Origin of the sequence: Pseudomonas sp. YuFO20, from assembly GCF_035064975.1 — a bacterium.
GTDB classification, from domain to species: domain Bacteria; phylum Pseudomonadota; class Gammaproteobacteria; order Pseudomonadales; family Pseudomonadaceae; genus Aquipseudomonas; species Aquipseudomonas putida_AE.
The window spans coordinates 1-106,593 of record NZ_JAXDEO010000023.1 but is presented as its reverse complement, the minus strand read 5'-3'; the positions used below and the strand labels follow the sequence as shown (position 1 = coordinate 106,593).

General features: G+C 60.1%; 97 protein-coding genes, 4 tRNA genes and 1 pseudogene. 52 read left to right on the top strand and 50 right to left on the bottom strand.

Going from position 1 to position 106,593, the window contains the following annotated elements; translation table 11 throughout:
- From SOP85_RS15125 to yjiA, 3 genes are all read left to right on the top strand, one after another.
- The coding region (locus tag SOP85_RS15125) for a carbon starvation CstA family protein (RefSeq protein ID WP_323627378.1) at positions 1-1,589 on the top strand (1,589 nt) is incomplete at its 5' end.
- A 15-nt stretch (positions 1,590-1,604) separates the two neighbouring features.
- On the top strand, positions 1,605-1,802 hold the full coding sequence (locus SOP85_RS15120) for a YbdD/YjiX family protein (protein WP_007895266.1): 198 nt from the start codon (positions 1,605-1,607) through the stop codon (positions 1,800-1,802).
- A 123-nt stretch (positions 1,803-1,925) separates the two neighbouring features.
- Positions 1,926-2,897 carry a GTPase gene (gene yjiA / locus SOP85_RS15115; RefSeq protein WP_323627377.1) on the top strand — a complete coding sequence of 324 codons (972 nt, stop codon included), beginning with the start codon at positions 1,926-1,928 and terminating at the stop codon, positions 2,895-2,897.
- On the opposite strand, the gene SOP85_RS15110 is transcribed toward yjiA, so the two are convergent.
- The 7 genes from SOP85_RS15110 to SOP85_RS15080 all read right to left on the bottom strand — a co-directional run bounded on the left by SOP85_RS15110 (position 2,894) and on the right by SOP85_RS15080 (position 12,658).
- A complete protein-coding gene (locus SOP85_RS15110) occupies positions 2,894-3,583 on the bottom strand; it encodes a GntR family transcriptional regulator (RefSeq protein ID WP_323627376.1) in 690 nt (229 codons plus the stop codon). The two genes, yjiA and SOP85_RS15110, sit on opposite strands and share 4 nt — an antisense overlap.
- 25 nt (positions 3,584-3,608) lie before the next feature.
- Entirely contained in the window at positions 3,609-4,313 is a 705-nt protein-coding gene (locus tag SOP85_RS15105) for a FadR/GntR family transcriptional regulator (protein WP_274074523.1), read from the bottom strand.
- Between the two features lie 65 nt (positions 4,314-4,378).
- Complete coding sequence (locus SOP85_RS15100; RefSeq protein ID WP_323627375.1) at positions 4,379-5,692, bottom strand: C4-dicarboxylate transporter DctA; 1,314 nt, start codon at positions 5,690-5,692, stop codon at positions 4,379-4,381.
- Between the two features lie 257 nt (positions 5,693-5,949).
- Entirely contained in the window at positions 5,950-6,498 is a 549-nt protein-coding gene (locus SOP85_RS15095) for a hypothetical protein (RefSeq protein ID WP_323627374.1), read from the bottom strand.
- Between the two features lie 42 nt (positions 6,499-6,540).
- Positions 6,541-7,107, bottom strand: a complete 567-nt coding sequence (locus tag SOP85_RS15090; RefSeq protein WP_323627372.1) for a hypothetical protein — start codon at positions 7,105-7,107, stop codon at positions 6,541-6,543.
- Positions 7,108-7,375: 268 nt separating this feature from the next.
- On the bottom strand, positions 7,376-8,629 hold the full coding sequence (gene glyA, locus SOP85_RS15085; RefSeq protein ID WP_077185842.1) for a serine hydroxymethyltransferase: 1,254 nt from the start codon (positions 8,627-8,629) through the stop codon (positions 7,376-7,378).
- A 240-nt stretch (positions 8,630-8,869) separates the two neighbouring features.
- Positions 8,870-12,658, bottom strand: a complete 3,789-nt coding sequence (locus SOP85_RS15080) for a sensor domain-containing protein (RefSeq protein ID WP_274074606.1) — start codon at positions 12,656-12,658, stop codon at positions 8,870-8,872.
- A gap of 346 nt (positions 12,659-13,004) precedes the next feature.
- On the opposite strand from SOP85_RS15080, the gene ettA reads away from it, so the two are divergent.
- Together ettA and gdhA are read left to right on the top strand one after the other, a co-directional pair.
- Positions 13,005-14,669: an energy-dependent translational throttle protein EttA gene (gene ettA / locus SOP85_RS15075; RefSeq protein ID WP_008058240.1), complete on the top strand. Its 1,665-nt coding sequence runs from the start codon at positions 13,005-13,007 to the stop codon at positions 14,667-14,669.
- 347 nt (positions 14,670-15,016) lie between these two features.
- Positions 15,017-16,354: an NADP-specific glutamate dehydrogenase gene (gene gdhA, locus SOP85_RS15070; RefSeq protein ID WP_274074527.1), complete on the top strand. Its 1,338-nt coding sequence runs from the start codon at positions 15,017-15,019 to the stop codon at positions 16,352-16,354.
- On the opposite strand, the gene SOP85_RS15065 is transcribed toward gdhA, so the two are convergent.
- The 3 genes from SOP85_RS15065 to SOP85_RS15055 form a co-directional block, all read right to left on the bottom strand.
- Complete coding sequence (locus SOP85_RS15065; RefSeq protein WP_323627371.1) at positions 16,351-16,845, bottom strand: GreA/GreB family elongation factor; 495 nt, start codon at positions 16,843-16,845, stop codon at positions 16,351-16,353. The genes gdhA and SOP85_RS15065 overlap by 4 nt on opposite strands.
- Positions 16,846-16,896: 51 nt before the next feature.
- Positions 16,897-18,750 (bottom strand): Lnb N-terminal periplasmic domain-containing protein, encoded by a 1,854-nt coding sequence (locus SOP85_RS15060; protein WP_323608757.1) that lies wholly within the window; start codon positions 18,748-18,750, stop codon positions 16,897-16,899.
- Positions 18,751-18,984: 234 nt separating this feature from the next.
- Entirely contained in the window at positions 18,985-19,473 is a 489-nt protein-coding gene (locus tag SOP85_RS15055; RefSeq protein ID WP_020798660.1) for a DUF3015 domain-containing protein, read from the bottom strand.
- A 280-nt stretch (positions 19,474-19,753) separates the two neighbouring features.
- Here SOP85_RS15055 and SOP85_RS15050 point away from each other — a divergent pair, with 280 nt between their 5' ends.
- Positions 19,754-22,192 carry a Lon protease family protein gene (locus SOP85_RS15050; protein WP_274074530.1) on the top strand — a complete coding sequence of 813 codons (2,439 nt, stop codon included), beginning with the start codon at positions 19,754-19,756 and terminating at the stop codon, positions 22,190-22,192.
- A 312-nt stretch (positions 22,193-22,504) separates the two neighbouring features.
- Complete coding sequence (locus SOP85_RS15045; protein WP_046815727.1) at positions 22,505-22,846, top strand: PA4575 family protein; 342 nt, start codon at positions 22,505-22,507, stop codon at positions 22,844-22,846.
- A gap of 5 nt (positions 22,847-22,851) precedes the next feature.
- Here SOP85_RS15045 and SOP85_RS15040 read toward each other — a convergent pair whose 3' ends face one another.
- Complete coding sequence (locus SOP85_RS15040) at positions 22,852-24,681, bottom strand: hypothetical protein (RefSeq protein ID WP_323627370.1); 1,830 nt, start codon at positions 24,679-24,681, stop codon at positions 22,852-22,854.
- A 169-nt stretch (positions 24,682-24,850) separates the two neighbouring features.
- Here SOP85_RS15040 and SOP85_RS15035 point away from each other — a divergent pair, with 169 nt between their 5' ends.
- The 3 genes from SOP85_RS15035 (at position 24,851) to SOP85_RS15025 (ending at position 26,502) form a co-directional block, all read left to right on the top strand.
- On the top strand, positions 24,851-25,339 hold the full coding sequence (locus tag SOP85_RS15035) for a TIGR00645 family protein (protein WP_007970904.1): 489 nt from the start codon (positions 24,851-24,853) through the stop codon (positions 25,337-25,339).
- Between the two features lie 136 nt (positions 25,340-25,475).
- The gene (locus tag SOP85_RS15030) at positions 25,476-25,766 is read left to right on the top strand and encodes a DUF6482 family protein (protein WP_274074532.1); all 291 of its coding nucleotides are present in this window, start codon (positions 25,476-25,478) and stop codon (positions 25,764-25,766) included.
- A 118-nt stretch (positions 25,767-25,884) separates the two neighbouring features.
- Entirely contained in the window at positions 25,885-26,502 is a 618-nt protein-coding gene (locus SOP85_RS15025; RefSeq protein WP_137804297.1) for an FKBP-type peptidyl-prolyl cis-trans isomerase, read from the top strand.
- 131 nt (positions 26,503-26,633) lie between these two features.
- Here SOP85_RS15025 and SOP85_RS15020 read toward each other — a convergent pair whose 3' ends face one another.
- The 3 genes from SOP85_RS15020 to SOP85_RS15010 all read right to left on the bottom strand — a co-directional run bounded on the left by SOP85_RS15020 (position 26,634) and on the right by SOP85_RS15010 (position 28,571).
- Entirely contained in the window at positions 26,634-26,891 is a 258-nt protein-coding gene (locus SOP85_RS15020) for a PA4570 family protein (protein WP_180204545.1), read from the bottom strand.
- 207 nt (positions 26,892-27,098) lie between these two features.
- A complete protein-coding gene (locus SOP85_RS15015; RefSeq protein WP_020798653.1) occupies positions 27,099-27,440 on the bottom strand; it encodes a zinc ribbon domain-containing protein YjdM in 342 nt (113 codons plus the stop codon).
- A 162-nt stretch (positions 27,441-27,602) separates the two neighbouring features.
- Positions 27,603-28,571 (bottom strand): polyprenyl synthetase family protein, encoded by a 969-nt coding sequence (locus SOP85_RS15010; protein ID WP_008058287.1) that lies wholly within the window; start codon positions 28,569-28,571, stop codon positions 27,603-27,605.
- A 239-nt stretch (positions 28,572-28,810) separates the two neighbouring features.
- Between SOP85_RS15010 and rplU the strand changes: the two genes are divergently transcribed.
- The 5 genes from rplU to SOP85_RS14985 all read left to right on the top strand — a co-directional run bounded on the left by rplU (position 28,811) and on the right by SOP85_RS14985 (position 32,559).
- Positions 28,811-29,125 (top strand): 50S ribosomal protein L21, encoded by a 315-nt coding sequence (gene rplU / locus SOP85_RS15005; RefSeq protein WP_003176051.1) that lies wholly within the window; start codon positions 28,811-28,813, stop codon positions 29,123-29,125.
- 35 nt (positions 29,126-29,160) lie between these two features.
- Positions 29,161-29,418 carry a 50S ribosomal protein L27 gene (gene rpmA / locus SOP85_RS15000; protein WP_003281574.1) on the top strand — a complete coding sequence of 86 codons (258 nt, stop codon included), beginning with the start codon at positions 29,161-29,163 and terminating at the stop codon, positions 29,416-29,418.
- Positions 29,419-29,613: 195 nt separating this feature from the next.
- Entirely contained in the window at positions 29,614-30,837 is a 1,224-nt protein-coding gene (cgtA, locus tag SOP85_RS14995) for an Obg family GTPase CgtA (protein ID WP_274074533.1), read from the top strand.
- A 127-nt stretch (positions 30,838-30,964) separates the two neighbouring features.
- Positions 30,965-32,083 carry a glutamate 5-kinase gene (gene proB, locus SOP85_RS14990; RefSeq protein ID WP_033047437.1) on the top strand — a complete coding sequence of 373 codons (1,119 nt, stop codon included), beginning with the start codon at positions 30,965-30,967 and terminating at the stop codon, positions 32,081-32,083.
- 11 nt (positions 32,084-32,094) lie between these two features.
- A complete protein-coding gene (locus tag SOP85_RS14985) occupies positions 32,095-32,559 on the top strand; it encodes a CreA family protein (protein ID WP_274074534.1) in 465 nt (154 codons plus the stop codon).
- A gap of 183 nt (positions 32,560-32,742) precedes the next feature.
- Here SOP85_RS14985 and rpsT read toward each other — a convergent pair whose 3' ends face one another.
- Positions 32,743-33,021, bottom strand: coding sequence for a 30S ribosomal protein S20 (gene rpsT, locus SOP85_RS14980; protein ID WP_020798646.1), 279 nt, complete (start codon positions 33,019-33,021; stop codon positions 32,743-32,745).
- A gap of 252 nt (positions 33,022-33,273) precedes the next feature.
- Between rpsT and murJ the strand changes: the two genes are divergently transcribed.
- The 6 genes from murJ to ispH all read left to right on the top strand — a co-directional run bounded on the left by murJ (position 33,274) and on the right by ispH (position 40,786).
- Entirely contained in the window at positions 33,274-34,812 is a 1,539-nt protein-coding gene (murJ, locus tag SOP85_RS14975; protein WP_274074535.1) for a murein biosynthesis integral membrane protein MurJ, read from the top strand.
- 129 nt (positions 34,813-34,941) lie between these two features.
- Positions 34,942-35,892 carry a bifunctional riboflavin kinase/FAD synthetase gene (ribF, locus tag SOP85_RS14970; RefSeq protein ID WP_046815716.1) on the top strand — a complete coding sequence of 317 codons (951 nt, stop codon included), beginning with the start codon at positions 34,942-34,944 and terminating at the stop codon, positions 35,890-35,892.
- Positions 35,893-38,724 (top strand): isoleucine--tRNA ligase, encoded by a 2,832-nt coding sequence (gene ileS, locus SOP85_RS14965; protein WP_323627369.1) that lies wholly within the window; start codon positions 35,893-35,895, stop codon positions 38,722-38,724.
- Positions 38,717-39,244, top strand: a complete 528-nt coding sequence (gene lspA / locus SOP85_RS14960; protein WP_274074537.1) for a signal peptidase II — start codon at positions 38,717-38,719, stop codon at positions 39,242-39,244. Before ileS ends, lspA begins: the two co-directional genes overlap by 8 nt.
- Before the next feature lie 7 nt (positions 39,245-39,251).
- Complete coding sequence (fkpB, locus tag SOP85_RS14955) at positions 39,252-39,689, top strand: FKBP-type peptidyl-prolyl cis-trans isomerase (protein ID WP_274074607.1); 438 nt, start codon at positions 39,252-39,254, stop codon at positions 39,687-39,689.
- Positions 39,690-39,838: 149 nt separating this feature from the next.
- Positions 39,839-40,786, top strand: coding sequence for a 4-hydroxy-3-methylbut-2-enyl diphosphate reductase (gene ispH, locus SOP85_RS14950; RefSeq protein WP_046815712.1), 948 nt, complete (start codon positions 39,839-39,841; stop codon positions 40,784-40,786).
- Positions 40,787-40,790: 4 nt separating this feature from the next.
- On the opposite strand, the gene SOP85_RS14945 is transcribed toward ispH, so the two are convergent.
- Positions 40,791-41,303, bottom strand: a complete 513-nt coding sequence (locus SOP85_RS14945; protein ID WP_323627367.1) for a GspH/FimT family pseudopilin — start codon at positions 41,301-41,303, stop codon at positions 40,791-40,793.
- 85 nt (positions 41,304-41,388) lie between these two features.
- On the opposite strand from SOP85_RS14945, the gene SOP85_RS14940 reads away from it, so the two are divergent.
- From SOP85_RS14940 to thiO, 7 genes and pseudogenes are all read left to right on the top strand, one after another.
- Positions 41,389-41,862 carry a GspH/FimT family pseudopilin gene (locus tag SOP85_RS14940; RefSeq protein ID WP_274074540.1) on the top strand — a complete coding sequence of 158 codons (474 nt, stop codon included), beginning with the start codon at positions 41,389-41,391 and terminating at the stop codon, positions 41,860-41,862.
- A complete protein-coding gene (pilV, locus tag SOP85_RS14935; RefSeq protein ID WP_274074541.1) occupies positions 41,859-42,308 on the top strand; it encodes a type IV pilus modification protein PilV in 450 nt (149 codons plus the stop codon). Before SOP85_RS14940 ends, pilV begins: the two co-directional genes overlap by 4 nt.
- A complete protein-coding gene (locus SOP85_RS14930; protein WP_323627364.1) occupies positions 42,305-43,018 on the top strand; it encodes a PilW family protein in 714 nt (237 codons plus the stop codon). The genes pilV and SOP85_RS14930 overlap by 4 nt, the downstream gene beginning before the upstream one ends.
- 11 nt (positions 43,019-43,029) lie before the next feature.
- Positions 43,030-43,500 (top strand): pilus assembly PilX family protein, encoded by a 471-nt coding sequence (locus tag SOP85_RS14925; RefSeq protein WP_323608768.1) that lies wholly within the window; start codon positions 43,030-43,032, stop codon positions 43,498-43,500.
- A 97-nt stretch (positions 43,501-43,597) separates the two neighbouring features.
- Positions 43,598-45,427, top strand: a pseudogene (locus tag SOP85_RS14920) (pilus assembly protein); the annotation flags it as partial.
- Between the two features lie 14 nt (positions 45,428-45,441).
- Positions 45,442-45,843: a type IV pilin protein gene (locus SOP85_RS14915; RefSeq protein ID WP_274074545.1), complete on the top strand. Its 402-nt coding sequence runs from the start codon at positions 45,442-45,444 to the stop codon at positions 45,841-45,843.
- Positions 45,844-45,897: 54 nt separating this feature from the next.
- On the top strand, positions 45,898-46,998 hold the full coding sequence (gene thiO / locus SOP85_RS14910) for a glycine oxidase ThiO (protein ID WP_323627358.1): 1,101 nt from the start codon (positions 45,898-45,900) through the stop codon (positions 46,996-46,998).
- A 121-nt stretch (positions 46,999-47,119) separates the two neighbouring features.
- On the opposite strand, the gene SOP85_RS14905 is transcribed toward thiO, so the two are convergent.
- From SOP85_RS14905 to SOP85_RS14890, 4 genes are all read right to left on the bottom strand, one after another.
- Positions 47,120-48,457, bottom strand: coding sequence for a sigma-54-dependent transcriptional regulator (locus SOP85_RS14905; RefSeq protein ID WP_323627356.1), 1,338 nt, complete (start codon positions 48,455-48,457; stop codon positions 47,120-47,122).
- Positions 48,454-50,040: a sensor histidine kinase gene (locus SOP85_RS14900; RefSeq protein ID WP_323627354.1), complete on the bottom strand. Its 1,587-nt coding sequence runs from the start codon at positions 50,038-50,040 to the stop codon at positions 48,454-48,456. Before SOP85_RS14900 ends, SOP85_RS14905 begins: the two co-directional genes overlap by 4 nt.
- Complete coding sequence (locus SOP85_RS14895) at positions 50,030-50,263, bottom strand: PP0621 family protein (protein ID WP_274074549.1); 234 nt, start codon at positions 50,261-50,263, stop codon at positions 50,030-50,032. Before SOP85_RS14895 ends, SOP85_RS14900 begins: the two co-directional genes overlap by 11 nt.
- 136 nt (positions 50,264-50,399) lie before the next feature.
- Positions 50,400-51,422, bottom strand: coding sequence for an outer membrane protein assembly factor BamD (locus SOP85_RS14890; protein WP_274074550.1), 1,023 nt, complete (start codon positions 51,420-51,422; stop codon positions 50,400-50,402).
- 151 nt (positions 51,423-51,573) lie between these two features.
- Between SOP85_RS14890 and rluD the strand changes: the two genes are divergently transcribed.
- The 7 genes from rluD (at position 51,574) to SOP85_RS14855 (ending at position 56,669) form a co-directional block, all read left to right on the top strand.
- A complete protein-coding gene (gene rluD, locus SOP85_RS14885; RefSeq protein ID WP_274074551.1) occupies positions 51,574-52,536 on the top strand; it encodes a 23S rRNA pseudouridine(1911/1915/1917) synthase RluD in 963 nt (320 codons plus the stop codon).
- On the top strand, positions 52,533-53,258 hold the full coding sequence (gene pgeF / locus SOP85_RS14880) for a peptidoglycan editing factor PgeF (protein WP_323627352.1): 726 nt from the start codon (positions 52,533-52,535) through the stop codon (positions 53,256-53,258). The genes rluD and pgeF overlap by 4 nt, the downstream gene beginning before the upstream one ends.
- 130 nt (positions 53,259-53,388) lie before the next feature.
- Positions 53,389-55,953 carry an ATP-dependent chaperone ClpB gene (gene clpB / locus SOP85_RS14875; RefSeq protein ID WP_323627349.1) on the top strand — a complete coding sequence of 855 codons (2,565 nt, stop codon included), beginning with the start codon at positions 53,389-53,391 and terminating at the stop codon, positions 55,951-55,953.
- A gap of 299 nt (positions 55,954-56,252) precedes the next feature.
- Positions 56,253-56,328, top strand: a tRNA-Asn gene (locus SOP85_RS14870).
- Between the two features lie 9 nt (positions 56,329-56,337).
- Positions 56,338-56,414 (top strand) — tRNA-Pro (locus SOP85_RS14865).
- A 5-nt stretch (positions 56,415-56,419) separates the two neighbouring features.
- A tRNA-Lys gene (locus SOP85_RS14860) sits at positions 56,420-56,495 on the top strand.
- Positions 56,496-56,592: 97 nt separating this feature from the next.
- Positions 56,593-56,669, top strand: a tRNA-Pro gene (locus tag SOP85_RS14855).
- Positions 56,670-56,843: 174 nt separating this feature from the next.
- Here the strand turns inward: SOP85_RS14855 and SOP85_RS14850 are convergent.
- The 4 genes from SOP85_RS14850 to SOP85_RS14835 are packed head-to-tail and all read right to left on the bottom strand — an operon-like array spanning position 56,844 to position 59,578.
- Positions 56,844-58,142 (bottom strand): NAD(P)/FAD-dependent oxidoreductase, encoded by a 1,299-nt coding sequence (locus SOP85_RS14850; protein WP_323608719.1) that lies wholly within the window; start codon positions 58,140-58,142, stop codon positions 56,844-56,846.
- Positions 58,143-58,202: 60 nt separating this feature from the next.
- Positions 58,203-58,376: a DUF3094 family protein gene (locus SOP85_RS14845; protein ID WP_007996394.1), complete on the bottom strand. Its 174-nt coding sequence runs from the start codon at positions 58,374-58,376 to the stop codon at positions 58,203-58,205.
- 51 nt (positions 58,377-58,427) lie between these two features.
- Positions 58,428-58,955, bottom strand: a complete 528-nt coding sequence (locus SOP85_RS14840) for an MOSC domain-containing protein (protein ID WP_323608718.1) — start codon at positions 58,953-58,955, stop codon at positions 58,428-58,430.
- A complete protein-coding gene (locus SOP85_RS14835; RefSeq protein WP_007970534.1) occupies positions 58,952-59,578 on the bottom strand; it encodes a DUF1780 domain-containing protein in 627 nt (208 codons plus the stop codon). Before SOP85_RS14835 ends, SOP85_RS14840 begins: the two co-directional genes overlap by 4 nt.
- 220 nt (positions 59,579-59,798) lie before the next feature.
- Between SOP85_RS14835 and SOP85_RS14830 the strand changes: the two genes are divergently transcribed.
- Genes SOP85_RS14830 through SOP85_RS14820 form a run of 3 tightly spaced genes read left to right on the top strand, consistent with a single transcriptional unit; the run spans position 59,799 to position 63,651 of the window.
- Positions 59,799-61,142 carry an aromatic acid/H+ symport family MFS transporter gene (locus SOP85_RS14830; RefSeq protein ID WP_274074556.1) on the top strand — a complete coding sequence of 448 codons (1,344 nt, stop codon included), beginning with the start codon at positions 59,799-59,801 and terminating at the stop codon, positions 61,140-61,142.
- A gap of 3 nt (positions 61,143-61,145) precedes the next feature.
- Positions 61,146-62,366, top strand: a complete 1,221-nt coding sequence (locus SOP85_RS14825; protein ID WP_323627347.1) for a benzoate/H(+) symporter BenE family transporter — start codon at positions 61,146-61,148, stop codon at positions 62,364-62,366.
- Between the two features lie 16 nt (positions 62,367-62,382).
- On the top strand, positions 62,383-63,651 hold the full coding sequence (locus SOP85_RS14820; RefSeq protein ID WP_323627344.1) for an OprD family porin: 1,269 nt from the start codon (positions 62,383-62,385) through the stop codon (positions 63,649-63,651).
- A gap of 13 nt (positions 63,652-63,664) precedes the next feature.
- On the opposite strand, the gene SOP85_RS14815 is transcribed toward SOP85_RS14820, so the two are convergent.
- On the bottom strand, positions 63,665-63,907 hold the full coding sequence (locus tag SOP85_RS14815; RefSeq protein WP_274074559.1) for a DUF2790 domain-containing protein: 243 nt from the start codon (positions 63,905-63,907) through the stop codon (positions 63,665-63,667).
- A 248-nt stretch (positions 63,908-64,155) separates the two neighbouring features.
- Between SOP85_RS14815 and SOP85_RS14810 the strand changes: the two genes are divergently transcribed.
- On the top strand, positions 64,156-65,088 hold the full coding sequence (locus SOP85_RS14810; RefSeq protein ID WP_274074560.1) for a LysR family transcriptional regulator: 933 nt from the start codon (positions 64,156-64,158) through the stop codon (positions 65,086-65,088).
- 75 nt (positions 65,089-65,163) lie between these two features.
- Complete coding sequence (locus SOP85_RS14805; RefSeq protein WP_274074561.1) at positions 65,164-65,853, top strand: energy-coupling factor ABC transporter permease; 690 nt, start codon at positions 65,164-65,166, stop codon at positions 65,851-65,853.
- Between the two features lie 57 nt (positions 65,854-65,910).
- Here the strand turns inward: SOP85_RS14805 and SOP85_RS14800 are convergent, their stop codons facing one another.
- A complete protein-coding gene (locus SOP85_RS14800) occupies positions 65,911-66,246 on the bottom strand; it encodes a hypothetical protein (RefSeq protein ID WP_323627342.1) in 336 nt (111 codons plus the stop codon).
- Positions 66,247-66,473: 227 nt separating this feature from the next.
- Between SOP85_RS14800 and SOP85_RS14795 the strand changes: the two genes are divergently transcribed.
- Genes SOP85_RS14795 through SOP85_RS14775 form a run of 5 tightly spaced genes read left to right on the top strand, consistent with a single transcriptional unit; the run spans position 66,474 to position 71,502 of the window.
- Positions 66,474-67,946, top strand: a complete 1,473-nt coding sequence (locus SOP85_RS14795) for a c-type cytochrome (RefSeq protein ID WP_323627341.1) — start codon at positions 66,474-66,476, stop codon at positions 67,944-67,946.
- Positions 67,947-67,989: 43 nt separating this feature from the next.
- Entirely contained in the window at positions 67,990-69,765 is a 1,776-nt protein-coding gene (gene ctaD, locus SOP85_RS14790) for a cytochrome c oxidase subunit I (RefSeq protein ID WP_323627379.1), read from the top strand.
- The gene (locus tag SOP85_RS14785) at positions 69,762-70,451 is read left to right on the top strand and encodes a cytochrome c oxidase subunit 3 (RefSeq protein ID WP_323627340.1); all 690 of its coding nucleotides are present in this window, start codon (positions 69,762-69,764) and stop codon (positions 70,449-70,451) included. Before ctaD ends, SOP85_RS14785 begins: the two co-directional genes overlap by 4 nt.
- 6 nt (positions 70,452-70,457) lie before the next feature.
- Positions 70,458-71,171 (top strand): heme-copper oxidase subunit III family protein, encoded by a 714-nt coding sequence (locus tag SOP85_RS14780; RefSeq protein WP_323627339.1) that lies wholly within the window; start codon positions 70,458-70,460, stop codon positions 71,169-71,171.
- A gap of 13 nt (positions 71,172-71,184) precedes the next feature.
- Complete coding sequence (locus tag SOP85_RS14775) at positions 71,185-71,502, top strand: cytochrome C oxidase subunit IV family protein (protein WP_323627337.1); 318 nt, start codon at positions 71,185-71,187, stop codon at positions 71,500-71,502.
- 32 nt (positions 71,503-71,534) lie between these two features.
- Here the strand turns inward: SOP85_RS14775 and SOP85_RS14770 are convergent, their stop codons facing one another.
- The 5 genes from SOP85_RS14770 to SOP85_RS14750 form a co-directional block, all read right to left on the bottom strand.
- Complete coding sequence (locus tag SOP85_RS14770; RefSeq protein ID WP_274074567.1) at positions 71,535-72,095, bottom strand: magnesium transporter; 561 nt, start codon at positions 72,093-72,095, stop codon at positions 71,535-71,537.
- Between the two features lie 208 nt (positions 72,096-72,303).
- On the bottom strand, positions 72,304-72,504 hold the full coding sequence (gene yacG, locus SOP85_RS14765) for a DNA gyrase inhibitor YacG (RefSeq protein WP_060543361.1): 201 nt from the start codon (positions 72,502-72,504) through the stop codon (positions 72,304-72,306).
- On the bottom strand, positions 72,501-73,124 hold the full coding sequence (gene coaE, locus SOP85_RS14760) for a dephospho-CoA kinase (protein ID WP_274074568.1): 624 nt from the start codon (positions 73,122-73,124) through the stop codon (positions 72,501-72,503). The genes yacG and coaE overlap by 4 nt, the downstream gene beginning before the upstream one ends.
- Positions 73,121-73,993, bottom strand: coding sequence for a prepilin peptidase (locus SOP85_RS14755; RefSeq protein ID WP_323627336.1), 873 nt, complete (start codon positions 73,991-73,993; stop codon positions 73,121-73,123). The genes coaE and SOP85_RS14755 overlap by 4 nt, the downstream gene beginning before the upstream one ends.
- A gap of 1 nt (position 73,994) precedes the next feature.
- Positions 73,995-75,212: a type II secretion system F family protein gene (locus SOP85_RS14750; protein WP_323627335.1), complete on the bottom strand. Its 1,218-nt coding sequence runs from the start codon at positions 75,210-75,212 to the stop codon at positions 73,995-73,997.
- A 283-nt stretch (positions 75,213-75,495) separates the two neighbouring features.
- On the opposite strand from SOP85_RS14750, the gene SOP85_RS14745 reads away from it, so the two are divergent.
- Together SOP85_RS14745 and SOP85_RS14740 are read left to right on the top strand one after the other, a co-directional pair.
- On the top strand, positions 75,496-75,915 hold the full coding sequence (locus SOP85_RS14745; protein ID WP_274074572.1) for a pilin: 420 nt from the start codon (positions 75,496-75,498) through the stop codon (positions 75,913-75,915).
- A gap of 308 nt (positions 75,916-76,223) precedes the next feature.
- Positions 76,224-76,577, top strand: coding sequence for a BON domain-containing protein (locus SOP85_RS14740; protein ID WP_274074573.1), 354 nt, complete (start codon positions 76,224-76,226; stop codon positions 76,575-76,577).
- 318 nt (positions 76,578-76,895) lie between these two features.
- Here the strand turns inward: SOP85_RS14740 and SOP85_RS14735 are convergent, their stop codons facing one another.
- The 14 genes from SOP85_RS14735 to dksA form a co-directional block, all read right to left on the bottom strand.
- Positions 76,896-79,847 carry a DUF748 domain-containing protein gene (locus SOP85_RS14735; RefSeq protein WP_323627334.1) on the bottom strand — a complete coding sequence of 984 codons (2,952 nt, stop codon included), beginning with the start codon at positions 79,845-79,847 and terminating at the stop codon, positions 76,896-76,898.
- Positions 79,848-79,940: 93 nt separating this feature from the next.
- Complete coding sequence (locus SOP85_RS14730; protein ID WP_323608707.1) at positions 79,941-80,957, bottom strand: class I SAM-dependent rRNA methyltransferase; 1,017 nt, start codon at positions 80,955-80,957, stop codon at positions 79,941-79,943.
- 95 nt (positions 80,958-81,052) lie between these two features.
- Positions 81,053-81,919, bottom strand: a complete 867-nt coding sequence (locus tag SOP85_RS14725; protein ID WP_323627333.1) for an oxygenase MpaB family protein — start codon at positions 81,917-81,919, stop codon at positions 81,053-81,055.
- A 111-nt stretch (positions 81,920-82,030) separates the two neighbouring features.
- A complete protein-coding gene (acs, locus tag SOP85_RS14720) occupies positions 82,031-83,968 on the bottom strand; it encodes an acetate--CoA ligase (protein WP_274074577.1) in 1,938 nt (645 codons plus the stop codon).
- Between the two features lie 159 nt (positions 83,969-84,127).
- A complete protein-coding gene (gene pgi / locus SOP85_RS14715; protein ID WP_323608705.1) occupies positions 84,128-85,792 on the bottom strand; it encodes a glucose-6-phosphate isomerase in 1,665 nt (554 codons plus the stop codon).
- Between the two features lie 209 nt (positions 85,793-86,001).
- Positions 86,002-86,862, bottom strand: coding sequence for a pantoate--beta-alanine ligase (gene panC / locus SOP85_RS14710; RefSeq protein WP_274074579.1), 861 nt, complete (start codon positions 86,860-86,862; stop codon positions 86,002-86,004).
- Positions 86,859-87,659: a 3-methyl-2-oxobutanoate hydroxymethyltransferase gene (gene panB, locus SOP85_RS14705; protein WP_274074580.1), complete on the bottom strand. Its 801-nt coding sequence runs from the start codon at positions 87,657-87,659 to the stop codon at positions 86,859-86,861. The genes panC and panB overlap by 4 nt, the downstream gene beginning before the upstream one ends.
- 328 nt (positions 87,660-87,987) lie before the next feature.
- Positions 87,988-88,473 carry a 2-amino-4-hydroxy-6-hydroxymethyldihydropteridine diphosphokinase gene (folK, locus tag SOP85_RS14700; RefSeq protein WP_274074581.1) on the bottom strand — a complete coding sequence of 162 codons (486 nt, stop codon included), beginning with the start codon at positions 88,471-88,473 and terminating at the stop codon, positions 87,988-87,990.
- A gap of 3 nt (positions 88,474-88,476) precedes the next feature.
- Positions 88,477-89,877, bottom strand: a complete 1,401-nt coding sequence (locus SOP85_RS14695; protein WP_274074582.1) for a polynucleotide adenylyltransferase PcnB — start codon at positions 89,875-89,877, stop codon at positions 88,477-88,479.
- Positions 89,878-90,584: 707 nt separating this feature from the next.
- The gene (locus SOP85_RS14690; protein ID WP_274074583.1) at positions 90,585-92,024 is read right to left on the bottom strand and encodes a sigma-54-dependent transcriptional regulator; all 1,440 of its coding nucleotides are present in this window, start codon (positions 92,022-92,024) and stop codon (positions 90,585-90,587) included.
- Positions 92,025-92,046: 22 nt separating this feature from the next.
- Entirely contained in the window at positions 92,047-95,001 is a 2,955-nt protein-coding gene (locus SOP85_RS14685; protein WP_274074584.1) for a sensor histidine kinase, read from the bottom strand.
- Positions 94,985-95,161, bottom strand: coding sequence for a hypothetical protein (locus tag SOP85_RS14680; protein ID WP_003176118.1), 177 nt, complete (start codon positions 95,159-95,161; stop codon positions 94,985-94,987). Before SOP85_RS14680 ends, SOP85_RS14685 begins: the two co-directional genes overlap by 17 nt.
- 77 nt (positions 95,162-95,238) lie before the next feature.
- The gene (gene gluQRS / locus SOP85_RS14675; protein WP_323627332.1) at positions 95,239-96,135 is read right to left on the bottom strand and encodes a tRNA glutamyl-Q(34) synthetase GluQRS; all 897 of its coding nucleotides are present in this window, start codon (positions 96,133-96,135) and stop codon (positions 95,239-95,241) included.
- Between the two features lie 218 nt (positions 96,136-96,353).
- Entirely contained in the window at positions 96,354-96,797 is a 444-nt protein-coding gene (dksA, locus tag SOP85_RS14670) for an RNA polymerase-binding protein DksA (RefSeq protein ID WP_046815673.1), read from the bottom strand.
- A gap of 334 nt (positions 96,798-97,131) precedes the next feature.
- On the opposite strand from dksA, the gene SOP85_RS14665 reads away from it, so the two are divergent.
- Together SOP85_RS14665 and sfsA are read left to right on the top strand one after the other, a co-directional pair.
- Positions 97,132-98,304: a pyridoxal phosphate-dependent aminotransferase gene (locus SOP85_RS14665; protein ID WP_323627331.1), complete on the top strand. Its 1,173-nt coding sequence runs from the start codon at positions 97,132-97,134 to the stop codon at positions 98,302-98,304.
- Positions 98,304-99,017, top strand: coding sequence for a DNA/RNA nuclease SfsA (gene sfsA, locus SOP85_RS14660; protein ID WP_323627330.1), 714 nt, complete (start codon positions 98,304-98,306; stop codon positions 99,015-99,017). Before SOP85_RS14665 ends, sfsA begins: the two co-directional genes overlap by 1 nt.
- On the opposite strand, the gene SOP85_RS14655 is transcribed toward sfsA, so the two are convergent.
- From SOP85_RS14655 to SOP85_RS14635, 5 genes are all read right to left on the bottom strand, one after another.
- Entirely contained in the window at positions 99,014-99,331 is a 318-nt protein-coding gene (locus SOP85_RS14655) for a Rieske (2Fe-2S) protein (RefSeq protein ID WP_274074588.1), read from the bottom strand. The two genes, sfsA and SOP85_RS14655, sit on opposite strands and share 4 nt — an antisense overlap.
- Before the next feature lie 294 nt (positions 99,332-99,625).
- On the bottom strand, positions 99,626-100,435 hold the full coding sequence (locus SOP85_RS14650) for a Crp/Fnr family transcriptional regulator (RefSeq protein WP_274074589.1): 810 nt from the start codon (positions 100,433-100,435) through the stop codon (positions 99,626-99,628).
- Between the two features lie 16 nt (positions 100,436-100,451).
- Positions 100,452-100,724, bottom strand: coding sequence for a TfoX/Sxy family protein (locus SOP85_RS14645; RefSeq protein WP_007971093.1), 273 nt, complete (start codon positions 100,722-100,724; stop codon positions 100,452-100,454).
- A 243-nt stretch (positions 100,725-100,967) separates the two neighbouring features.
- The gene (locus tag SOP85_RS14640; protein WP_274074590.1) at positions 100,968-101,312 is read right to left on the bottom strand and encodes a pentapeptide repeat-containing protein; all 345 of its coding nucleotides are present in this window, start codon (positions 101,310-101,312) and stop codon (positions 100,968-100,970) included.
- A 91-nt stretch (positions 101,313-101,403) separates the two neighbouring features.
- Complete coding sequence (locus SOP85_RS14635; RefSeq protein ID WP_274074591.1) at positions 101,404-102,960, bottom strand: bifunctional aminoglycoside phosphotransferase/ATP-binding protein; 1,557 nt, start codon at positions 102,958-102,960, stop codon at positions 101,404-101,406.
- A 115-nt stretch (positions 102,961-103,075) separates the two neighbouring features.
- On the opposite strand from SOP85_RS14635, the gene mrcB reads away from it, so the two are divergent.
- Genes mrcB through SOP85_RS14620 form a run of 3 tightly spaced genes read left to right on the top strand, consistent with a single transcriptional unit; the run spans position 103,076 to position 106,501 of the window.
- Positions 103,076-105,397 carry a penicillin-binding protein 1B gene (gene mrcB / locus SOP85_RS14630; protein ID WP_274074592.1) on the top strand — a complete coding sequence of 774 codons (2,322 nt, stop codon included), beginning with the start codon at positions 103,076-103,078 and terminating at the stop codon, positions 105,395-105,397.
- A gap of 16 nt (positions 105,398-105,413) precedes the next feature.
- Positions 105,414-106,166, top strand: a complete 753-nt coding sequence (locus SOP85_RS14625; RefSeq protein WP_274074593.1) for a tetratricopeptide repeat protein — start codon at positions 105,414-105,416, stop codon at positions 106,164-106,166.
- On the top strand, positions 106,166-106,501 hold the full coding sequence (locus SOP85_RS14620) for a YqcC family protein (RefSeq protein WP_154910693.1): 336 nt from the start codon (positions 106,166-106,168) through the stop codon (positions 106,499-106,501). Before SOP85_RS14625 ends, SOP85_RS14620 begins: the two co-directional genes overlap by 1 nt.
- The last annotated feature ends 92 nt before the right edge of the window (positions 106,502-106,593 follow it).

The window sequence follows — 106,593 nt, the reverse complement described above, 5'->3', positions numbered from 1 at the left end:
GCATCCCCGGCACCATCGCGCTGTTCGGCTGCTTCCTGATCATGATCATCATCCTCGCGGTGCTGGCGCTGATCGTGGTGAAAGCCCTGGCCGAGAGCCCGTGGGGGATCTTCACGGTGATGGCGACCATCCCGATCGCGATGTTCATGGGCATCTACATGCGCTACATCCGCCCGGGCCGCATCGGTGAGATTTCCGTGATCGGCGTATTGCTGCTGCTGGGGTCGATCTGGCTGGGTGGGCAGATTGCTGCGGATCCGGTCTGGGCCAAGGCCTTCACCTTCAATGGCGTTCAGATTACGTGGATGCTGGTCGGTTACGGTTTCGTGGCAGCTTCGTTACCGGTCTGGCTGATCCTGGCACCGCGTGACTACCTGTCGACGTTCCTGAAAATCGGCACCATCGTGGCCCTGGCGATCGGCATCCTGATCACCATGCCCGAGCTGAAAATGCCGGCGCTGACCCAATTTGTCGATGGCACTGGCCCGGTGTGGAAGGGCGGTCTGTTCCCGTTCCTGTTCATCACAATCGCCTGTGGCGCGGTCTCGGGTTTCCACGCGCTGATCTCCTCCGGCACCACGCCGAAACTGCTGGATAACGAGGTTAACTCCCGTTACATCGGTTATGGCGCCATGCTGATGGAATCCTTCGTGGCCATCATGGCCATGGTCGCCGCATCGGTGATCGAGCCAGGCGTGTACTTCGCCATGAACAGCCCCGCCGCAGTTGTGGGCGGTGACGTGATGGCTGTGGCGCAAACCGTCAGCAGCTGGGGTTTTGCAATCACCCCGGAAGCGCTGCAGGCAGTAGCGCACGACATCGGTGAAACCACCATCCTGGCCCGTGCCGGCGGTGCACCGACCCTGGCGGTCGGCATCGCGCAGATCCTGCACAGTGTGCTGCCGGGTGAAAACACCATGGCGTTCTGGTACCACTTCGCGATCCTGTTCGAAGCGCTGTTCATCCTGACCGCGGTGGACGCCGGTACCCGTGCCGGCCGTTTCATGCTGCAGGACCTGCTCGGCTCCTTCGTGCCCGCGCTCAAGCGCACCGAGTCCTGGGCCGCCAACCTGATCGCCACCGCCGGCTGCGTGGCGATGTGGGGCTGGTTGCTGTATCAAGGCGTGATCGATCCGCTGGGTGGTATCAATACCCTGTGGCCGCTGTTCGGCATCTCCAACCAGATGCTCGCCGGTATCGCGCTGATGCTCGGCACCGTGGTATTGATCAAGATGAAACGCCAGCGGTATGTCTGGGTCACCATGCTGCCTGCGGTATGGTTGCTGATCTGCACCACCACCGCCGGCTTCATCAAGCTGTTCGATGCCAACCCGGCGATCGGCTTCCTGGCCCTGGCGAAAAAATACAGCGATGCCCTGGCCAACGGCCAGATTCTCGCCCCGGCCAAGGACATCACTCAAATGCAGCACGTGATCTTCAACGCCTACACCAACGCCACGCTGACCGCGTTGTTCCTGTTCGTGGTATTCAGCATCCTGTTCTACGCACTCAAGGTCGGTATTTCTGCCTGGGGTACGAAAGAACGCACGGACAAGGAAGCGCCGTTCCAGGCGCTTCCGGATGCGTAACCAGAGGATTGCAGCATGTTCAATGACCTGAGTCGCCTCGGTAAATACCTCGGTCAGGCAGCGCGCCTGATGGTCGGCATGCCCGACTACGACAATTACGTCGAGCATATGCAAACAAAGCACCCGGACAAACCGGTGATGAGCTACGAGATGTTCTTTCGGGAACGCCAGGAAGCTCGTTACGGTGGCAAGGGTGGGCCGAAGTGTTGTTGATACAACACGCCTAGGCGACACACCACTGTAGGAGCCCGGCTTGCCGGCGAAAGCGATCTTCCGGACGCCTTCGCCGGCAAGCCGGGCTCCTACAGTTTTATCAGCGCATGGGAGATTTTCGTTTTGCTCACTCCAATCCCGGTCACGATCCTCAGCGGCTTCCTCGGCGCCGGCAAAACCACGCTGTTGCGCCACATGCTCAAAGCCGAGCATGGCCTGAAAATCGCCGTGATCGAAAATGAATTCAGCGACGCCGGCATCGACACCCAACTGTTGGGTGACGAGCCGGTTCAAGTCATGACGCTGTCCAACGGCTGCGTCTGTTGCACGATCCACACCGACCTGACCAAGGCCCTGTATCTGCTGCTCGAACGTCTCGACAGTGGCGAAATCGCCTTCGACCGCCTGGTGATCGAGTGCACCGGCCTCGCCGACCCGGCTCCGGTGGCGCAAACCTTCTTCATCGACGAGGAGCTGCGCGAGCGCTACATCCTCGACGGCATCATCACCTTGGTAGACGCGGCACACGCCGAGCAGCATCTGACCCAGACCATCGCCCAGGCGCAAATCGGTTTCGCCGACCGGCTGCTGGTGAGCAAGCGTGATCTGGTGGACGAACCTGCGTTCACCGCGTTGAGCGAACGCCTGACCCGTATCAATCGCCGTGCACCGATCCGTGTGGTCGACCACGGCAAGATCGACCTGGCCGAACTGCTCGACGTGCGTGGTTTCAATCTCAATGCCGACCTTGGTGGTGGCGTGAGTTTGCGCCCGGTCAGTCAGGCGCCGTCCGTCGACCGTATATCCAGCCTGGTGCTGCGCACCGACAAGCCGCTGGATATCGACAAGCTCAGCGAGTTCATGAACGAACTGCTGGAAGACCACGGCAAGCAACTGCTGCGCTACAAGGGCGTTTTGAACATCCTCGGCGAACCGCGCCGCATGGTGTTTCAGGGGGTTCTTAAGTTGTACGGTTTCGACTGGGACACCGAGTGGGCCGACGATGAAGCGCGCGAAAGCGTGATCGTGTTCATTGCCGATGATTTGCCGGAAGAAAAGATTCGCGAGGGGTTCGCTCGAGTGGCGGCGAACTAACCGGCAATACGCTTGCGGTTGGAGAGCGGTTGAGCGTTCAGCAATACCGCCTCCAGATAATCCAGATGCCGGTTAAGTAATGTCGCTGCCATCACGGCATCCCTACGCGTTAGCGCATCCACTATTTTCTCGTGCACCTGCCAGGCGCAATAGTCCTCCCCGCACACCTCAAGTTGCGCAATCGCCAGCGAACTCGGTGGCACCAGGCTGCCGAGAAAATGCGCCAACGGTGCATTGCCCGCCATTTCTGCCAACTGTAGGTGAAACTCTCCTGACAGACGTATTGCCCGGCCACGCTCAGTGCATTGACGCTCGCGATCGACCAACGCGCTCAGGCGCTTCAAGGCTTGCGTGCAGGGCCGCTGGCAGGCCAGCTTCACCAGCATGAGCTCGGTCAGTCGCCGCGCATGCAGCGTTTGCCGAACTTGATCGACACTGAGCGCCGCTACACGGGGGCGATGATTGACCCGCAGAATAATGATCTGCTGATGGGACAGTCGCATCAGCACATCACGCATGTCACTGCGCCTTGCACCGAACATTTGCGCCAGGCTTTCTTCGGTAAAGCGACTGGTCTCATGGATGCGCTGTTCAAGAATGGCGTCGAGGACCCGCGAGTACAGATCATCCGCCGCCGGTGGAAAGGGCAGGGTGGTAAGCGTTTGCGGTGAAACGAAGCTGTTCATGGCCAATCTCCAGTTCGAAGAGGGTTCAACTGCCAAGGTTGTCGTCCGGGATGTTCAGTTCAATGCCCATGCGCTGGCCCTCGCGAAGGATGTGCCGACGCATCTCGGCACTGGCCTGGGCGCTGTTCTTGCTGCGGATCGCCCGCACCACCGCTTCGTTTTCTTCGAGGCGTTCGGCCAGATGTTCCGGGGAATTGCGCAGCACTTCGGCGCTTTGCTTGAGCGCATTGCTGGTCTGCTGGACCACGCTCTGGAAGATCGGGTTCGAGGTCAGGGTGAAGAGTTCTTCGTGGAACGCAATGTAGGCGCTCACCCCGGCTTCGCTGTCGTTGGCCTCCAAGGCTTCGCGCATGTCCATCAGGGTCAGGCGCAGTTGCCCGACTTCCTTGCTGCTGATCGACTGCGCCACCAGGCCGACGATGAACGGCTCAAGGGTGTAGCGCAGTTGCAGTACGTCTTCCAGGCTTGCGGCGGCCACGGCACTGTCGTGCTGTTGGCTGTCGGCAAGATTGGCCTCCAGGACCACCACCCCTTTACCCGGCATGGACCGCACCAGACCGAGGGTTTCGAGCACGATGACGGCTTCTCGCAGGCTGGGGCGGCTGATACCCAGTTGTTCGGCCAACTCGCGTTGCCCTGGCAGCATGTCACCGGAACGCCATTGACCGCGGGCCAGCGCGGCCCGAAGTTTTTCTACGACTGAATTTACAACGGTCGACGAGGTAATCACTGTTCGCTCCATGAGCTCAAAAACGGTTTTGGCCATGCCTGCCCGGGAGCAGGCACGGCGTTCATTCAAAATTCCTGCTGATGGGCCGCAGCCACCGGTTTTCTCGGCTGGAAGGTATAACCCACCTGGCCGGAAAGCACTTTGTTCGCCCGCTCCACATCGATGTCTTTTTCCCAGCGAGCGATCGCCACGGTGGCCACGCAGTTGCCGATCAGGTTGGTCAGGGCCCGGCCGATCCCCATGAACCAGTCCACGGCCAACACCAGCACCAGGCCCACCACGGGAATCGCCGGGATTGCCGTCAGCGTGGCCGCCAGAATCACCAGGGCCGAACCCGGGATGCCGTGTGCGCCTTTGGAGGTGATCAAGGACACCAATAGAATCGTCAGCAAGTCGGTCATGGCCAGCGGCGTGCCGGTGGCATTGGCGATGAACACGATGGCCAGGGTCAGGTAGATCGAGAAACCGTCGAGGTTGAATGAATATCCGGTGGGAATCACCAGCCCGACCGTAGAACTGCCGATACCCAGATGCTCAAGCTTGCGCATGATTTGTGGCAGCACGGCGTCTGACGAGGCGGTGCCCATGACGATCAGCAGTTCTTCGCGCAGGTACCTGAGCAAAGGCCACATCTTCAGGCCGGAAAGACGCATGACCAGGCCGAGAATCAGCGCCACGAAGGCCACGCAGGTCAGGTAAAACAGGCCGACCAGACTGCCCAGATGCTGCAGCGAGTCCAGGCCGTATTTGCTGGTGGTGAAGGCGATCGCGCCGAATACGCCGATCGGTGCCAGTCGCACGATCATGCCCATGATGCGGAAGATCACATGGCTGAGTTCGTTGATCAGTCGCGAAATGCCCGACGCCGCTTCTCCCACCAGATTCAGGGCGCTGCCGAACAACACCGAGAACAGCAGGACTTGCAGGATGTTGTTATCGGCAAATGCACCGATCACCGAGGTCGGAATCAGGTCCATCAGGAACTGTGTGGTGGTGTGCATGTGCTGGCCGCGCTGGGCGATATCGCCCATGTCAGCCGCAGAAAGCTGTTCCAGATGAATGTTCGCGCCACTGCCGATACCGGTGCTGAAGGCGAACACCAGGCCGATCACCAGGGCAATGGTGGTCAAGACTTCAAAATAGATCACGGATTTCAGGCCGATACGGCCGACCTTCTTCAGGTCGCCGGCACCGCTGATGCCGCTGACCACGACGCAGAACACGATCAGGCCGATGAGCATCTTGATCAGCTTGATGAAACCGTCGCCGAGGGGTTTGAGCTGAGCGGAGTATTCGGGAAGGGTCAGCCCGCAGACGATGCCGAGCACCAGTCCGAGAACCACTTGGAGGAAGATTGAACGCGAGCACCATCTGAGCATGGGAGGAATCCTGGTCGGTGTCCTGGCTGCCGAGTTTGAGGGCTTTCGGCTTCAGGACTTAATTATTGTGGTCTTACCGGTATGTCCAGTGCAGGCGCAGTCTAGGCGTGGATTTCGGGTGATCGCAAGGGAAAATTTTGAAATTGGCATGACCGGTCTTACCAGTTGAATGGCAAGGCCCGGTCTTGAGCGGTTTGGGTCTGTGAAAAAAATCGAATCGGGTTCAAGGGGGAAGTCGAGGCGCTTACGGATCAGTTTTAGACTTCGTCCGGATTGTCGACATAAGAGGCATTGCGCTCGATGATGTTCAGGTGAAAGACCAGGTTGCTCCCGCCTCCGCCTGCATTGACATGATGACCATCGTGGGAATACATATATTTCGTACCGGTAAGCGGGACCCCATGAGTGGTCTGGATCGTTAAGGACAATTTATTGGAAGAGATGTCATCCAATGTAATCACGTTGCCGTTTTTGTCGAGAAGGTTGAAATTGGCAGCGTCTTTATTTTCTGTTGCAATAATGGTTTTGTATTTGTTCATGCCTAGGATGCTTCCGTAATAGGCGCCTGGCGTGCGTATGTAAATATGGTAGTGGTTTGCGGTGCACCTGAAATAAAATCTTAATGTGTTGTTGGGGTTTTTGCTGTCCGCAAAAAGATAGTTGGAAATATCTAGTGTGCCTTCGTACTTATAATGCTTAGGGGGTTGCATGGTGACTTTTTTGTTATGGGTCAGTCGAGGGAAGTGCAGGTGACCGAAATTGGTGGACAGTTCGGCAATGAAGGATTTTTGACGATCGGTGCTCATTTTATCTTCCTTGATAAAGTTTCAACTGTTGGTTGGAGTTACTTAGATTTCATCTGGGGTGCTTAGGTAAGTCGCATTTCTTTCATGAATTTTCAATCTGCAAAGCAGGGGTGTCTGTCCCTTGTTGGCGATGTATGTGTACTTTGAGCCGTATAGATTTTGGCGGTGGAGGAGGCCGGATCCACTGACTTGGATGTAGGTCTCCAGGCTGTCTTCCCTGATGTCGTCCAGTGTCATAGCCCTGTTGTGACGATTGATCAAGTTGAATGTCGTGGAACCGGCAATGGGGAATGCGCCGACAAACCCGGATGTATCGACACTGATGCATTTTCCGAAATACGGGCCTGGCGTCCGGATATAGAGTCTGTAGCCATAATTTGTATATCTGAAATAGAGTAATAGGCCGGGTATGGCATCTGCCGAAATTTCAGGGTGCAGCCCAAGCCGGTGGGAGTCGTCTCTGCGTTGTGGTGGGCCGGTAAAAAAGCCACCACTGGCAAATACACTACTGGCGATGGCTGGCTCGCCATGTAGCAAGTCGAGAAAGTGCAGCGGTATGTTGTCTGTGCCTAGTGTGGCAATAAATGATTTTTGCCGGTCTGTAGTCATTGTCTTGTCTCGCTATTCGTTTGGTTGTAGCGCTTGTTTGAGTGGGTTTGTGCTCAAGCTGAAAGTGCTTTCCTTGGAATATAGCGATTCTAATAAAAGTGGCGTGATTTAAATTAAGGCAGGGTTTTTCCAGGGTTTTATTAAATGGCTGGTTGCCGTTTTGTTAGTTTGTCTGGAATGTCGACGTCGCGGGTTATAAAAGAATTGACGCATAAAAAACCCGACCACAGAGGGTCGGGTTTTTGTCTGGCTCGGTAAAGCGCTGTAATTAAGCGCCGTACACCGGCAGCTTCTTGCAGATCGCCTTGACCTTCTCACGAACGGCATCGATCACCGCTTCGTTGTTCAGGTCCGCCAGGATGTCGCAGATCCAGCCGGCCAGTTCCTTGCACTCTGCTTCCTTGAAGCCGCGAGTGGTCACAGCCGGGGTGCCGAAGCGCAGGCCGGAGGTGACGAACGGGGAGCGTGGGTCGTTTGGCACGGAGTTCTTGTTCACGGTGATGAACGCTTTGCCCAAGGCGGCGTCGGCGTCTTTACCGGAGATTTCCTGCTTGATCAGCGACAGCAGGAACAGGTGGTTTTCAGTACCACCGGAAACCACGTCGAAACCGCGCTCGATGAACACGCCGGCCATGGCCTTGGCGTTTTTCACCACTTGTTGCTGGTAAGCCTTGAACTCAGGCTGCAGCGCTTCCTTGAAGCAGATCGCTTTAGCGGCGATCACGTGCTCCAGCGGGCCGCCCTGGGCGCCTGGGAATACGGCGGAGTTCAGCTTCTTCTCGATGTCGGCGTTGGCGCGAGCCAGGATCAGGCCGCCACGTGGACCGCGCAGGGTCTTGTGGGTGGTGGTGGTCACCACGTCAGCGAATGGAACCGGGTTCGGGTAGACGCCAGCGGCGACCAGACCGGCCACGTGGGCCATGTCGACGAACAGGTAGGCACCCACCTTGTCGGCGATTTCACGGAAGCGCGGGAAGTCGAGGATCTGCGAGTAGGCAGAGAAACCGGCCACGATCATTTTTGGCTTGTGTTCAACAGCCAGGCGCTCGACTTCGTCGTAGTCGATCAGGCCGTTGGCATCGATGCCGTACTGGATGGCGTTGTACAGCTTGCCGGAGGACGAAACGCTGGCACCGTGGGTCAGGTGACCGCCGTGGGCCAGGCTCATGCCCAGGATGGTGTCGCCAGCCGACAGCAGGGCCAGGTAAACGGCGCTGTTGGCTTGGGAGCCGGCGTGTGGCTGAACGTTGGCGTAATCGGCGCCGAACAGTTCTTTTGCACGGTCGATGGCCAACTGCTCTACGACGTCGACGTACTCGCAACCACCGTAGTAGCGCTTGCCCGGGTAGCCTTCGGCGTACTTGTTGGTGAGTACCGAGCCTTGAGCTTCCATCACCGCGGGGCTGGTGTAGTTTTCCGAAGCGATCAGCTCAATGTGCTCTTCCTGGCGCTGAGCTTCTTGCTCCATGGCGGCAAAGAGATCGGCGTCGTACTTGGCAATAGTCAAATCACGGCTGAACATGGCGGTCCTCAAGGATCGGGGGCGGAAAAGGGGGGCATTCTAACCCAATGGGTTTTGGAAGGCATATGAAACGACATCATGTCGCAGACAAGTGGGCTTCATGACGGGATCAGTGGTGATCGTGCCGGCCCAATCGCCAGCAGGCTGGCTCCCACAGAAGTCGCGACAGCCTGCAAATTCCCTGGCCGACCTAAATTCTTGTGGGAGCCAGCCTGCTGGCGATGGCATCCCCACAAAATTTCAGTCGAACATGAAGAGGGCATCATTGCTGAACTGCACTTCAAAGGTATTGGCTGGCATCGGCCGCCCGAACAGGTATCCCTGGACCTCGTCGCAACCGTGTTCCCTGAGGAAATCAAGCTGCTCCTGGGTTTCCACACCCTCGGCGATCACCGCCAGGTTGAGGCTGTGGGCCATGGCGATGATCGCCCGGGCGATCTGCGCGTCCTGTTCGCCCGACGGCAGGCCGTCGACGAAGGTGCGGTCGATTTTCAGGACGTCGATCGGGAACTGCTTGAGGTAGTTGAGTGATGAGTAGCCCGTGCCGAAGTCGTCGACCGCGATGCTCAGGCCAAGGTTTTTCAAGCCGGCGAGAATCTGCATGGCTTCGCTGACTTCGCGCATCAGGATACTTTCGGTCAGCTCCAGCTCCAGGCACGCCGGCGGCAGTCCGGTGTCCTTCAGGATGTTGGCGATCCGTGTGCCGAGCTGGCCGTCGGAGAACTGCCGGGCGGAGATGTTCACCGACACCTTCGGCACGCGCACCTTGGCCTGATGCCAGGTCTTGAGCTGACGGCAGGCCTCGCTGATCACCCAATCGCCGACATCCACCACCAGGCCGAGCTCTTCGAGCACCGGGATGAAGTCCCCCGGCGGCACCAGGCCGCGGCGCGGATGACGCCAGCGCAGCAGGGCTTCGGTGCCGGTCAGGCGTTTACCATCGCCGCTGAATTGCGGTTGGTAATACAACACGAATTCGTTCTGTTCCAAGGCGTGTCGCAGGTCGCTTTCCAGTTCCAGGCGCTCCAGGGCGCTGGCGTTCATGTCCGCCTGATAGAACTGGAAGTTGTTCTTGCCGCGTTCCTTGGCGTGGTACATCGCGGTGTCGGCGTTTTTCATCAGTTGGCTGAGTTCATTGCCGTCCTGCGGGCTCAGGGCGATGCCGATACTGGCCGTGACGAAGAACTCGCGGCCTTCGAGCACGAAGGGTTTGACCAGGCTGGCGAGAATCTGCTCTGCCACGTGAATCGCCCGGTTCAGGGCGATTTCACGGTTGGCCCGTGGTTGCAGGAGCAAGGTGAATTCATCGCCGCCCATGCGCGCTACGGTGTCGTCGTCGTCGACGCAACCGAGCAGGCGCGTGGCCATTTCCTTGAGCATGCGATCACCGGCGGCGTGGCCCAGGGAATCGTTGATCGGCTTGAAGCGGTCCAGGTCGAGGAACATCAACACCACCCAGGACTTCTGCCGCTCGGCGGCTTGCAGCGCGGTGTGCAGGCGATCCTGGAACAGCGTGCGGTTGGGCAGGTGGGTCAGGGCGTCGTAATAGGCCAGGCGGTGAATCCGTTGTTCACTGGCCTTGCGTTCGCTGATGTCGCTGAAAAAACACACGTAACTGGCCAGGTCGCCTTCATCGTCCAGTACCGCGGTTATGCCGACCCAGGCCGGATAATGCTCGCCATTGCGGCGCCTGAGCCACACTTCGCCTTCCCAGGTGCTGTGCTGGTTCAGTTGCTTGAGCACGTAGCGCAAATGGGCTTCCTGCTGCTCGTCGACGGTGAGCATGTTCGGCAACTGGTCGAGTACCTGTTCCACGGCATAACCGCTGACACGGCTGAAGGCTTCGTTGGCCTGGACGATATAGCCGGCCGGGTCGGTGATCAGGATCGCCGAGGTCGAGTGCTCGAATACCGTGGCGGCCATTCGCAGGTCTTTCTCGGCCCGGCGTTGCTGGCTGATGTCGCGACCGACCCCCAGCACGCCTTCGAACGCACCGTGTTCGTCCCAGACCAATACCAGGCGCAGTTCGATGGGAATCTTGCGCCCGTCGGCGCGCAGGCAGTCGAACAGAAACAGTTGGGTTTGCACCTGGCTGCGCAACAGGGCCAGTTGTTCGGGTTTATCCAGCGCCTTGCTGACGCGATCCATCAAGTGGTAGATGCCGCTCAGCTGTTGCGGATTGGCAATGGTCGATTGCCAGCCATTCTGGAAAATCCACTCCGCTTCATAGCCCAGCACTGCCTGCACCGACGGGCTGACATAGTTGAGCGCCATGCGGTTGTCGGTGGAGAAAATCACGTCGCTGATGCTTTCAGCGAGCATCCTGTAGCGCTGCTCGCTGTCGCGCAGCGACTCACTGGCTTCAATCTGCTCGGTAACGTCCTTGGCCACGCCGATGATGCGGGTGACCTGGTCATGCTTGTCCCGTGCCAGTGCCTGCTCGCGAATGTCGAAGCGCCGCCATTCGCCGTCACGGTGGCGAAAGCGCAACTGGCACTGCATCAATTGGCTGTAACCGCCTTGCCGCTGGCTCTGGCGCGAGCGGTGGTAGTAGTCGGCATCGTCGGGGTGAAGGAGGATTTCCCAGAAGTACTCGCCCATCTGCTGCAGTTCAGTGCGGTTGTAGCCCAGCGTCTGGCCCAGATGGTGGTTGCTGAAGATCATTCGCTGGCTGATCACGTCTTGCACGTACAGGTGATCGGGCACGGTCCGCACGACGTCGGACCAGAAGCCTTCGCGCTCCTGCAGCGACAGCTCGATGAGCTTGCGGCTGGTGATATCGGTGATGCTCAGGATCACGGCCTTGAAGTCGTCCGGGTTTTGCGGCAGGCGCAACACCAGCCACAGGTGCTGGTCACGACCCCCGGCGTCCTGCAGCTTGATTTCCAGTTCAAGCTGCTGCTGTTGCTTGTGCACCGCTTCGAGGACCTGATTGCCGATGGCGCTGCCCGCCACGGGGTTGCCATCGATCAGCAGGTTCCACACTTGCTCACAGGTGTTGACGTTCAGCAGTTGCAGGGCGACCTGATTGACCTCGGTGATGCGCAGTTCCTGCAACAATTGCCGGCGCAGGTTTGGTGTCCCCAGCCAGGTTTGCAGTTGCTCGTCGCGCAGCAACTGAGCCTTGTCGAACAGGCTGCGCAGGCCCGACATGTCGAGGACGCACAGGGCCACGCCGGTGCCTTCGAAAATCTCCTGGTAGCGTCGGCGACCTTCGTGCAGTTGGCGCTGGCGACGGCGCATGTTCAGCAGGACGATGAACGGCAACATGGAAAAGGCCAGGCCCAGCAGGCATTTGCCGATGAAGGCCGGCAGCAGTTCCTCGAGTACTCGCTGACGATCGAACAGGCCTCGTAGTTGCCAGTCGCTGCCGCTCAGTGGGACGGTCAGTACGCTGTTGGCCACATCGTCCTGGGTCAGGGTGCCCGGGTTGACCTGCGGCAACGCCTGGTCGCGGCTGATGATCTGGTGATTGAAGCGGTTTTCCACCAACCACAGCGGAGCCGCCGCCGTTTCATTGAGCTTGGTCAGGGAGGCGAAAAACGTCGGTTTGAAGCGCAAGGCCCAATAGCCGCGGTTGCTGCCGCTGGATTGATGCAACAGCAGATGCACTCGCGAGCCGTCGATGGCGTTGCTGTAATAGTGGGGTTGTGCGCGACTGCGGCGCACCAGTTCCGCCAGATAGTCGGCATCTTCGCGGGTGCCAACCGTGTCACTGAGGATTCTTCCCGAGGGACTGAGCAGTGCGAGGCTCAGCAGGTCGGGCAGGGATTTTTGCAGTTTGCGCTGCAAGTCCAGTAGCTCGTCGGCACTTTGCGGCTGCTCGACAATCGGTAGCAGGTTGAGGGCGATCTGCGCGTTGAGCGCCATGTTCAGGCTGACTTGCGTGGCCAGGTCGGCGGTGTAGTCGATGGTGGCCTGTCGCTTGCTCTTCTGGGTTTCGCGCAGCTGATCCAGCAATTGCCAGAACAGCAATGCGAGCAGCAGCAACACCAGCATCGCCAAAGCGCCCTTGAGTGTGCCGCGCATGGGCGAGCCGGGTGCAACAGTCGGTGCACGGGTGATCAGGGACGGAGGGACACTGGACAAACTGTAATCCTGCGGTTTGGCTGGACTGGCGCGACGTGCACTATAAGCCGGACGCCCGAAGGGCGGCTAGCATGCCTTGAGTTGTGGCAAAGTGCCAGTCCCGCTCGGCTGGACTGCCATCTGTCATTAAGGTAGCTTTGCCGGTTACGCGGGAGCGTTCCAGCTCCTAGAATCAGACTTTTTTCAGCGCATACGCATTGGCCTCTTCAAACGTACAGCGCGCATGGTCTGGCCAGGCTTCGCCTGCACCCTAATCATTTCATCAGTCACTGACCCAAGGTTCTCCATGGCTCAATACGTATTCACCATGCATCGGCTGGGCAAAGTTGTTCCACCGAAGCGGGAAATCCTGAAAAACATCTCCTTGTCGTTCTTCCCGGGCGCCAAGATCGGCGTGCTCGGCCTCAACGGTTCGGGTAAGTCCACCCTGTTGAAAATCATGGCAGGCGTCGACACCGAGTTCGACGGCGAAGCCCGTCCGATGCCGGACCTGAACATCGGCTACCTGCCGCAAGAGCCGCAACTGGACCCGACCAAGACCGTGCGTGAAGTGGTCGAGGAAGCGGTCAGCGTGATCAAGGACGCCCAGGCACGCCTGGACGAGGTCTACGCGGCCTACGCCGATCCGGATGCCGACTTCGACAAGCTGGCAGCCGAACAGGCCAAGCTCGAAGCCATCCTGCAGGCCAGCGACGGCCACAACCTGGAGCGTCAGCTGGAAGTCGCCGCCGATGCGCTGCGCCTGCCGGCCTGGGATGCCAAGGTTGAAGTCCTCTCCGGTGGTGAAAAACGTCGCGTGGCCCTGTGCCGCCTGCTGCTGTCCGCCCCGGACATGCTGCTGCTCGACGAACCGACCAACCACCTGGACGCCGATTCGGTTGCGTGGCTGGAGCACTTCCTGCACGACTTCCCGGGCACCGTGGTCGCGATCACGCACGACCGTTACTTCCTGGACAACGTCGCTGGCTGGATTCTGGAACTTGACCGCGGCGCGGGCATTCCTTACGAGGGCAACTATTCGGGTTGGCTGGAAGCCAAGTCCGATCGTCTGGCTGCCGAATCCAAGCAGCAGTCGGCTCACGAAAAAGCCATGAAGGAAGAACTGGAGTGGGTGCGCAAAGGCGCCAAGGCCCGCCAGTCGAAATCCAAGGCACGTCTGCAACGCTTCGAAGAAATGCAATCGCAGGAATTCCAGAAGCGCAGCGAAACCAACGAGATCTACATTCCGGCCGGTCCACGCCTGGGCGACAAGGTCATCGAGTTCAAGAACGTCACCAAGGGCTATGGCGATCGCGTGTTGATCGACAACCTGTCGTTCTCCATGCCGAAAGGCGCCATCGTTGGCGTGATCGGCGGTAACGGTGCCGGTAAATCGACCCTGTTCCGCATGCTGATGGGCAAGGAAACTCCGGATTCGGGCAGCATCGAAGTCGGCGAAACCGTGCAGCTGGCCTGCGTCGACCAGAGCCGCGAAGACCTGGACGGCAGCAAGACCGTGTTCCAGCAGATCTCCGACGGTTCCGACCAGATCCGCATCGGCAACTACGAGATCCCGTCGCGCACTTACGTGGGCCGCTTCAATTTCAAGGGCGGTGACCAACAGAAGTTCGTCAAGGACCTGTCCGGTGGTGAGCGTGGTCGCTTGCACCTGGCCCTGACCCTGAAAGAGGGTGGCAACGTCCTGCTGCTCGACGAACCGTCCAACGACCTCGACGTTGAAACCCTGCGTTCCCTGGAAGAAGCCCTGCTGGACTTCCCGGGCGCCGCCATTGTGATCTCCCACGATCGGTGGTTCCTTGACCGCGTCGCGACTCACATCCTGGCGTACGAAGACGACTCGCAAGCGGTGTTCTTCGAAGGTAACTACACCGAATACGAAGCCGATCGCAAAAAGCGTCTTGGCGAAGCCGCTGCCCAGCCGCACCGGGTACGCCACAAGAAACTGGCCTGATTTGGGTTGGTTGCATGAAAAAGCGGAGCCTTCGGGCTCCGTTTTTTTTAGCGTGTTTATTAACTGGCACCGAGTCTCGTTCTTCGCGAGCAAGCCCGCTCCCACCTCTTGAAATGCGTTCCCCTGTGGGAGCGGGCTTGCTCGCGAAGGCGGGCTAACTGATGGTGCAAAACTGGATTTTGGAATCCCTGTTTGGGTGCAAAAACACCGTGGAAACAGGGTTAATTTATATCCTGTGCACCATTTAATTTCATAAAAGCGACATTCTGCGCTGTTCCTGTGCGCGATTGGTTTGTTAAAGTCCGGCTCAAATCTTCCAACGACAATAAATTTGCCGAGACTTTTCCATGATCGAATCCGTCGACTCTTTCCTTGCCCGCCTGAAAAAACGCGACCCGGACCAGCCTGAATTCCATCAAGCCGTCGAAGAGGTGCTGCGTAGCCTGTGGCCCTTTCTTGAAGCCAATCCACACTATCTGACCTCCGGCATTCTTGAGCGTATCTGCGAGCCTGAGCGGGCCGTCGTGTTCCGCGTGTCCTGGGTCGACGATCACGGCAAGGTGCAGGTCAATCGCGGTTTCCGTATCCAGATGAACAGCGCCATTGGTCCGTACAAGGGCGGTCTGCGTTTCCATCCGTCGGTGAACCTGGGTGTCCTGAAGTTCCTCGCCTTCGAGCAGACCTTCAAGAACTCGCTGACGTCGCTGCCGATGGGCGGCGGCAAGGGTGGTTCGGATTTCGACCCCAAAGGCAAGAGCGATGCCGAAGTCATGCGCTTCTGCCAGGCCTTCATGAGCGAGCTGTACCGCCACATCGGTGCCGATGTCGACGTGCCGGCCGGTGACATCGGTGTCGGTGCCCGTGAAATCGGCTTCCTGTTCGGTCAGTACAAGCGCTTGAGCAACCAGTTCACCAGCGTGTTGACCGGCAAGGGCCCGAGCTACGGCGGCAGCCTGATCCGCCCTGAGGCCACCGGCTTCGGTTGCGTGTACTTCGCCGAGGAAATGCTCAAGCGTCGCGGTGAAACCGTCGAAGGCAAACGCGTGGCCATCTCGGGTTCCGGCAACGTTGCGCAATACGCTGCGCGCAAGGTCATGGACCTGGGCGGCAAAGTGATTTCGCTGTCCGACTCCGAAGGCACGCTGTACTGCGAAAGCGGGCTGACCGAGGCGCAATGGCAGGCGGTGCTGGAACTGAAAAACGTCCAGCGCGGACGCATCAGCGAACTGGCCGGTCGTTTTGGCCTGGAGTTCCTGGCTGGCCAGCATCCATGGGGGCTGAGCTGCGACATCGCGCTGCCGTGCGCCACGCAGAACGAACTGGATGCCGATGCGGCACGGGCGTTGCTGCGCAATGGCTGCATCTGTGTGGCGGAAGGCGCGAACATGCCGACCACCCTCGAAGCCGTCGACCTGTTCATCGAGGCAGGCATCCTGTTCGCGCCGGGCAAGGCGTCGAATGCCGGTGGGGTGGCCGTCAGCGGCCTGGAGATGTCGCAGAACGCCATGCGTCTGCTCTGGACTGGTGGTGAGGTGGACAGCAAGCTGCACGCGATCATGCAGTCGATTCACCACGCCTGCGTGCATTACGGGGAAGAAAACGGTCAGGTCAACTACGTCAAGGGCGCGAACATCGCCGGTTTCGTCAAGGTTGCCGACGCCATGCTCGCCCAGGGTGTGGTTTAAGCCGGTTCGATGCGGATGATCTCGATCAGTTGATCGCCGGCAGGGCGTTGCCATAGCACCTCGTCACCGAGTTGCGCTCCGAGCAGCGCCCGGCCCAGCGGAGACCCCCAGTTGATCAGGCCGGCTGGCGCGTCAGCCTGATCTTCCCCCACCAGTTGCACGGTCAGCTCCGTGTCCTGTTCGTCGGCGAAGGTTACTCGACTGCCAATCTGTACTTTTTCCGTTGAGCTCGGGGGCGGTACAAGCTGAGCACTTTGCAGGCGCTGGCTGAAATACCTCAAGTCGCGCTGAAGGTCTGCCTCTCGCTGCTTGTTGGCCAAGTCTCCTTGTGCGCTCAGTTCTCCCAACAGGTTCTGCAACTCGGCGACCTTCGCCTGCAATTGGGCGAGACCAGTGGGCGTAACGTAATTGGGCTGCGCGCTGACCTGCCGTTCAACTGGCTGATCAGCTTGTGCAGCAGCATTATCTTCATTGACGAAGGCACGACTCATGGTTTTCTCCCGTTATAGGGGTTAGGCCATGGTTGCAGGCATTTGGTTGCGTCAGTAGTGATACCACTTCACCTCGAGCATCACTTCATTCTCGGGCGTGGCCAGGTGGCTGAATTCGCGCTGGGCACTCAGGCGCAGACCGAGGTTGCGTGACAATTCCCACTGCTGGTTCAGGCTCAGGCTACGGCGCACTTCACCGTTGGTGAAGAAATCGCCTTTCGCCTCCAGGCTCAGATTGCCCAGCGGGTTTTTCCACAGCAGACCCGTGTTGAACCCCGCCGCCGGAGAGATGAATTCGGCGAAATCATTGTTGTGCTCCACGCGCACGGTGCCCAGGGCAAAACCGAGGGTGTCGTCGGCCAGTTGCCAGGTTCCACCGCCTCCACCATTGACGTGGCTGACCAGGGTTTCATCATCATGCTTGCCCGGCACCCGCTCCAGGCCGCCGGTGACCTGCCACGACAGCGGTTGCAGCAACTCGTTGCGCGGGGTCAGGGAGCGAATCGTCGCCAGGTCCAGTTGCTGCACTTGCCAGTCATTGCCTTCGTACTGGCGCAGTTTCAATTGCAGGATTTCGATCTGAGCGCCGAGGGGGAAGCTTTCAGCGTTGTCGTTGAGGTCGTGATAGGCCATGCGCAGTCCGTACTCGCCAAAGGCACGATCACCGCGGGTGCCGAGGCCGGCCTGCCAGGTGCGGGATTCGTGGCCATCTTCCGGAAGCCCGGGTTGCGGGATATCGAGCTCTGGTGCGGGGTTCTGGTTGATCGCCCGCAGCAGTTCGAAACTGCGCTGTGCCCGTTGCGGGTCGCGCTCCTGACCATTGGCGCGGTAGCGCTCCAGTCGATAGGCCGCATCGATGATCAACGCTTGGCGCGCGCGGGGTTGTGCCTTGAATTCGGGTGTTTGCAGTTGCTTCTGGTCAGCACTGACTTTCAGCACCCACTGCTGTTCTTCGTCGGTCAGTGTCTCGGCGCGACTCAGCAGTTCGCGCTCGCGGGAAGGGCGGTACTGGATGGACTCCACCAGCCCGGCTTCTTTTACGGCCTTGACGGTGTCTGTGGGAATGGCGGTCAGCGGGAATTGCCCGGTCAGGCGCAGGCTCGGACGCGCCACTTGCAGCAGTTCCAACAGGCGATAGGAGCAGTTTTCGTCGAAGAAGAAATAATCGAACTGAATCTGTTTCAACTCCCAGACGTGCTCGACCATCCGCGCCGTTTCCTGCTGGGTCAGGTTCAGCCGGTACTCCCACAAGTCGCGGTTTTCGAGGCTGCGGTATTCCGAGAGTTTTTCCTGGTAAGGCACTAGTGCAAACAGTCCCGGATAGCCACCCATCAAGCCTTTCCAGGCGTACAGGATGCTGTTGTCCGACCCCTCGATGTAGGCGCCGAAGTTGATCGCGTAACTGAGCAGCGAGGTCTTGTCGCTTTGTACATCGGCCTGATCGATGCGCAGCAGCGTGTGGCCGAACATCGATGACGGGCTGTTCAGGTAGGCTGCCGGAAAGATCATCACCGCGCTGTGGGGCGAGACGTCCTTGAACCATTGCTTGAATTCGGCGCAGTCCGGTGCCGGAAGATCGGTCAGGTTGAGCTGCGCTTTCAGCCAGCGGGTACGGGCCGGATAGACGCACTGCGCATGCTGTTCACCCGCACTGGCAGGGGCGTACAGCGCTTGCACGGTGGCTGCCAGTTCATGGTCCGGATGTTCGTTGCCATCGGCGGCGAGAAAGAATTTTTTGTCGCTGACATAGCTGCGCCAGCCACCGAGCTTGGCGGTTTCGTAGTGACCGAGGGAGATCCAGAAAGGATCGTTGGCCAGCTGCTGCAAACGTTGGGGATCGATATGAGGCGCGGCGGACAGCGGGGCGCAGACACAGAGCGCCAGCCAGGCAAGGCGTTTGAGCATAAGTGGCAACTTGAACAGGAAAAAATAAAGACCCAGCACAATGGATGCAATTCAACTGTAGGAGCTGGCTTGCCAGCGATGGTCGTTAACGATGACGCGTGTTGACTGGATGAACACAGCGCCTATGAGGCCATCGCTGGCTAGCCAGCTCCTACAGTTGCATGACATTACCCAAAGAGGGGCAGGTCCAAAAAATAAAACCCCGCTTCCCGAAAGAAGCGGGGCGGGTCGAGCTTATGCCTGAGTGGCGTACTTGGCCAGACGAGGATCGCTCTTCAGAACGGCCAGGGTGTTGGTATGCACATCTTCCGCGGTCACGTCAGCCTTGCTGAAGATCTGCTGGAAGTGCTCGTGAGTGACAGCGGCGAAGTGCGCACGGTCTTCCGGCGCCACGCCCAGTACCACGGCGTAGGTGGTCAGCGCTTCGCCCTGACCTTTAGCCATGTCTTCGGACAGCTCGTTCATCATGCCATTCATGGCAAACCAGGATTTGCCGCCATAGGTCAGCGACGCGTTGGTCGAGCAACCGTTGGTACCAGAAGTCATACCGAAAGTTGCGTTGCCGGAAGTGCCGTTGGTGGTGGATGCCAGGAAGTGAGCCGGGGTGCCACGCTGACCTTCGAACAGCATGTTGCCCCAACCGCAATCCGGACCGCCTGGCGCCTGCGCCATGGCGTTGATGGATACAGCGGTGAAGAGAGTACCGAGAAGAATCCGTTTCATAGCTTTTTTCTCTTTGTGTGCATACCAATGGACAAGGGTGCTGGCGCCTACCTGACACCAGTTGGGCCGGTTATTAGTCCAGCCGCGCAGTTTGGAGTTTAGGCACGATCCCGGGGTTCCGTGATTTTTTGCTAAAACTTCACTGCAATCGCGGATTTGCCCCCGGCCCGCCTGGGGCTGGTGGCTTGTCTATGCTTTGCCATGAGGCGCGCCTTGCAAGTGAGGTATGGGCAGCGCCAGAATGCCGCTATCTGCCCCGCCTGATTGTTAAGGAAGCCCGATGCCTGATCCTGTTGCTGCCAGCTTGCGTCTAGCGCCCGAAGCGCTGACCCGTCCGTTTTCCGCTGAACAGTTCAGCTTCTCTACCACCAATGATCTGGAGCCCTTTCGCGGTGTGCTTGGCCAGGAACGCGCGGTCGAAGCCTTGCAGTTCGGTGTGGCCATGCCACGCCCCGGTTACAACGTATTCGTCATGGGCGAGCCTGGCACCGGTCGCTTCTCGTTCGTCAAACGCTACCTGAAGGCCGAAGGCAAGCGCCTGCAGACCCCGGCGGACTGGGTCTACGTCAATAATTTCGATGAACCGCGCGAACCGCGCGCCCTGGAGTTGCCGTCGGGCACCGCCGGTGCCTTCATCGGTGATATCAACGGCTTGATCGACAACCTGCTGGCGACCTTTCCGGCGGTGTTCGAGCACCCGTCCTACCAGCAGAAAAAAAGCGCCATCGACCGCGCCTTCAACCAGCGCTACGACAAGGCGCTGGACGTGATCGAGCGGCTGGCGCTGGAAAAAGAGGTCGCGCTGTACCGCGACAGCAGCAACATCGCCTTCACGCCGATGCTCGAGGGCAAGGCGCTGGACGAGGCGGAGTTCGCCCAATTGCCGGAAGCCGAGCGCGAACGCTTCCATGAGGATATTTCCAATCTCGAAGAGCGCCTGAACGAGGAGCTCGCCAGCCTGCCGCAATGGAAGCGCGAATCGAGCAATCAACTGCGCCATCTCAACGAAGAGACCATTACCCTGGCCCTGCAGCCATTGCTGTCGCCGTTGTCGGAGAAATACGCCGAGAACGCCGCGGTGTGCGGTTACCTGCAAGCGATGCAGGTGTATCTGCTCAAGACCGTGGTCGAGCAACTGGTCGACGACAGCAAGACCGATGCGGTCGCCCGCAAGCTGCTGGAGGAGCAATACGCGCCGAGCCTGGTGGTCGGGCATTCGGCCAGTGGTGGCGCGCCCGTGGTGTTCGAGCCGCATCCGACCTACGAAAACCTGTTCGGCCGCATCGAGTACAGCACCGACCAGGGCGCGCTCTACACCACCTATCGGCAACTGCGACCGGGTGCGTTGCACCGGGCCAATGGCGGCTTCCTGATCCTGGAAGCGGATAAGATGCTCAGCGAACCGTTCGTGTGGGATGCGCTGAAGCGCGCCCTGCAATCGCGCAAACTGAAAATGGAATCGCCACTGGGCGAGATGGGCCGTTTCGCCACCGTCACCCTGACGCCGCAGCACATTCCATTGCAGGTCAAGGTCGTCATCATCGGCGCCCGCCAGCTCTACTACACGCTGCAAGACCTCGATCCGGACTTCCAGGAAATGTTTCGCGTCCTGGTGGATTTCGATGAAGACATTCCGATGGTCGACGAGAGCCTGGAGCAGTTCGCCCAGTTGCTCAAGACCCGAACTTCCGAGGAAGGCATGGCGCCGTTGACCGCCGATGCGGTGGCGCGCCTGGCAACCTACAGCGCTCGGCTGGCGGAGCATCAGGGACGCTTGTCGGCGCGCATCGGCGATCTGTTCCAGCTGGTCAGCGAGGCAGACTTCATACGTCACCTGGCCGGCGATGAGATGACCGACGCCGGGCACATCGAGCGCGCGCTCAAGGCCAAGGCCACCCGCACGGGACGTGTGTCGGCGCGGATTCTAGATGACATGCTGGCGGGGATCATCCTGATCGACACCGCGGGCGCGGCGGTCGGCAAGTGCAACGGCCTGACAGTGCTGGAAGTCGGTGACTCGGCCTTCGGTGTACCGGCGCGGATTTCCGCCACGGTGTACCCGGGTGGCAGCGGCATCGTCGACATCGAGCGTGAGGTCAACCTCGGTCAACCGATTCACTCCAAAGGGGTGATGATCCTCACCGGTTACCTGGGCAGCCGTTACGCCCAGGAGTTTCCGCTGGCGATCTCCGCGAGCATCGCGCTGGAGCAGTCCTACGGTTACGTCGACGGTGACAGTGCGTCCCTGGGCGAGGCGTGCACCCTGATCTCGGCCTTGTCGAAAACCCCGCTCAAGCAGTGCTTTGCGATTACCGGCTCGATCAACCAGTTCGGTGAAGTGCAGGCCGTGGGCGGCGTCAACGAGAAGATCGAAGGCTTCTTCCGTCTCTGCGAAGCCCGCGGGCTGACGGGCGAGCAAGGCGCGATCATACCCCACGCCAACGTCGCCACCTTGATGCTCGATGAGAAAGTGCTGGCGGCGGTGCGCGCCGGTCAATTCCATGTCTATGCCGTGCGCCAGGCTGACGAGGCGCTGAGCCTGCTGGTGGGCGAGCCGGCGGGCGAGCCCGATGAGAATGGCGAGTTCCCTGAAGGTAGCGTCAACGCACGGGTGGTGGAGCGCTTGCGGGTGATCGCGGAGATGATCAGTGAGGAGGATCTGAAAGAGGCTGAAAAGGAAATGGCGGTCGAGGCGCTGGTGGAGGCCAAGCCGGCCTGACCCTGAGACTCCCCGATCCACCTGTAGGAGCAAGCTTGCTCGCGATAGCGATCTTTCAGACAACAACGATGTTGACTGTCACTCCGCCATCGCGAGCAAGCTTGCTCCTACAGTTCAATCGGGTGAAACCTGAAAAAGTGCCATCACTCTGGCGCCAATATTCACACTATGACCATTCGGCGCCTTCTGGTCTTACTTGACGTGCTAGTCAGACTTTTCCTCTATTCTCTGCTCAAGGATATCGACAGTATCACTGGATCGAGACAGCCTTCCCGTGGAGGCTGAATACCGGATCTACCGAGGGTCGCCGCCATGTCGCGCAACCTCTGTCTCACCCGTCAATGCCTGGGTCTTGTGACCCGTATCGAATGCGCCATCAAGCCGCTGGCTGGCGATACGGGCATGTGGACCTTGCTCTTCGCCGCCGGAATGGCTGGCGAACAACCTTCAGCCATCAAGGCCCAAGGCCCGTTCCATGGCCCTTTTGTAGCCGAGTCCATCCTCGATACCATTGTTGAAAGCCTGACCCTGCATGGCTATGAACTGGCCGATGACCCGCAGATCTGGTGCCTGCATCTGCAAGCCCAGTTGCGGGAAATCAACGGTGGCCGTTGTCGTAACGTGGGTGGCTTCGAGTTCCGGCCCGAGCACTGACAGCGCTATTGGGGCTGGCTGGACATGTCAGCCTTGTCGAGCTTGACCTCGAAACCGTATTGCACGGTGGCGAGGTCAGTTCGTTGATAGGTTTCCAGGCGCGTGGGTTGCCCGTAGAAGTAATGCACGGCGAATAACGCAGGGCCTTCTGTGCTCGCGTCATGGCTGACTGCAAGAATTTCCTTCAAGTAATTACCGCTGTCATCCTTGGCAAAAAACCGCCAGTCCTGTTCGGGAAACACTTTCGCATCCACCACCAGTGCATTGCCCTTGAGTTCAAGGCCCTTGGGCAATTGACGGGCATCGTAGGCCTGCTTGTCGACGGTGGCCAGGAACAGCGGGATGGAACCGACCACAAAGGCCGGCGTTTGTGGGAACAGGTTCAGGTCGTAGGTGATGGTGCCGCGCAGGGGGTCGACCTCATAGGCCTCGGGTGGCAATTCGATTGGCTCATCGCGGTTGCCGCTGCTGTCTTCGGTGAAGAAACTGACCGGGCTTTCGCCAGGGTTGAACGAGGTGCCGAGCAGTTCATCATTGAAGCTGCGCAGGTGAGTGAACTCCACGCGTGCAGCGCTGGGGTCCTCGACCGATTGATTGATCCTGACGCCTTTTTTCAACTGTTCCTCTGTCAAGGTCGCGCCCTTGAGCCAGGTCGCGGCGTTGTCGTCATAGACCACCACCGGCAAGTTCAGCGGCTGGACGGTTTTCGCCGTGGTATGGGGATCGAAGCGGCGTACCGGCAGGTTCAAGTCCTTGCGGGTCACGGTCACGCTGGAGAAATCCAGCAGGCTGACCTCAAGGGTTTCGATGGGGCCATTGAAATACACCTTGGAGTAGTGGCGTTTCTGTTGTTTCTCGAAGGCTCGCTGTTCTTCATTGAGCTGGTTTTCCAGTGACTCGCTCCAGAGCTTCTGTTGTTGCATCTTCGCCAGTTGCTTCTGGTAGAAGGCGATTTGCGCAGCAGTTTCATTGATGGATCCTGAGCGCGACAGAAACTGCCCTGTGGTATCCCTGGCCTGGACGATCAACGGGTTCAATGGTGTTTCAGCGATCTCGGGGGCGAGCGGCGCGCTGTTGCTGAACTCGATTTCGGCGTGGTTATCCGTAAGGCTCAGCAGGGTGACGTTCAGGTTGTCGTTGGTGCGGGTCTGGCCGACGTCCTTTTTCGTCAGGTCGAAGCTGTAGAGCCGGCGGGGTGCAATGACCTCCACTTTGCCTTGCAGGCTCACCGGTTGTGGCTGGTTTTTGATATCGACGTCCAGGCCTTCAATGAACGGATAGGTCACGGTCAGGTCGTCAGGGTTGGTCAGGTTGGAGCTCGATGGGCTCAGTTGAATGCCGGGGTCGGTTTCCGACCATTCCGGCTGGAAGGCGATGACCCGTTTGTTGCTCAGGGTGACCGACTGCCATTGCAGGCCATGGGGAAACAGGAATGCCGCCGGGATGCTGAAGTTGAAGGGGAACACTGGCTGCAGGTCAGTCAGGTAGTCGGAACTGGAGTCCTTGTGCAGGACGAACAGGCCGTTGATGTAGGTGTCGACCAGGGCCTGGGGCGTCGGGTAGTGCTTGAGCACGGCGAGGGCGTCTTCGCCGTATTCGGTTTCCACGGGTTTGCTGTCGAGCTTGAGTTGTGCGCGCTCGAGCAACAACAGCGAGCCACCCAGCTCAGATATCTCATCCTTGAGTTTCGGGTCCTCGATGGCGTCCAGGGACTTTTCGAACTGAGCCGTTTTTTCCTCGAGGCTGACCTGGCGCTTCTCGTCGCTGGGCGAGCAGGCGCTGAGCAGCAGAGCCAGGCAAATTCCGGCACTCGTAAAAGGCAATCGCCCATCCATTTCCAGTCTTCCTGTCCGATGTCATTTTGCTGTCAATGGGTTGGACACTAGCAGAAAAAATTGACACACACGCGCAGGTTGCGGATTTCCCAATGGTTTCTGGCGGCTTCTGGGTATGGACAGGTGGCTGTTATACTCGCGTCCATTTTCAGACCTACTGTGAGATTCAATGGAACGCTTTATCGAAAATGCAATGTATGCCTCGCGCTGGCTGTTGGCGCCGATCTATTTCGGTCTGTCCCTGGGGCTGTTGGCACTGGCGCTGAAATTCTTCCAGGAAGTCTTCCACGTCATCCCCAACGTCTTTTCGATGGCCGAATCGGACCTGATCCTGGTGCTGCTGTCGCTCATCGACATGGCGCTGGTAGGCGGTTTGCTGGTGATGGTGATGATTTCCGGTTATGAGAACTTCGTTTCTCAACTGGACATCGACGACAGCAAGGAAAAGCTCAACTGGTTGGGCACCATGGACTCCTCGTCGCTGAAAATGAAGGTGGCCGCCTCGATCGTGGCGATCTCGTCCATCCACCTGCTGCGCATCTTCATGGACGCCAAGAACGTCGACCCCGAGCATTTGCAGTGGTATGTCATCATCCACATGACCTTTGTGGTGTCGGCATTTGCCATGGGTTACCTGGATAAAGTGACCAAGCACTAAACAACGGCTGTCCTGTTCCTCACGCGCCGCCCGTCTGTTGCAAAACAGACGGGCGGCGTCGTTTTCGGCTTGTGCTTTGAGGCGCCGAGGCATATCCCTGTAAAGGTGTTAACTCGCCACTGCGTGAGGTGCGTTCATGAACCTGCAAGAGCTGAATGCCTATGCCGTCGCCGGGAAGGTCGATGAGCTGAACCTGATTTCGATGGAAGGGGGTATCTACCTGCTGGAGGCGCGGATGCACGGTGCGGCGTATCCGTTGAGCGATACCCACGGCCATATGCTGAGCCTGCGCTCTGTGGAACATGCCCGGGATGTGCTGCGCTCCTTTCCCAAGTTGCACTTCAACCTGGTGCACACGGTGGTCCATGACGAAATGTGCGGGTTGGTCGCCGATATCGAGGAAAACCTGAAGGTACCGATCGCCTGACGCCTCTCATCAATGCCATGGCAACTGTGCTAGTCTGCTCGCCCTTTTATGTAGGGCTTTTCGGAAGGTTCTGTAGGAATTAGTACCTTTTCGGAAGGCCCCAGAGCGGAGCAGTGTCATGTCCGAAGTAAATCTGTCCACCGACGAAACCCGCGTGAGCTACGGCATTGGCCGTCAGCTGGGCGACCAGCTGCGCGACAACCCGCCGCCGGGCGTTAGCCTGGACGCGATCCTGGCAGGCCTGACCGACGCGTTTGCCGGTCAGCCAAGCCGTGTTGGCCAGGAAGAAATGTCCGCGAGCTTCAAGGTGATTCGCGAAATCATGCAGGCCGAAGCTGCAGCCAAGGCTGAAGCGGCCGCTGGCGAAGGCCTGGCCTTCCTGGCTGAAAATGCCAAGCGTGATGGCATCACCACCCTGGCTTCCGGCCTGCAGTTCGAAGTGCTGACAGCCGGTGAAGGCGCCAAGCCATCCCGTGAAGACACCGTGCGTACCCACTACCACGGCACCCTGATCGACGGCACCGTGTTCGACAGCTCCTACGAGCGCGGCCAGCCTGCGGAATTCCCGGTTGGCGGCGTGATCGCTGGCTGGACCGAAGCACTGCAACTGATGAATGCCGGCAGCAAATGGCGCCTGTACGTGCCGAGCGAACTGGCTTACGGCGCTCAAGGCGTTGGCAGCATTCCGCCGCACAGCGTACTGGTATTCGACGTCGAGCTGCTGGACGTTCTGTAATACCTGGCCCGATATGACCTCGGGTTAATGTGGGAGCGGGCTTGCTCGCGAAGGCGTTGGTTCAGTCAACAAACACGTTGCCTGACACACCGCTATCGCTGGCAAGCCAGCTCCTACAGGTTTAGCGGTTTTCATATTTCGATCTTGTGATGCAGTTCATTGGTCGGGCGCAACGCCCGGGCATAGCAGAACAGGAACAGGTTGCGCACCACTTCCTTGAGCACCACCGGCTCGCTGGAACTCAAGCCGTTGACGTCCAGGTCGCCCTGATCCTGCAGTTCGCTCAAGGCTTCTTCTTCCAGCACGGCACAGACTTCCCCGGTTTCCCGATGCAGGATCCTGAGGTAGGGGTGTGGGCGGTCCAGCCAGGCATCGATCAAATAAGTCATGTCTTCTCATCTCCGTTGATTGGGTTCAATGAGAATAATTCTTATTCAATAAATAGCAAGGGCCTATTGGCGCTTTGGGCTTTTTTCAGGGTAAAGATTGCGTAAGGTCAAAACGGCTGGCGTTTGGCTATTGCGAGGATTCATTGGGCGAGGCGGGTAGGGCGAAGCACCACCCCACGACAAGGCGCGGGATGGCGTACAGCTGAATCAGACTTTTCGGACGAACTCGGATTTGAGCTTCATCGGACCGATGCCGTCGATCTTGCAGTCGATGTCGTGATCGCCATCGCACAGGCGGATGTTCTTGACCTTGGTGCCGACCTTGACCACCAGCGACGTACCCTTGACCTTGAGGTCCTTGATCACGGTGATGGTGTCGCCGTCCTGCAGGACATTGCCGACCGAATCCTTTTTCACGGCGTCATCGGACACAGCTTCGGCTTCACCGCTGGCGGACCATTCGTGGGCGCACTCGGGGCAGATCAGCTGGGCGCCGTCTTCGTAGGTGTATTCGGAATTGCATTTCGGGCAGGGTGGCAACGTGCTCACTAAGGCTCCTTTGGATTCAGGATCGCTAAAAAGCGCACATTATATAGGGTTTTAGAGCGGGAAGGTGGGACTGTAGGAGCCGGCTTGCTGGCGATGCATACAACCAGGTGTGTCAGGGGCACCGAGGTGATGCGATCGCCAGCAAGCCGGCTCCTACAGGGGTCAGTGTGTGCGGGCTACTGCGAACTCGCTCAACTCGACCAATGCATCGCGATACTCACTGGCTGGCAGCGCGTCGAGGCATTTGATCGCACGGGCCACGTAATCACGGGCCAGTTGCGCGGTGTACTCCAGCGAGCCGGAGGCTTCCACGGCTGCGCGGATGTTTTCGAGGTCTTCGATGCCGCCTTTCTGGATCGCCTTGCGCACCAGTGCAGCCTGCTCCGGGGTACCTTCGCGCATGGTGTAGATCAGCGGCAAGGTCGGCTTGCCTTCGGCCAGGTCGTCACCGACGTTCTTGCCCAGGGTCTCGGCATCGCCTTTGTAGTCCAGCAGGTCGTCGACCAGCTGGAAGGCCACGCCCAGGTGGTCGCCAAAGGTGCGCAGCGCTTCGCACTGTTCGGGCGTCGCACCGGCCAGGGCGGCCGCACTGTGGGTCGAGGCTTCGAAGAGCATCGCGGTCTTGCCGCGGATGACTTCCATGTAGGTTTCTTCGGTGGTGCTGGCGTCACGCACCTTCGACAGCTGCAACACTTCGCCTTCGGCGATGATGCGCGTGGCTTGCGAAAGGATCTTCATCACTGGCATGGAGCCCAGCTCGACCATCATTTCGAAGGAGCGCGAATACAGGAAGTCGCCCACCAGCACGCTCGGCGCATTGCCCCACATGGCATTGGCGGTCGAGCGGCCACGGCGCATGCCGGACATGTCGACCACGTCGTCATGCAGCAGGGTGGCGGTGTGCAGGAATTCGATGGTGGCGGCCAGCAGGCGCAGGTCGTCGCCTTCGCGGCCGAGGGCCTTGCCACACAGCAGCACCAATAATGGACGCAGGCGTTTACCGCCAGCCGAGGTAATGTAATCGCCGATTTTCGATACCAGCGGCACTCGGGAAGTCAGCTGCTTCTTGATGATGCCGTCGACGGCGCTAAAATCGTCCGCCACCGCGCGGTAGAAAGCTTGGGGTTGCATCAGCGACAGTTGCTCCAGAAGGGTTGCGCGGCATGCTAGGACCCACGCCTGCAGGTGTCAAGGCGCGATGGACGGCCTATTGCAAGGCGCTCGTGCCTTGCGTACAATCGCGCACCCTGAACTTCCTGGGCAGCACCTGCCTTACGCAATTGCAAGCGGGCCTCCAGCCCCATGCAGCCATGCCAGCCAATACCTCTTCTTATAAAGAGCTGGGTGAGCAGGATTATCGGAGAAATACCATGTCTTATGCAGTAATCGTTACTGGCGGCAAGCAGTACAAAGTCGCCCCAGGTGAATACCTGAAGATCGAAAAACTGGAAATCGCTACCGGCGAATCCGTTACCTTTGATCGCGTTCTGTTGGTTGCCAACGGTGACGACGTGAATATCGGCGCTCCAGTTGTTGCTGGCGCTACCGTTGTGGCTGAAGTGATCTCCCAAGGTCGTCACGATAAAGTCCGCATCATCAAGTTCCGTCGCCGTAAGCACCACATGAAGCGTATGGGCCACCGCCAGTGGTACACCGAGATCAAAATCACCGGTATTCAGGCTTAATTACAGCCTAATTCCTCACTAGGAGAATTGAACTCATGGCACACAAAAAAGCTGGTGGTAGTACCCGTAACGGTCGCGACTCAGAAGCCAAACGCCTTGGCGTGAAGATGTATGGCGGCCAGGCTATCAAAGCAGGCAACATCATCGTGCGTCAGCGCGGCACCCAATTCCACGCTGGCTACGGCGTTGGCATGGGTAAAGATCACACTCTCTTCGCTAAAGTCGAAGGCGTGATCAAGTTCGAAGTAAAAGGCGCCTTCGGTCGTCGTTACGTGAGCGTAGTCGCGGCTTAATTGCGCGATCGCTGGAAAAGCCCTGTCTCGCGACGGGGCTTTTTCGTTTGTGGGGTGAGTCTCTTGCAAAGCTGTTTGTATGGGCTGTTGGCGTACGATGTGGGTATCGTGGTTTGGGGTCGCTGCGCTCATTTTTGCAAGAGTCTTATGTCTTGATTGTTTTTCGGCTCGTCCGTATGGCGAGAGGCGTTTGTTATGAAGTTTGTTGATGAAGTATCGATTCGCGTAAAGGCTGGTGACGGCGGCAATGGCGCCATGAGTTTCCGTCGGGAAAAATTTATCGAGAACGGTGGCCCGAACGGCGGTGATGGCGGTGACGGCGGTTCCATCTACATGATGGCCGACGAAAACCTCAACACCCTGGTGGACTACCGTTACACCCGGCACTTCGATGCCGAGCGTGGCTCCAACGGCGGCAGCACCGACTGCACCGGCAAGAAGGGTGAGGACCTGATCCTGCGCGTTCCGGTCGGCACCACGGTGATCGACTCCGCGACTCAGGAAGTCATCGGCGACCTGACCAAGGCCGGTCAGAAACTGATGGTAGTGCAGGGCGGCTGGCACGGTCTGGGCAACACCCGTTTCAAATCCAGTACCAACCGTGCGCCGCGCCAGACCACGCCGGGCAAGCCGGGTGAGCAGCGCGACCTGAAACTGGAAATGAAAGTACTGGCGGACGTAGGTTTGCTGGGTTTGCCGAACGCCGGTAAAAGTACCTTTATCCGTTCGGTCTCGGCCGCCAAGCCGAAAGTTGCCGACTACCCGTTCACCACGCTGGTGCCGAACCTGGGTGTGGTCAGCGTCGATCGCTGGAAGAGCTTCGTCATTGCCGATATTCCGGGTTTGATCGAAGGTGCTTCCGAGGGTGCCGGCCTGGGTATTCGCTTCCTCAAGCACTTGGCGCGAACGCGTCTGCTGCTGCACCTCGTGGACATGGCGCCGCTGGATGATGCCAGCGCGCCGGATGCCGCTGAAGTGATCGTCAACGAGCTGATCAAGTTCAGTCCGTCCCTGGCGGAGCGTGATCGCTGGCTGGTCCTGAACAAGTGCGACCAGATCCTTGAAGAAGAGCACGATGCTCGCGTCAAGGAAATCGTTGATCGCCTGGAGTGGACGGGTCCGGTCTATGTGATCTCGGCCATCTCCAAGCTCGGTACCGAGCGTCTGTGCCACGACATCATGCGTTACATGGAAGATCGTGCCGATCGCCTGGCCAACGACCCGGCCTACAAGGAAGAGCTGGCGGATCTCGATCAGCGCATCGAAGACGAGGCTCGCGCGCAGCTGCAGGCGCTGGATGACAAGCGTGCCCTGCGTCGCAGCGGCGTGAAGTCGGTCCACGACATCGGTGACGATGATTGGGACGAAGAAGATGTGGATGACGAAGACGGTCCGGAAATCATTTACGTGCGTGACTGATTCGTTGCGATAAACTTAAGCGCCGCTCAATCGAGCGGCGTTTTAGTATCTGTAAATCGATCGTTGGTCACGAATAACGTCATGGGCAGTGCCAGGTCGCGCTGCCCTCAAGCTAAGGTTGAAGATGATGCGGAGCAAGGTGACAGGTGCGCAGCGTTGGGTCGTGAAGATCGGCAGCGCTTTGCTGACGGCGGACGGCAAGGGCCTGGATCGCGCGGCAATGGGTGTCTGGGTTGAACAGATGGTGGCCTTGCATGAGGCGGGTGTCGAGCTGGTGCTGGTGTCCTCCGGGGCGGTGGCGGCCGGCATGAGCCGTCTGGGCTGGACCTCTCGACCCAGTGCGATGCACGAGCTCCAGGCCGCTGCAGCAATCGGCCAGATGGGCTTGGTGCAGGCCTGGGAGTCGAGCTTTGCCGAGCATGGCCGGCACACTGCGCAGATTCTCCTGACCCACGATGACCTGTCCGACCGCAAGCGCTACCTGAACGCGCGCAGTACCTTGCGCGCGCTGGTTGAGCTCAAAGTCATCCCGGTGATCAACGAGAACGACACCGTGGTCACCGATGAAATCCGTTTCGGCGACAACGATACCCTGGCGGCGCTGGTGGCCAACCTGGTCGAGGCTGACCTGCTGGTGATCCTGACGGATCGCGATGGCATGTTCGACGCCGATCCGCGCAACAACCCTGATGCCCAGCTGATCTACGAAGCGCGCGCCGATGATCCGGCGCTCGACGCGGTGGCGGGCGGTACCGGCGGTGCGCTGGGGCGCGGCGGCATGCAGACCAAGTTGCGGGCGGCACGCCTGGCGGCGCGGTCCGGTGCCCATACGATCATCGTCGGTGGTCGTCTTGAGCGCGTGCTGGATCGCCTCAAGGCGGGCGAGCGCATCGGCACCTTGCTCTCGCCTGAGCGCGGCATGCTGGCGGCGCGCAAGCAATGGCTGGCCGGGCATCTGCAAACCCGTGGCACCCTCGTGCTGGATGCGGGTGCGGTGACGGCGTTGTCCCAGGGCAACAAGAGCCTGCTGCCGGTTGGAGTCAAGTTGGTCCAGGGCAGCTTCCGTCGCGGCGAAATGGTGGTGTGCGTCGCGCCCGACGGTCGTGAAATTGCCCGTGGGCTGGCCAACTACAGTGCGCTGGAGGCACAAAAAATCATCGGTCAGTCGTCTGAGGCGATTGTCGGTCTCCTGGGTTATATGGCGGAACCGGAACTGGTTCATCGCGATAACCTGATTCTGGTCTGAAGGAATACCTGATGCGCGTGGCAAAAGGATTGTTGGGATTGCTGCTGGCGATGCCGCTGTTGGCGTCGGCCGAGGAAATTGGCCAGGTGTCGACGGTGTTCAAGTTCGTCGGCCCGAACGATCGCATCGTGGTCGAGGCCTTTGATGATCCCAAGGTCGAGGGTGTGACGTGCTACCTGTCGCGGGCCAAGACCGGCGGCGTGAAGGGTGGGCTGGGGTTGGCCGAGGACCGCGCCGAGGCGTCCATCGCCTGTCGCCAGGTCGGGCCCATCAGCTTCAAGGGAGAGCTCAAGGACGGTGACGAGGTGTTCAAGGAGCGCACGTCCCTGGTGTTCAAGACCATGCAGGTGGTGCGGTTTCTCGACAAGAAGCGCAATACGCTGGTGTACCTGGTGTACAGCGATCGGTTGATCGAGGGTAGCCCGCAGAATGCGGTGACGGCGATTCCGATCTTGCCGTGGGCCAGCGCTCAATAATCAGGCGCAAATCCAAATGTGGGAGCGGGCTTGCTCGCGAAGGCGCAGTGTCAGTCAATATTGATGTCGACTGACACTGCTCCTTCGCGAGCAAGCCCGCTCCCCACAGTTTTTTTGCGCGCCCATCAAATCGCGGGCAATAAAAAACCGACCCTGAGGTCGGTTTTTTAATGAACGAGTCGCTTAGGCAGCAGCGGCAACGTTCAGGGCCTTTACGTGGCCATTCAGGCGGCTCTTATGACGAGCAGCCTTGTTCTTGTGGATGATGCCTTTATCGGCCATACGGTCGATAACTGGCACAGCCAGAACGTAAGCAGCTTGAGCTTTTTCAGCGTCTTTTGCGTCGATGGCCTTAACTACATTCTTGATGTAGGTACGAACCATGGAACGCAGGCTGGCGTTGTGGCTGCGACGCTTCTCAGCCTGTTTTGCACGTTTTTTGGCGGAAGGTGAGTTGGCCACCGTCGAGCTCCTCGAAAGACTTTTTAGGAAATAGCAAACAAAATAGGCCGCGAATCATGCCGATGAGTTGAGGTCTTGTCAAGGGCGGTTGAGACGTTCCGCTAAGTGGTAGGTACTACACCTCTGGATATTTCTTTCCAGCGTGCGACCTGTAAACTCGCGAGCTTTGGCTCTGTGCTGTTGCGGCGCGGAGTATCGCATAAGTAGGCGCGTAGTTCGCCTGCTGTTTATCGACAGGCACAAACTCTTTCAATGAATCTGCTCAAATCGTTGGCCGCCGTCAGCTCTATCACGATGCTTTCCCGGGTTTTGGGGTTTGTCCGTGACACCCTCATTGCGCGTGCATTCGGTGCAGGAATGGCGACCGACGCCTTCTTCATCGCCTTTAAGCTGCCCAATCTGTTGCGGCGGATTTTTGCCGAAGGAGCGTTTTCCCAGGCATTCGTACCGATTCTTGCCGAATACAAGAGTCAGAAGGGCGATGAGGCGACTCGAACCTTCATTGCCTATGTCTCAGGCCTGCTGACGCTGGTACTGGCGCTCGTCACGGCGTTGGGCATGCTTGCCGCCCCGTGGGTGATCTGGGTGACTGCGCCGGGATTCGTCGATACGCCGGAGAAGTTCGAGCTGACCACGAGTCTGCTGAGAGTGACCTTTCCTTACATCCTGCTGATTTCCCTGTCTTCATTGGCCGGCGCGATCCTCAATACCTGGAACCGTTTTTCGGTGCCGGCCTTTGTGCCGACCCTGCTTAACGTCAGCATGATCATCTTTGCGCTGTTCCTGACGCCGTACTTCGATCCCCCGGTGATGGCGCTGGGCTGGGCCGTACTGGCGGGCGGCCTGGCGCAGTTGCTCTACCAGCTGCCGCACCTGAAAAAGATCGGCATGCTGGTCCTGCCACGCCTGAGTCTGCGCGACAGCGGCGTCTGGCGGGTGATGAAGCAGATGTTGCCGGCGATTCTCGGGGTGTCTGTCAGTCAGATTTCGCTGATCATCAACACCATCTTTGCCTCGTTCCTGGTGGCCGGCTCGGTGTCCTGGATGTACTACGCCGACCGCCTGATGGAGTTGCCGTCCGGTGTGTTGGGCGTGGCGTTGGGCACGATTTTGCTGCCGACCCTGGCCAAGACCTACGCCAGCAAGGATCGCCAGGAATACTCGCGAATCCTCGATTGGGGCCTGCGCCTGTGTTTCGTGCTGGTACTGCCTTGCGCCCTGGCGTTGGGAATCCTGGCCGAGCCGCTGACGGTTTCACTGTTCCAGTACGGTCAATTCGATGCCCATGACGCGGCCATGACCCAGCGCGCACTGATCGCCTATTCGGTCGGTTTGCTCGGGATTATCGTGATCAAAGTGCTGGCGCCGGGCTTTTATGCGCAACAAAACATTCGCACGCCGGTAAAAATCGCGATTTTCACCCTGGTGGTCACGCAATTGTTCAACCTGCTGTTGATCGGCCCGTTGGCCCACGCGGGTCTCGCGCTCGCCATCAGTGCCGGTGCCTGCCTCAATGCCGGGCTGCTGTTCTATCAACTGCGCAAGCAGCAGATGTACCAACCGCAACCGGGCTGGGCGAAGTTTGGCGCCAAGCTGGTGGTCGCGGTCACGGTGATGTCCGCGGTATTGCTGGCTGGCATGCACTTCATGCCCGCTTGGGGCGATGGCCAGATGCTTGAGCGTTTCCTGCGCCTGGGCGCTTTGGTGATTGCCGGTGTGGTGGCGTATTTCGGCATGTTAGTGTTGATGGGCTTTCGGTTGCGCGACTTCAACCGCAAGACGCTTGGCTGAGGCCAGGGTCTTGATAAGCACGGGCGAGCCGGCGTTTTTGTCGGCTCGATTACTTTGGGATACGGTGTTGCCTGTCGTCGGCCGCCGGGTGTGGTTATAATCGACCACTTTATGAGCAAGAAGCGCGTTATGCAGCTGGTTCGAGGCCTCCACAATCTGCGCCCCCAGCATCGGGGCTGTGTCGCCACTATTGGCAACTTTGACGGTGTACACCGTGGCCACCAGGCTATCCTGGCGCGGCTGCGCGAGCGTGCGCTGGAGTTGGGCGTGCCCAGCTGCGTGGTGATTTTCGAGCCGCAGCCACGGGAATTCTTTGCCCCGGACACGGCGCCGGCCCGTCTGGCCCGGTTGCGCGACAAGCTGCAGCTGCTGGCCGCCGAAGGGGTCGACCGGGTCCTGTGCCTGGCCTTCAACCAGCGCCTGAGCAAGCTCAGCGCCAGTGAATTCGTCGATACCATCCTGGTGGATGGGCTCGGCGTTCAGCACCTTGAAGTCGGCGACGACTTCCGTTTCGGCTGTGACCGGGTAGGGGATTTCGATTTCCTGCAACAGGCCGGCGTCATGCAGGGCTTTACCGTGGAAGCGGCGCAGACCGTCGAGCTCGATGGCATTCGCGTCAGCAGCACCCAGGTGCGTAATGCCCTGGCCGCCGCTGACTTTGCCCTCGCCGAGCGGTTGCTGGGGCGCCCGTACCGGATCGCCGGTCGCGTGCTGCACGGCCAGAAGCTGGCGCGTCAACTGGGTACGCCGACCGCCAACATTCAACTCAAGCGTCGTCGCGTGCCGCTGACCGGGGTTTACCTGGTTAACGTCGACATCGACGGCAAGACCTGGCCAGGCGTCGCCAACATCGGCGTTCGCCCCACGGTCCAGGGAGATGGCAAAGCCCACCTCGAAGTCCATCTTTTAGATTTTGCCGGCGATCTGTATGACCGGCGTTTGACGGTGGTTTTCCACCACAAGCTGCGTGAAGAGCAGCGTTTCGCCTCTCTGGAGGCGCTTAAGACGGCGATCAATGCGGATGTCGCCGCCGCCCGTGCCCTGTCGCACCTAGCGCCAATCGCTAATGAAGAGCCTTAAATGACCGACTATAAAGCCACGCTAAACCTTCCGGACACCGCCTTCCCAATGAAGGCCGGCCTGCCTCAGCGCGAACCGCAGATTCTGCAGCGCTGGGACAGCATTGGCCTGTACGGAAAGTTGCGCGAAATTGGCAAGGATCGTCCGAAGTTCGTCCTGCACGACGGTCCTCCGTACGCCAACGGCACGATTCACATCGGTCACGCACTGAACAAGATTCTCAAGGACATGATCATCCGTTCGAAGACCCTGTCGGGCTTCGACGCGCCTTATGTTCCGGGCTGGGACTGCCATGGCCTGCCGATCGAGCACAAGGTCGAAGTGACCCACGGCAAGAACCTGGGCGCGGACAAGACCCGCGAACTGTGCCGTGCCTACGCCACCGAGCAGATCGAAGGGCAGAAGTCCGAATTCATCCGTCTGGGCGTGCTGGGCGACTTCGCCAACCCGTACAAGACCATGGACTTCAAGAACGAAGCCGGTGAAATCCGTGCCCTGGCCGAAATCGTCAAGGGCGGGTTCGTGTTCAAGGGCCTGAAGCCGGTGAACTGGTGCTTCGACTGCGGTTCGGCCCTGGCCGAAGCGGAAGTCGAGTACGAGAACAAGAAGTCCTCGACCATCGACGTGGCTTTCCCGATTGCCGATGAAGCCAAGCTGGCTGCCGCCTTCGGTCTGCCATCGTTGGCCAAGCCTGCTTCGATCGTGATCTGGACCACCACCCCGTGGACCATCCCGGCCAACCAGGCGCTTAACGTCCACCCGGAATTCAACTACGCCCTGGTCGACATCGGCGACAAGCTGCTGGTGCTGGCTGAAGAGCTGGTCGAATCGTGCCTGACCCGTTACGGCGTTGAAGGCACCGTGCTGGCCACCGCAGCAGGTTCCGCACTGGAACTGATCAACTTCCGTCACCCGTTCTACGACCGCCTGTCGCCGGTGTACCTGGCTGACTACGTGGAACTGGGCGCCGGCACCGGCGTGGTTCACTCCGCCCCGGCCTACGGCGTGGACGACTTCGTGACCTGCAAGAAATACGGCATGGTCAACGATGACATCCTCAATCCGGTGCAGAGCAACGGCGTGTACGTGCCGTCGCTGGAATTCTTCGGCGGCCAGTTCATCTGGAAGGCCAACCCGGCCATCGTCGACAAGCTGACCGAAGTCGGTGCGCTGATGCACACCACCGTCATCGAACACAGCTACATGCACTGCTGGCGCCACAAGACCCCGCTGATCTACCGCGCCACCGCGCAGTGGTTCATCGGCATGGACAAGCAGCCGACCACGGGCGACACCCTGCGTGTGCGCTCGCTCAAAGCCATCGAAGACACCAAGTTCGTTCCGGCCTGGGGCCAGGCGCGCCTGCACTCGATGATCGCCAACCGTCCGGACTGGTGCATCTCCCGCCAGCGCAACTGGGGCGTGCCGATCCCGTTCTTCCTGAACAAGGAAAGCGGCGAGCTGCACCCACGCACCGTTGAACTGATGGAAGAAGTTGCCAAGCGCGTCGAAGTCGAAGGCATCGAAGCCTGGTTCAAGCTGGACGCGGCCGAACTGCTGGGCGCTGAAGCGCCACAGTACGACAAGATCAGCGACACTTTGGACGTCTGGTTCGACTCGGGCACCACGCATTGGCACGTCCTGCGCGGTTCGCACCCGATGGGCCACGAAAGCGGACCACGCGCCGACCTGTACCTGGAAGGTTCCGACCAGCACCGCGGCTGGTTCCACTCGTCGCTGCTGACCGGTTGCGCCATCGACAACCACGCGCCGTACCGCGAGCTACTGACCCACGGTTTCACCGTCGACGAGTCCGGCCGCAAGATGTCCAAGTCGTTGGGCAACGTCATTGCACCGCAGAAGGTCAACGACACCCTGGGCGCCGACATCATGCGCCTGTGGGTTGCTTCGACCGACTACTCGGGCGAAATGGCGGTGTCCGAGCAGATTCTGCAACGCAGTGCGGACGCCTACCGGCGTATCCGTAACACCGCGCGTTTCCTGCTCTCGAACCTGACCGGCTTCAACCCGGCCACCGACCTGCTGCCGGCCGAAGAAATGCTCGCGCTGGACCGTTGGGCCGTGGACCGCACCCTGCTGCTGCAACGCGAGCTGCAAGAACACTACGGCGAATACCGCTTCTGGAACGTCTACTCGAAGATCCACAACTTCTGCGTGCAGGAGCTGGGCGGTTTCTACCTCGACATCATCAAGGACCGCCAGTACACCACCGGCGCCGACAGCAAGGCCCGTCGTTCGTGCCAGACCGCGCTGTTCCACATCTCTGAAGCGCTGGTGCGCTGGATCGCGCCGATCCTGGCGTTCACCGCCGACGAGCTGTGGCAGTACCTGCCGGGCGAGCGCAACGAGTCCGTGATGCTGAACACCTGGTACGAAGGCCTGAGCGAGCTGCCGGAAGGCTTCGAGCTGGGTCGCGCCTACTGGGACCGCATCATGGAAGTGAAGGTAGCGGTCAACAAGGAAATGGAAATCCAGCGCGCGGCCAAGGCCGTCGGTGGCAACCTGCAGGCCGAAGTGACACTGTTCGCCGAAGACGCGCTGAGCGCCGACCTGGCCAAGCTGAGCAACGAACTGCGCTTTGTGCTGATCACCTCCACCGCCAGCGTTGCGCCGTTTGTTAAGGCGCCAGAAGATGCGGTAGTCACTGAAGTCAGCGGCCTGAAGCTGAAAATCGTCAAGTCGGCCTTCGCCAAGTGCGCCCGTTGCTGGCACTGCCGTGAAGACGTCGGTGTGAATCCGGAGCACCCGGAAATCTGCGGTCGTTGCGTCGACAACATCAGCGGCGCGGGCGAGGTTCGTCACTATGCCTAATGCAGCCGGGCCTAACGCCGTTGGTCGCTTCGGGCGACTGAGCTGGCTCTGGTTGAGCTTGCTGGTTCTGGTCATCGACCAGGCCAGCAAATTCTACTTCGAGGGCAAGCTCGAGATGTTCCAGCAGATCGTGGTGATCCCCGATCTGTTCAGCTGGACCCTGGCCTACAACACCGGCGCGGCCTTCAGCTTCCTGGCCGACAGCTCCGGCTGGCAACGCTGGCTGTTTGCCCTGATCGCCATAGTGGTCAGTGCGGTGCTGGTGGTGTGGCTCAAGCGTCTGGGGCGCAACGAGACCTGGCTGGCCGTTGCGCTGGCGCTGGTGCTCGGTGGCGCGCTGGGCAACCTGTATGACCGCATTGCCCTGGGCCATGTGATCGATTTCATCCTGGTGCATTGGCAGAACCGCTGGCATTTCCCGGCGTTCAACTTTGCCGACAGTGCAATCACTGTGGGCGCTGTCATGCTGGCACTGGATATGTTCAAAAGTAAAAAGACCGGAGAAGCCGTTCATGACTGAACAGGTATTGGCTGAGCAACGCATCGGCCAGAACACGGAAGTCACCTTGCATTTCGCATTGCGCCTGGAGAACGGCGACACGGTGGACAGCACCTTCGACAAGGCCCCGGCGACCTTCAAGGTCGGTGATGGCAACCTGCTCCCAGGTTTCGAAGCGGCGCTGTTCGGTTTCAAGGCGGGCGACAAGCGTACCCTGAGCATCGAGCCGGAAAACGCCTTCGGCCAGCCTAACCCGCAAAACGTGCAGATCATCCCGCGTTCGCAGTTCCAGGACATGGAGCTGTCACCCGGTTTGCTGGTGATCTTCAACGATGCGGCCAATACTGAATTGCCGGGTGTGGTGAAAGAGTTCGATGACGCGCAAGTGACCATCGACTTCAACCATCCGCTGGCAGGCAAGACGCTGACCTTTGACGTGGAAATCATCACCGTCAAAGCGCTGTAACTGCTTTCTGTAGGAGCGAGCTTGCTCGCGATGAACTCATTGGCACCGCGTCAACATAGAATGTGCGCGGTGTACCTGAGTTTTTCGCGAGCAAGCTCGCTCCTACAGTGGTTTTTCATTGTTTTCGCGCGCAAGACACGAGGCACAGCATGCAAATCAAACTCGCCAACCCCCGTGGCTTCTGCGCCGGTGTGGACCGGGCGATCGAAATCGTCAACCGCGCCCTGGAAGTCTTCGGGCCGCCGATCTATGTGCGCCACGAAGTGGTCCACAACAAATTCGTCGTCGAAGACCTGCGTAACCGCGGGGCAATCTTCGTCGAGGAACTGGATCAGGTGCCGGACGACGTGATCGTGATCTTCAGTGCCCACGGCGTGTCCCAGGCCGTGCGTACCGAAGCCGCCGGCCGTGGCCTGAAAGTGTTCGACGCCACCTGTCCGCTGGTGACCAAGGTGCACATCGAAGTCGCCCGTTACAGCCGCGACGGTCGTGAATGCATCCTCATTGGCCACGCTGGTCACCCGGAAGTCGAAGGCACCATGGGCCAGTACGATGGCAGCAACGGTGGTGCGATCTATCTGGTCGAAGACGAAAAGGATGTCGCCGAACTGCAGGTGCACAACCCGGAAAAACTGGCGTTCGTCACCCAGACGACCTTGTCCATGGACGATACCAGTCGCGTCATTGACGCATTGCGTACGCGTTTCCCGGCCATTGGCGGCCCGCGCAAGGACGACATCTGCTACGCCACGCAAAACCGCCAGGACGCGGTCAAGCAACTGGCCGACGAATGCGATGTGGTGCTGGTGGTCGGCAGTCCGAACAGCTCCAACTCCAATCGCCTGCGTGAACTGGCAGAACGCATGTCTACCCCGGCCTACCTGATCGATGGTGCCGAAGACCTGGAAAAAAGCTGGTTCGACGGTGTCGAGCGCATCGGCATCACCGCCGGCGCTTCCGCTCCGGAAGTCCTGGTGCGGGGCGTGATCCAGCAATTGCAGGCCTGGGGCGCAACCGGTGCCGATGAGTTGGCAGGTCGTGAAGAGAACATCACGTTCTCCATGCCCAAGGAGCTGCGGGTCCGTTCGCTGCTTTGAGCCTTCACCCCGGGCATAACGCCTGCGCGGCCTGCTCGTTGCGCAGGCTGATGCGACCGTTCGAGGCCAGTACCACCTGGTGCTGGCTCTGCGCTTCGCGTGCCGCGCACACGTGCAATGTCCCCGCTTGAAATCCCCCGGCTACCGGCCCACCCAGTGGACCGAAGCGTATGGCTGTCTTGATATACCGATTACCCATGATCGCCACGCCCATGCCGCTGCGGCGCTCGACCAGCAGCGGATTGTCGGGGTCCTCATGGCCCTTGCCGCTGACATCCAGAATGATCCGCCAGCCCTGGCTCCAGTCGTCGTCGATGCCGTGAATGACCACGACCTGGCCACGGGCTATCGCTTCGCTTCTTGCACTGCGCAAACCGCTGACGAGTGACTTGGCTGCCTCCTCGCGATGGTTCGATTCTTTAAGCCCTGCAAAGGCCGGACTGACCAGGAGCAGAACAATCCCGGCAATCGCGAGTCCCATAAGCAATTCGATCAGACTGAAACCTTGCTCACGCATGAAATCTCCCTCCCTGGAATATGCTGCCTCGCGCGATCCCTGCGCCAGTAGAAGCAGGTATAGCCGACGGCAACGAAGGGCAACGGTGGATCATCGTTCAAAAGGTTTCACGCTGATCGAGTTGCTGGTGGCGTTGGCGATCTTCCTGGTCCTGATCACCCTGGCGGTCCCGGCGTTCATCCGTTCGACACAAGGCACCAGGGCCGACACCGAGATGGGGGATCTGCGACGTGCCCTGAACTACGCCCGACTGGAAGCCATCGACCGAGGCGTGCCCATTCGGCTGCGACCCACGGCGGGAGGGAGCGGGTGGAGCGGGGAATTGTCGGTCTATGACAGCACGGGCACCCCGGCCAATGTGTTGCGGGTTGTTCCACCGATGAGCAGCGGGGCGACTCTGGCGCTACCCTCGGATGTCACGGCGATCGATTTCAATAATCTGGGCGGGCTGTCATCACCCTCCATGCCACTGGTGATCAGCTATGTGCTCGGAACACAAAGCAGGACGCTGAATGTGTGTTTGAACGGACGAATTCTATTGGGTGGAAGTTGCGGATGAGGCCATGGAGCAAGCGTGCCCAGGAGGGCATGACGCTGATCGAAGTGCTGGTGGCGTTGCTGATCCTGGGCGTGGGGCTGTTGGGCGCGGCCGCCTTTCAATTGAATGCCTTGAAGTACACCGACAGTGCGCGCATGACCAGTCAGGCCAGCTTCATCGCCTACGACATGATGGACCGCATTCGCGCCAATGCAGCCGCCGACTACACCGTTACACCGCCAACCTCGGGCAATCCGAACGACGCCCGGGACCAGGACCTCTACGATTTCACCCGTAACATTGCCGGTTTTGGTGGCGAAACGGCGACCGGCAGCATCTCCCTGAGCCAGCGGGTGTACACCATCACCATCACCTGGGACGACTCGCGGGCCGCCAACGCTGCCGACTCACGGCGCAGTTTCGTCCTCACCAGCCGCGCGACTGTCGACCCGGTGGCGAGGCCATGAGCCGCTGCAGTCGCGGCTTCGGCCAGGTCGAGTTGCTGATCGCCCTGGCCTTGAGCCTGGTCGTGGTGCTGGGCGTGGTGCAGGTATTCATCGCCGCGAAAAACACTTACATCAGCCAGAACTCCGCGGCGGCCATGCAGGAGGACGCGCGTTTCGTGCTGAGCAAAATGATCCAGGAAATCCGCATGGTCGGCATGTTCGGCTGCCTGGGGTCTATCACCGATGCCAGCAAAGCGCGTGACTTCAATGCCAGCCATCTAACGCCTATCAGCTGGGACAACGCCGGTCGCAAGTTGACCCTGGTCACGGCGGACATCGGCAGCAATGGCGGGACGCCGGCCTGGACGGTGGTATCCGATTGTCGCACCAGCGCGACGGCGTATTCCGACTCGCAAGCACCTGCTGCGGGACAACTGGCATTTCCCATCCGCCGATTGATCTACAGCTTGAAGAACGGTGAGCTGAAGATGGGCGTCGGCAGGGATAAGCCGCTCGAGCAAGTGCTGGTGGATAACGTCAGTGCCTTCGACGTCAGCTTCGGCCTGGCCAGTTCGGCTTCCGATCTGGCGGTGTCCAGTTACAGCAGCAACCCGTCGGACCCGGCACGCATCCGCAGCGTACGCCTGAGCCTGACCCTCACCGACCCGAACAATCGGGTGGGCGACCAGACCTTCAACGTGGTTGCCGCCTTGCGCAACCGCTTGCCATGAGGCGCGGGCCGATGAGCGTTGCCCCTGGTGCCCAGCGCGGCATGGCGCTGCTGGTCAGCCTGGTGTTCCTGTTGCTGCTGACGCTGATCGGTATTTCATCGATGCAAAACGCCACCCTGCAGGAAAAAATGGCCGGCAGCCTGGGCTTGCGCAATCAGTCGTTCCAGCTGGCCGAAGCGGTATTGCGCGTGGGTGAAAGCGCGGTGCAGCTCGATAGTTACTCGTTGCCCGTGTGCAGCGGCACTGCCCGGTGCGCCCCGCCTGCCGAGTCGGCGAGCCTCACCGCGGCCGGGTTCAATTCCACCTCGGGTGTGACCTGGATCGCGTCCGGCAACGGCTTCTATGGCGTGCAGAACATCGGCACCACCAAGGCGGCGGTGAACGTGCCGAGTAACACCTCGGCGACCCTGTACCGGGTCACCGCCGTGGGCATTGCGGGCAGTTCACGCAGTGTGGTGGAGAGCATTTATGCGAAATATTGAAAGTCGCTCACAGCGCTGGCGGTGGTTGAGTGGGGCCATGTGTGCCTTGTTGCTGGCCGCTCCGGCCTATGCCTTCACGCCTGCGGATTCGCCCTTGTTGTGCAGCAAGGCCGGCTCCGGCGGCAGTGGTGTCGCCAGCGGCACCCGCTATTTCCAGACCAGCTACGACCCCAGGGACTGGCGTGGCACGATCAAGGCCTATGGCTTCACCGCCAGTGGCACGGTCGATACCTCTTCGGTGCTGTGGTCCACCGATACGGCCATCGTGGCGGGCGCCACGGGACCGGCCTATCAATCGTGGAACAGTCAGACCCACAGCGCCGTGACATTGGCCTTTGCCAATTTGTCTGCGGCTCAGCAAGGCGTGCTCAGCCAGGGCTTGCCTGGCGGTATTACGGGCAGCGATCTGCTGGAGTGGAGCAAGGGCGCGAACAAGGCCGGCCTGAAAGTGCGCAGTGTATTGCTCGGCGATATCGTCAACTCGCCGCTGGTCCTGGCGGCGCCTTCGGATAAAACCGCAGCTGATTTGTCGGGGGATACCTCCTACAGCACCTATCTGGCGACCAAGGCGGCCAACATGCATGCCAGCCTGGTGGTCAACGCCAACGACGGTTTTGTCAGCGTCATCAACACCGCCAACGGTGCCCGGCGCTACGCCTACATGCCCGCCAGTGTGCTGCCGTCCTTGCATTACATCGCCGATCCCACCTACATCAACGGCGTTGGCCACAGGTTTCTGGTGGATGGGCAGGTGGGCGTGTTTGATGCCCAGTTGAACAGCGCCTGGAAGACCCTCGCCCTGGGCGGAACGGGCGAGGGCGGGCGAACCTTCTATGCGCTGCAACTGTTCGACGCATCGGCGGGGAATGTGACCAAGGCCCTGTGGGAAATCAGCGCGCCGGACACTGCCAATGCGGCGAACGCTTTTAATGACCTGGGTTATGCCTACGCTCGTCCGGAGGTGGCACGCTTGGCGGATGGGCGCTGGGCGGCGTTCATTGCCAATGGCTATGGCAGTTACTCCGGGGTGGCGGCGTTGTACGTGGTGGATATTCGCGACGGCAGCCTGATCAGGAAAATCGTGATCGACAGCAGCGAGACCACTAACGGCTTGTCTTCGGTGAAACTCAGGGTGAACTCGCAGAATGTGGTACAGGCTGCCTATGGCGGAGACCTCAAGGGGCGGCTCTGGAAGTTCGACCTCAGTGGCGCCACCCCGAACGCCTGGGGCCTCGCATTTGCCGGCAAACCTTTGTTCACCACCGCCGGTGGTGCTACCCAGCCCATCACCGCGCAGCCATTACTGGCGGACAGCGCCCAGGGTGGAACAATGGTGTTTTTCGGCACCGGCAAATTCAACGAGACAGCGGACAGGATCAACAAAGACCTGCAGGCGTTCTACGCGGTGTGGGACGCGCAGGGTGGCTCGGGGCAGATCACTACCTCCAGCCTGCAGGCCCAGGCAGTGACCGGGGTGTCGGCGCAGTCCATCACCACCAGCCAGCACGAGGTAACCTACCCGACGCAAAAGGGCTGGTATTTGCCGCTGGTGTATAACAGCGCGCTGACCGGTGAGCGGGTGATCAACCAGGCCAGCCTGGTGCTCGGTCGGATCGTCTTTACCACGGCCAGCGTGGATACCACCGACCCTTGCGCCAGCTTTGGCAGCGGCAAACTGGTCGAACTCGATGCGTTCAGCGGTAAGATGCTCAATTACGCGGTGCTCGACACCAACGGCGACGCCGTGGTCGACAGCACCGACACGCTGTCCAGCGGCGTGGTCTTTACCGGCGGGATGCCGACCCTGAACGCCATCGTCAATGGCGGGGCTCGCAAGATCGTGAACGATTCCAGTGGCGGTATCTCCACGCTGGTGGAAAAATCCGGTGGCGGCAGCCGTCGCATCATGTGGCGACAAATACAGTAAGTGAGAATTGAGGCATGCGCAGTTCCAACCGCGGTTTTACCCTGATCGAAATCATGATCGTGATTGCGATCATCGGGATCGTCATCACCATTGGCTATCCGAGCCTCACCGAGTACGTGAACAAGGGGCGTCGCACCGAAGTCGCCGGCCTGCTCTCGGAACAGGCGCAGATCCTCGAGCGCTACTATTCGAAAAATAACGTCTACACCAATGCCACCGATCTTAGCGCCGGCAACGATTACTACAGCATCACACCGACCCTGACGGACCAGACGTTCCTGCTGACGGCAACCCGCAAGAGCGATGCCGCCATGGCCGCTGACAAGTGTGGTGACTTCACGCTCACCAACACCGGTGTCAGAAGCATGGTCAATGCGGCGGACGGCCTGACCACCAAGGATTGCTGGGGTCGCTGAGTTCCTTTTCGGGCGCCCTTTGCGCCTCTGTCTATTGAACGGTTGGATCAGAACATGACCAGGCAACAGCAAGTGGTGATCGTCGGTGGTGGGGTAATCGGGCTGCTGACGGCATTCAATCTCGCGTCCCAGGTGCAGAGTGTGGTGCTGCTGGACCGCTCGAATGTCGGCCAGGAATCGTCCTGGGCCGGCGGTGGCATCGTTTCGCCGCTCTATCCATGGCGCTACAGCCCGGCGGTGACCGCGCTGGCGCATTGGTCCCAGGATTTTTATCCACAGCTGGGCGAGCGCTTGTTTGCGGCCACCGGCATTGATCCCGAGGTGCATACCACAGGCCTGTACTGGCTGGACCTGGACGATGAGGCCGAGGCGCTGGCCTGGGCCGCGCGCGAGGGCCGGCCGCTGCAGGCTGTGGATATCTCGGCGGCCCACGATGCGGTGCCGGTGCTGGGCGGTGGTTTTTCCCGGGCGATCTACATGGCCGACGTGGCCAACGTGCGCAATCCACGGCTGGTGAAGTCGCTCAAGGCGGCCTTGCAGGCGCTGCCGAACGTGACGATCCATGAGCAGTGCGAAGTCAGCGGGTTTATTCGGCAAGACGAAGAAATAGTCGGTGTGCAGACCTCCACCGGCGCGATCCATGGCGACCAAGTGGTCCTCACCGCTGGTGCCTGGAGCGGCGATCTGCTCAAGAGCCTGGGCCTTGAATTGCCGGTCGAACCGGTGAAAGGGCAGATGATCCTCTACAAGTGCGAGGCGGACTTCCTGCCAAGCATGGTGCTGGCCAAGGGGCGCTATGCGATTCCGCGCCGCGATGGTCACATCCTGATTGGCAGTACCCTGGAGCATGAAGGCTACGACAAGACGCCGACCGAATCGGCACTCGAAAGCCTCAAGGCCTCGGCTATCGAATTGATTCCGGCGTTGGCCGATGCCGAGGTGGTGGGGCATTGGGCCGGGTTGCGGCCAGGCTCGCCGGAGGGCATTCCCTATATTGGCCAGGTGCCGGGTTTTGAGGGGCTTTGGCTCAATTGCGGGCATTACCGCAACGGGTTGGTGTTGGCGCCGGCGTCGTGTCAGTTGTTTGCCGATGTGATGCTGGGCAGGGCACCGATCATCGATCCTGCGCCGTATGCGCCAGCCGGGCGGATTTGATTCGAGATCTTTGGCGTCTGTCAGATTGCCTTCGCGAGCAAGCCCGCTCCCACATTTGACCGTGGTTCTCCTGAATAAGCACGGTCGAATGTGGGAGCGGGCTTGCTCGCGAAGGGGCCCCTCAATCCAGACCCAATTTCTTCAGCCTGTAGCGCATCGATCGAAACGACAGATTCAACCGCTGAGCCGCCGCCGTGCGGTTCCAGCGGGTCTCTTCCAGCGCCTGCAAAAGCAACTGGCGCTCAACGTTTTCCAGGTACGCTTCCAGGTTATCGATCTGCGTAAGGTCCGGCACACCCGCTTCGGCGGCACAGTTGCCTTCGGCCAGGCGCAGGTCGCTGGGCTCGATCTGCTGGTTGTCGCATAACGTGTGAGCCCGTTCGAGCATGTTCTCAAGTTCGCGCACATTGCCCGGGAAACGGTAGCTTTTCAGGACCTCGAGAGCATTCGGGTGGAGTGTTGCCGCGGGCTGCCCGGTGTCTGCAGCCAGGCGCTTGAGCACATGGCTGGCCAGGGGCTCGATGTCGTCACGGCGTTCGCGCAACGGCGGAACCCGCAGCTCGATCACGTTCAGGCGGTAGTACAGGTCCTGGCGAAAACGTTCGGCAGCGACTTCGGCGCCAAGGTCTTTGTGGGTGGCGCAAAGGATGCGCACATCGACCACCACTTCCTGTTGCCCACCGACGCTGCGTACTGCTTTCTCCTGGATGGCCCGCAACAGTTTGACTTGCATCGGCAGAGGCAGGTCTGCCACTTCGTCGAGAAACAGGGTGCCGCCGTGGGCCGCCTGGAACAGTCCCGGTTTATCTTCGATGGCGCCGCTGAAGCTGCCTTTTCGATGGCCGAAAAACTCGCTCTCCATCAGCTCGGTCGGAATCGCACCGCAATTGACCGGGACAAAGGGTTGGCTGGCCCGAGGTCCTCGCTCATGAATCAGGCGGGCGACCCGTTCCTTGCCGCTGCCGGACTCGCCACTGATGTACACCGGTGCCTGGCTACGGGCCAGTTTGTCGATCTGTTTGCGCAGATCGCGCATGGGCGGTGAGTCGCCCAGCAAACGACGATCGATGGCGGAGCCAGGGGCGGGCAGCAGCAAGGCACTGGTCACCAGTTCCCGAAGGCGGGTCAGGTCCACCGGTTTGGTCAGGAAATCGAACGCACCGGCCTTCAGCGCATTGATCGCCGTGTCGAGGCTGCCATAGGCCGTGATCATGGCCACCGGGACCTGTGGGTAGCGTTGCTGGATGTGTTGCACCAGCTCCAGGCCGCTGCCGTCGGGCAAGCGCATGTCGGTCAGGCACAGGTCGAACGCCTCGCGCTGGAGCAGGATCAGGGCCTCGCCAGCGTTGCGTGCGCTGTAGGTATCGAGCTTCATCCGGCCCAGGGTGATTTCCAGGAGTTCGCGGATGTCCGGCTCGTCGTCGACGATCAGGACTTTTTGCCGTGGGCTCTTGTTCAACCTTGTTTGCGTCCGTGGGAAAAGGTGATGCGAAAGCAGCCGCCCTGGCGTGATTTGAAGTCCAGGCGAGCCTGGTTGCTTTCGCACAGCTCACGGGACAGATAAAGGCCCAGGCCAGTGCCCTGGTGGCTGGTGGTGAAGAAAGGCTCGAACAATTGCGCTTGATGGTCCGGGGCCACCCCGGGTCCGTCGTCGAGGATTTCGAGGATCGGCAGCTGACTCTCAGGGTCGATGAACAACTCAAGCCAGACCTGCGCCTGGTCGTGGTTCAGGGCGCTATGGCGCCATGCATTGCGGATCAGGTTGTCGAGAATCTGCTCCAGCTGGTTCGGGTCCATCAAGGTACTGAAGTCACCGCAAGCCATGCGTAGATGGATCTTCTGGCGCTCGGTCGCCTGCTCGCGGGTTTGTGTCACGAACTGCTCCAGCCACGGCTTCAGGTCGAGTCGTTGCGCCACGGTTTGCTGGCGACGGGACAGTTGCAGGACGTTTTCGATTACCCGATTCATTCGCTGAGAGTGGTCTTGAATAATCTGCGTCAGACGTCGATCCGCGGCATTCAGTTCCTCCGATTCGTGCAATAGCTGCGCGGCGTGACTGATGGCGCCTAACGGATTGCGGATTTCATGGGCGACACCGGCGGTCAGGCGGCCGAGGGCGGCGAGTTTCAGTTGTTGAGCCTGCTGGGTGACCTGGGCGAGGTCTTCGAGAAAGACCAGGATCTGCTGATGCGGGCCAGGAGCCAGGGCAATGAAGCTCGGCTGCAGTTCAAGGCCGCTGCCGGGGATTTTCAGGCTATGCGGGCGCATCGTCGGGTTGTTGATCCACAGTTGCAGACGTTCGACCAGGGCGGGGGCCTGTTCGTCGATCCGCCGGCCTTCGAGGCGCTCGCAGCCCAGCAGGGCCAACGCACTGTGATTGGCCAGTTGCACGCGCCATTGGTCGTCAAACACCAGAATGCCAGTACGCATGCGTTGCAGGATCAGGGCATTGAGGGCTTCCAGGCCGATGACTTCGCTGGTTTTCTGTTCTGCCAGGGTTTCGCTGACTTCCAGTCGTCGGACCAGGCCTTGCACCAGCAGTGCCGCGGCAAAACACAGGGCGCCGAGCGTGCCGATCTGCAAGTAATCGTTGGGGCTGGCGGGATGGCTGAGATTCAGCAGGAAACTCGAACCCAGGATGCCAAGTGCGCTGATGGCGGCGATCAGCAAGCCGATGCGTCCTCGCAACAAGGTATTGCTGATGGCCACCGAGACGATCAACAAGTTGCCGATGGCGCTGGCCACACCGCCACCGGCGTAGAACAACACGCAAAGCAGCAGGACATCGACCAGCGCCAGGCTGAGCAGTTGTGTCGGACGGCGGGTGTTTGCGAAGAAGACCACCAGCAGGATGTTCAGCACCAGGTACAACCCGCTGGCGTAGCGCAGCAGGTCGTCATTGGCGGACGTCAGCAACCGGTAGTCCAGGTTGCTGGAAATCAGCAGCACCAGGGTGATGCCGATGCTCAGGCGGTAGAGGTGATAGAGGCGCAGCAGTCGCTGGGCCTGTTTGTCGCCGGGACTGGTCGTCTCAGCGATCACTGGAGCCTGGGCCTTGCTCAAGGTGAGCCTGGCTGCAATACCACTGTTGTTGAAGGCTCAGCGCACGGTCGCGGGGCAGGTGCACGCCGCAATGGGCGCAGCGGACCATGGGCGCCGCTTCCAGCTCGGCGGAGGACTTGGGTGCAGAGACCTGGCGCTTGTACTTGCGCCAGAACCAGACAGCGGCGGCAATCACTGCGATCCAGAATAGTAAACGAAGCATGGTGAGCTGCTTTATGACGGATGAGCCGCCAGTTTAGCCAAGGACATGACAGGCGCACAGCGTATTCGCGCGGCATAAAAACGGCGCAATAAAAAAGGGAGACTCGAGCGTCTCCCTTTCTGTACCACCGGTCGTATCAGTCGAATACGCCGAAGGTCATGTAGCTGAACCACGAGCGGTCTTCGTTGTTGCCCTCGGCCTCGTGATCCTCTTCCTCGATCACATCGCCGTTGCCGTCTTTAGGCTTGAGCTCGCTCGGAATCGCGTCCTTGGCATCCTGGAACTGCTTCTGCACGTCCTGGTTGGCGCGGGTTTCTCCCGGTGGCAGCGGCGGACGGGATTCGATCAGGCCCAGGGTGGCCTTGCTCAGCCACGAACGGTTGTCGGCTTCGGCGACCGATGGCACGAACTGACCGTCCACCAGGCTTGGGTGGTTCGGGTAGTTGAGCTTCAGGGTTTCGAGGCTGGTGGCAGCCAGTTCATCCAGGTGCAGGCGCTGGTAGGCCTCGGTCATCACCGCCAGGCCGTCGCCGACCGCAGGGGTTTCCTGGAAGTTTTCCACCACGTAGCGACCGCGGTTCGCGGCGGCGACGTAGGCCTGACGGGTCAGGTAATAGTCGGCCACGTGGATTTCGTAGGCGGCCAGCAGGTTGCGCAGGTAGATCATGCGCTGCTTGGCGTCCGGCGCATAACGGCTGTTGGGGAAGCGGCTGGTTAGCTGGGCGAACTCGTTGTAGGAGTCGCGAGCGGCACCCGGGTCACGCTTGGTCATGTCCAGCGGCAGGAAGCGCGAGAGCAGGCCAACGTCCTGGTCAAAAGACGTCAGGCCCTTGAGGTAGTAGGCGTAATCGACGTTCGGGTGCTGTGGGTGCAGGCGAATGAAGCGCTCGGCAGCGGCCTTGGCGGCTTCCGGTTCGGCGTTCTTGTAGTTGGCGTAGATCAGCTCCAACTGGGCCTGATCGGCATAACGGCCGAACGGATAGCGCGATTCCAGAGCCTTCAGCTTGGCAGTGGCGCTGGTGTAGCTATTATTGTCCAGATCGGCTTGAGCCTGTTGGTACAACTCGACTTCGCTCAGGTTTTCGTCTACGACTTCCTTCGAAGAGCAAGCAGCGGTCAATGCGAGGATGGCGATCAGCAGCAGGTGTTTCACTTGCATGGCGGCTTGCGTCCCTATGACGGCCGCTGTCTTGGGCGAGGCCGTCCTGTTATGATGAGCGCCCCGTTGAATAGCCTCGGGGCAAAAGACGCCGTATTTAACCACAAGCGCGCAGCCGAAACCAAAGGCTGTGCCGACGCCTAGTCCGAGCATGTCCGATAAAATTGAACTTAGCGCAGAGGTGCCGTCCGAATTGGGCGGCCAACGCCTCGATCAAGTCGCCGCACAATTATTCGCTGAGCACTCGCGCTCGCGCCTTTCCGCCTGGATCAAAGACGGCCGCCTGACTGTGGATGGGGCGGTTGTCCGCCCGCGAGACATCGTTCACGGTGGCGCCATTCTTGAACTCACTGCCGAGCAGGAAGCTCAGGGCGAATGGGTCGCTCAAGACATCGCCCTGGACATCGTCTATGAAGACGACGACATCCTGGTGATCAACAAGCCTGCGGGCCTGGTGGTTCACCCGGCTGCTGGCCACGCTGATGGCACCTTGCTCAACGCCTTGCTGCACCACGTGCCGGACATCATCAATGTGCCCCGCGCCGGTATCGTGCATCGCCTGGACAAGGACACCACCGGTCTGATGGTGGTAGCCAAGACCATTCAGGCGCAGACGCAGCTGGTTACACAGTTGCAGAGCCGCAGCGTCAGCCGGATCTACGAGTGCATCGTGATCGGCGTGGTGACGGCTGGCGGCAAGATCAATGCGCCGATCGGTCGTCACGGCCAGCAACGCCAGCGCATGGCCGTGATGGAAGGTGGCAAGCAGGCCGTCAGCCATTACCGCGTGCTCGAGCGTTTCCGTTCCCACACCCACGTGCGGGTGAAGCTGGAAACCGGTCGTACACACCAGATTCGCGTGCACATGGCGCACATCAACTTCCCGTTGGTCGGAGACCCTGCCTATGGCGGTCGTTTCCGGATTCCGCCGGCCGCCAACCCGACCATGGTCGAGTCGCTGAAAAACTTCCCGCGTCAGGCGCTGCATGCGCGGTTCCTCGAGCTGGATCACCCGACCACCGGTGAGCGCATGAGCTGGGAATCGCCGTTGCCGGAAGATTTCGTCTGGTTGCTGACCCTGCTCAAGCAAGACCGCGAGGCGTTTGTCGGATGAGTGATTGGCTGATTCCTGACTGGCCCGCGCCGGCCGGGGTCAAAGCCTGTGTCACCACCCGTGCGGGCGGCGTCAGCCTGGCGCCGTTCGACAGCCTCAATCTTGGCGATCACGTCGACGACAGCCCCGAAGCTGTCGCCGAAAATCGCCGGCGTCTGACTGATCGTTTTTCGATTAAACCGGCCTGGCTGCAGCAGGTCCACGGCGTTGTCGTGGCGCATGCGGATCCGAGCCGGGTGGACACTGCCGATGCCAGTTGGACCTCAACGCCGGGCATTGCCTGTGCGGCGATGACGGCCGACTGCCTGCCTGCGCTGTTTTGCGACCGTGCCGGTACTCGTGTCGCGGCGGCCCATGCCGGTTGGCGCGGGTTGGCGGCGGGGGTGCTGGAAGCGACCCTCGACAGCCTGGACGTGCCACCTGCCGAGGTTCTGGTCTGGCTCGGCCCGGCCATTGGTCCGAAAGCCTTCGAAGTCGGCCCGGAAGTGCGGGAAACCTTCGTCGAGCAACTGCCCGAAGCTGCTCAAGCTTTTGCGCCGAGTCAAAACCCCGGCAAGTTCATGGCCGACATCTATACGCTGGCGCGCTTGCGCCTGGCAGCCCGTGGTGTAACCGCTGTCTACGGCGGCGGTTTCTGCACCGTCACCGATCCACGCTTCTTTTCTTATCGCCGTGCGTCCCGCACCGGTCGATTTGCCTCCTTGATCTGGCTCGAACGCTAGACTTGTCTGACCTGCATCAACGTCTCGACGCTTGAAACTCCCAGAATCGACCGCATCTATTGTGGTATCTGGCAGGTTTCTTCATTCAGGATGTTTTATAGGTCCGGCCTGCTCAAAAGGAAGGTGACCCATGCGTATAGACCGTTTAACCAGCAAATTGCAGTTAGCGTTGTCCGATGCCCAATCCCTGGCCGTCGGTCTCGATCATCCGGCCATTGAACCGGCGCACTTGATGCAAGCCCTGCTCGAGCAACAGGGCGGCTCGATCAAGCCCCTGCTGATGCAGGTGGGCTTCGACGTCAACAGCCTGCGTAAAGAGCTGACCAAAGAGCTCGACCAGCTCCCGAAAATCCAGAATCCGACCGGCGACGTGAACATGTCGCAGGATCTGGCGCGCCTGCTCAACCAGGCCGATCGCCTGGCCCAGCAAAAGGGCGACCAGTTCATTTCCAGCGAACTGGTGCTGCTCGCCGCGATGGACGAAAACAGCAAGATCGGCAAGCTGTTGCTCGGCCAGGGCGTGAGCAAGAAAGCCCTGGAAAACGCGATCAACAACCTGCGTGGCGGTGAGGCAGTCAATGACGCTAACCACGAGGAAGCGCGCCAGGCCCTGGACAAATACACCGTCGACCTGACCAAGCGTGCCGAGGAGGGCAAGCTCGATCCGGTAATCGGCCGTGACGATGAAATTCGTCGCACTATCCAGGTGCTGCAACGCCGCACCAAGAACAACCCGGTGCTGATCGGTGAGCCTGGCGTCGGTAAGACCGCCATCGCCGAAGGCCTGGCCCAGCGCATCATCAATGGCGAAGTGCCGGATGGCCTCAAGGGCAAGCGTTTGTTGTCCCTGGATATGGGGGCGTTGATTGCCGGTGCCAAGTATCGTGGCGAGTTCGAAGAACGCCTGAAATCCCTGCTCAACGAGCTGTCGAAGCAGGAAGGGCAGATCATCCTGTTCATCGACGAACTGCACACCATGGTCGGCGCCGGTAAAGGCGAGGGCTCGATGGATGCGGGCAACATGCTCAAGCCAGCCCTGGCGCGGGGTGAACTGCACTGCGTCGGTGCCACCACGCTCAACGAGTACCGCCAATACATAGAGAAGGACGCCGCCCTCGAGCGACGCTTCCAGAAAGTGCTGGTGGACGAGCCGAGCGAAGAAGACACCATCGCCATCCTGCGTGGCCTGAAAGAACGCTATGAGGTCCACCACAAGGTGGCGATCACCGACGGCGCGATCATTGCGGCGGCCAAGCTCAGCCATCGCTATATCACTGACCGGCAGTTGCCGGACAAGGCCATCGACCTGATCGACGAGGCCGCCAGCCGCATCCGCATGGAGATCGACTCCAAGCCGGAGGTGCTGGACCGCCTGGAACGACGTTTGATCCAGCTGAAGGTGGAATCCCAGGCGCTGAAGAAAGAAAGCGACGACGCAGCGAAGAAACGCCTGGAAAAACTCCAGGAAGAAATCGCCCGCCTCGAGCGTGAGTACTCGGATCTGGAAGAAATCTGGAACTCGGAAAAAGCCGAGGTTCAGGGTTCTGCGCAAATCCAGCAGAAGATCGAACAGTCCCGTCAGGAACTGGAAGCCGCTCGCCGCAAAGGCGACCTGAACCGCATGGCCGAGTTGCAGTACGGGGTGATCCCGGACCTGGAGCGCAGCCTGCAAATGGTCGACCAGCATGGAAAACCTGAAAACCAGTTGCTGCGCAGCAAGGTGACTGAAGAAGAGATCGCCGAAGTCGTGTCGAAGTGGACCGGTATTCCCGTGTCGAAAATGCTCGAAGGCGAGCGCGAAAAACTGATGAAGATGGAAAGCCTGTTGCACCAACGTGTGATCGGCCAGGACGAAGCAGTGGTGGCCGTGTCCAACGCGGTGCGGCGTTCCCGCGCCGAGTTGTCCGACCCGAATCGCCCGAGCGGCTCGTTCATGTTCCTCGGCCCGACCGGTGTCGGTAAAACCGAGCTGTGCAAGGCGCTGGCTGAATTTCTCTTTGATACCGAAGAGGCGATGGTGCGGATCGACATGTCCGAGTTCATGGAGAAACATTCCGTGGCTCGCCTGATCGGTGCGCCACCAGGCTACGTCGGTTACGAGGAGGGCGGTTACCTGACCGAGGCGGTGCGTCGCAAGCCATACTCGGTGATCCTCATGGACGAAGTCGAGAAGGCGCACCCGGATGTGTTCAACATCCTGCTGCAGGTGCTGGAAGACGGTCGCCTGACCGACAGCCATGGCCGTACGGTGGACTTCAAGAACACCGTGATTGTCATGACCTCCAACCTGGGCTCTGTACAGATCCAGGAATTGGTGGGTGATCGTGAGGCGCAGCGCGCCGCGGTGATGGATGCGATTTCCAGCCACTTCCGGCCGGAGTTCATCAACCGGGTCGACGAAGTGGTGATCTTCGAGCCTTTGGCGCGGGATCAGATCGCCGGTATCACCGAGATCCAATTGGGTCGCCTGCGCAGTCGCCTGACCGAGCGGGAGCTGAAGCTGGAACTGAGCCCCGAGGCCATGGACAAGCTGATCGCGGTCGGCTACGACCCGGTGTACGGCGCACGGCCGCTCAAGAGGGCCATACAGCGCTGGATCGAGAACCCGCTGGCGCAGTTGATCCTTTCCGGTCGATTCATGCCGGGTGACACCGCTCAGGGCGTGGTGGAAAACGACGAAATCGTCTTCGTCTGATCCGCAACCGCAGCAAAATCGAAAAGGCCTCGCACAACGAGGCCTTTTTTTCATTCAGGCTGTTGAACTCTAAGGAAAAGGCTTGTAAAGTGCGCCCCGCAGTAAGTCACCCGCCAGGGTTTCTGCTTCAGGCAGGAATCTAAAATAAGTTGCAAATCATTAACTTGAATGCAAATTAGGGGGTTGACAGAGGTGCTGAAGATTGTAGAATAGCGCGCCTCAGACACACGAACGCAGCGATGCGAACGGGTCGAAGAGAACGCAGTAAAGCTACAAAGTTGTAAATTGAAATGTGTAGTTCCGTGATAGCTCAGTCGGTAGAGCAAATGACTGTTAATCATTGGGTCCCAGGTTCGAGTCCTGGTCACGGAGCCAATTTCAAGCCGGGGTATAGCGCAGTCCGGTAGCGCGCCTGCTTTGGGAGCAGGATGTCAGGAGTTCGAATCCCCTTACCCCGACCATTTTTGGGTCGTTAGCTCAGTTGGTAGAGCAGTTGGCTTTTAACCAATTGGTCGTAGGTTCGAATCCCACACGACCCACCATTTTTGAAACCAGTTAACGCTGGAATCGAATCTTAAGATCAGAGGCCAAAAGCGCTGATCGAAGAAGGCGACTTTAGTTAGGTCGCCTTTTTTTTACCGGGGTATAGCGCAGTCCGGTAGCGCGCCTGCTTTGGGAGCAGGATGTCAGGAGTTCGAATCCCCTTACCCCGACCATATTAAAAATCCTCGTGTCGAAAGATACGGGGATTTTTTTTGCCTGCGAAAATTTCCAGAACACTGCAAAACCAATGTGGGAGCGGGCTTGCTCGCGAAAGCGGTGTGTCATTCAACATTCATGTCGACTGACACACCGCTTTCGCGAGCAAGCCCGCTCCCACAGGTTTTAAATCAGTGCAGCTTCAGGCGCGGCTCGGTCCCGCGACCAATCTTGCTGCCCAGCATCAGCATCGCCGTGCGAAACGGCCCATACAGCGCCATCTGGTGCATGCGGTACAACGACACGTAGAACATCCGCGCCAGCCAACCTTCCAGCATGACGCTACCGGTCAGGTTACCCATCAAGTTACCCACAGCCGAAAAACGCGACAGCGAGATCAGCGACCCGTAGTCGGTGTACTTGTACTCCGGCAGCGCCTTGCCTTCGATGCGCAACTTCAGCGATTTGGCCAGCAACGACGCCTGCTGATGAGCAGCCTGGGCGCGCGGCGGCACATTGCGATCGGAACCCGGTTGCGGGCAGGCCGCGCAGTCACCGAAGGCGAAGATGTTCTCGTCACGGGTGGTTTGCAGGGTCGGCAGCACTTGCAGCTGATTGATGCGGTTGGTTTCCAGGCCATCGATGTCCTTGAGGAACCCCGGTGCACGGATCCCGGCGGCCCAGACTTTCAGGCTGGCGTTGATCACTTTGCCATCCGCGGTAATCAGGCTGTCGGCGGTCACTTCACTGACGGCCGCATTGGTCATGACGTTGACCCCGAGCTTTTCCAGGGTTTTATGCACAGGCCCGCCGATCCGCTCCGGCAGGGCCGGCAGCACTCGGGGGCCGGCTTCGATCAGGGTGATGTGCATGTTTTCCGGTTTGATCCGGTCCAGGCCGTAGGCCGCCAGTTCATGGGCGGCGTTGTGCAGCTCGGCGGCCAGTTCGACCCCGGTGGCACCGGCACCGACGATGGCGACGCTGATCTGCTCGACCTTGTCGGTCTGCCCTGCGTGTGCGCGCAGGTAGTGGTTGAGCAACTGCTGATGGAAGCGCTCGGCCTGTTTGCGGGTATCCAGGAACAGGCAGTGTTGCGCCGCACCCAGGGTGCCGAAATCGTTGGTGGTACTGCCGACGGAGATCACCAGCGAGTCGTAATGCACTTCCCGGGCCGGCACCAGCTCCAGACCGGCTTCATCATAAGTGGCGGCCAGCTGGATTTTTTTATTGGCGCGATCAAGCCCGCTCATGCGCCCCAGCTGGAACTCGAAGTGGTTCCACTTGGCCTGGGCAACATAGTTGAGTTCGTCTTCGGAAGAGTTCAGTGACCCGGCCGCGACTTCGTGCAGCAGCGGTTTCCAGATATGGGTCAGGTTCGCGTCGACCAGCATCACGCTGGCCGTGCCGCGTTTGCCCAGAGTCTTACCCAGACGGGTAGCCAACTCCAGACCGCCGGCGCCGCCGCCGACAATGACAATACGATGGGACATGGGGATAACTCACAAGGCTAAAGGAAATCGGTGTGGTTACCCAAGCGAGCGCGAAGCAGCTCATAGCGTCAGGTAACTGATAAGTCGGCTCAGCAGGCCCAGACCAATGGTCACTGCCAATACCAGCACCAGGAGCATCCACGGCCGGAAAGGCCGGCGCTCGACTCGGTGTTGGGACAACTGCAGGTACTCTTCGACATGCTTTTGGTCGTCGGGGTTCAGGCGGCTGGTCATAAAGGCCTCGTCAGGTAGACGTTGCTGAAGGTGTAGAAGCTACAGGCTGATTTAACGAACGTTGAACGGAGCATAGCCGCTGTCCGGAATGGGCTCGACGCTCACCCTGTCTTCCAGGCGAATGATGCCACTTTGTAACACCCGGGCGGTGATTCCGCCATGTCCGCGCACCGCCTGAAACGTCCCGGGGCCCAGGTTGGCTTGCAGGCGTGCGCAGGGCTGGCACCATCCGGTGGTTTCGAAAATCGCCTGGCCGATGCGGAAGCGCCGGCCCTTGAGGCTGAACAGATTGATCCCACTGATAACGAGATTGCGCCGCAAATCTTCAGGCTTGACCGGCTGATCGTCCGGGCGGCCCATCAGCGAACTGATCACCGCCAGGTGTTCCCACTGGATCAGCGTCACCTGCCGCGCATTGCGGATGCCGGGTCGGGCGCGATCGCCTGTCAGGCCCGCCTCCAGTCGCGCCTCCACGGCATCGAGTTCGATCATCGGTGCGTGACGTTCCGGGCGCACGCCGATCCAGCGTACGCGGCCGGTTTGCGGGACTTCGGCAATCAGTTCCTGCAATGGGCTCACAGGCTGATTCCAACGTCGAACACAATGCTGCGTCCCAGGTTGCTGCGCAGGAAATCCGGCGCATCGGGATGGGCGAACAGCACGCGGGCGAAGGTCGGGCCCACCAGCGACAGCGAGCGCCAGCCCTGGCGCAGGTATTCGGTGGGCGGCGGGAAATGACTGTTGAGGTCCAGCACTTCGCGCTTGAGGCTGGCGAAGGCAATGATGTCCAGCTCGCCAAGGTCCATGCCGCGTTCTTTGTAGTTGTGCGCTTTTTTGCGCAAGGTCGGCGCCAGGCGCAGCAAGAACTCGTTGGCAGGTATGCGCCGGGGCTTGGCCTCGCGCCGTACCAGCTGGCTCAGGGAGAACGCGCTGCGCCGCCGCTGCAGTTCATCGCGCCATTCATCATTGAGGCGCCGGCCCTCGTCGAGCACGAAGAACACCTCGAAACTGGCGTCGCGGAACAATACATCCGGCGGCTCCCCGGCCGGGGCGAATTCGTCGGCACGGTAGGGGATGTTCAGGCCCTGCAGCAGGCGTTGGCAGACCCAACGCTCGCGCTCCCATTTGCGGGCATTGGACAGGAACGCGTTGGCTTGCTCGGCCGCAATGGTCAGCAGGCGTAAGTAATCTGAATCATCCATACGCCCAAGCTTAGCGCTCAAATGTGATTGTAAAGAAGACAGTTTATCGGAGAGGAGCAAATCCTCTCGCTCCCAAGCCCGGTCCAGGGCGCTGCACAAAACGGATAGTGGTCTGCGCAATGCGGATATTGACCCGCGCCTGGTGACTCTACCCTCGGCTGTACGGACGTGAGCCGTGCTGCCGCCGCCCTTAAAAAAACAAAAACATGAGATGAACGCCATGCGCAAGATCGACGTACATGAGGTTATCGACAACGCTCGATTCAACCGCTTCCACTGGATGGTGCTGTTCTGGTGTGCCCTGATCATCATTTTCGATGGTTACGACCTGGTGATCTACGGCGTGGTCTTGCCGATGCTGATGAAAGAGTGGGGGCTCAGTCCTCTGCAAGCCGGTGCACTGGGCAGTTATGCATTGTTCGGCATGATGTTCGGCGCGCTGTTCTTCGGCCCGCTGTCGGACAGGATCGGGCGCAAGAAAGCCATCACCCTCTGCGTGATCCTCTTCAGTGGTTTCACCGTGCTCAACGGGTTCGCCCGCAACCCCGCCGAGTTTGGGATTTGTCGTTTCATTGCCGGGCTGGGCATTGGTGGCGTGATGCCCAATGTCGTGGCGTTGATGAACGAATACGCGCCGAAAAAGATCCGCAGCACCCTGGTGGCGATCATGTTCAGTGGCTACTCGGTGGGCGGCATGCTGTCGGCCGGGCTGGGCATCGTGCTGATCCCGAGTTTCGGCTGGCAGTCGGTGTTCTACGTGGCGGTCCTGCCGTTGCTGCTGTTGCCGCTGATCATGTACTTCCTGCCCGAGTCGGTGGGTTTCATGCTGCGCCAGGGGCGCACTGCAGAAGCCCGCAACATTCTCCAGCGCATCGATCCGGCTTACGTCGCACAGACCGATGATCAGTTGCACATGAGTGAAGTGAAGGGCACGGGCACCCCGGTGTTGCAGTTGTTCCGCGAAGGCCGTGCACTGCGTACGCTGATGTTGTGGCTGGCGTTTTTCTGCTGCCTGCTGATGGTCTACGCCTTGAGTTCGTGGCTGCCTAAACTGATGGCCAACGCTGGTTACAGCCTGGGCTCGAGCCTGTCGTTCCTGCTGGTGCTGAACTTCGGGGCGATCTTCGGTGCGGTCGGCGGCGGTGTGCTGGGTGACAAGCTCAATCTGCCGCGGGTGCTGTCGGTGTTCTTCGCCATGGCGGCGGTGTCGATCACCCTGTTGGGCTTCAACAGCCCGATGCCGGTGTTGTACCTGCTGATCGCCATCGCTGGCGCCACCACCATCGGCTCGCAGATTCTGCTGTACGCCTGCGCCGCGCAGTTCTACTCCATGACCATTCGTTCCACTGGCCTGGGCTGGGCGTCGGGCATCGGCCGCAACGGTGCCATCGTCGGTCCCCTGCTGGGTGGCGCCTTGCTCGGCATCAGCCTGCCGCTGCAACTGAACTTCATGGCATTTGCCTTGCCGGGTGCCGTGGCGGCCCTCGCCATGACCGTGTTCGCCATCAGCAACCGGCGCAGCGCCATGGCTGTCAGCCCAACGCTGTCGCCGACGGGCGCTTGAGTCATGAAGGCGTTTATCCAGGACTTCTCCCTGTCAGCCGCTGTCGCCGGATTTATCGCCACGGTGATTTCCTATGCCGGGCCCTTGGTGATCATCTTTCAGGCGGCGCAATCGGCCCATCTGCCGCGGGAAGTGTTGTCGTCCTGGATCTGGGCGATCTCCATCGGCAGCGCCGTGCTGGGCATCGGTTTGAGCCTGCGCTATCGCGTTCCGGTCATCATCGCCTGGTCGGCGCCTGGCTCGGCGTTGTTGGTGGCGTTGTTGCCTGAAATTTCCATGGCAGAAGCGGTGGGGGCTTATCTGGTCAGCAGCCTGATCATCTTTGTGGTCGGGGTCTCGGGGGCTTTCGACCGGATCATCAGCAAACTGCCCGCCGCGATTGCGGCGGCGATGCTGGCCGGGATCCTGTTCAGCTTCGGCACAGGGCTGTTCGTATCGATGCAGCACAAGCCGTTGTTGGTGCTGGCGATGTTCGCGGCCTATCTGATCGGCAAGCGGGTGATGCCACGTTACGCGGTGATGCTGGTGTTGCTGGCGGGCTGTTCGATTGCCGCGTTCAGCGGTGATCTGCATCGCGAGGCATTGGTCATCGGGTTGGCTACGCCGGTGTGGATCACGCCCCAGTTCAGCCTGGGCGCGACGCTGAACATCGCCTTGCCACTGGTGATGGTGGCGCTGACCGGCCAGTTCGTGCCTGGCATGGCCGTGCTGCGTGCCAGTGGTTTCCAAACGCCTGCGAGCCCGATCATCGCCAGCAGCGCATTGGGCACCGCGCTGCTGGCCCCCTTTGGTTGCCATGGACTGAACCTGGCCGCGATCACGGCGGCCATCTGCACCGGTCGAGAGGCTCACGAGGATCCGCGCAAGCGCTACGTGGCGGGCGTTGTCGGGGGCTTGTGCTACCTGGTGCTGGGCATCTTCGGCGCCACGTTGGTTTCGCTGTTTTCCGCGTTCCCCAAAGAGCTGATTGCGGCGTTGGCGGGGCTGGCGCTGTTTGCTGCCATTGCCGGGGCGCTGACGGGGGCGATGGCCGTGACGAGCGACCGCGAAGCCGCGTTGGTGACCTTTCTGATCACCGCTTCAGGCATGTCGCTGTTCGGCTTGTCCGCCGCGTTCTGGGGTCTGATTTTCGGCATGGTCACCCATGTGCTGTTAAGCGCCCGTCGTCCCGATCTCCTTCGTAAATCCACTGCAACTGAAGATGTTCAATCAGTCGATCAATAACAATAAGAGAAAAACGATGAAGCAGAATCTCCAAGCAACGGGTACGGCGTTGTCCCTGGCTGTCGTCTCGGGTTTTTCCACAGGCGTTATGGCCGCCGAGAGCGGGTTTATCGAAGACACCACCGCAACGTTGCAAGCGCGCAATTACTACTTCAGCCGCGACTATTCCGACATCGTCGGCGCCAACCAGCAATCGAAGGCCGAGGAGTGGGCCCAGGGCTTCATCCTCAACGTGAAGTCCGGTTACACCCAGGGTGCCGTCGGCTTTGGTGTGGATGTCATCGGCCTGCTCGGCCTCAAGCTCGACAGCAGCCCGGACCGGGTGAATACCGGCTTGCTGCCGGTGCAGGACGACGGTCGCGCAGCGGACAATTACAGCCGTCTGGAAGGCGCGTTGAAGATGCGTTACTCGAAAACCGAGCTGAAAGTCGGTGAGCTGCAACCCAATCTACCGGTGTTGGTGTTCAGTGATATTCGCCTGCTGCCGCCGAGTTACCAGGGTGCAAGCATCACCTCCAGTGAGATCAATGGTCTGACCTTGCAGGGCGGACACCTGAGTTCAACCAGCCTGCGCAACGAGGCGGGTGATGAAAAAATGCAGGCGATGCTCGGGCATGTGCCGCAACGTCAGGTCAGCAGTGACGGGTTCAACTTTGCCGGTGGCGATTATGCCTTCAACGACAAGCGCACCTCGGTCAGCGCCTGGTACGGGCAACTGGAGGACATCTACAACCAGCGCTTCCTCGGCCTCAAGCACAGCGAACCCGTGGGTGACTGGATCCTGGGCGCCAACCTCGGCTACTTCGATTCGCGCGAGGACGGCAAAAAACTGCTGGGCAACATCGACAACCAGGCGTTCTACTCGTTGCTGTCGGCCAAACGTGGCGGCCACACCTTTTATGTCGGCTATCAGGGCATGTTTGGCGACAGCGCCTTCCCGCGGGTATTCGCCAACATCTCACCGTTGGGTAACGAGGTGCCGACCTACGAGTTCGCCTACACCGATGAACGTTCCTGGCAGGCGCGTTATGACTACGACTTCGCGGCCCTGGGTGTACCGGGCTTGACCAGTACCCTGCGCTACATCAGCGGCAACAATGTCGATACCGGCAAGGGGTATGAGGGCAAGGACCGTGAGCGCGACCTGGACATCGGCTATGTGCTGCAGAGCGGCAGCCTCAAAGGCCTGGGGATCCGCGTGCGCAACGCGATGGCGCGGTCCAATTACCGCAGTGATATCGATGAAAACCGTCTGATCCTCAGCTACACCTGGACGCTGCTCTGAGTGCAGCGGCGAATCACAGGTTGCTGGTGCAATCGCCGATGACGTTGTACGTCACCCGCCGGGTCTGGCCCTGATGATCGACATACACCATGGTCGCCGGCACAACCCCGCAGGCGGTCGCGGTGTCCGAAACAGACACCACCTTGGCGATGTCCAGCGGCTGCGCGGGGTTGTACAAGACAGCGAGAGGCTCGTTGTCAGCGGCCATGGCCGAGGTGGCGATGACGGCCAGAAACAGGCTGATCAACGTTTTCATGCTGGCGTGCTCCGCGTGGGTTTCGATGAGTTGATTTTAGTCTTCGGCACCCGTGGATAAAGGGGCCAACGGCGGATGCAGCGTTACGCAAAATGTAATAGTCACAACTGTAGGAGCGAGCTTGCTCGCGAAAAACCTGAGAGCTGCGCGGGTGTCAGGCTCCCCGCGTCATCGTTGACCTCCATCGCGAGCAAGCTTGCTCCTGCAGGTTTCTCGCAATGAACAGTATTATCGCCCGAGGGGGGCTTATGGATTTGCTTAACAACTTGCGCGTGTTCATCCGTGTGGTGGACTGCGCCAGTTTCACCGCCGCGGCCGACACGCTGGATCTGTCCACGGCGCAGGTATCCCGATTGGTCGCGGACCTGGAAGAACATCTCCAGGCACGCCTGCTGCAACGCACCACGCGACGCCTGAGCCTGACCGAAGCAGGCGAGCGATTCCTGTTGCGCAGCCGGCAGATCGTCGAAGAAATGGACGAGGCGACGGCCGAGGCCCGTGGCGCGCATATCAACCCCGCCGGGCGCCTGCGGGTGCACAGCATGAACGGACTGGGCGTACTGATCACGCCTCTGATCGCCCGCTACAGCGAGCTATATCCCGACGTGGTGTTCGAACTGACCTTGTCCCAGCGCAATCCCGATCCACTGGAGGAGGGGCACGACGTGGTGATTTCGATCGCCCCCGAACTGCCCGATTCGCAATTGGTCGCCCAGGCCCTCGGACAGATCTACAGCGTACCTTGCGCCTCCGCGGACTACCTGCGCCGCAAGGGCATTCCACAGCAGCCGCTGGCGCTGAACGAGCATCAATGCCTGCGCCTGCTTGATCCCTTGTATGGCGATCAATGGGTATTCCAGGACGAACACGGCGAACATGCCATCAGTCCGGCCAAGACCTTCCAGTGCAATGTCGCCGAGTCGATGGTCAAGGCCTCGGAGGCCGGCATGGGCATCAGCCTGCTGCCTTTCCACACCGCCACACGGCCCTTGAGCGATGGCACCTTGTTGCGTGTATTGCCGACCTGGCGATTGCGCGAGCGCAATGTCTATGCGCTGTATCCATCACGGCGTTTTCTCGATGCCAAGGTCCGCACCTGGGTGGATTTTCTCAAGGCCGAGCTTCCCAAATTGTTTGCCGAACATGAAGCGGTGATGAACGATCCACGGCATTGGGCTTGAGGTCGAAGGGGCGGTGAAGGGCGGTGTAGACTGAGGCTCTTTCTCTTTCGGAAAGACAGGGGAGTGGGCCCAGCCATGATCGGTGCCGAGTTATTGTCATCCCAGACCCTGAACGTGGGGTGGTTGATCTACATACCGGTATTACTCTGGGCCGTCGTGCGCGCACCCTGGGTCGAGTTGTTCACCGACAATCGTCGCCAGCATCTGCTGTTCGGTACGGTGTTCGCGCTGTTCATGCTGTGGCTGGTGCGGCGGGACTTCGATACCGGCGTGTCCTATCACTTCATCGGCATGACAGCGGTGACGCTGTTGCTGGACTGGCCGCTGGCAATCGTCGGCGGTCTGGTGGCGCAGGCAGGCCTGGTGTTGCTGGGGCGTCAGGACCTGATGGCCATGGGGGTCAATGGCACGCTGTTCATTTTGTTGCCGGTGTTGATCACTGAATGCTGTGCGATAGCGGTGGAGCGCGCGCAGCCACGAAATCTCTTCGTGTATATCTTCGTTTCCGGTTTCTTCGCCGCAGCCCTTTCAGCATTGCTGTGCCTGGTGCTGGCGCTGACGTTGTTGTGGTACGACGAACGGTTCGCCATGCCGTATTGGCTGGAAGATTTTGTCGGTTACCTGTGGTTGATCATTTTTCCCGAGGCGTTCATCAACGGCATGGTGGTGAGCGCGCTGGTGGTGTTCAGCCCTGAGTGGCTCGAGACCTTCAACCGCACGCGTTATCTGTCGGCGCCCTGGAAGGACGACGACCCCGAATCTTGATCCATTTCAGATTCGCCAAATGATGACGATCCCATACTCGGTTTTTCCAGCGGTTCCCTAGATCTGCTGATCAATCAAAACCGCGTTGCTATAGATCAAGCTACCATCGCTCGCGCGGTGCCCCACCAAATGGTATTGACCACGATCGAGGTGCAAATAGACGCGCATTTGGCAGTCGGTCAAGGGGTCGTATCCCTCTGGCAGTTTCAAATCCAGAGTGCTCATGTCGACATCAACCATGGCTTCAGGCCCATGGGAACTCTTCAGGTGTTCTTCAGCCTGCTCCAGGCGCTGACGAAGTGGCACATCGACGTAAAAATGGATTTCACCTATTGGGGTGGATTTTTGGTCGGGGCTGGTTTTGCACCAGCCTTCGATCGTCATGGCGCTCATAACCAAGCCTCCGTCGTAGACTGCTGGATTCTATTGCTCTGTCTCTGATCTGAAATTCAGTATAGCTGGCAACCGGGACTCGCTTGCCAACCTCACGGCACAACCCGATGGCACTATACTTTTAACTGACTTTGCCACCCGGATGGGTGGTACTTGTCTGCCCTGCCTGGACGTCAGTGGCGATGCTTGCGCATAACCAATGAGCAACAGGAATAGGATGAAGAGAAATGGCAATAGCAATTGTCCTGGTACTCATCGTTATTGGATCAGTGCTATTCCATGTACTAGCGCCTTGGCATGCAACACCGGCAGCTTCCAACTGGGGATCAATAGACACCACGCTGTTCATCACCCTGATCATCAGCGGAATATTTTTCATCGCCATTACGCTATTCATGGCGGTAGCCGTGATGCGTTATCGTCATAAAGAGGGGGCCAAGGCCCACTACCAGCCGGAAAGCAAGAGGTTGGAATTCTGGTTGATTGTCGTTACCTCGATAGGTATTGCCGCGATGTTGGCGCCAGGCCTGGTTGTTTACAACGATTTCATCCGGGTACCAAAAAATGCTTATGAACTTGAAGTGGTCGCCCAGCAGTGGCAGTGGGCCTTTCGTTTTCCGGGCCAGGACGGGAAACTGGGCAAGTCTGAAATTAAGTTAGTTGATTCCGTCAACCCGTTTGGCGTTGATCCCAAGGATCCCGCCGGCCAGGACGATGTGCTAATAAAAAGTAACGAAGTCAGACTTCCGCTGGATCGACCGGTAAAAGTTTTACTGCGCTCTAAAGATGTATTGCACAATTTTTATATACCGCAAATTCGCAGCAAGATGGATATGGTGCCGGGGATGGTGTCGTACTTCTGGTTTACCCCGACTAAAACCGGGAAATATGAAGTCCTTTGCGCTGAATTTTGTGGCGTAGGTCATTACAACATGCGCGGCCAGATGATCGTGGAGGAGCAGGGTGCCTTCGATCAATGGCTCAGCAGCCAGCCGACCTTTGCGCAGACATTAGCGGCAGCTACCAAACCCGGTCAGGACAGCGTACTGGAAAAAGGTCGTCAATTGGTCGAACAATACGGCTGCGGTGCCTGCCACAGCCAGGATGGCAGTACCAGCCTCGGGCCGGGATGGAAGAACCTGTACGGCCGCACCGAACAGCTTGCCGATGGCACCAGCGTTCAGGTCGATGAGGCCTACCTGAAACAATCGATCCTCGAACCGCAGGCCCGTCTGGTACAAGGCTACCCGCCGGTCATGGTGGCCTATACTCTCAATGACGATGAACTGGGTGCGCTCGTCGCCCTGATCAAATCACTGGGTGCTGCGTCGCAAGAACCTTCTGCCAGCGAAGCGCTGGACAGAGGTGACGACTTGGCGACGCAAGGACAGCGGCTAGCCGGGTCGCTAGGCTGTCTGGCCTGCCACAGTGTCGATGGCAGCAAGGGTATCGGCCCGAGCTGGCAGGGCCTGTATAACGAGCCCGTAACCCTTGTCGACGGTACAAGTATCAAGGCCGACGAGGGCTATATAAAGGATTCGATCCTCAATCCCGGTGCCAAAATCGTCAAAGGCTATGCAGCCGTCATGCCGGCCTTTACCCCGAGTGATCAGGACTTGAACGCGCTGATCGCTTTCATCAAATCAAAAGCGAATGCCGACGCTGACGCGAACAAGGCTGAGCCAGGGAAGTCGCCGTAAAGCAGCCAGAAATACACGCAAACTTCGGCAGGAGGATGACGTGATGGCCTATGCGGAGCAAGCCGAAACAGAGGCACTGCACGAGCCCAAGAGTTTCCTGACCAAATACATCTGGAGCCAGGACCACAAGGTCATCGCCATTCAATACTCCCTGACGGCTTTGTTCGTGGGGGTTATCGCCGTGGTGTTGTCTGGCTTGATGCGCATACAGATAGGCTTCCCCGGCAGTTTGGCGTTCATGGACGCCAGTGCTTACTATCAGGCGATGACCATGCACGGCATGATCATGGTCATTTACTTGCTGACGGCCTTGTTTCTCGGGGGCTTCGGCAACTATCTGATCCCACTGATGGTGGGCGCACGCGACATGGTCTTCCCCTATGTCAACATGCTGAGTTACTGGTTCTATCTGCTCGCGGTACTGGTGTTGCTCGCCGGTTTTTTTGTCCCTGGCGGCCCCACCGGTTCGGGCTGGACGCTCTATCCGCCACAGTCCATTACCCAGGGGACGCCTGGGGTCGAGTGGGGCATCGTGCTGATGCTCGTCTCGCTGGCGATTTTCATTGTCGCCGCCACCATGGGCGGGTTGAACTACGTCACCACGGTGTTGCAGGCGCGTACGCACGGCATGACGTTGTTTCGCATGCCGCTCTCGGTATGGGGCATCTTCATGGCCTCGATCATGGCCTTGCTGGCTTTCCCGGCGTTGTTTGTCAGTGCGGTCATGATGCTGTTCGACAAACTGTTGGGCACCAGTTTTTTCATGCCGGCGATGATCTCGCTGGGACAGCAGCTCGATCACCAGGGTGGCAGCCCGATATTGTTCCAGCACCTGTTCTGGTTCTTTGGCCACCCGGAAGTCTATATCGTTGCGCTCCCTGCGTTTGGCCTGGTCTCCGACCTGATCAGTACGCATGCGCGTAAAAACATCTTTGGCTACCGCATGATGGTGTGGGCCATTATTGCGATTGGCGTACTGAGCTTTGTGGTCTGGGCGCACCATATGTATGTCAGCGGAATGAACCCGTATTTCGGTTTTTTCTTCGCCGTCACCACCTTGATCATCGCTGTGCCAACCGCTCTGAAAGTCTACAACTGGGTCCTGACCCTGTGGCAGGGCGACATCCATCTGACCGTGCCGATGCTGTTTGCCCTGGCCTTTATCGTCACCTTCCTGGTGGGCGGTCTGACCGGGCTGTTTCTCGGCAATGTGATTGTGGATATTCCGCTCTCGGACACCTATTTCGTCGTCGCCCATTTTCATATGGTCATGGGCGTCGCACCGGTCCTGGTGGTGTTCGGCGGCATTTATCATTGGTTCCCGAAAGTGACCGGGCGCATGTTGAACGACACCCTGGGCAAGCTGCACTTCTGGATTACCTTCCTGGGCACCTACGCCATCTTCTTCCCCATGCACTATCTGGGCTTCCAGGGCATGCCTCGCCGCTACTACGCCTACGACAACTACGCGTTCATTCCACAGTCGGCGCAAGAGTTGAATGCCTTCATTACGGTGGTCGCATTGACTGTCGGTGTTTCCCAACTGCTGTTCCTGTTCAACCTGGCCTGGAGTGTATTCAAAGGCAAACCCGCAGGCGGTAACCCCTGGGGCGCGGCCAGCCTGGAATGGCAAACACCGAACACTCCACCGAAACACGGTAACTGGGGAGAGAAGTTGCCGGTCGTGCATCGCTGGGCCTATGACTACAGTGTGCCGGGCATAGAACAGGATTTCGTTGCGCAAACGGTGTCTGCCGAGGAGTTGGAGCAAATGCGCCAACTCAGTGCCGGAACCCGAATAGCGGACGTTAAACCATGAACAGATTGCTATTGAGAAACGCGGATGACGGTGACCCTGCAGGCGGTTGGAATCGCGATCCTGAAGGTATTCAGGCCGAGGGTGTCGATAGAAGCCAAATCGCAAAAACAGGCCTGCGCCTGTTTCTGGCCGTGGTCAGCTCGTTATTCTTTCTCTTCCTGATCGCCTTTATCGCCCGCTCCCAGATGGTCGACTGGCTACCCCTGACAGAGCCCCTGGCGCCGCTGGCCAATCCATGGCAACTCTGGCTGAATTCGGCGTTTCTAGTGTTCAGTTGCATCGCACTGCAGTGGTCGCGCATGGCAGCCCGACAGGTTCGACTGGACGCCACGGTTATCGGTTTCGTCGTGGCGGGCGTGTTTGCCATTGCCTTTCTGGCGGGACAACTCTGGGTCTGGCAGCAGTTTGTCGCCTGGGGCTACTTTGTCGCCAGCAATCCGGCCAACAGTTTCTTCTACCTGTTGACCGGCCTTCATGGGCTCCACCTGCTGGGCGGATTGATAGCCTGGGGCATGATCGTCGCTAAATTCCTGCATCGCGTGCCGTTGCCGCAACTGCGCGCCAGCGTAGAGCTCTGTGCCATCTATTGGCATTACCTGTTGGGTCTTTGGTTCGTGCTATTCGCGCTGCTGACCAGCACGCCAGAAACCTATGAAGCCATCGCCAGGCTCTGCGGCCTGAGGTGAAAAACCATGGCATCGCATCCACAAGCCCCAGTCGGCTCCGGCTCATCCAATCCACCAGGCTCGCTACCTGCACCGGGATGGGAGGGCATCGCCAGCGACTGGTCCTCCGATAGAGAGGCGTTCAAGCAGGTGCCTTGGGGCAAGGCGATGATGTGGATATTCCTGCTCAGCGATACGTTTGTATTCACCTGTTTTCTCACCGGCTACATGTCGGTACGCATGACCATCACCGACCTCTGGCCAAATCCCAGCGAAGTGTTTGCATTGACGATCGGCGGTAAGGAAATCCCGCTGATTCTGATCGCCATCATGACTTTTGTGCTGATCAGTAGCAGCGGCACGATGGCCATGGCTGTCAATTACGCCTATCGCCGCGATCGCGCGAAAACCACAGCACTGATGCTGGCGACGGCTGCCTTGGGTGTGACCTTCGTCGGCATGCAGGCCTTTGAATGGAGCAAGCTCATCTCAGAGGGGGTGCGTCCCTGGGGGAACCCCATGGGGGCTGCGCAATTTGGTGCCAGCTTTTTCATGATTACCGGTTTCCACGGCCTGCATGTGTCAATCGGCGCGATTTACCTGAGCATTGTGGCGATGAAAGTATGGCGGGGAGACTATGAGCGCTCCGGAAACTATCAGAACGTCGAGATAGCCGGGCTTTATTGGCACTTCGTGGATTTGGTGTGGGTGTTTATTTTTGCTTTCTTCTATTTGTGGTAGAGGAGCGCGGGTGATGGCACATGCTCAGGGTCAGCAGCATCCGATCAGCCTGTATCTCAAGATCTGGGGACTGTTATTCCTCCTCAGTACCCTGTCGTACCTGGTCGACTATTTCCAATTCCACGGCTACCTCAGGTGGTCGCTGATTATCACGTTCATGTTGCTGAAGGCAGGCTTGATTGTCTCCATCTTCATGCATCTGGCCTGGGAACGGTTAGCCATGGTCTACGCCATATTGGTTCCGCCCCTGTGTTTGTTGGTGCTGATCGGACTGATGGCCACCGAGGCGGACTATGTTTTCCTCAGCCGGGTCATTTTCTTTGGCCAATGAACCGCTGTCGGATGGCCCTCAGTCTCCAGGCGCTAACCTGATATCACTCGCTTGAACTGATGCCATTTGTGCTGCCAGGCGACTGTCCAGTGGGGAGCTGCCGCTCCCGTGCCGGCGATCGTCAGATTGGGATGATGGCCGATGACCTGGTCCAATAGCGGTTCCTGATTCGGCTCGACATCCACAAAGAAAATATGTTTGCCTTCTTGTACCGCCTGCTTGAAATTGCGGAAGTGGGTGTTCGGCACCTGGAACCCAAAAAAACCGCCTTCCCAGATGCTGAAGCCCAAAATGACAATGGCCAGGAAGACAAAAGGCATCCAGCCTGCGGCGGATTCAGTCCAGCCCATCCACCAGGCGCCACCCAGGACCAGTGCTGCGAGTGGCACACCGACCAGCGCACCAATCTCCCCGGAGTGAACGGTATCCTGTTCCATCAACGAGCTGATCTCGTGGAGGTGATGTTCTTCAACATCGGCAATCTTTTCACTGAGCACATGAATTTGTTCGGAATTGATGCCGCTGGCTTCCAGCTCATTTTCAACGGTTTCAAGATCGTTGAGGTTGTCACTGATGTAATAGTGCCGATTCATGCCACACCTCCCATCTCGTGTTTGCTCTGGACCTCCTCTGTCCTGCAGCCTGTACCCGTGGGGAACGTTGCACACGTCGTGCAATTTGAAAGAAGTATAGCACTCGCTAGCATGATGGATTTTGGGTGTCAATACCCCGGGAGGCGACGTCAGGGCCTGGTTCATCTCGTCGATTTCTGCCGCGAGTCAGGCCCTGCGATGCGCGGAATCAGTGACGCGGGTCGAAATCGCCGCTGAACAGCTCGTCCTCGGCATCCGGGGCCACCGGAATCTTGTGCTCTTCCGACGCCCAGGCGCCCAGGTCGATCAATTTGCAACGGTCGGAACAGAACGGCCGGAACTTGCTCTCGGGGCTCCATTCGACAGGGGCACCACAGGTTGGGCATTCGACGGTTGGGATCTGGCTCATGACTGGCCTCCACGCAAAGTAAGGTAAAAGTGATGCAGGCGTTCGACCTCGCTGTGCAGCCAGGCGAGGTCGCGGTCGTTGACCACCACGTCGTCGGCATGGCTTACGCGATCCTGGCGGCTGGACTGGGCCTTGAGAATCGCCTGGACCTGCTGTTCGCTGGTCTGGTCACGCCGCAGGGTGCGTTCGATCTGCAACTGTTCGGGGGCATCGATCACCAGGACCCGCTGGGTCATGGCGTACTGGCCAGACTCGATCAACAGCGGCGAAACCAGGATCGCGTAAGGTGATTTTGCCAGCGCCAGGTGATGGGCAATCTCTTCGGCGATCAGCGGATGCAACAAGGCTTCGAGCCAGAGGCGTTGCTCCGGTACTTCGAAGATCAGTTTGCGCAACGCGGCGCGGTCCAGTTGTCCGTCGTCTTGTAACACGCCGGGACCGAAGTGTTCGGCAATCTTCGCCAGCGCCGGTCGACCGGGCTCCACCACCCAGCGAGCGGCATGGTCGGCATCGACCGCGTGCACGCCCAGGTCGATGAAGTGTTGGGCCGCCGCGCTTTTGCCGCTGCCGATGCCGCCGGTCAAGCCGAGAATCCAGGGTTTTTCCACAGGGGTATTCATTTCAGACCGACAAACTGCCAATAGAAGTCGGTTATTTGACCACCCCAGAGCAAGGCAATCCAGCCGGCAATGGCCAGATAGGGGCCGAAAGGGATTGGCGTCGATGTTTGCGCCTTGCGCAGGCGCAGGTAAATCACGCCGATGATCGCGCCCACCACGGACGACAGGACGATCGTCAGCGGCAGGATCTGCCAACCGCCCCAGGCGCCAAACATCGCCAGCAGCTTGAAGTCGCCATGACCCATGCCATCCTTGCCGGTGATCAGCTTGAACACCCAGAACACCGTCCACAGCGTCATGTAGCCGGCAATGGCGCCCCACAACGCCTCGGGCAATGACACGAACAGCTCGAGGCTGTTGACGATCAGCCCGAGCCACATCAGCGGCAGCACCAGCACATCCGGCAGGAGTTGATGCTCGGCGTCGATCAGGCTCATGGCCAGCAGGCCCCAGGTCAGAAGCATCGCCATGCCGGCTTGCCAGCCGAACCCGAAGTGCCAGGCAATGAACGCCGACAGCAGCGCGCAGGCCAGTTCGGTCAAAGGATAACGTTTGCTGATCGGCGTCGCACAGGCCGAACAGCGCCCGCGCAGGAACAGAAAGCTCAATACCGGAATGTTTTCCCAGGCACGAATCCGGTGACCGCAGTGTGGGCACTGGGAGTGGGGCAACATCAGATTGAAGGTCGGCAGCGGCGTTTCGCCGGGCAGGCCGAGGATGTCGTGGGCCTGCACGCGCCACTCGCGTTCGAGCATTTTCGGCAGGCGCCAGACCAGTACGTTGAGGAAGCTGCCAACCAGCAGGCCGACTACCCCGGCGACGACGACGAAAGCCAGCGGGAAGTGGATCAGGATTTCGTTCAAGGGCATGTCAGATCGCTGAGCCGAGTTGGAAGATGGGCAGGTACATTGCAACCACCAGGCCGCCGACAATAACACCCAGCACCACCATGATGAACGGTTCCATCAGGCTGGTGAGATTGTCGACCAGATTGTCGACCTCGTCCTCGTAGAAACCGGCGACCTTGTCGAGCATGTCGTCGAGTGCGCCAGACTCCTCGCCAATGGCGGTCATCGAAATGGCCATATTGGGAAAAATACCGGTCGTACGCATGGAGAAATTCAGCTGCATGCCCGTCGCAACGTCCTGCCGGATGCGCAGCACCGCGCGTTTGAACACGATGTTGCCGGTGGCGCCGGCCACCGACTCCAGGGCTTCCACCAGCGGCACTCCGGCAGCGAAGGTGGTCGACAGCGTGCGGGCGAAACGCGCCACAGCGGACTTGTACATCAAGGTACCCGCCAGCGGCAGTTTCAGCAGCCAGGTGTCCTTGCGATCGCGAAAACCCTGCGAGGTTTTCAGCGCGTGGCGCACAGCGAAAGCGCCCGCGCTGAGTGCGCCCAGCAGCATCCACCACCACGCCTGCAGCCATTGCGACAGGTCGATGACCATCAGGGTGAAGGCCGGCAGTTCAGCGCCAAAACCCTTGAATACCGACTCGAACTGCGGCACCACCTTGATCAGCAGGATAGCGGTCACAATGATCGCCACGCACACGACGATCAGCGGGTAGGTCATGGCTTTCTTGATCTTCGCCTTGAGGCTTTCGCTTTTTTCCTTGTAGGTCGCCACCCGTTCCAGCAGGGTGTCCAGCGCGCCGGCCTGTTCCCCGGCGTCCACCAGGTTGCAGTACAACTCGTCGAAGTATTGCGGCTTCTTGCGCAGGGCCGTGGCGAAGCTGTTGCCTGCCGCCACGTCCTGTTTCACCTCGTCGATCAGCTTGCGCATGGCCGGGTTGTCGAAGCCTTCACCGATGATGTCGAAGGAATGCAACAACGGCACGCCGGCTTTCATCATGGTCGCCATCTGCCGGGTAAAAAGGGCAATGTCCTGGGGCGTGATGCGTTTGCCCAGCTTGAACATCGACGTGGATTTCCTGCGCACCTTGCCGGGATTGATGCCTTGCTTGCGCAATTGCGCCTTGATCAGTGCCGGGTTCTGGCCGCTCAATTCACCCGTCACCTTCGCGCCTTTCCTGTCTGTGCCTTCCCAGCTGTACACGCTGGTGCTTGCTGCCTTGACTGCCATGTTCAGCCCTTTGTAACCGCCGACGCGTTGATCGCAGCCGACCCGCTCATAGATCGTGAATGTGCCGATGCGTTCCTCGGGAAACGACTTATAGCCTAGTCAATCGGTGGAACCAAACAGCGCTGTCGAGGTGACGAAAAGTGTCAGATAGTGCGGTTCCTGGGGGAGGGAAGGTGCCTCGTCGCGATCGCGCACCCCGAGAACAGGGCGCGCCGGGCTTGGCATGGGCTGTGCTGCTGCAGGTGCAGATCATGAGATTTCGACTCATGCATGGAGGCTGTCCTTGAACAATCAAAAAGGTTTTACCCTGATCGAGCTGCTGATCGTGGTGGCGATCATCGGGATTCTGGCGACGTTTGCGATACCGGCTTACTCCAAGTACCAGGCGCGGGCCAAGGTGACGGCGGGGCTGGCCGAGATATCGGCGTTGAAGGTGGCGTTCGAGGATGTGATCAATCAAGGCGACGACCCTGATTTGTCCAATGTCGGCGGCGCTGCATTAACGTCCAACTGCACGACCTCGGCCAGCGGTAAAGCCACTGATGGTTCCGGGACTATCGGTTGCACGATCCTTAACGCGCCGGCTCAGGTGCTGAATAAAACCATCACCCTTTCGCGTACGGTGGCAGGCTGGACCTGTGCCACCACCGTCGACCAGGAGTACGCGCCGAAAGGCTGCACGGGGGTTGCCCCGAAAGCCTGATCCATTCATTTATTGCCTGATACCCCGCCTGTGCGGGGTATTTTTTGTTCGACGTTCAGGGCTACCGAGTATTTGAGAAAACTTCCGACAATTCATGGCCTTAGGCCTTACTCAAAACCCGCAACTTGCATGTAGAGAATTTCCAACTCATGCATTTTGCATGATTTCGAGAAATCGCTGATTTTATAAGTTGTTGATTTATATGGTATTTGCATCTGTTTCAAAGTTGGCACAGCGTTCGCAATATCTCCGGTAAGCCTGCTGAAAAGACAATCAGCAGATTTTCCAGAAAAACAGGAGTTACTCGTATGAAGAAGTTCGCTATCGCTGCCGCTACTGCTACCGCGCTGACCCTGACCATGGCCAACGCTGCATTTGCCCAGACTCAGGCCACACAAGCACCCATGATGCTGGCCGCCGGTGAAGTCACCGAAGCGAAAGAGGATGTTTCCGATACCTGGATCACTACCAAAGTCAAATCGGACCTGGTCACCGAAAAAGGCATTCCCGGCACCGACATCAAAGTGGAAACCAACAAAGGTGTTGTGTCTCTGTCGTCCACCGTTGCGGTAACGGATGCCCAGAAAACCACCGCAGTGGCTATCACCAAGAAAATCAAAGGCGTCAAGGCGGTCTCCGCTGACGGCCTGAAAGCCGAGTAAGGCAAGACTTCTCGCTTGGACTGGGAGAAGGCGCGGTAGGCGGGCCGAGTCATACGTCTGCCGCAACTGAGAAGTTCATGCGACCGGCCACAGGGATGTGGCCATTACAGGCCCCGGCATTCGTGTCGGGGCCTGTTCTATTGGGGTATCGCAAATCCAATGTGGGAGCGGGCTTGCTCGCGAAAGCGGTGTGACAGTCAATACAAGTGTCGACTGTCACACCGCTTTCGTCGGAACGCCGCCCGGAGCAAGCCCGCTCCCACATTGGTACGTGTTGTGTTTAATGACCGCGTTTACGGGTGAGCAGCCGTTCGCCCATCACTCAGCGTCCAGGTGCATTGGGGTGACCACCTTGCCGTCCTTTTCCGCTTCGCCCAACTGGGCGTCGATGAAGTACACCCGGTCGTCCGCGAGCTGACCCTTGTCGACCAGATAATCCTTGATGCTGCTGGCGCGTTCCTGGCCCAGCTCACGCAACAGCACTTCGCTGGAGCTCCAGAACTGGATCACGTCCGCACGCATTTTCGCCGTGCGTTCTTCCTTGCCCAGGTCTTTCCATTCGGCGGGCGGCTGGACCTTCAGGCGCGTGCGGTAGATCCCTTCGAGCAGCGGACCTTTCTCGCTGTCCGGTACCTCAACCAGATTCGCCTTCGCCGGCACCTTGTCGCCGCGGCGCTGGAGCATCTTGTAGTAGTTGTACTGATATTCCCGTTCCAGGCGTTGCTCGGCGAGCAGCGGGCCATCACTGCTCTTGGCAGCGGTGCCTTCGATTTCCAGGCGCAGGGTCGGGCGTTCCTTGAGGGCCTGGGACAGTTTGACCAGGGCCGCTTCGGCGTCCTTGCTCAGGTCGCTCGAGCCCGGCGCGAATGACACGGTACCCAGGTCCTCCGAGCCACCACCGGCCACCAGGCCACCAATGAGTTTGAACGGCGCGGCGGCAGCCTTGACGATCAGGTTGCGCAGGGTTTGCCAGACAATCGGCATCACGCTGAACTGCGGATTGTTCAGGTCGCCGGTCACCGGCAGTTCGATGGAAATCTTGCCGTCGACGTCCTTGAGCAGGGCAATCGCCAGTTTCAGCGGCAGGCTCACGGCATCCGGGCTGTCGACTTTTTCGCCCAGTTGCAACTGCTCGACCACTACCTTGTTTTCAGCCTTGAGCTGGCCTTTGGTGATCACGTAATGCAGGTCGAGGTTGAGTCGGCCTTTGCGGATGCGATAACCGGCGAACTTGCCGGAGTAGGGGGTCAGCGTGGTCAGTTCCACGCGTTTGAAGCTGGTGGCGATGTCGAGGCTGGCCATCGGGTCGAACGGGTTGACCGCGCCCTTGATGGTCACCGGTGCGTAGCGGTCGACCTTGCCCTTGATATCGACAGTGGCCGGTTTCGCCTGGCGGCTGTCGATGGTGCCGATCGAACCGTTGAGCTGCTGGATGGCGGTGGCGAAGTTTGGGGTCAGGCTGAAGTCGGCGAAGTTCGCCGAACCGTCGTTGATGGCAATGCCGCCGATATGGATGCCCAGGGGCTTGTCCTTGCTGGCGGTTCTGGCGGCGGCAGGCTTGGTCGCGGACTCGGGCGGTTGCGGGATCAGCAGATCGTCGATGTTGGTGGTGCGGTCATCGTTGATCATGAAGCGCGCATAGGGTTGCAGCAGGTTGATCTTGTCGATCGACAGGCTGTCGCCATGTTGGTAGTTGAGGCCTTCGACCACCAACTGCTGCCACTTGAGAAAGTCCCGGGTTTTCAGGGTGTCGAGGGTGTGCAGCTGATCGACCTGAGCGCGGCCGGTGACGCTGAGGGCCAGCGGCTCGGTGCTTTTCAGGTTGACCGCCAGGTCGCTGCCGAGCATGCCGCTGCGCAGCTCCAGGCGAATGAACGGGCTGATGTAGGACTGGGCGACACGCAGGTCAATGTCCTTGGTCTGTACATTGAGCCTGGCGCTGACAGGCGCCAGGTTGACCTCGCCATCGGCCGTGAGCTTGCCCTGCTTGCCCACGCCGGTGTCGAGCTTGAGGGCGAAGGGCGAGCCATTGAGGCTGTCGAACTTCTGCAAGTCGAGATTCAGCGGGCTCAGCTCTACTTCCACCGGCGGTTGCGCCTTGCGGTCCGCCAGATGCACTTTGTAATCGCGCAATTGCACATCGGTGAGCAGCACTTGCCAGGGTTTGCCAGGCTCCGCCGGTTCGGGTTTCGGCGAATCGGCGGCCGCCGGGGTGCTCGGCGGTTCGGCGTTGGCCTTGGCCGCCGGTTTGGACGGTTGGCTGGCGAACAGTTTCTGCCAGTCGAGCTGGCCATCGGCTTCCAGTGCCGCCCAGGTTTCCAGCTTTTGGCTGCGGATCTTGCCGACCACCACTTGCTGTTTGGCCAGGTCCACCGTGGTTTCGCTGATGTCCAGACGCTCGAGCTTCGCCAGCGGCCGTCCGTCCGGGGCCTTGATCGCGAAGGGTGCGACGCTGACTGCGAGGTTGTTCAGCAGCAGTTCGGTCTGCTTGGCCAGGCTGAGTTTGTAGTCGGTACTGAGGCTCATCACCCCGCTTTCGAGGTCCAGGGGCACGGCGTCGCGGACATAGGGCCAAAAGGCTTTCATCTTGCCGTCGGTAATTTTCAGCTTGCCTTCAGAGGCGAACGGAATGAGGCTGAAGTTGCCGGTCCAGTCGACCTGGCCACCGTTGGGGCCAATAGCGACCAGTTCCATGTCGGCGCTGTCTTCGGGCAAGGTGCTGAGGTTTTTCAGTTCGAAGTCGAGTTTGTCGTAGAGAAACTCGATCGCTTCGCTGGGGCGCTCATCCTTGAAGTGCAAGGCGCCGCCCGCCAGTTTGATCCGGTCTATGCGCAGCGGGAACGGCTTGGCGTTCGGATCGGCCGGCGTGGGTTCGCTCGCTGGCAGTTTGAACAGCCCGCGCAGATTGAGTTTGCCGTCCTTGCCGAAGAGGATTTCGGTCTTGGATTTTTCCAGTTCGATTTCCGACAGGTGCAGCGCCTGGGTCCAGAGGCTGTCGAGATGCAGGTTGGCGTACAGTCGTTCGAAGCCGACCTGCTCTTTGCCGGGCTCGCCGATGTTCAGGCCCCAAAGGGTCACTTCAAGGCTGAACGGGTTGAGTTCGATACGCTGGAGGGTGGCGGGCGTCGTGGCGTAGTGGGCCAGTTGTTGGTTGGCAACGCGCAACGCGATGCCCGGCAAAATCAGAAAGCCCAGCAGACTGTAGAGCGCCAGAGCAGTCAACAAGGCGCCGATGGCGCGAATCAATCCTTTGTACATGTGCGGCTTCATCTGTCTGGATCGGAGTGCCTTGGAGTATGGCACGCGATTTCGGTTCCGAAGTCCTCACATCCTGCGGGATTTGTCGGAAAACAACGGCGACTTTCAGAACTGCAGAATCAGGGTTTTCAGGGGTGGCTGCTGGTCCATCGACGGGAAATCGCCGCCTGGTTTCATCACCGTCCACTCCCGGACCGGCCGGCCGGCTTTCTCGGCGCAACGCAGGACCTGCTCGCGCCAGTCGTCCATGCTGACTTTTGCCAGGTTGTTGCAGCAGATCAGCACGCCGTTGTCAGCGGTGGTCAGGACTGCCGGCTTGAGCAGGCTCTGATAGTCGCGCAGCAGGTCGACGGTACCGAAAGCACTCTTGGCCCAGGCCGGCGGATCGAGCAGCACCAGGTCATACTGACGCTGTTCCAGGCGTTGATAGCTCGGCAGTTTCTGCCCGCGACGCTGGCTGATGGGCAGGCCGGCCAACTGGCGAATGGCCGGGAAGTAGTCGGACTGGATGAATTGCATGGTCGGCAATTGCGGGTTGAGCAAGCCATTCTCGCGACCGACCGCCAGGTTGCCTTCGGCGAAATCCAGGTTGCACACCTCGCTGGCCCCCCCGGCTGCGGCGCTGAGACCGACCCCGCAGGTGTAGGCGAACAGGTTCAGTACGCTTTTGTTCTTGCTGTGGTCCTTGACCCAGCCGCGGGTATTGCGCAGGTCGAGGAACAACAGCGGGTCCTGCCCGGCGTGGCGCCCGCGCACCCGATAATTGAGGCCCCACTCGTGGCCCACCAGGTCTTGCAGCGCGGCTTCGTCGGCACGGTAGACAGTGTCTTCGCGGTCGATGCGCGAGTTGCCACGGGAGCGGTCGTTGTAGACCAGCAGGGTTTCAAACCCCAGGGTTTGATTGACCATTTCGTGCAGTTGCAGCAACGCTTCGCGGTCGAGCGACTGGTGGAAACTCTGCACCATCAGTTGCGGGCCGTAGCGGTCGATGGTCAGGCCGCCGGCGCCTTCCTGGCTGCCATGGAACAGGCGATAGCAGTCGGTGCCCTGGCTGTGCAGTTCGGCCAGCAGATCCTGACGATGTTCAAGGGCGGCGCGCAGCGCCTGATTCAAGGAGGACATGCCGGGCGCCTTGCAGGTGGAATTGGGCGCGGGAGTTTAACAGCTTGGGCTTGCTGAAATACCGCATTATCGTTCTTCGCGGGCAAGCCTCGCTCCTACAGCCCCATTCGTCTTTTCGCACGATGTACCGAGCCATTGCGCACCGCCCAGCGCAGCATCGGCGCACTGCGGTTGACGCTGGCGCGGATCAATTTGCGTTGCAGCGGGCCTTGGTGCACGCCAAGCATGTCACTGGCCCAGTCCGGCAGCAGATCGATCCCGGCCTGCATCATCAAACCGCCGAATGGCTTGGCCAGACGGCTGGGGGAGGGGGCGTTCAACAGCAATCGCAGCACTTCCCGACTGCGTTCGTCGCACAGCAGCTGCGGGCGAATGCGCTCAAGATAAGCGGCAATCTCCTGCCGGGAGCGCGGCACGTCACGGGCGCCCAGACGTTCGGCCACCAGCGCGATCTCTGCGTAATAACGATCCTGATCGGCCAGGGACAGGTGTGGATTGCGATAACGCAAATGCGCGGCGAGGAAGTTGCTGACCTCCGCCACATGCACCCAGGTCAGCAGATCGGGGTCGCTGGCGGCATAGGGCCGGCCATCGGGTGCGGTGCCTGTGACTTGCAGGTGGATGGTGCGCACTTTTTCGATCAGCCAGTCGGCGTCCTGTCGTGAGCCAAAGGTGGTGCCGGAAATGAATTGCCCGGTGCGACGCAGGCGACCGAGCATGTCCTCGCGAAAGTTCGAATGGTCCCACACACCCGCCAGGGCCAGCGGGTGCAGGGCCTGCAACATCAGGGCGCTGATGCCGCCGATCAACATGCTGCTGAAGTCGCCGTGGACTTGCCAGCTCACCGAGTCGGGCCCGAACAGCCCGGGGTCGCCCTTGGGGTTTTCCAGGTCGAGCTTGCCCAGGGACAGGCCGGTCAGGCTCATGATCTGGGTTTCGATGCGATTGCGGATGAATTCCATGGTGTCCCGGTGATTGACTGTAGGAGCTGCCGCAGGCTGCGATCTTTTGATCCTGAAGGCAACGTCAAAAGATCGCAGCCTGCGGCAGCTCCTACAGGAGGCGGTAGTACGTTATTGATTCAGGCGCTTGTCGATCAGGCCCTGGACCACGCTCGGATCGGCCAGGGTCGAGGTGTCGCCCAGGCTGTCCAGTTCGTTGCAGGCGATCTTGCGCAGAATGCGCCGCATGATCTTGCCTGAACGGGTTTTCGGCAAGGCCGGCGCCCACTGGATCAGGTCGGGCTTGGCGAAGCTGCCGATTTCCTTGCTGACGTGGGCGAGCAGGGCTTTTTTCAGTTCTTCATTTTGCTCGACGCCGTTCATGGGGGTGACGAAGGCGTAGATGCCCTGGCCCTTGACGTCATGCGGGTAACCGACCACGGCGGCTTCGGCGATGTTGTCGTGCAGGACCAGAGCGCTCTCCACTTCGGCGGTGCCGATGCGGTGCCCGGAGACGTTGATGACATCGTCGATGCGCCCGGTGATCCAGTAGTCGCCATCTTCGTCGCGGCGGGCGCCATCGCCGGTGAAGTAGTAGCCGGGGTAGGGCTTGAAGTAGGTGTCGACCATGCGTTGCGGGTCGCCGTAGACGCTGCGGATCTGCGCCGGCCAGCTGGATTTGATCGCCAGCACGCCGCTGCCGGCGCCTTTGATTTCCTTGCCATGCTCGTCCAGGAGCACCGGTTGTACGCCGAACATCGGCTGCGTCGCGCAGCCCGGTTTGATCCGTTGCGCACTGACCAGCGGGCTGAGCATGATGCCGCCGGTTTCGGTCTGCCACCAGGTATCGACAATCGGGCAGCGCTGTTCGCCGACGACATTGAAGTACCACTCCCAGGCTTCCGGGTTGATCGGCTCACCGACAGTGCCGAGCAATCTGAGGCTGGCGCGAGACGATTCCTTCAACGGTTCTGCGCCTTCGCGCATCAGCGCGCGCAGTGCAGTAGGGGCGGTGTAGAAAATGTTCACCTTGTGCTTGTCGATCACCTGCCAGAACCGCGAGGTGCTCGGGTAGCTCGGCACGCCTTCGAAGATCAGGGTGGTGGCGCCATTGGCCAGGGGGCCGTAGACGATGTAGCTGTGGCCGGTGACCCAGCCGACGTCGGCGGTGCACCAGAACACTTCACCGTCGCGGTAGTCCAGCACGTATTTGAAGGTCATGGCCGCTTGCAGCAGGTAGCCCCCGGTGGTGTGCAGCACGCCTTTGGGTTTGCCGGTGCTGCCGGAGGTGTAGAGGATGAACAGCGGGTCTTCGGCGTCCATCGGCTCAGGCGGGCAGTCGTCGCCTACGTCGCGTAGCGCCTGGTGATACCAGAGGTCCCGGCCCTCGACCCAGTTCACCGGGTTCTGGGTTCGTTCGACCACGACCACGGTGCTGACATCCGGGCAGCTTTGCAGCGCCTTGTCGACATTGTGCTTGAGTGGCACGAATTTGCCGCCGCGCACGCCTTCATCGGCAGTGATCACTGTGCGGCAGTCGGCGTCGAGGATCCGGTCGCGCAGCGAATCCGGCGAGAACCCGCCGAACACCACCGAATGCACCGCGCCGATGCGTGTGCAGGCGAGCATGGCGTAGGCCGCTTCGGGGATCATCGGCATGTAGATGCACACCCGGTCGCCTTTCTTCACGCCACGACTTTTGAGCACGTTGGCCAGGCGGCAGACGTAATGGTGCAGTTTCTTGTAAGTGATCTGGGTGGATTCGGCGGGGTCGTCGCCTTCCCAGATGATCGCGGTTTGATCGCCGCGCTTGGCCAGGTGACGGTCAATGCAGTTGAAGCTGACGTTCAGCTTGGCGCCGGCAAACCAGTGGGCTTCACCGGTCTTCAGGTCGTAGCGCTGGACGGTTTGCCACGGTGTGCTCCAGTCGAGGAAGCGGGTGGCTTGTTCGGCCCAGAAGGTGCTGGGGTGTTCGATGGATTCGCGGTACAGGCGGTGATAGTCGTCCTGACTCAGTTGTGCAGCCCGGCGCACGGCATCGGCTTTAGGGAACGTGCTGATATCGAACATGACGGTTCCTTCTTCTTGTTGTGGCGAAGAGGGGAGCTGCGCGACCCTCGTAGGAGCTGGCTTGCCAGCGAAAGCGGTGTATCAGTCGACATAAGTATTGCCTGATATACCGTCTTCGCTGGCAAGCCAGCTCCTACAAAGGTTAGTACAAGCGTCAAATCAGCCGCGGTGACGTCCGCGGAAGTAGTTGATCAAGCCCTGGGTGGACGCGTCGTCAGCCGGGGTTTCTTCGCTGCCGACCAGGCGGTTGTAGACGCCTTTGCCCAGTTCCTTGCCCAGCTCCACACCCCATTGGTCGAAGGCATTGATGCCCCAGATCACGCTTTGCACGAAGACTTTGTGCTCGTACATCGCCACCAACGCACCCAGGCGCCGCGGGCTGATGCGCTCGACCACCAGGGTGTTGCTCGGACGGTTGCCCGGGATCACCTTGTGCGGCGCAAGGCTCTGCACCTGCTCTTCGCTCATGCCTTTGTCACGCAGCTCGGCCTGGGCTTCGGCCAGGGTCTTGCCGAGCATCAGCGCCTGGCTTTGCGACAGGCAGTTGGCGTACAGCCACTGGTGGTGGTCGGCCACCGGGTTGAAGCTGACGATCGGCACGATGAAGTCGGCCGGGATCAGTTGGGTGCCCTGGTGCAGCAACTGGTGGTAAGCGTGCTGGCCGTTGCAACCTACGCCACCCCAGATCACCGGGCCGGTGTCGGTGCTGACGGGCGTACCGTCCTGGCGCACGCTCTTGCCGTTGGATTCCATGTCCAGCTGTTGCAGGTGCTTGGTGATGTTACGCAGGTAGTGGTCGTACGGCAGGATCGCGTGGCTTTGCGCGCCCCAGAAATTGCCGTACCACACGCCGAGCAGGGCCAGCAGCACCGGCATGTTCTGGTCGAACGGGGTGTTCAGGAAGTGCTGGTCCATGGTGTACGCACCGGACAGCAGTTCCTTGAAGTTCGACATGCCGATGGCCAGGGCGATCGGCAAACCGATGGCCGACCACAGCGAGTAACGCCCGCCGACCCAGTCCCACATCGGGAAGATGTTCTCTTCGCGGATGCCGAACGCTACGGCGGCGGCGTTGTTGCTTGATACTGCGATGAAGTGGCGATGCAGTTCGGCTTCCGAACCGCCCTGGGCCAGGTACCAGGCGCGGGCGGCCTGGGCGTTCTTCAGCGTTTCGAGGGTGTTGAAGGATTTCGACGAAACGATGAACAGCGTGGTCTCGGCGCGCAGCTTCATGGCCAGTTCGTGGAACTCGCTGCCATCGATGTTTGCCAGGTAGTGGCAACGCACACCTTTCTGGGCATAGGCCAGCAGGGCTTCGGAGACCAGCTCGGGCCCCAGGAACGAACCACCGATGCCGATGTTGACCACGTCAGTGATCGGCTTCTCGGAGTAGCCGCGCCACAGGCCGTCGTGGATACGGCCCACGAGGTCGGTGATCTGGTTCAGCACTTTGTGCACTTCTGGCATCACGTTGACGCCGTTGACCGACAACTTGTCGCCGACCGGACGACGCAGGGCGGTGTGCAGGGCAGGGCGTCCTTCGGAGGCGTTGACGATCTCGCCATCGAACAGCGATTTGATTGCGCCCTTGAGGTCGACTTCGTCGGCCAGGCCCACCAGCAGGTCGCGGGTCTGGGCGTTGATCAGGTTCTTCGAGTAGTCGAGAAACAGACCGCAGCTACTGAGGGTGAATTGATTGAAGCGCTGCGGGTCGGCGTTGAAGGCCTCGCGCATGTTGAAATCCTGCATGGCCTGGCGGTGGTCTTTCAACGCCTGCCAGGCGGGCAGGGTGGTCACGTCGTGGGGGGTGCGGTAATACGCCATCGCTGCGGGTTTCCTTTTACTTGAACTGCCTTTAAGACACTGAAAATACCGGAATGTCCTGACCACTGACTGGCGGTAACCCGGTTAGCCTGCGTGCACACGATTAAATAGCGCAGACCGGTAACAGTAAACCCAGTGAGACGATCTGTCTTGGCTTTGTCGGACCTGCTACCGGTACTTTTTTGTACCGGTGCGGTCGTGGGGGGATTTCAGGCGGGGGTGTCGAGGTTCAGGTGCAGGTTGTCGATCAGGCGCGTCGTCCCCAGGAACGCCGCCACCAGGATCACCAGGTCGCGATCTTCCGGGGTGGCCGGGCGCAGGCTCAGGCCATGGCGAATTTCCAGGTAGTCGGGACGCAGGCCCGCCGCTTCGAGCTGTTGCAGCTTGGCACGGATCAGGGCCGGGTAATCGCGCTCGCCTTGTTTGATCGCTTCGGCGATCTCGCTCAGCGTGCGATACACCACCGGCGCCACGGCGCGCTGATCTGCGTCGAGGAAGCCATTGCGCGACGACAGCGCCAGGCCATCGGCCGCCCGCACCGTCGGCTCGCCAATGATCTGGATCGGCATGTTCAGGTCATGCACCAGCGCGCGAATGACTGCCAGTTGCTGAAAGTCTTTCTGGCCGAAGATCGCCAGGTCCGGCTGGACCATGTTGAACAGCTTGCTGACCACCGTTGCCACACCTTCGAAATGCCCCGGACGGCTGGCGCCGCACAGGCCTTCGGAAAGCTGCGGGACGCTGACGCGGGTCTGGCCGGTCATGCCGCCGGGGTACATCTCTTCAACGGTCGGCGCGAACAGCAGGTCGCAACCGGCTTCGAGCAGTTTTTCCTGGTCGGCGGCGAGGGTGCGCGGGTATTTGTCGAGGTCTTCGCCAGCACCGAACTGCAGCGGGTTGACGAAAATGCTCGCGACCACGAAATCCACCCGCTGGGTGGCCTTGGTGATCAGCGCGACATGCCCGCTGTGCAGGTTGCCCATGGTCGGCACAAAGCCGATGCGCTTGCCTTCACTGCGGGCACGGGCCACGGCGGCCCGTAGTTCGCGTACGGTTTTGACGGTGTTCATGCAGAGAATCCGTGTTCGATGCCTGGGAAAGTCGCCGCTTTGACTTCAGTGACGTAAGCGCTCAGGGCCGCGTGGATGCTTTCCTGGCCGGCCATGAAGTTTTTCACGAACTTGGGGACGCGACCGGTAATCGACAGGCCCAGCATGTCGTGCAGGACCAGTACCTGGCCGTCGGTGCGGTGGCCGGCGCCAATCCCGATGACCGGAATGCCCACGGCCTGGGTGATTTCTTCGGCCAGCTCGCTCGGCACGCATTCGAGCAGCAGCATCGACGCGCCGGCCTGTTCCAGCGCGATGGCATCGGCACGCATCTGCCGCGCCTGGTTTTCGTTGCGACCCTGGACCTTGTAGCCGCCGAGGATGTTCACCGATTGCGGGGTCAGGCCCATGTGGGCGCAGACCGGAACGCCCCGTTCTGCCAACAGGCGGATCGAGTCCGCCAGCCACAACGCGCCTTCAACCTTGATCATGTGAGCGCCGGCCTGCATCAGCAGGGCGCTGTTGGTCATGGCCTGTTCCGTGGTGGCGTAGGCCATGAACGGCAAGTCGGCAAGGATCAGGGCGTCGGTGTTACCGCGTTTGACGGCTGCCACATGGTAAGCCATTTCGGCGGTGGTGACCGGCAGGGTGCTGTCGTGACCTTGCAGAACCATGCCGAGTGAGTCGCCCACCAGCAGCACTTCGACGCCGGCCTGGTTGCAGGCGTGGGCGAAGGTTGCGTCATAGCAGGTCAGCATGGTGATTTTTTCACCTTTTTGCTTGAGACCTTGCAGAGTGGTCAGGGTGATGGCTGGCATGAAAAGTTCCTCATTCAGGCGCTGTGGAAACTACTGCGAGTAACGCGCGTGATTCTTCGTTGAATACAGGCGCACGGTCTTTTGTCGTGCTTTGAAGGCCTGGATTGCGCCCTTGATGCCGTGGTGACGGCAGCGGGACGCCTATAGTCGTGAGGAGAACGTGGGAAGTCAATTGCGTGTGTTACCGCATTGTTACGCCCGCGGTGTTACCGGGGTGACTGATGCGTTTCAGCAAATGCCAACATCAAAAGATCGCAGCCTTCGGCAGCTCCTACAGGTCATCACCGTCCTGTAGGAGCTGCCGAAGGCTGCGATCTTTTGGTGCAACTCAGTCTACCGGCAGGCGTTCCAGCCCGACGAACGGGCAGGCAGCGAGCAAGTCGGCCAGTGCTCGGCCATCGGCCAGGCGTAGGTCGGCGGGCGTCAGTTCGGCCAGGGGATACAGGACGAAGGCCCGCTCCTGCATATGGTAATGCGGGACTTTCAGGCGAGGTTCGTCGATCAGGCGGTCACCGAACAGCAGGATGTCCAGGTCCAGCGTACGCGGGCCCCAGCGCTCAAGGCGCTCGCGGCCCTGGCCGGTTTCGATGGACTGCAAGGCGTCCAGCAGCTCAAGCGGTGCCAGAGCGCTGTCGAGCGCGGCCACTGCGTTGGTATAACGCGGCTGGCCGGGCAGCAACGAGTCGCTTTGATAGAAGGCAGAAACCCCGACCAGTTGCGATTGCGGCAACTGAGCCAGTGCCTCGATGGCGCTGCGCAGCTGTTCGGCGGGGTCAGCCAGGTTGCTGCCCATGCCGATGTAGATGCGTTCCATGGATTACTCGCCCGTGGTGCTCGAAGCGTCCGCTGAGCGCTTGCGCTTGGAGCCGCCGCTGCGGCGACGTTTGCGTGGGCCGCCGGTACCGTCGTCCTTGCCACTGAGGTCGCGAATCATGTCGCGACGCTCGCTGTCATTGGCATCCTGGTAGTCGGTCCACCATTCGCCCAGGCCATCGGTCTGCTCGCCCGCGCTTTCGCGCAGCAGCAGGAAGTCGTAGCCGGCGCGGAAGCGCGGATTGTCCAGCAGCAGGTCGGCGCGTTTGCCGCTGCGCCGTGGCAGGCGCTCCTGCATGTCCCAGATCTCGCGGATCGGCATGGTGAAGCGTTTCGGGATCGCGATGCGCTGGCACTGCTCGGCAATCAGCTCGTGAGCGGCTTCCTGCATCGCCGGAATCGGCGGCATGCCACGATCCTGCAGGCGCAATACGCGCGCCGGCAGAGCGGGCCAAAGCAGGGCGGCAAACAGGAACGCCGGGGTGACCGGCTTGTTCTGCTTGATGCGCAGGTCGGTGTTGATCAGGGCTTCGCTGATCAGGGTGTGGGTGTAGGTCGGGTTGTATTCCAGTGCCTCGGCGCTGGCCGGGAACAGTGGATCGAACAATTGCAGGTCGACCAGCATTTCAAAAGTGTCGGCCGCGTGGCCGGACAGGAATAGCTTGAGCACTTCTTCGAACAAGCGGGCCGACGGGATCTCGCGCAGCATGGGCGCGAGGTCGCGGATGGGCGCGGCACTGTGTTTTTCGATGCCGAAATTCAGCTTGGCGGCAAACCGCACGGCGCGCAGCATCCGCACCGGGTCTTCCTGGTAACGCTGCTTGGGGTCGCCAATCAAGCGGATCAGTTGGTTGCGAATGTCGTGCACGCCGTTGGCGTAATCGAGAATGCGTTCGCTGACCGGATCGTAATACAGGGCATTGATGGTGAAGTCGCGGCGTTGCGCGTCTTCTTCCAGGGTGCCGTAGACGTTGTCGCGCAGGATGCGCCCGCTTTCGTTACGCGAGGATTGATTTTGATCTTCCTCTTCGTCGTTCTGCGGGTGGTTGGCGCGGAAGGTCGCGACTTCGATGATTTCGCGGCCAAAGTGGATATGCACCAGTTTGAACCGACGGCCAATGATCCGTGCATTACGGAATTCGGCGCGTACCTGTTCAGGGGTGGCGCTGGTGGCGACGTCGAAATCTTTCGGCGTGATGCCGAGCAGCATGTCACGCACACAACCGCCGACCAGATAGGCCTGGTAACCGGCGCCCTGCAGGCGTTCGACGATGTTCACCGCGTAACGGCTGAATTGCCCCTTTTGCAGCGAATGTTGGCCGCTATTGAGCACTTCAGGCGTGCTGCGGATGTGTTGCGTACGACGCACGGGAGTACGGAATGACTGGAACAGCTTCTTCAGCATGGGATGCACTGTTTGAAGGAATGTTCGGCCAAAACGAAGAATGACCGCATGATGGGCGGGGATTCTAGCATTTAGTCGAGGGATGGTGTAGGACACAGCGGATTTGAGGTGTAGGAGCGAGGCGGGGCGGGCGAATCGCAGAAACTACAAGGGGAGCCGAAGCTCCCCAAGAAGTAGTTGCATGCTCATTTTTGTTATTGGTTTCGGGCTTCTTGTTTTTGTTGAGTGCCCTCGCCATGAAGCTTTCCTTCATGACACTCCCAATCGGGAGCCAAGAGCAAACGGATTGCTTTGGTCGCTGTGCTGCAGTGATCTTGCGATCCAACCAGTTCAGGCTCTGTCTTAAGACAGTTTTTTGTTGTTCTCGGCCTGGTCGTGGGGCATGCCCCAAATACAACGCCTCTCCAAAAGAATCAGTTAGCTGCGCCTCTCGCCGTCTTGTTTTTATTGTGCGTGAGTCGATACGTCTTATTTTTATTGTCTTGTGCATTGCTTGTTATTGTTCTTGTACCAAACATATAGCAGGGTGCGTGCCAACTTTTGCGAACCCCAGTAAAACAAGGGGTTAGGCGAACCGAAGGGGTAAATGGGGGCGAAAAAAAGCCGGGGCTTCGTTACCGTAAGCCCCGGCTTCTGTTACGTGAAAAACCTGAGGTAACAGTTTTTTCACAAAATCATGTGTTACCCGCACATGAGACAGGTGGGGTTCAGCTTTCGCTGGCCACCCCGGTTTTGCGCCGCGGGATACCCAGGCGCTGACGGCGTTCCCACAGGCATTTGCGACTGACCCCGAGTTTGCGCGCCAGCTCGGTCTCGGTCATGTGGTCCTGATGCTCGAGCACGAAGTGCTGGAAGTAGTCTTCCAGGGACAGGTCTTCGGTCGGCTCATGATTGTTGTTGCCGGCGTTGCCGTTGCCCTGTTGTGGGGGCAGGCCGATGAACTCGTCGTCTTCCAGGTCGCCCAGTTCGATGTCGATGCCCAGCAGCTCGGCGGAAATCTCGGGGCTCTCGCTCAGGATGACCGCGCGCTCTACCGCGTTTTCCAGCTCACGAACGTTACCCGGCCACGAGTAGTGACGAATGGCTTGCTCGGCGTCCGCGGCGAACTTGAGGTCGGTACGGTTGATCCGCGCGCTTTGCCGCGCCAGGAAGGCGTTGGCGATTTCATTGACGTCCGCGCCACGTTCGCGCAGGGCCGGCAGTTTCAGGGCGATCACGTGGAGGCGGTAATAAAGGTCTTCACGGAACTGGCCGATCTTTGCCAGGCTCTTGAGGTCTCGGTGAGTCGCGGCGATCAGGCGCACATCGACCTTTTGCGACTGGACCGAGCCCACTCGACGAATTTCACCTTCCTGCAACACACGCAGCAGGCGCGCCTGGGCTTCCAGTGGCAGCTCACCGATTTCATCGAGGAACAAGGTGCCGCCGTCCGCCGCTTCCACCAGGCCGGCACGTCCGGCGCTGGCGCCGGTGAACGCGCCCTTCTCGTGGCCGAACAGTTCGGACTCGATCAGGCTTTCCGGAATGGCCGCGCAGTTCACCGAAATCATCGGTGCCTTGGCCCGCTTGGAGAGGTTGTGCAGGGCTCGCGCCACCAGTTCCTTACCGGTACCGGACTCGCCCTGGATCAGGACATTGGAGTCAGTCGGCGCGACTTTGCGGATCTTGCCATACAGGTCTTGCATCGGTGGGCACGAGCCGATGATGCCGATCTCGCCGTTGCTGTTGTCGGTGCCGGGCTTGGCCGCGCCATTGCCGGCTTTGGCGGCAACCGGTTCGCTGCTGGCTTGCGCCGATTGCCGGTCACGCAGGATGCGCGCGACGGCCTGGAGCATTTCGTCGTGATCGAAAGGCTTGGCGATGTAGTCCACCGCGCCCATCTTCATCGAGTCCACTGCCGAGCGCAGGCTGGCATAGCTGGTCATGATCAGCACCGGCGTACCCTGGCCCAGCTTGATCAACTCGGTGCCCGGCGCGCCCGGCAGGCGCAGGTCACTGACGATCAGGTCGAACGTGGGAATGGTGAAGCGTTCTTGTGCTTCCTGCACTGAACCGGCTTCGCTGACCTGGTACTGGTTGCGTTCCAGCAGGCGGCGCAAGGCGGAGCGGATAATTGTTTCGTCTTCGACGATCAAAATGTGCGGCATTGATTCGATACTCTCGACGGTCTCAGTTCACAGCGGACGTCGCTTCGACATGACGCGGTAAAGTCACCCGGATCCGGGTGCCGCGTTGGCTCTGTACATCAGCCGGGCTGTCGATGGTGATTTGTCCATAATGCTCTTCAACGATGGAATAGACCAGTGCAAGGCCCAGACCGGTACCTTCACCCGGGTCCTTGGTGGTGAAGAAGGGTTCGAACAATCGGTCCATGATGCTCTTTGGAATTCCGCTGCCTTCGTCTTCCACGATCAGGTCGACCGTGTGTTCGCCGGCTTCGCTTTTTACCCGCACCGCGCTGCCCGCAGGCGAAGCGTCGCGGGCGTTCGAGAGCAGGTTGATCAAGACCTGGGCGAGCCGCTGCGGGTCGCCTTCGACCCAGTGGTCGGGGTCGCACAGGTTGTAGAACTGCACTTCGAAATTGCGCCGGTTCAGGGCCAGCAGGCCGATGGCGTCCTGGGCCACTTCCGCCAGACAGACGGGCTCGTCGCTGTGCTGGTGGCTGCCGGCATGGGCGAAGCTCATCAACGACTGCACGATGCGCGACACGCGCTTGGTCTGTTCGAGGATCTGCCCGCTGATTTCCTTGAGCTCGCCGTCTTCCTCGCGCTCTTCGCGCAGGTTCTGCGCCAGGCAGGCGATGCCGGTGATCGGGTTGCCGATTTCATGGGCCACGCCCGCGGCCAGGCGACCGATGCTGGCCAGGCGCTCGGAATGCACCAGTTTGTCTTCGAGCATCTGGGTTTCGGTCAGGTCTTCCACCAGCAACACCAGACCACTGTTGCCCGGTGCGAGTGGTTCATCGATCGCCGCTTTGTGCAGGTTCAGCCAGCGAGTCTGGCCGTCGAGGGCCAGGTGCTGTTTGTGCAAGTGCTCGTCCGGGACATTGATGAAGCCCTGCAGCAGCGCTTTCCACGGATCGGCAATGGTGCTCAGGCGCGAACCGACCACGCGCTGCGCGGCAATCCCGGTCAGTTCCTCCATGGCTTTGTTCCACATGAGGATTTCCTGGTCCTTGGCCAGCGAGCAGACGCCCATCGGCAACTCTTGCAGGGTCTGGCGATGATAGCGGCGCAGGGCGTCGAGTTCGGCGGCCAGGCCGGTCAGGCGCGAGTGGTAGTCCTCGAGGCGGCTTTCGATGAAGTGGATGTCTTCGGTGACATAGTTTTCGCCGCCGGCCTTGTAGGGCAGGAAGGTCTCGACCATGTCCTGGGCCACGCTCGGTCCCATCAGGCCTGAGAGGTTGGCTTCGATGCGGTCGCGCAGGCGGCGCAAGGCGTACGGACGTCGTTCGTCGAAGGGCAGGTAGAGATCGCGCAGGGCCTGCTCGACCTCCTTCTGCGCGGCCTTGGCACCCAGCGGTTTAGCCAACTGGGTGGCGAATTCCTGGGGCGAGGCGGCGTGCAGTTCGCGGCGTTGCGGGCGGCGCACGTTGTCCACGGCGCAGGCTTCGGCGGCGCTGGCTTCTTCGGTGCTGGCATTGGTGAACAGCGAAATCAGGGTGAACATCAATACGTTGGCGGCCAGGGAGGCGATCGCGGCCATGTGCCAACTGGTGTCGTCGAGCACGTAGATCATATTCAGCAACGGGATATAGAAGCCCTGCAGGTTGCCGACCAGCGGTAGCAACATGGTCACCAGCCACACCAGGATCCCCGCCAGCAGCCCGGCGATGAAGCCGCGACGGTTGGCGGTCGGCCAATACAGCACAGACAATACGCCAGGCAGGAACTGCAGCGTGGCCACGAAGGCGACGATGCCGAGGTTGGCCAGGTCCTGCTCGGCACCCAGCAGCAGGTAGAACCCATAGCCGGCCATGATGATGGCGACGATCAGGGCCCGACGGGTCCACTTCAGCCAGCGGTAGATGTTGCCTTCGGCCGGCGGCTGGTACAGCGGCAGCACCAGGTGGTTCAGGGCCATGCCGGACAGGGCCAGGGTGGTGACGATGATCAGGCCGCTGGCGGCGGACAGGCCACCGACATAGGCCAGCAGTGCCAGGGCCTTGCTGTTGGCCGCGATGCCGATACCCAGGGTGAAATATTCCGGGTTGGTGGTGGCGCCGAGCTTCAGGCCGGCCCAGAGAATCAGCGGCACGGCCAGGCTCATCAGCAACAGGAACAGCGGCAGGCCCCAGCTGGCGCTGACCAGCGAGCGCGGATTGAGATTTTCGGTGAAGGTCATGTGGTACATGTGCGGCATGACGATCGCCGAGGCGAAGAACACCAGCAGCAGCGTGCGCCAAGGGCCTTCCTGCAACGGCGTGTGCAGGGCGGCGAGGGCGGTCTGGTTTTGCAACAGCCACAGCTCCAGCTGTTGCGGGCCGTCGAACACGCCATACAGCGCATAGAGGCCGACGCCGCCGAGGGCGATCAACTTGATCACCGATTCGAAAGCAATCGCGAACACCAGGCCTTCATGTTTTTCCCGGGTGGCGATGTGCCGGGAGCCGAAAAAGATCGTGAACAGCGTGATCAGGGCGCAGAAGCTCAGTGCCACGCGATGCTGGACCGGCTCGCGGGTGAGGATGCCGATGGAGTCGGCGACCGCCTGGATCTGCAACGCCAGCAGGGGCAGAACCCCGACCAGCATGAAAATCGTGGTCAGCGCGCCGGCCCAGGTGCTGCGAAAGCGGAAAGCGAACAGGTCGGCAAGGGACGACAGCTGATAGGTGCGGGTGATCTTCAGGATCGGATACAGCAACACCGGCGCCAGCAGGAATGCGCCCGAAACGCCCAGGTAGCTGGACAGGAACCCATAGCCATACTGGTAGGCCAGGCCCACGGTGCCATAAAAGGCCCAAGCACTGGCATAGACCCCCAGCGACAAGGTGTAGGTCAGTGGATGGCGAATGATCGCCCGGGGGATCATGCCCCGTTCGCTGACCCAGGCCACGCCGAACAGCACCGCCAGGTACGCGGCGCTGATCAGGATCATCTGGGTCAGGCTAAAGCTCATCGGCATCTTTTTGGCTCTGCAGGATGAAGGTCACGACGATCAGGATCAGCCAGAGCAGATAAGGGCGATACCAGGCGCCAGTGGCGTCGATCCACCAATCCATGATGGCCGGGGAAAACAGATAAATCCCCACTACCAGGAGCAGGACCAAGCGATAGATGTACATCCCGGCCTCTCTTTTTTATGCGCGTGCCCGAAAACGTGCGGCGATGGTAACGGATGGGTGCGCCACTGCAAGCACGATCACTGTAGCTGCGCCTCGGGCAGGCTCAGTGTGCGCGGGATCAGCAGGGCATCCCAGTGGGTTATGCCCCAGTCCAGCACTTCCCGTGGCGTGGCGTAGGCCAGTTCGGCGCCGGGTTTCTGCCCCAGTGCGCGCAGGGCCCGCAGCAACAAGGGGGTGGCCTGGTCTTCGCTCAAGGGCGGTGAGCGGTAGGACTTGCCGAGCTTGTTACCATCGGGCTGGGTAATCAGCGGGATGTGCAGGTAGCGCGGCTGGCGCAGGCCGAGCAGTTCCTGGAGGTAGAGCTGGCGCGGCGTCGAGTCCAGCAGGTCGGCACCGCGGACGATGTCGGTGATGCCTTGCCAGGCATCGTCCAGGACCACCGCCAGTTGATACGCGTACAGCCCGTCGCGGCGGCGAATCACGAAATCGCCGACATCCCGGCCCAGGTGCTGGTGGAACTCGCCCTGCACGCGGTCGATGAAGTGATAATCCAGTTCAGGCACGCGAATACGAATGGCGGCGTCTTCCGTGCCGTGTCCGGCATTGCGGCACAGCCCCGGATAAATGCCGTGGTACGGCTCCAGCTGTTTGCGCGAGCAGGTGCAGGCGTAGGCCAGACCCTGACTGAACAGGCGATTGAGCACTTCGGCATAGGCCTCGTGGCGGTCGCTCTGGCGGACCATCTCACCATCCCACTCGAAACCGTAGCTATCCAGAGCCTTGAGGATCGCCGCCTGGGCGCCGGGCTCTTCGCGGGGCGGGTCGAGGTCTTCCATGCGCATCAGCCAGCGGCCACCCACCGAGCGGGCGTCGAGGTAGGAGGCCAATGCGGCGACCAGCGAACCGAAATGCAGGTGGCCACTGGGCGTGGGGGCAAAACGCCCGATGTAGGTAGAGGCGGCGATGGCAGTCATAAGGGCAATATTACTTTTTCCAGGCTTGCGCCAACCACCCTGTGGGAGCGGGCTTGCTCGCGAAGAGGCCATCAGCCTCAACATCAATATAGGCTGATGCACCGCTTTCGTCGGAACGCCGCCCGGAGCAAGCCCGCTCCCACAGGGTTTCCTGCCGAAGCAAATATCAGAAACAAAAACGGAGCGTTCGCACGCTCCGTTCTTCGTTCAAGCCGCGATTATTTGCCGACTTGCTTTTCCTTGATTTCCGCCAGTGTCTTGCAGTCGATGCACAAGTCAGCGGTAGGACGGGCCTCAAGGCGCTTGACGCCGATCTCGATGCCGCAGGATTCACACCAGCCGTACTCTTCGTCTTCGATCAGCTGCAGCGTCTTGTCGATCTTCTTGATCAACTTGCGCTCACGATCGCGGGCTCGAAGCTCGAGAGCGAACTCTTCTTCCTGGCTGGCACGGTCTGCCGGGTCCGGGAAGTTGGCCGCTTCGTCCTTCATGTGGTCCACAGTCTTGTCGACACCTTCCATCAGCTCTTTTTTCCACTGATTCAGAACCTTGGTGAAGTGCTTGCGCATGGGCTCGCCCATGTACTCTTCGCCAGCTTTCTGAACATAGGGCTCGAAGCCGCTGATCGTCTGATTCGCTTGTTGCTTTGCTTGGGTGGACATGAAATAGACCGCCTCTACTCTTGTAATCCATCTGCGCAGGATTGCTCCATCACCGGCACCTGCCGGCCCTGCGGCTGCAAGCGGGCGAACTTACCAGATCAAATCAGACCGCGCTACTCCCGGATGTCGAGGGCGCAGCCCGCGGTGCTGGCAAATGCTGGCAAAGTGTTGCCTGGTGGCTCTGGAACCCGGCTCAATTAATGATTTTAGTCAAACCTGGGGCACTCGCTCAGTTCGTTTGTGGCCCGGGTCATATGGCCTCTGACCGCTTTAGGTTCTCGCTCGTTCCTGCGCTTGGGTAGAATCGATTCTTTTCCCTGTTGAAGGAAGGCCAATGGCTCAGTCCTACAGTGCCCGCAGTCGCGCGATCGAACCATTTCATGTCATGGCGTTGCTGGCGCGGGCCAATGAATTGCAGGCTGCCGGTCACGATGTGATCCACCTGGAAATCGGCGAACCGGACTTCACCACCGCCGAGCCGATCATCCGCGCCGGGCAGGCCGCGCTGGAAGGGGGCAAGACGCGCTACACCGCCGCCCGTGGCATTCCCGAGCTGCGTGAGGCCATTTCGGCCTTTTATCAGCAGCGTTATGGCTTGAACATCGACCCGCGCCGCATTCTCATCACCCCCGGTGGTTCCGGTGCGCTGCTGCTGGCCAGTGCCTTGCTGGTCGATCCAGGCAAACACTGGCTGCTGGCCGACCCGGGTTACCCGTGCAACCGGCACTTCCTGCGACTGGTGGAAGGCGCAGCGCAGCTGGTCCCGGTCGGACCGGACGTGCGTTATCAACTGACACCGGATTTGATCGCCCGGCATTGGGATCACGACAGCGTGGGCGCGCTGGTGGCTTCCCCGGCCAACCCGACCGGCACCATCCTCACCCGCGACGAGCTGGCTGGCCTGTCCCAGGCCATCAAGCAGCGCCACGGCCACCTGGTAGTGGACGAGATCTATCATGGCCTGACCTACGGCACCGATGCGGCCAGCGTGCTGGAAGTCGACGACAGTGCCTTTGTGCTAAATAGTTTTTCCAAGTATTTCGGCATGACCGGCTGGCGCCTGGGCTGGCTGGTAGCGCCGGACGCGGCGGTGGGCGAGCTGGAAAAGCTTGCGCAAAACCTCTACATCAGCGCGCCAAGCATGGCCCAGCACGCGGCGCTGGCCTGTTTCGAGCCGGCCACCATTGCGATCCTAGAAGAGCGTCGCGCCGAATTCGGTCGTCGTCGGGATTTCCTCCTGCCGGCCCTGAGAGACCTCGGTTTCGGCATCGCCGTCGAGCCGGAAGGTGCTTTCTACTTGTACGCCGATATCAGCAAGTTCGGCGGCGATGCCTTCGCGTTCTGCCGTCACTTCCTCGAAACCGAACATGTCGCCATCACCCCCGGGCTGGACTTCGGTCGTTATCAAGCCGGGCACCACGTGCGGTTTGCCTACACCCAAAACCTCGAACGCTTGCAGGAAGCGGTGGAGCGTATCGGTCGTGGCCTGCGGAGCTGGCAAGGCTGATGCGTTTTCATCCCCCTCTCGAAGAAGGTCGGTTGATTCGCCGCTACAAGCGTTTTCTCGCCGACATCGAAACCGTCGATGGCGAGTTGCTGACCATTCACTGCCCCAATACCGGCTCGATGCTCAATTGCCAGGTCGAAGGCGGCCAGGTCTGGTTCAGCCGCTCCAATGACCCCAAGCGCAAGCTGCCCGGCACCTGGGAAGTCGGCGAGACCCCGCACGGGCGCCTGTTCTGCGTGAACACCGGGCGGGCCAATGGCCTGGTCGAAGAGGCGCTGCGGGCGGGCGTGATCACCGAGTTGAACGGTTTCACCGAACTGAAACGCGAAGTTGCCTACGGCCAGGAAAGCAGTCGCATCGATTTCCGCCTCGATTTCCCAAGCGGACCAGCGTATGTGGAAGTCAAAAGCGTCACCCTGGGCTATGACGGCACGCTCGTGGCGGCGTTTCCCGATGCAGTAACCCAGCGCGGCGCCAAGCATTTGCGCGAATTGGCGCATCTGGCCCGGGACGGGATTCGCGCGGTGCAGTTGTATTGCGTCAATCTCACGGGCATCGAGGCCGTGCGGCCGGCTGAAGAGATCGACTCAGCCTACGCCCAGGCCTTGCGCGAAGCCGTGGCGTGCGGAGTTGAAGTGCTGGCCTACGGCGTACGCCTGAGCCATGAGGAGATGGTGGTGGACCGGCGTCTGCAGGTGTTGCTCGGCGGTTAGAGGCTGACCCAGATGCCCTGCGCGTCTTCGCGGCAATCGACACGGGTCAACGATTGCCCTGCGCAAGGGCCGGCGACACATTCGCCATCTTCGATCAGGAACAGGGCGCCATGGGTGGCGCACTGGATCAGGCTGTTGCTGGGGTCGAGGAACTGGTCGGGGCTCCATTCCAGTCCGACGCCACGGTGCGGGCAGCGGTTGATATAGACGTAGACCTGGCCGCCCCGGCGCACGGCGAACAGCCTCTGGCCGTCAATGTCGAAACCGCGGCTGCTGGCATCGGCCAACTCGATGCCGGTACAGAGAAATTTCATGCTGATCCTCAAATGGCGCAATTGCCCGGTGCGAGCAGAACTCAGGTGCTCAGGATACTTGGCGCAGCGCCGGATGACTTTTCCACAGGCAAAAAAAGACCCGGCAAGAGCCGGGTCAAATAACCGTGATTAGCCTGATGAGGAGATAATCTGAGAGTCCGAACCAAGGGCTTTTCAGAAGATCGACCAGTCTCGCGACCAGTTGTGATAATAATATCGATTCTCATTACCAAGTCAACAGGTGATTTTCCATTTCTTCGATTCCTGTCGCACGCTCGTTCCAAGTCCTTGTATTCATTGAGCTCTGCCTGTCGTTTTCAGTGCCATCAGTTGTGTAACCTGTTTATTCAGCAGGTCGATACGGCGGGCCATGCTCTCGATCAGGCAGCTGGCAATCTTCGGATTGCTCTGGGTGAGGCTCAGGAACTGGTCCTTGGGAATACGCATTATGGTGCTTGGTTCGCTGGCGATGACCGTAGCGCTGCGTTTCTCGCCGGTAAACACCGCCATGGCGCCGAAAATCTCGTCCTTGGGCACATCGCCCACTTTGAATCCATCGACAAATGCTTCGGCGTGACCCTCGATGATCACGAACACATGGTCCGCCTCATCGCCCTGATGGATCAGCGTTTCGCCGCTGGCGACGCGCTGGAAGCCGTTGGTGGCGCGAAATTCCGGTTGCTTGAGGCGTGCTACGGCATCGGACAGCAGGGCCGTCTGGCCCGCCATGTATTGCAGGAACAGTTCCGAGCGGGTCGGGTCGGCGTAGATGTGCTGGAACACCTGCGATCGAAGGTAGGGCGTCAGCGCCAGGGGCGTCTTGCTGCACAGGCGACAGCGCGGCAACCCCGCGTCCTGGCGCAGGCCGATCAGGTCGCCCTGGCGCAGATAGAACAGTGCGCGATCATCGATGCATCCGTGCAATCGACCGCTGTCCAGCATGTACAGCTGGTCGCTGGGTAGCGCCGCGGCGAGGTCGTCGATGGCAGGAAACTCGACGGCGGGCCCACTCGGTGCCAACCCCTGCAACAGGCGGGCAGGGAGGTTTTGCAGTCGATTGATCAGTGTTTCGGCGTAAGCCGGTTGTTCCCCGAGTAAGTACATGGCGAGCGGTACTCGTTCAATTCTTGTGGCGTGACGAGATGGCTTCGAGCTGTTTGTTCAAGGCTTCCTTGCGTTCGGCGGGAATGTCGTTCCAGTGCACGTCCATCAACGCGCCTTCGATTGCGTACAACAACACCTTGGACGCCCGAAACCCGCGCGTGCGCACGGCCCGATAGGCATCCACCGCCCCCAGGCGACGCAAGTCCGAGGCGCTGTGGATGCCCACGGCATGCAGCCACTGCGCCGACGTCTTGCCAAGATTCTTCAGGTGTTGCAGTTCATCATTCATCAAGCCTCCTTGCGATGGCCGAATGGTGCGTGGGCAAGCTTCTGAGGAGTGTAGCCATCAGTAGGAAAAGCGTGATTGTTTGCTCGTTTTTGACGCAAACGCTTCTAAGAGGGTGCAGGCGCGAGTGCTTCGAAAAGCTGCGAAGAGGAGGGTAAGGATGATAAAAACGATAGAATTTCAGGCAAAAAAGCACGCAGTCAAGCGCGAGGCGAGGGCGCTGGACTTGTCAATTCAGACGGGCGATCAGCGGGTGCGATAACGCAGGCGCGTACCGAAGTTCATCGACATCAGGATTTCGTCGGCGCTCAGTTCCACCGGGAAGTAGGCGCCGGAAATCTGCGCGTGGGCGAGGCTCGCCCCTTCAAGCGATGCGTTGCGAAAATCGATGCCGCGCAAATCGGCGGAGCGGAAATAGGCGTCGGTGAAGTCGATGCCGTCGGCGTTCAGTTCGCGCAGGTCCAGGCCGCGGAAATCACCACCGACCATGTCGATAGGCCCTTGCTCGGGGCGTTCTTTATTGAAGCCCGCGATGTCGTCTTTGTGCAGCAAGGCGTAGAGCGGGGTGTCGAGCAGTTTCGGTTGGCTCATTTTGCGTCACCTGTTGGATTCATGACGCGAGTGTAGTGCCACTATCTAAAAGCCGCGAAGCCGGGGCAGGCTTCACGGCCCAAAGGTTTGCTTACAGTCCCGGCAGGCGCTGGCGAATCTGTTCGACCACCGTGTCGAGGGTGCCGCTTTCATTGGTCTGTACGCGCTTGCTGCAGAGAATCTCTGCAGGCGTCAACGCTTCACGGCTGGCTTGCTGGGCTTCGATCACGGCCAGGGTAGCGTCGGACGGATCCTTTTTGTCGACCTGGCGCAGGGCCAGCCAGCTCTCGATCACTGCTTGCGGTGCATTGCAGTCTAGGATCAGGAACGGTGCGCCGGTTGCCTCGGCCACTTTCGCCGCGCTGTCGCGCTGCGCATGCTTGAGGTAAGTGGCGTCGACCACCACCGGGAACCCGGCGTGCAGGATCACTGCGGCAATGTCGTGCAGGCGCTGGTAGGTCGCGGCGCTGGCGTCAGCGCTGTAAATGCCGGCCTGCAGGTCATTGGCCACGGTTTGCTCGCCGAACAGGCGTTTGCGTTCGACATCGGAGCGCAGGCGAATCGCCCCCAGTGCTTCCACCAGGCGCATCGCCACGTGGCTTTTGCCCACGGCGGACACACCGTGGGTGATGGCCATGAATCGCGAAGGGATGGTGCTGTAGCTTTCCGCCAGGTTGGCGTAGTTGCGGTATTGGCGCAGTGTCGTGGCGCGCTGCACCGGGGTCGCCTCGGCCGGCATGCTGAACAGGCTGACCTTGGCGCGAACCAGGGCGCGGTAGGCCTTATAGAAGTTGAGCAGTTCCAGGCCCTGGTAATCGCCGGTCAGCTCCAGGTATTGGCTGATGAAGCGACGGGCCAGGCACTTCAGGCCGCGGTCTTCGAGGTCCATCGCCAGGAACGCGGTGTCGGCGTACACGTCGGTGAAGCGGAACGGTTCGTTGAATTCGATGCAGTCGAAGATCACGACCTGGCCGTCAATCACCGTAGCGTTGCCCAAGTGGATATCACCGTGGCATTCGCGAATGAAACCCTCGGCCTTGCGCTGGCTGAACAGTGGCTTGAGGCGTTCGAAGCTGCTGTCGGCCCAGGCCTGCAGGGCGTCCAGTTGCAGCAGGTCGGCCTTGTCGCTGAGGAAGGGGCGAATCTGCTCGAAGTTTTGCCGCACAGGGGCCATGACACTGTCCGGGGTCCCGGCTTCGTGTTCTGCCGGCACGCGCGGTGCGTCAAGGTGGAAGCGGGCGATCTGGTCAGCCATCTGGTCGACGTGCGCGGGCGTCAATTCGCCGTTGGCTTGCAGCGTGCTGAGCAAACCGTCCTGGCCAAACTGGCGCATTTTCAGGGCGTACTCGATGGCAGGACCTTCGCCGCCCAGTTGCGGTGCTTCGGCGCTACCGGTGATCGGCAGCACTTCGAGATAAAGATCCTGGGTCAGGCGCTGGTTCAGGCGCAGCTCTTCAGCGCAGAAATGCCCGCGAGCCTCGAGGGTGGTGAAGTCGAGGAAGCCGAAGTTCATCGGCTTCTTCACTTTATAAGCAAAGGGGCCGGTAAGCACGACCCAGGAAATGTGGGTCTCGATGACCTTGAATCCATCTACAGGATGCGGGTAGAGGGCCTTGTTTTGCAGGGCGGCGATCAGGGACTGGCTCACAGGCGATCCTTAAGAGTCGGAAAAAATTCAGGTCGTCATTATGGCGTCTAGCCAGCCTAACGCAAACTTGCGGGCCTCCTGTTGAGTATGAATAAAGTGCGTATAATCCGCCGCCATGACTCGTACTCGATCCCCCCGTACCCCAAAAAAACCACCCTCCAGAGGCCTGCGGCCCTGGCTGGGCTGGGCCCTTAAACTCAGCCTGGTCGGCCTCGTGGTGCTGGCCGGGTTCGCCGTGTACCTCGATGCCATCGTGCAGGAGAAGTTCTCCGGCAAGCGCTGGACCATTCCGGCCAAGGTCTACGCGCGCCCGCTCGAGCTGTTCGTCGGACAAAAGCTGAGCAGGGACGATTTTCTCACCGAGCTCGATGCCTTGGGCTATCGACGTGAAAGCGTGGCCAACGGTCCGGGCGCGGCGTCGGTCAACGGCAATACCGTCGATCTGAATACCCGTGGCTTCCAGTTCTATGAGGGTATGGAGCAAGCGCAGCCGGTGCGTGTGCGCTTCTCGGGTGATTACGTGGCCGAGCTGTCGTCGACCAAAGGCTCGAAGTTGTCAGTGGTGCGTCTGGAGCCGCTGCTGATCGGCGGCCTGTACCCGAAAAACCTCGAAGACCGGATCCTGATCAAGATCGACCAGGTGCCGCCGTATCTGCTCGAAACCCTGGTCGCTGTCGAGGACCGTGATTTCTATCACCACTTTGGTGTTTCGCCGAAGTCGATCGCCCGTGCGATCTGGGTCAACGGTTCGTCGGGCCGCATGCGCCAGGGTGGCAGTACCCTGACTCAACAGCTGGTCAAGAACTTCTACCTGACCAACGAGCGCAGCCTGAGCCGTAAGCTGACCGAAGCGATGATGGCGCTGCTGCTCGAACTGCACTACGACAAGCGTGAAATCCTCGAGGCTTACCTCAACGAGGTGTTTGTCGGCCAGGACGGTCAACGCGCGGTGCACGGTTTCGGGTTGGCCAGCCAGTTCTTCTTCAGTCAGCCTCTGGCCGAGCTCAAGCTGCATCAGGTGGCCTTGCTGGTCGGCATGGTCAAGGGGCCATCCTCCTACAACCCGCGCCGCTATCCGGAGCGTGCACTCGAGCGGCGTAACCTGGTGCTCGATGTGCTGCAGGAACAGGGCGTTGCCACGGCCGAGCAAGTCGAAGCGGCGAAGAAAATGCCGCTGGGCGTGACCAAGCGCGGCAGCCTGGCGGACAGCTCGTTCCCTGGCTTCCTGGACCTGGTCAAGCGCCAGCTGCGCGAAGATTACCGCGACGAAGACTTGACCGAGGAGGGGCTGCGGATCTTTACCAGCTTCGATCCGATCCTGCAGATGAAAGCCGAAGCGTCGGTCAATGACACCTTCAAGCGCCTCTCCGGCCGCAAGGGTTCGGATGATGTCGAGGCGGCCATGGTCGTGACCAACCCGGAAACCGGTGAGGTGCAGGCGATGATCGGCAGTCGCCAGGCCAGCTTTGCCGGGTTCAACCGGGCGCTGGACGCGGTGCGGCCGATCGGCTCGTTGATCAAGCCGGCGGTTTACCTGACGGCGCTGGAAAAACCCAGCCAGTACACATTGACCAGTTGGCTGTCGGATGAGTCCTTCTCGGTCAAGGGCGCGGACGGCCAGGTCTGGAAACCACAGAACTACGATCGCCGCTCCCACGGCACGGTTTTCCTTTATCAAGGGCTGGCGCACTCCTACAACCTGTCGACCGCGCGCCTGGGCCTGGCCGTGGGCGTGCCGAATGTCCTCAAGACACTCGGGCGCCTGGGTGTCAGCCGCGAGTTCCCGGCCTTCCCGTCGATGTTGTTGGGTGCCGGCGGCATGACCCCGATCGAAGTGGCAACCATGTACCAGACGCTCGCCAACGGTGGTTTCAATACGCCAATGCGCGGGATTCGCAGTGTATTGACGGCTGAAGGCGAGCCGCTCAAGCGCTATCCGTTCCAGATCCAGCAGCGATTCGACCCGGCGTCGATCTACCTGATCCAGAGCGCGATGCAGCGGGTCATGCGCGAGGGTACCGGCAGCTCGGTTTACAACGTGTTACCAAAGACTTTGACCCTGGCCGGCAAGACCGGGACCAGTAACGACTCGCGGGACAGTTGGTTCGCCGGGTTCAGTCAGGACTTGCTGGCGGTGGTCTGGTTGGGGCGCGACGATAACGGCAAGACCCCGTTCACCGGTGCCACCGGTGCGTTGCAGGTCTGGACCAGCTTCATGCGCAAGGCCGATCCGTTGCCGCTGGACATGCCGCAGCCGGATAATATCGTTCAGGCCTGGGTCGATTCGCGCACCGGACAAGGTTCCGACGCCGGTTGCCCGGGCGCCGTGCAGATGCCGTATATTCGCGGCAGCGAACCGCCTCCCGGTGCCGCTTGCGGTGGCGAAAGCCCTTCCGGCGAAACGGTGATGGATTGGGTCAAGGGCTGGATGAATTAAGCAAAGAGGGTTTCAAGTGAACAAGTGGTTGATTCCAGCGGTTACCGCCGTGGCTTTGCTCAGCGGCTGCTCCACGGTGCAGCGCGGCTCGATTCCGGTGGAGGACTCCGGCACCAGGGTTTCCAACAGCGAGCGCGTATCGGCGAACGGCGGATACCGTCAGACGACGGTGCAACGTCCTGTGCAATCCAGGCCTCAGGAGATTCCACAAGGCGATACCGGTGTGGTCGTGATGGTGCCGGGTGGTGGTGCGGTGGCGTCGGCACCGATCAGCACTGGTCCAATTACTCCGGGACCCATTACTCCAGGACCAATAACGCCAGGCCCGATCGACACGTCGCCGGTGCAGTCGGCACCGGTCAATCAGGGCAGCTACAGCATGCCGTCGACGCCGAGCGGGATTCCGTCGGCCAGTAGTTCCGGTGGCCTGTCCGCCGACGAGCAACTGGACGGTCCGGTACTGGCCCTGTTGACCACGGCTCAGCAGCAACAGGCCAGCGGCGACCTCAATGGCGCTTCGTCCAGCCTCGAACGTGCCCAGCGTGTGGCCCCGCGTGAGCCGCAAGTGCTGTATCGCCTGGCACAAGTGCGCATGGCCCAAGGCGATGCGCCGCAAGCCGAGCAATTTGCCCGCCGTGGCCTGACCTTCGCCAACGGCCGTCCGGCACTTCAAGCCAGCCTGTGGGAGCTGATCGCCCAGGCGCGTGAGAAGCAGGGCGACTCTTCGGGCGCGGCACTGGCTCGTCAGAAAGCCAAGGTAACGTCGTAATGGATGCACGCTTTCTAAAAATCGCCGATCAGCTACTGCTGATCGAGCGTGAATTGCGCGTGCAAGGGTGGTGGGACGAAGTTCCACCCTCCGCTGAAGCGCTGTCCAGTGTTGAGCCGTTTTCGGTCGATACACTGGACTTCGAGCAGTGGCTGCAATGGATCTTCCTGCCGCGCATGAAGATGATCCTCGAGCAGGACCTGCCATTGCCGAATGCATCGGGCATCCAGGAGATGGCGGAAATGGTCTTTGCCGGACGCAATGTCCAGGGCCGGGATCGCCAGCTACAGGTGTTGCTCAAAGAGTTCGATCAACTGATCACTGCCTCCCGCTAACCCCGACCTGTGGGGCCTGCGGGAACCTGTAGGAGCTGTCTCGTGGAACGAGGCTGCGATCTTTTCAAAGATCAAAAGATCGCAGCCTCGTT

What these genes read in the sequence shown, in the direction of transcription:
- SOP85_RS14945 (WP_323627367.1), bottom strand. Translation starts at nt 41,303, where the DNA reads ATGCGTGAGCAAGGTTTCAGTCTGATCGAATTGCTTATGGGACTCGCG.
- SOP85_RS14755 (WP_323627336.1), bottom strand. Translation starts at nt 73,993, where the DNA reads ATGCCCTTGAACGAAATCCTGATCCACTTCCCGCTGGCTTTCGTCGTC.
- SOP85_RS14750 (WP_323627335.1), bottom strand. Translation starts at nt 75,212, where the DNA reads ATGGCAGTCAAGGCAGCAAGCACCAGCGTGTACAGCTGGGAAGGCACA.
- SOP85_RS15060 (WP_323608757.1), bottom strand. Translation starts at nt 18,750, where the DNA reads ATGCTCAAACGCCTTGCCTGGCTGGCGCTCTGTGTCTGCGCCCCGCTG.
- acs (WP_274074577.1), bottom strand. Translation starts at nt 83,968, where the DNA reads ATGTTCGATATCAGCACGTTCCCTAAAGCCGATGCCGTGCGCCGGGCT.
- SOP85_RS14725 (WP_323627333.1), bottom strand. Translation starts at nt 81,919, where the DNA reads ATGGAATTCATCCGCAATCGCATCGAAACCCAGATCATGAGCCTGACC.
- SOP85_RS14620 (WP_154910693.1), top strand. Translation starts at nt 106,166, where the DNA reads ATGGATGCACGCTTTCTAAAAATCGCCGATCAGCTACTGCTGATCGAG.
- SOP85_RS14685 (WP_274074584.1), bottom strand. Translation starts at nt 95,001, where the DNA reads ATGCCGATGAGCTTTAGCCTGACCCAGATGATCCTGATCAGCGCCGCG.
- SOP85_RS14640 (WP_274074590.1), bottom strand. Translation starts at nt 101,312, where the DNA reads ATGAGCCAACCGAAACTGCTCGACACCCCGCTCTACGCCTTGCTGCAC.
- SOP85_RS14655 (WP_274074588.1), bottom strand. Translation starts at nt 99,331, where the DNA reads ATGAAATTTCTCTGTACCGGCATCGAGTTGGCCGATGCCAGCAGCCGC.
- pgeF (WP_323627352.1), top strand. Translation starts at nt 52,533, where the DNA reads ATGAGTGATTGGCTGATTCCTGACTGGCCCGCGCCGGCCGGGGTCAAA.
- SOP85_RS14650 (WP_274074589.1), bottom strand. Translation starts at nt 100,435, where the DNA reads ATGTACTTACTCGGGGAACAACCGGCTTACGCCGAAACACTGATCAAT.
- SOP85_RS14850 (WP_323608719.1), bottom strand. Translation starts at nt 58,142, where the DNA reads ATGTCCCATCGTATTGTCATTGTCGGCGGCGGCGCCGGCGGTCTGGAG.
- SOP85_RS15110 (WP_323627376.1), bottom strand. Translation starts at nt 3,583, where the DNA reads ATGAACAGCTTCGTTTCACCGCAAACGCTTACCACCCTGCCCTTTCCA.
- SOP85_RS14810 (WP_274074560.1), top strand. Translation starts at nt 64,156, where the DNA reads ATGGATTTGCTTAACAACTTGCGCGTGTTCATCCGTGTGGTGGACTGC.
- SOP85_RS14845 (WP_007996394.1), bottom strand. Translation starts at nt 58,376, where the DNA reads ATGACCAGCCGCCTGAACCCCGACGACCAAAAGCATGTCGAAGAGTAC.
- SOP85_RS14820 (WP_323627344.1), top strand. Translation starts at nt 62,383, where the DNA reads ATGAAGCAGAATCTCCAAGCAACGGGTACGGCGTTGTCCCTGGCTGTC.
- rpmA (WP_003281574.1), top strand. Translation starts at nt 29,161, where the DNA reads ATGGCACACAAAAAAGCTGGTGGTAGTACCCGTAACGGTCGCGACTCA.
- SOP85_RS15120 (WP_007895266.1), top strand. Translation starts at nt 1,605, where the DNA reads ATGTTCAATGACCTGAGTCGCCTCGGTAAATACCTCGGTCAGGCAGCG.
- clpB (WP_323627349.1), top strand. Translation starts at nt 53,389, where the DNA reads ATGCGTATAGACCGTTTAACCAGCAAATTGCAGTTAGCGTTGTCCGAT.
- rplU (WP_003176051.1), top strand. Translation starts at nt 28,811, where the DNA reads ATGTCTTATGCAGTAATCGTTACTGGCGGCAAGCAGTACAAAGTCGCC.
- SOP85_RS15055 (WP_020798660.1), bottom strand. Translation starts at nt 19,473, where the DNA reads ATGAAACGGATTCTTCTCGGTACTCTCTTCACCGCTGTATCCATCAAC.
- panC (WP_274074579.1), bottom strand. Translation starts at nt 86,862, where the DNA reads ATGAACACCGTCAAAACCGTACGCGAACTACGGGCCGCCGTGGCCCGT.
- ribF (WP_046815716.1), top strand. Translation starts at nt 34,942, where the DNA reads ATGCAGCTGGTTCGAGGCCTCCACAATCTGCGCCCCCAGCATCGGGGC.
- gdhA (WP_274074527.1), top strand. Translation starts at nt 15,017, where the DNA reads ATGATCGAATCCGTCGACTCTTTCCTTGCCCGCCTGAAAAAACGCGAC.
- SOP85_RS15025 (WP_137804297.1), top strand. Translation starts at nt 25,885, where the DNA reads ATGTCCGAAGTAAATCTGTCCACCGACGAAACCCGCGTGAGCTACGGC.
- SOP85_RS14800 (WP_323627342.1), bottom strand. Translation starts at nt 66,246, where the DNA reads ATGAGCGCCATGACGATCGAAGGCTGGTGCAAAACCAGCCCCGACCAA.
- SOP85_RS15035 (WP_007970904.1), top strand. Translation starts at nt 24,851, where the DNA reads ATGGAACGCTTTATCGAAAATGCAATGTATGCCTCGCGCTGGCTGTTG.
- SOP85_RS14680 (WP_003176118.1), bottom strand. Translation starts at nt 95,161, where the DNA reads ATGTACATCTATCGCTTGGTCCTGCTCCTGGTAGTGGGGATTTATCTG.
- rluD (WP_274074551.1), top strand. Translation starts at nt 51,574, where the DNA reads ATGTCCGATAAAATTGAACTTAGCGCAGAGGTGCCGTCCGAATTGGGC.
- sfsA (WP_323627330.1), top strand. Translation starts at nt 98,304, where the DNA reads ATGCGTTTTCATCCCCCTCTCGAAGAAGGTCGGTTGATTCGCCGCTAC.
- SOP85_RS14835 (WP_007970534.1), bottom strand. Translation starts at nt 59,578, where the DNA reads ATGGATGATTCAGATTACTTACGCCTGCTGACCATTGCGGCCGAGCAA.
- SOP85_RS14785 (WP_323627340.1), top strand. Translation starts at nt 69,762, where the DNA reads ATGAACAGATTGCTATTGAGAAACGCGGATGACGGTGACCCTGCAGGC.
- cgtA (WP_274074533.1), top strand. Translation starts at nt 29,614, where the DNA reads ATGAAGTTTGTTGATGAAGTATCGATTCGCGTAAAGGCTGGTGACGGC.
- SOP85_RS14645 (WP_007971093.1), bottom strand. Translation starts at nt 100,724, where the DNA reads ATGAATGATGAACTGCAACACCTGAAGAATCTTGGCAAGACGTCGGCG.
- SOP85_RS15050 (WP_274074530.1), top strand. Translation starts at nt 19,754, where the DNA reads ATGCCTGATCCTGTTGCTGCCAGCTTGCGTCTAGCGCCCGAAGCGCTG.
- ettA (WP_008058240.1), top strand. Translation starts at nt 13,005, where the DNA reads ATGGCTCAATACGTATTCACCATGCATCGGCTGGGCAAAGTTGTTCCA.
- SOP85_RS14780 (WP_323627339.1), top strand. Translation starts at nt 70,458, where the DNA reads ATGGCATCGCATCCACAAGCCCCAGTCGGCTCCGGCTCATCCAATCCA.
- coaE (WP_274074568.1), bottom strand. Translation starts at nt 73,124, where the DNA reads ATGAATACCCCTGTGGAAAAACCCTGGATTCTCGGCTTGACCGGCGGC.
- SOP85_RS14770 (WP_274074567.1), bottom strand. Translation starts at nt 72,095, where the DNA reads ATGAATCGGCACTATTACATCAGTGACAACCTCAACGATCTTGAAACC.
- ispH (WP_046815712.1), top strand. Translation starts at nt 39,839, where the DNA reads ATGCAAATCAAACTCGCCAACCCCCGTGGCTTCTGCGCCGGTGTGGAC.
- SOP85_RS15095 (WP_323627374.1), bottom strand. Translation starts at nt 6,498, where the DNA reads ATGAGCACCGATCGTCAAAAATCCTTCATTGCCGAACTGTCCACCAAT.
- ctaD (WP_323627379.1), top strand. Translation starts at nt 67,990, where the DNA reads ATGGCCTATGCGGAGCAAGCCGAAACAGAGGCACTGCACGAGCCCAAG.
- SOP85_RS14740 (WP_274074573.1), top strand. Translation starts at nt 76,224, where the DNA reads ATGAAGAAGTTCGCTATCGCTGCCGCTACTGCTACCGCGCTGACCCTG.
- panB (WP_274074580.1), bottom strand. Translation starts at nt 87,659, where the DNA reads ATGCCAGCCATCACCCTGACCACTCTGCAAGGTCTCAAGCAAAAAGGT.
- SOP85_RS14825 (WP_323627347.1), top strand. Translation starts at nt 61,146, where the DNA reads ATGAAGGCGTTTATCCAGGACTTCTCCCTGTCAGCCGCTGTCGCCGGA.
- SOP85_RS15065 (WP_323627371.1), bottom strand. Translation starts at nt 16,845, where the DNA reads ATGAGTCGTGCCTTCGTCAATGAAGATAATGCTGCTGCACAAGCTGAT.
- SOP85_RS14795 (WP_323627341.1), top strand. Translation starts at nt 66,474, where the DNA reads ATGGCAATAGCAATTGTCCTGGTACTCATCGTTATTGGATCAGTGCTA.
- lspA (WP_274074537.1), top strand. Translation starts at nt 38,717, where the DNA reads ATGCCTAATGCAGCCGGGCCTAACGCCGTTGGTCGCTTCGGGCGACTG.
- folK (WP_274074581.1), bottom strand. Translation starts at nt 88,473, where the DNA reads ATGGAACGCATCTACATCGGCATGGGCAGCAACCTGGCTGACCCCGCC.
- SOP85_RS15090 (WP_323627372.1), bottom strand. Translation starts at nt 7,107, where the DNA reads ATGACTACAGACCGGCAAAAATCATTTATTGCCACACTAGGCACAGAC.
- SOP85_RS14895 (WP_274074549.1), bottom strand. Translation starts at nt 50,263, where the DNA reads ATGCTTCGTTTACTATTCTGGATCGCAGTGATTGCCGCCGCTGTCTGG.
- SOP85_RS14815 (WP_274074559.1), bottom strand. Translation starts at nt 63,907, where the DNA reads ATGAAAACGTTGATCAGCCTGTTTCTGGCCGTCATCGCCACCTCGGCC.
- SOP85_RS14890 (WP_274074550.1), bottom strand. Translation starts at nt 51,422, where the DNA reads ATGCAAGTGAAACACCTGCTGCTGATCGCCATCCTCGCATTGACCGCT.
- SOP85_RS14805 (WP_274074561.1), top strand. Translation starts at nt 65,164, where the DNA reads ATGATCGGTGCCGAGTTATTGTCATCCCAGACCCTGAACGTGGGGTGG.
- pilV (WP_274074541.1), top strand. Translation starts at nt 41,859, where the DNA reads ATGAGGCCATGGAGCAAGCGTGCCCAGGAGGGCATGACGCTGATCGAA.
- SOP85_RS14690 (WP_274074583.1), bottom strand. Translation starts at nt 92,024, where the DNA reads ATGCCGCACATTTTGATCGTCGAAGACGAAACAATTATCCGCTCCGCC.
- SOP85_RS15045 (WP_046815727.1), top strand. Translation starts at nt 22,505, where the DNA reads ATGTCGCGCAACCTCTGTCTCACCCGTCAATGCCTGGGTCTTGTGACC.
- SOP85_RS15020 (WP_180204545.1), bottom strand. Translation starts at nt 26,891, where the DNA reads ATGACTTATTTGATCGATGCCTGGCTGGACCGCCCACACCCCTACCTC.
- SOP85_RS15010 (WP_008058287.1), bottom strand. Translation starts at nt 28,571, where the DNA reads ATGCAACCCCAAGCTTTCTACCGCGCGGTGGCGGACGATTTTAGCGCC.
- SOP85_RS14925 (WP_323608768.1), top strand. Translation starts at nt 43,030, where the DNA reads ATGAGCGTTGCCCCTGGTGCCCAGCGCGGCATGGCGCTGCTGGTCAGC.
- pgi (WP_323608705.1), bottom strand. Translation starts at nt 85,792, where the DNA reads ATGGCGTATTACCGCACCCCCCACGACGTGACCACCCTGCCCGCCTGG.
- murJ (WP_274074535.1), top strand. Translation starts at nt 33,274, where the DNA reads ATGAATCTGCTCAAATCGTTGGCCGCCGTCAGCTCTATCACGATGCTT.
- SOP85_RS14830 (WP_274074556.1), top strand. Translation starts at nt 59,799, where the DNA reads ATGCGCAAGATCGACGTACATGAGGTTATCGACAACGCTCGATTCAAC.
- gluQRS (WP_323627332.1), bottom strand. Translation starts at nt 96,135, where the DNA reads ATGACTGCCATCGCCGCCTCTACCTACATCGGGCGTTTTGCCCCCACG.
- mrcB (WP_274074592.1), top strand. Translation starts at nt 103,076, where the DNA reads ATGACTCGTACTCGATCCCCCCGTACCCCAAAAAAACCACCCTCCAGA.
- SOP85_RS15100 (WP_323627375.1), bottom strand. Translation starts at nt 5,692, where the DNA reads ATGCTCAGATGGTGCTCGCGTTCAATCTTCCTCCAAGTGGTTCTCGGA.
- SOP85_RS14665 (WP_323627331.1), top strand. Translation starts at nt 97,132, where the DNA reads ATGGCTCAGTCCTACAGTGCCCGCAGTCGCGCGATCGAACCATTTCAT.
- SOP85_RS15040 (WP_323627370.1), bottom strand. Translation starts at nt 24,681, where the DNA reads ATGGATGGGCGATTGCCTTTTACGAGTGCCGGAATTTGCCTGGCTCTG.
- SOP85_RS14985 (WP_274074534.1), top strand. Translation starts at nt 32,095, where the DNA reads ATGCGCGTGGCAAAAGGATTGTTGGGATTGCTGCTGGCGATGCCGCTG.
- SOP85_RS14930 (WP_323627364.1), top strand. Translation starts at nt 42,305, where the DNA reads ATGAGCCGCTGCAGTCGCGGCTTCGGCCAGGTCGAGTTGCTGATCGCC.
- SOP85_RS14915 (WP_274074545.1), top strand. Translation starts at nt 45,442, where the DNA reads ATGCGCAGTTCCAACCGCGGTTTTACCCTGATCGAAATCATGATCGTG.
- SOP85_RS15030 (WP_274074532.1), top strand. Translation starts at nt 25,476, where the DNA reads ATGAACCTGCAAGAGCTGAATGCCTATGCCGTCGCCGGGAAGGTCGAT.
- SOP85_RS15080 (WP_274074606.1), bottom strand. Translation starts at nt 12,658, where the DNA reads ATGCGCGGCACACTCAAGGGCGCTTTGGCGATGCTGGTGTTGCTGCTG.
- SOP85_RS14730 (WP_323608707.1), bottom strand. Translation starts at nt 80,957, where the DNA reads ATGTCCTCCTTGAATCAGGCGCTGCGCGCCGCCCTTGAACATCGTCAG.
- SOP85_RS14735 (WP_323627334.1), bottom strand. Translation starts at nt 79,847, where the DNA reads ATGAAGCCGCACATGTACAAAGGATTGATTCGCGCCATCGGCGCCTTG.
- SOP85_RS14775 (WP_323627337.1), top strand. Translation starts at nt 71,185, where the DNA reads ATGGCACATGCTCAGGGTCAGCAGCATCCGATCAGCCTGTATCTCAAG.
- yacG (WP_060543361.1), bottom strand. Translation starts at nt 72,504, where the DNA reads ATGAGCCAGATCCCAACCGTCGAATGCCCAACCTGTGGTGCCCCTGTC.
- thiO (WP_323627358.1), top strand. Translation starts at nt 45,898, where the DNA reads ATGACCAGGCAACAGCAAGTGGTGATCGTCGGTGGTGGGGTAATCGGG.
- ileS (WP_323627369.1), top strand. Translation starts at nt 35,893, where the DNA reads ATGACCGACTATAAAGCCACGCTAAACCTTCCGGACACCGCCTTCCCA.
- glyA (WP_077185842.1), bottom strand. Translation starts at nt 8,629, where the DNA reads ATGTTCAGCCGTGATTTGACTATTGCCAAGTACGACGCCGATCTCTTT.
- dksA (WP_046815673.1), bottom strand. Translation starts at nt 96,797, where the DNA reads ATGTCCACCCAAGCAAAGCAACAAGCGAATCAGACGATCAGCGGCTTC.
- SOP85_RS14695 (WP_274074582.1), bottom strand. Translation starts at nt 89,877, where the DNA reads ATGCTGAAGAAGCTGTTCCAGTCATTCCGTACTCCCGTGCGTCGTACG.
- proB (WP_033047437.1), top strand. Translation starts at nt 30,965, where the DNA reads ATGCGGAGCAAGGTGACAGGTGCGCAGCGTTGGGTCGTGAAGATCGGC.